The 113,624-nt window shown below is 73.0% G+C and carries 100 protein-coding genes, 1 rRNA gene and 2 pseudogenes (1 of these 103 running past the window's edge); 63 read left to right on the forward strand and 40 right to left on the reverse strand.

Annotated features, from left to right (window positions below):
* The 3 genes and pseudogenes from rrf to ACFYXA_RS33265 form a co-directional block, all read left to right on the forward strand.
* Nucleotides 1-91: ribosomal RNA gene (gene rrf / locus ACFYXA_RS33255) — 5S ribosomal RNA — on the forward strand; the annotation flags it as partial.
* Nucleotides 92-638: 547 nt separating this feature from the next.
* Nucleotides 639-1,367, forward strand: a pseudogene (locus ACFYXA_RS33260) (tetratricopeptide repeat protein); the annotation flags it as partial.
* Between the two features lie 21 nt (nt 1,368-1,388).
* Nucleotides 1,389-2,120 (forward strand): hypothetical protein, encoded by a 732-nt coding sequence (locus ACFYXA_RS33265; protein WP_352250561.1) that lies wholly within the window; start codon nt 1,389-1,391, stop codon nt 2,118-2,120.
* An 88-nt stretch (nt 2,121-2,208) separates the two neighbouring features.
* Here the strand turns inward: ACFYXA_RS33265 and ACFYXA_RS33270 are convergent, their stop codons facing one another.
* Nucleotides 2,209-3,492, reverse strand: a complete 1,284-nt coding sequence (locus ACFYXA_RS33270) for a DUF1015 domain-containing protein (RefSeq protein WP_389039957.1) — start codon at nt 3,490-3,492, stop codon at nt 2,209-2,211.
* A gap of 73 nt (nt 3,493-3,565) precedes the next feature.
* On the opposite strand from ACFYXA_RS33270, the gene ACFYXA_RS33275 reads away from it, so the two are divergent.
* The 4 genes from ACFYXA_RS33275 (at nt 3,566) to ACFYXA_RS33290 (ending at nt 7,832) form a co-directional block, all read left to right on the forward strand.
* A complete protein-coding gene (locus ACFYXA_RS33275) occupies nt 3,566-4,627 on the forward strand; it encodes an HAD-IIA family hydrolase (protein WP_352250549.1) in 1,062 nt (353 codons plus the stop codon).
* A 174-nt stretch (nt 4,628-4,801) separates the two neighbouring features.
* Nucleotides 4,802-5,845: a FecCD family ABC transporter permease gene (locus ACFYXA_RS33280; protein WP_389039962.1), complete on the forward strand. Its 1,044-nt coding sequence runs from the start codon at nt 4,802-4,804 to the stop codon at nt 5,843-5,845.
* Between the two features lie 92 nt (nt 5,846-5,937).
* The gene (locus ACFYXA_RS33285) at nt 5,938-6,957 is read left to right on the forward strand and encodes a FecCD family ABC transporter permease (protein ID WP_389040223.1); all 1,020 of its coding nucleotides are present in this window, start codon (nt 5,938-5,940) and stop codon (nt 6,955-6,957) included.
* The gene (locus ACFYXA_RS33290) at nt 6,954-7,832 is read left to right on the forward strand and encodes an ABC transporter ATP-binding protein (RefSeq protein ID WP_389039966.1); all 879 of its coding nucleotides are present in this window, start codon (nt 6,954-6,956) and stop codon (nt 7,830-7,832) included. The genes ACFYXA_RS33285 and ACFYXA_RS33290 overlap by 4 nt, the downstream gene beginning before the upstream one ends.
* 36 nt (nt 7,833-7,868) lie before the next feature.
* Here the strand turns inward: ACFYXA_RS33290 and ACFYXA_RS33295 are convergent, their stop codons facing one another.
* Nucleotides 7,869-8,216, reverse strand: a complete 348-nt coding sequence (locus tag ACFYXA_RS33295; protein WP_389039969.1) for an SCP2 sterol-binding domain-containing protein — start codon at nt 8,214-8,216, stop codon at nt 7,869-7,871.
* 42 nt (nt 8,217-8,258) lie between these two features.
* On the opposite strand from ACFYXA_RS33295, the gene ACFYXA_RS33300 reads away from it, so the two are divergent.
* The 5 genes from ACFYXA_RS33300 to ACFYXA_RS33320 all read left to right on the forward strand — a co-directional run bounded on the left by ACFYXA_RS33300 (nt 8,259) and on the right by ACFYXA_RS33320 (nt 13,609).
* Nucleotides 8,259-8,513: a hypothetical protein gene (locus tag ACFYXA_RS33300; RefSeq protein ID WP_389039972.1), complete on the forward strand. Its 255-nt coding sequence runs from the start codon at nt 8,259-8,261 to the stop codon at nt 8,511-8,513.
* Between the two features lie 35 nt (nt 8,514-8,548).
* Nucleotides 8,549-9,364: a TlyA family RNA methyltransferase gene (locus ACFYXA_RS33305; protein WP_352250539.1), complete on the forward strand. Its 816-nt coding sequence runs from the start codon at nt 8,549-8,551 to the stop codon at nt 9,362-9,364.
* Complete coding sequence (locus ACFYXA_RS33310) at nt 9,361-10,266, forward strand: NAD kinase (RefSeq protein ID WP_130443973.1); 906 nt, start codon at nt 9,361-9,363, stop codon at nt 10,264-10,266. Before ACFYXA_RS33305 ends, ACFYXA_RS33310 begins: the two co-directional genes overlap by 4 nt.
* 100 nt (nt 10,267-10,366) lie before the next feature.
* Complete coding sequence (gene recN / locus ACFYXA_RS33315; protein WP_352250536.1) at nt 10,367-12,094, forward strand: DNA repair protein RecN; 1,728 nt, start codon at nt 10,367-10,369, stop codon at nt 12,092-12,094.
* Between the two features lie 393 nt (nt 12,095-12,487).
* Nucleotides 12,488-13,609 (forward strand): glycosyltransferase family 4 protein, encoded by a 1,122-nt coding sequence (locus tag ACFYXA_RS33320; RefSeq protein ID WP_352250534.1) that lies wholly within the window; start codon nt 12,488-12,490, stop codon nt 13,607-13,609.
* Between the two features lie 51 nt (nt 13,610-13,660).
* Here the strand turns inward: ACFYXA_RS33320 and ACFYXA_RS33325 are convergent, their stop codons facing one another.
* A complete protein-coding gene (locus ACFYXA_RS33325) occupies nt 13,661-15,310 on the reverse strand; it encodes a PucR family transcriptional regulator (protein ID WP_389039979.1) in 1,650 nt (549 codons plus the stop codon).
* A gap of 92 nt (nt 15,311-15,402) precedes the next feature.
* Nucleotides 15,403-17,205, reverse strand: coding sequence for a glycoside hydrolase family 15 protein (locus ACFYXA_RS33330; RefSeq protein WP_352250557.1), 1,803 nt, complete (start codon nt 17,203-17,205; stop codon nt 15,403-15,405).
* 544 nt (nt 17,206-17,749) lie between these two features.
* On the opposite strand from ACFYXA_RS33330, the gene ACFYXA_RS33335 reads away from it, so the two are divergent.
* From ACFYXA_RS33335 to ACFYXA_RS33375, 9 genes are all read left to right on the forward strand, one after another.
* Nucleotides 17,750-19,435, forward strand: coding sequence for a CTP synthase (locus tag ACFYXA_RS33335; RefSeq protein WP_352250530.1), 1,686 nt, complete (start codon nt 17,750-17,752; stop codon nt 19,433-19,435).
* 96 nt (nt 19,436-19,531) lie between these two features.
* Complete coding sequence (locus ACFYXA_RS33340; RefSeq protein WP_352250528.1) at nt 19,532-20,158, forward strand: NUDIX hydrolase; 627 nt, start codon at nt 19,532-19,534, stop codon at nt 20,156-20,158.
* Nucleotides 20,159-20,314: 156 nt separating this feature from the next.
* Nucleotides 20,315-22,372, forward strand: a complete 2,058-nt coding sequence (locus ACFYXA_RS33345; RefSeq protein WP_389039984.1) for a tetratricopeptide repeat protein — start codon at nt 20,315-20,317, stop codon at nt 22,370-22,372.
* 134 nt (nt 22,373-22,506) lie between these two features.
* Nucleotides 22,507-23,631 carry an alanine dehydrogenase gene (ald, locus tag ACFYXA_RS33350; protein ID WP_352250524.1) on the forward strand — a complete coding sequence of 375 codons (1,125 nt, stop codon included), beginning with the start codon at nt 22,507-22,509 and terminating at the stop codon, nt 23,629-23,631.
* Nucleotides 23,632-24,176: 545 nt separating this feature from the next.
* Nucleotides 24,177-25,169, forward strand: coding sequence for a ParA family protein (locus tag ACFYXA_RS33355; protein ID WP_242621006.1), 993 nt, complete (start codon nt 24,177-24,179; stop codon nt 25,167-25,169).
* Entirely contained in the window at nt 25,154-25,741 is a 588-nt protein-coding gene (locus tag ACFYXA_RS33360) for a hypothetical protein (protein ID WP_389039989.1), read from the forward strand. The genes ACFYXA_RS33355 and ACFYXA_RS33360 overlap by 16 nt, the downstream gene beginning before the upstream one ends.
* A gap of 366 nt (nt 25,742-26,107) precedes the next feature.
* Nucleotides 26,108-27,148 (forward strand): segregation and condensation protein A, encoded by a 1,041-nt coding sequence (locus ACFYXA_RS33365; protein WP_389039992.1) that lies wholly within the window; start codon nt 26,108-26,110, stop codon nt 27,146-27,148.
* A complete protein-coding gene (gene scpB / locus ACFYXA_RS33370) occupies nt 27,145-27,798 on the forward strand; it encodes an SMC-Scp complex subunit ScpB (protein WP_351097636.1) in 654 nt (217 codons plus the stop codon). The genes ACFYXA_RS33365 and scpB overlap by 4 nt, the downstream gene beginning before the upstream one ends.
* Nucleotides 27,798-28,919 (forward strand): pseudouridine synthase, encoded by a 1,122-nt coding sequence (locus ACFYXA_RS33375; RefSeq protein WP_352250520.1) that lies wholly within the window; start codon nt 27,798-27,800, stop codon nt 28,917-28,919. Before scpB ends, ACFYXA_RS33375 begins: the two co-directional genes overlap by 1 nt.
* A gap of 141 nt (nt 28,920-29,060) precedes the next feature.
* On the opposite strand, the gene ACFYXA_RS33380 is transcribed toward ACFYXA_RS33375, so the two are convergent.
* On the reverse strand, nt 29,061-29,516 hold the full coding sequence (locus ACFYXA_RS33380) for a Rieske (2Fe-2S) protein (RefSeq protein WP_352250518.1): 456 nt from the start codon (nt 29,514-29,516) through the stop codon (nt 29,061-29,063).
* Nucleotides 29,517-29,857: 341 nt separating this feature from the next.
* Between ACFYXA_RS33380 and ACFYXA_RS33385 the strand changes: the two genes are divergently transcribed.
* The 4 genes from ACFYXA_RS33385 to der all read left to right on the forward strand — a co-directional run bounded on the left by ACFYXA_RS33385 (nt 29,858) and on the right by der (nt 33,945).
* The gene (locus ACFYXA_RS33385) at nt 29,858-30,943 is read left to right on the forward strand and encodes a prephenate dehydrogenase (RefSeq protein ID WP_352250516.1); all 1,086 of its coding nucleotides are present in this window, start codon (nt 29,858-29,860) and stop codon (nt 30,941-30,943) included.
* A gap of 115 nt (nt 30,944-31,058) precedes the next feature.
* Nucleotides 31,059-31,745 (forward strand): (d)CMP kinase, encoded by a 687-nt coding sequence (cmk, locus tag ACFYXA_RS33390; RefSeq protein ID WP_389040000.1) that lies wholly within the window; start codon nt 31,059-31,061, stop codon nt 31,743-31,745.
* Nucleotides 31,703-32,395: a lysophospholipid acyltransferase family protein gene (locus ACFYXA_RS33395; protein WP_352250512.1), complete on the forward strand. Its 693-nt coding sequence runs from the start codon at nt 31,703-31,705 to the stop codon at nt 32,393-32,395. Before cmk ends, ACFYXA_RS33395 begins: the two co-directional genes overlap by 43 nt.
* Nucleotides 32,396-32,466: 71 nt before the next feature.
* The gene (gene der / locus ACFYXA_RS33400; RefSeq protein ID WP_389040005.1) at nt 32,467-33,945 is read left to right on the forward strand and encodes a ribosome biogenesis GTPase Der; all 1,479 of its coding nucleotides are present in this window, start codon (nt 32,467-32,469) and stop codon (nt 33,943-33,945) included.
* 88 nt (nt 33,946-34,033) lie between these two features.
* On the opposite strand, the gene ACFYXA_RS33405 is transcribed toward der, so the two are convergent.
* Nucleotides 34,034-34,471: a hypothetical protein gene (locus tag ACFYXA_RS33405; RefSeq protein WP_389040008.1), complete on the reverse strand. Its 438-nt coding sequence runs from the start codon at nt 34,469-34,471 to the stop codon at nt 34,034-34,036.
* Nucleotides 34,472-34,523: 52 nt separating this feature from the next.
* Complete coding sequence (locus ACFYXA_RS33410; protein WP_351097619.1) at nt 34,524-35,303, reverse strand: hypothetical protein; 780 nt, start codon at nt 35,301-35,303, stop codon at nt 34,524-34,526.
* Between the two features lie 518 nt (nt 35,304-35,821).
* On the opposite strand from ACFYXA_RS33410, the gene ACFYXA_RS33415 reads away from it, so the two are divergent.
* Together ACFYXA_RS33415 and ACFYXA_RS33420 are read left to right on the forward strand one after the other, a co-directional pair.
* Entirely contained in the window at nt 35,822-36,574 is a 753-nt protein-coding gene (locus ACFYXA_RS33415) for a transglycosylase family protein (RefSeq protein ID WP_389040012.1), read from the forward strand.
* Between the two features lie 445 nt (nt 36,575-37,019).
* The gene (locus ACFYXA_RS33420; protein ID WP_352250503.1) at nt 37,020-37,235 is read left to right on the forward strand and encodes an I78 family peptidase inhibitor; all 216 of its coding nucleotides are present in this window, start codon (nt 37,020-37,022) and stop codon (nt 37,233-37,235) included.
* A 100-nt stretch (nt 37,236-37,335) separates the two neighbouring features.
* Here ACFYXA_RS33420 and ACFYXA_RS33425 read toward each other — a convergent pair whose 3' ends face one another.
* Together ACFYXA_RS33425 and ACFYXA_RS33430 are read right to left on the reverse strand one after the other, a co-directional pair.
* Nucleotides 37,336-38,364 (reverse strand): phosphatase PAP2 family protein, encoded by a 1,029-nt coding sequence (locus tag ACFYXA_RS33425; protein WP_389040016.1) that lies wholly within the window; start codon nt 38,362-38,364, stop codon nt 37,336-37,338.
* Between the two features lie 201 nt (nt 38,365-38,565).
* Entirely contained in the window at nt 38,566-39,768 is a 1,203-nt protein-coding gene (locus ACFYXA_RS33430; RefSeq protein ID WP_389040019.1) for a hypothetical protein, read from the reverse strand.
* A gap of 270 nt (nt 39,769-40,038) precedes the next feature.
* On the opposite strand from ACFYXA_RS33430, the gene ACFYXA_RS33435 reads away from it, so the two are divergent.
* Together ACFYXA_RS33435 and ACFYXA_RS33440 are read left to right on the forward strand one after the other, a co-directional pair.
* Nucleotides 40,039-41,664 (forward strand): MFS transporter, encoded by a 1,626-nt coding sequence (locus tag ACFYXA_RS33435; RefSeq protein ID WP_352250498.1) that lies wholly within the window; start codon nt 40,039-40,041, stop codon nt 41,662-41,664.
* 241 nt (nt 41,665-41,905) lie between these two features.
* Entirely contained in the window at nt 41,906-43,078 is a 1,173-nt protein-coding gene (locus ACFYXA_RS33440; RefSeq protein WP_352250496.1) for an acyl-CoA dehydrogenase family protein, read from the forward strand.
* 36 nt (nt 43,079-43,114) lie between these two features.
* Here ACFYXA_RS33440 and ACFYXA_RS33445 read toward each other — a convergent pair whose 3' ends face one another.
* Nucleotides 43,115-43,552 (reverse strand): cell division protein SepF, encoded by a 438-nt coding sequence (locus tag ACFYXA_RS33445; RefSeq protein WP_130444025.1) that lies wholly within the window; start codon nt 43,550-43,552, stop codon nt 43,115-43,117.
* Nucleotides 43,553-43,877: 325 nt separating this feature from the next.
* Here ACFYXA_RS33445 and ACFYXA_RS33450 point away from each other — a divergent pair, with 325 nt between their 5' ends.
* The 7 genes from ACFYXA_RS33450 (at nt 43,878) to ACFYXA_RS33480 (ending at nt 55,846) form a co-directional block, all read left to right on the forward strand.
* Nucleotides 43,878-45,092, forward strand: a complete 1,215-nt coding sequence (locus ACFYXA_RS33450) for a DUF5685 family protein (RefSeq protein ID WP_389040026.1) — start codon at nt 43,878-43,880, stop codon at nt 45,090-45,092.
* A gap of 583 nt (nt 45,093-45,675) precedes the next feature.
* Nucleotides 45,676-47,433, forward strand: coding sequence for an FAD/NAD(P)-binding protein (locus tag ACFYXA_RS33455; RefSeq protein WP_389040029.1), 1,758 nt, complete (start codon nt 45,676-45,678; stop codon nt 47,431-47,433).
* Between the two features lie 41 nt (nt 47,434-47,474).
* A complete protein-coding gene (locus ACFYXA_RS33460) occupies nt 47,475-48,446 on the forward strand; it encodes an LLM class flavin-dependent oxidoreductase (protein WP_389040032.1) in 972 nt (323 codons plus the stop codon).
* Between the two features lie 439 nt (nt 48,447-48,885).
* Nucleotides 48,886-49,791 carry a S1 family peptidase gene (locus ACFYXA_RS33465; RefSeq protein ID WP_389040035.1) on the forward strand — a complete coding sequence of 302 codons (906 nt, stop codon included), beginning with the start codon at nt 48,886-48,888 and terminating at the stop codon, nt 49,789-49,791.
* A gap of 252 nt (nt 49,792-50,043) precedes the next feature.
* A complete protein-coding gene (locus tag ACFYXA_RS33470; RefSeq protein ID WP_389040038.1) occupies nt 50,044-51,126 on the forward strand; it encodes a S1 family peptidase in 1,083 nt (360 codons plus the stop codon).
* Nucleotides 51,127-51,317: 191 nt separating this feature from the next.
* A complete protein-coding gene (locus tag ACFYXA_RS33475; RefSeq protein WP_389040041.1) occupies nt 51,318-54,845 on the forward strand; it encodes a DNA polymerase III subunit alpha in 3,528 nt (1,175 codons plus the stop codon).
* A complete protein-coding gene (locus ACFYXA_RS33480) occupies nt 54,842-55,846 on the forward strand; it encodes a hypothetical protein (protein WP_389040044.1) in 1,005 nt (334 codons plus the stop codon). Before ACFYXA_RS33475 ends, ACFYXA_RS33480 begins: the two co-directional genes overlap by 4 nt.
* Nucleotides 55,847-55,870: 24 nt before the next feature.
* On the opposite strand, the gene ACFYXA_RS33485 is transcribed toward ACFYXA_RS33480, so the two are convergent.
* Complete coding sequence (locus ACFYXA_RS33485; RefSeq protein ID WP_389040047.1) at nt 55,871-56,245, reverse strand: cupin domain-containing protein; 375 nt, start codon at nt 56,243-56,245, stop codon at nt 55,871-55,873.
* 104 nt (nt 56,246-56,349) lie between these two features.
* On the opposite strand from ACFYXA_RS33485, the gene ACFYXA_RS33490 reads away from it, so the two are divergent.
* Together ACFYXA_RS33490 and ACFYXA_RS33495 are read left to right on the forward strand one after the other, a co-directional pair.
* On the forward strand, nt 56,350-56,796 hold the full coding sequence (locus ACFYXA_RS33490; RefSeq protein WP_352250478.1) for a MarR family transcriptional regulator: 447 nt from the start codon (nt 56,350-56,352) through the stop codon (nt 56,794-56,796).
* 170 nt (nt 56,797-56,966) lie between these two features.
* Nucleotides 56,967-57,851 (forward strand): esterase/lipase family protein, encoded by an 885-nt coding sequence (locus ACFYXA_RS33495; protein ID WP_389040051.1) that lies wholly within the window; start codon nt 56,967-56,969, stop codon nt 57,849-57,851.
* A gap of 219 nt (nt 57,852-58,070) precedes the next feature.
* Here ACFYXA_RS33495 and ACFYXA_RS33500 read toward each other — a convergent pair whose 3' ends face one another.
* Nucleotides 58,071-58,205, reverse strand: a complete 135-nt coding sequence (locus ACFYXA_RS33500; protein WP_130444047.1) for a hypothetical protein — start codon at nt 58,203-58,205, stop codon at nt 58,071-58,073.
* A gap of 144 nt (nt 58,206-58,349) precedes the next feature.
* On the opposite strand from ACFYXA_RS33500, the gene ACFYXA_RS33505 reads away from it, so the two are divergent.
* A complete protein-coding gene (locus ACFYXA_RS33505; protein WP_352250473.1) occupies nt 58,350-58,967 on the forward strand; it encodes a class I SAM-dependent methyltransferase in 618 nt (205 codons plus the stop codon).
* A 31-nt stretch (nt 58,968-58,998) separates the two neighbouring features.
* On the opposite strand, the gene ACFYXA_RS33510 is transcribed toward ACFYXA_RS33505, so the two are convergent.
* Together ACFYXA_RS33510 and ACFYXA_RS33515 are read right to left on the reverse strand one after the other, a co-directional pair.
* On the reverse strand, nt 58,999-59,511 hold the full coding sequence (locus tag ACFYXA_RS33510) for a DUF402 domain-containing protein (RefSeq protein WP_389040056.1): 513 nt from the start codon (nt 59,509-59,511) through the stop codon (nt 58,999-59,001).
* Nucleotides 59,492-60,421, reverse strand: coding sequence for a GNAT family N-acetyltransferase (locus ACFYXA_RS33515; protein WP_389040059.1), 930 nt, complete (start codon nt 60,419-60,421; stop codon nt 59,492-59,494). Before ACFYXA_RS33515 ends, ACFYXA_RS33510 begins: the two co-directional genes overlap by 20 nt.
* Before the next feature lie 71 nt (nt 60,422-60,492).
* Between ACFYXA_RS33515 and ACFYXA_RS33520 the strand changes: the two genes are divergently transcribed.
* Entirely contained in the window at nt 60,493-60,861 is a 369-nt protein-coding gene (locus ACFYXA_RS33520; protein WP_351097584.1) for a GntR family transcriptional regulator, read from the forward strand.
* Nucleotides 60,862-60,902: 41 nt separating this feature from the next.
* Here ACFYXA_RS33520 and ACFYXA_RS33525 read toward each other — a convergent pair whose 3' ends face one another.
* The 5 genes from ACFYXA_RS33525 to ACFYXA_RS33545 form a co-directional block, all read right to left on the reverse strand.
* Nucleotides 60,903-61,679, reverse strand: coding sequence for a DUF72 domain-containing protein (locus ACFYXA_RS33525; RefSeq protein WP_389040063.1), 777 nt, complete (start codon nt 61,677-61,679; stop codon nt 60,903-60,905).
* Between the two features lie 36 nt (nt 61,680-61,715).
* Nucleotides 61,716-62,810, reverse strand: coding sequence for a DUF5925 domain-containing protein (locus ACFYXA_RS33530; RefSeq protein ID WP_351097580.1), 1,095 nt, complete (start codon nt 62,808-62,810; stop codon nt 61,716-61,718).
* Nucleotides 62,811-62,891: 81 nt separating this feature from the next.
* Nucleotides 62,892-63,692 (reverse strand): polysaccharide deacetylase family protein, encoded by an 801-nt coding sequence (locus ACFYXA_RS33535; protein ID WP_389040068.1) that lies wholly within the window; start codon nt 63,690-63,692, stop codon nt 62,892-62,894.
* Nucleotides 63,689-64,867 carry a glycosyltransferase family 2 protein gene (locus tag ACFYXA_RS33540; RefSeq protein WP_389040071.1) on the reverse strand — a complete coding sequence of 393 codons (1,179 nt, stop codon included), beginning with the start codon at nt 64,865-64,867 and terminating at the stop codon, nt 63,689-63,691. The genes ACFYXA_RS33535 and ACFYXA_RS33540 overlap by 4 nt, the downstream gene beginning before the upstream one ends.
* The gene (locus ACFYXA_RS33545; protein WP_389040074.1) at nt 64,864-65,733 is read right to left on the reverse strand and encodes a glycosyltransferase family 2 protein; all 870 of its coding nucleotides are present in this window, start codon (nt 65,731-65,733) and stop codon (nt 64,864-64,866) included. Before ACFYXA_RS33545 ends, ACFYXA_RS33540 begins: the two co-directional genes overlap by 4 nt.
* 541 nt (nt 65,734-66,274) lie before the next feature.
* Here ACFYXA_RS33545 and ACFYXA_RS33550 point away from each other — a divergent pair.
* Entirely contained in the window at nt 66,275-67,081 is an 807-nt protein-coding gene (locus ACFYXA_RS33550; protein WP_389040076.1) for an SGNH/GDSL hydrolase family protein, read from the forward strand.
* 21 nt (nt 67,082-67,102) lie between these two features.
* Here ACFYXA_RS33550 and ACFYXA_RS33555 read toward each other — a convergent pair whose 3' ends face one another.
* The 4 genes from ACFYXA_RS33555 to ACFYXA_RS33570 all read right to left on the reverse strand — a co-directional run bounded on the left by ACFYXA_RS33555 (nt 67,103) and on the right by ACFYXA_RS33570 (nt 73,796).
* Nucleotides 67,103-68,740, reverse strand: coding sequence for a protein kinase (locus tag ACFYXA_RS33555; RefSeq protein WP_389040079.1), 1,638 nt, complete (start codon nt 68,738-68,740; stop codon nt 67,103-67,105).
* Between the two features lie 51 nt (nt 68,741-68,791).
* Complete coding sequence (locus tag ACFYXA_RS33560; RefSeq protein WP_389040082.1) at nt 68,792-70,555, reverse strand: nickel transporter; 1,764 nt, start codon at nt 70,553-70,555, stop codon at nt 68,792-68,794.
* Nucleotides 70,552-72,120, reverse strand: coding sequence for a tetratricopeptide repeat protein (locus tag ACFYXA_RS33565; RefSeq protein WP_389040085.1), 1,569 nt, complete (start codon nt 72,118-72,120; stop codon nt 70,552-70,554). The genes ACFYXA_RS33560 and ACFYXA_RS33565 overlap by 4 nt, the downstream gene beginning before the upstream one ends.
* A 155-nt stretch (nt 72,121-72,275) precedes the next feature.
* Nucleotides 72,276-73,796, reverse strand: a complete 1,521-nt coding sequence (locus ACFYXA_RS33570; protein ID WP_352250449.1) for a DUF4331 domain-containing protein — start codon at nt 73,794-73,796, stop codon at nt 72,276-72,278.
* A 205-nt stretch (nt 73,797-74,001) separates the two neighbouring features.
* Between ACFYXA_RS33570 and ACFYXA_RS33575 the strand changes: the two genes are divergently transcribed.
* The 3 genes from ACFYXA_RS33575 to ACFYXA_RS33585 all read left to right on the forward strand — a co-directional run bounded on the left by ACFYXA_RS33575 (nt 74,002) and on the right by ACFYXA_RS33585 (nt 75,764).
* A complete protein-coding gene (locus ACFYXA_RS33575) occupies nt 74,002-74,544 on the forward strand; it encodes a sigma-70 family RNA polymerase sigma factor (protein ID WP_130444077.1) in 543 nt (180 codons plus the stop codon).
* On the forward strand, nt 74,541-75,365 hold the full coding sequence (locus ACFYXA_RS33580) for an anti-sigma factor (protein ID WP_351097562.1): 825 nt from the start codon (nt 74,541-74,543) through the stop codon (nt 75,363-75,365). The genes ACFYXA_RS33575 and ACFYXA_RS33580 overlap by 4 nt, the downstream gene beginning before the upstream one ends.
* 126 nt (nt 75,366-75,491) lie before the next feature.
* Nucleotides 75,492-75,764, forward strand: coding sequence for a hypothetical protein (locus ACFYXA_RS33585; RefSeq protein WP_351097560.1), 273 nt, complete (start codon nt 75,492-75,494; stop codon nt 75,762-75,764).
* A gap of 9 nt (nt 75,765-75,773) precedes the next feature.
* Here the strand turns inward: ACFYXA_RS33585 and ACFYXA_RS33590 are convergent, their stop codons facing one another.
* The 4 genes from ACFYXA_RS33590 to hmgA form a co-directional block, all read right to left on the reverse strand.
* Nucleotides 75,774-76,970: a CaiB/BaiF CoA transferase family protein gene (locus ACFYXA_RS33590; RefSeq protein ID WP_389040091.1), complete on the reverse strand. Its 1,197-nt coding sequence runs from the start codon at nt 76,968-76,970 to the stop codon at nt 75,774-75,776.
* A 70-nt stretch (nt 76,971-77,040) separates the two neighbouring features.
* A complete protein-coding gene (locus ACFYXA_RS33595; protein WP_389040094.1) occupies nt 77,041-78,180 on the reverse strand; it encodes a type ISP restriction/modification enzyme in 1,140 nt (379 codons plus the stop codon).
* 25 nt (nt 78,181-78,205) lie between these two features.
* Nucleotides 78,206-78,955: a GntR family transcriptional regulator gene (locus ACFYXA_RS33600; protein WP_352247938.1), complete on the reverse strand. Its 750-nt coding sequence runs from the start codon at nt 78,953-78,955 to the stop codon at nt 78,206-78,208.
* A 28-nt stretch (nt 78,956-78,983) separates the two neighbouring features.
* Complete coding sequence (gene hmgA / locus ACFYXA_RS33605) at nt 78,984-80,336, reverse strand: homogentisate 1,2-dioxygenase (RefSeq protein WP_352247936.1); 1,353 nt, start codon at nt 80,334-80,336, stop codon at nt 78,984-78,986.
* Between the two features lie 166 nt (nt 80,337-80,502).
* Between hmgA and ACFYXA_RS33610 the strand changes: the two genes are divergently transcribed.
* From ACFYXA_RS33610 to ACFYXA_RS33655, 10 genes are all read left to right on the forward strand, one after another.
* Entirely contained in the window at nt 80,503-81,075 is a 573-nt protein-coding gene (locus tag ACFYXA_RS33610; RefSeq protein WP_389040099.1) for a hypothetical protein, read from the forward strand.
* Nucleotides 81,076-81,139: 64 nt separating this feature from the next.
* Nucleotides 81,140-81,790 carry a TetR/AcrR family transcriptional regulator gene (locus ACFYXA_RS33615; protein ID WP_352247932.1) on the forward strand — a complete coding sequence of 217 codons (651 nt, stop codon included), beginning with the start codon at nt 81,140-81,142 and terminating at the stop codon, nt 81,788-81,790.
* Between the two features lie 130 nt (nt 81,791-81,920).
* A complete protein-coding gene (locus ACFYXA_RS33620) occupies nt 81,921-84,173 on the forward strand; it encodes a molybdopterin oxidoreductase family protein (protein ID WP_389040103.1) in 2,253 nt (750 codons plus the stop codon).
* 136 nt (nt 84,174-84,309) lie between these two features.
* Nucleotides 84,310-85,770 (forward strand): CitMHS family transporter, encoded by a 1,461-nt coding sequence (locus ACFYXA_RS33625; RefSeq protein ID WP_389040106.1) that lies wholly within the window; start codon nt 84,310-84,312, stop codon nt 85,768-85,770.
* Nucleotides 85,771-85,801: 31 nt separating this feature from the next.
* Nucleotides 85,802-87,043 (forward strand): MFS transporter, encoded by a 1,242-nt coding sequence (locus tag ACFYXA_RS33630; RefSeq protein ID WP_352247926.1) that lies wholly within the window; start codon nt 85,802-85,804, stop codon nt 87,041-87,043.
* Nucleotides 87,044-87,184: 141 nt separating this feature from the next.
* Nucleotides 87,185-87,955, forward strand: coding sequence for a hypothetical protein (locus ACFYXA_RS33635; protein WP_389040111.1), 771 nt, complete (start codon nt 87,185-87,187; stop codon nt 87,953-87,955).
* The gene (locus ACFYXA_RS33640; RefSeq protein ID WP_352247924.1) at nt 87,942-88,607 is read left to right on the forward strand and encodes a class F sortase; all 666 of its coding nucleotides are present in this window, start codon (nt 87,942-87,944) and stop codon (nt 88,605-88,607) included. The genes ACFYXA_RS33635 and ACFYXA_RS33640 overlap by 14 nt, the downstream gene beginning before the upstream one ends.
* A gap of 219 nt (nt 88,608-88,826) precedes the next feature.
* Nucleotides 88,827-90,215 carry an aldehyde dehydrogenase family protein gene (locus ACFYXA_RS33645; protein WP_352247922.1) on the forward strand — a complete coding sequence of 463 codons (1,389 nt, stop codon included), beginning with the start codon at nt 88,827-88,829 and terminating at the stop codon, nt 90,213-90,215.
* A gap of 11 nt (nt 90,216-90,226) precedes the next feature.
* The gene (locus ACFYXA_RS33650) at nt 90,227-91,306 is read left to right on the forward strand and encodes a Zn-dependent alcohol dehydrogenase (RefSeq protein WP_389040116.1); all 1,080 of its coding nucleotides are present in this window, start codon (nt 90,227-90,229) and stop codon (nt 91,304-91,306) included.
* A 126-nt stretch (nt 91,307-91,432) separates the two neighbouring features.
* Nucleotides 91,433-92,755: an MFS transporter gene (locus tag ACFYXA_RS33655; protein WP_389040119.1), complete on the forward strand. Its 1,323-nt coding sequence runs from the start codon at nt 91,433-91,435 to the stop codon at nt 92,753-92,755.
* Here the strand turns inward: ACFYXA_RS33655 and ACFYXA_RS33660 are convergent.
* From ACFYXA_RS33660 to ACFYXA_RS33670, 3 genes are all read right to left on the reverse strand, one after another.
* Nucleotides 92,747-93,682 (reverse strand): DMT family transporter, encoded by a 936-nt coding sequence (locus tag ACFYXA_RS33660; protein WP_389040229.1) that lies wholly within the window; start codon nt 93,680-93,682, stop codon nt 92,747-92,749. The two genes, ACFYXA_RS33655 and ACFYXA_RS33660, sit on opposite strands and share 9 nt — an antisense overlap.
* Before the next feature lie 66 nt (nt 93,683-93,748).
* Nucleotides 93,749-94,459 carry an ArsR/SmtB family transcription factor gene (locus ACFYXA_RS33665; protein WP_389040122.1) on the reverse strand — a complete coding sequence of 237 codons (711 nt, stop codon included), beginning with the start codon at nt 94,457-94,459 and terminating at the stop codon, nt 93,749-93,751.
* A gap of 57 nt (nt 94,460-94,516) precedes the next feature.
* Nucleotides 94,517-95,158, reverse strand: a complete 642-nt coding sequence (locus ACFYXA_RS33670) for a TetR/AcrR family transcriptional regulator (protein ID WP_351097531.1) — start codon at nt 95,156-95,158, stop codon at nt 94,517-94,519.
* A 63-nt stretch (nt 95,159-95,221) separates the two neighbouring features.
* On the opposite strand from ACFYXA_RS33670, the gene ACFYXA_RS33675 reads away from it, so the two are divergent.
* The 3 genes from ACFYXA_RS33675 (at nt 95,222) to ACFYXA_RS33685 (ending at nt 97,468) form a co-directional block, all read left to right on the forward strand.
* Nucleotides 95,222-96,373, forward strand: coding sequence for an acyl-CoA dehydrogenase family protein (locus tag ACFYXA_RS33675; protein ID WP_352247913.1), 1,152 nt, complete (start codon nt 95,222-95,224; stop codon nt 96,371-96,373).
* Between the two features lie 59 nt (nt 96,374-96,432).
* Nucleotides 96,433-96,720: a YiaA/YiaB family inner membrane protein gene (locus ACFYXA_RS33680; RefSeq protein ID WP_130444115.1), complete on the forward strand. Its 288-nt coding sequence runs from the start codon at nt 96,433-96,435 to the stop codon at nt 96,718-96,720.
* 121 nt (nt 96,721-96,841) lie between these two features.
* Nucleotides 96,842-97,468 (forward strand): TetR/AcrR family transcriptional regulator, encoded by a 627-nt coding sequence (locus ACFYXA_RS33685; RefSeq protein ID WP_130444117.1) that lies wholly within the window; start codon nt 96,842-96,844, stop codon nt 97,466-97,468.
* A 24-nt stretch (nt 97,469-97,492) separates the two neighbouring features.
* On the opposite strand, the gene ACFYXA_RS33690 is transcribed toward ACFYXA_RS33685, so the two are convergent.
* A complete protein-coding gene (locus ACFYXA_RS33690) occupies nt 97,493-97,954 on the reverse strand; it encodes a MaoC family dehydratase (protein ID WP_389040129.1) in 462 nt (153 codons plus the stop codon).
* A gap of 116 nt (nt 97,955-98,070) precedes the next feature.
* On the opposite strand from ACFYXA_RS33690, the gene soxR reads away from it, so the two are divergent.
* Nucleotides 98,071-98,547 carry a redox-sensitive transcriptional activator SoxR gene (gene soxR, locus ACFYXA_RS33695; protein WP_389040132.1) on the forward strand — a complete coding sequence of 159 codons (477 nt, stop codon included), beginning with the start codon at nt 98,071-98,073 and terminating at the stop codon, nt 98,545-98,547.
* 220 nt (nt 98,548-98,767) lie between these two features.
* Here soxR and ACFYXA_RS33700 read toward each other — a convergent pair whose 3' ends face one another.
* Together ACFYXA_RS33700 and ACFYXA_RS33705 are read right to left on the reverse strand one after the other, a co-directional pair.
* Nucleotides 98,768-99,844: an RNA ligase (ATP) gene (locus ACFYXA_RS33700; RefSeq protein WP_389040135.1), complete on the reverse strand. Its 1,077-nt coding sequence runs from the start codon at nt 99,842-99,844 to the stop codon at nt 98,768-98,770.
* Between the two features lie 222 nt (nt 99,845-100,066).
* Entirely contained in the window at nt 100,067-100,669 is a 603-nt protein-coding gene (locus ACFYXA_RS33705) for a hypothetical protein (protein WP_352247906.1), read from the reverse strand.
* A 266-nt stretch (nt 100,670-100,935) separates the two neighbouring features.
* On the opposite strand from ACFYXA_RS33705, the gene ACFYXA_RS33710 reads away from it, so the two are divergent.
* The gene (locus tag ACFYXA_RS33710) at nt 100,936-103,734 is read left to right on the forward strand and encodes a penicillin acylase family protein (RefSeq protein WP_389040139.1); all 2,799 of its coding nucleotides are present in this window, start codon (nt 100,936-100,938) and stop codon (nt 103,732-103,734) included.
* 22 nt (nt 103,735-103,756) lie between these two features.
* On the opposite strand, the gene ACFYXA_RS33715 is transcribed toward ACFYXA_RS33710, so the two are convergent.
* Nucleotides 103,757-105,196 carry a serine-threonine protein kinase gene (locus ACFYXA_RS33715; protein WP_389040142.1) on the reverse strand — a complete coding sequence of 480 codons (1,440 nt, stop codon included), beginning with the start codon at nt 105,194-105,196 and terminating at the stop codon, nt 103,757-103,759.
* A 172-nt stretch (nt 105,197-105,368) separates the two neighbouring features.
* On the opposite strand from ACFYXA_RS33715, the gene ACFYXA_RS33720 reads away from it, so the two are divergent.
* Complete coding sequence (locus ACFYXA_RS33720) at nt 105,369-106,133, forward strand: SDR family oxidoreductase (RefSeq protein ID WP_389040233.1); 765 nt, start codon at nt 105,369-105,371, stop codon at nt 106,131-106,133.
* A gap of 231 nt (nt 106,134-106,364) precedes the next feature.
* Nucleotides 106,365-106,958 (forward strand): TetR/AcrR family transcriptional regulator, encoded by a 594-nt coding sequence (locus ACFYXA_RS33725; protein WP_352247900.1) that lies wholly within the window; start codon nt 106,365-106,367, stop codon nt 106,956-106,958.
* Nucleotides 106,959-107,021: 63 nt separating this feature from the next.
* On the opposite strand, the gene ACFYXA_RS33730 is transcribed toward ACFYXA_RS33725, so the two are convergent.
* Both ACFYXA_RS33730 and ACFYXA_RS33735 read right to left on the reverse strand, forming a co-directional pair.
* Complete coding sequence (locus tag ACFYXA_RS33730) at nt 107,022-108,236, reverse strand: acyl-CoA dehydrogenase family protein (protein ID WP_389040146.1); 1,215 nt, start codon at nt 108,234-108,236, stop codon at nt 107,022-107,024.
* Nucleotides 108,237-108,240: 4 nt separating this feature from the next.
* Nucleotides 108,241-109,263, reverse strand: coding sequence for a phosphotransferase family protein (locus tag ACFYXA_RS33735; RefSeq protein ID WP_352247896.1), 1,023 nt, complete (start codon nt 109,261-109,263; stop codon nt 108,241-108,243).
* A gap of 267 nt (nt 109,264-109,530) precedes the next feature.
* On the opposite strand from ACFYXA_RS33735, the gene ACFYXA_RS33740 reads away from it, so the two are divergent.
* On the forward strand, nt 109,531-110,466 hold the full coding sequence (locus ACFYXA_RS33740; RefSeq protein ID WP_389040151.1) for an NADP-dependent oxidoreductase: 936 nt from the start codon (nt 109,531-109,533) through the stop codon (nt 110,464-110,466).
* Between the two features lie 55 nt (nt 110,467-110,521).
* On the opposite strand, the gene ACFYXA_RS33745 is transcribed toward ACFYXA_RS33740, so the two are convergent.
* From ACFYXA_RS33745 to ACFYXA_RS33760, 4 genes are read right to left on the reverse strand one after another with little or no spacing between them, the layout of a single operon-like run.
* Nucleotides 110,522-110,932: a DUF202 domain-containing protein gene (locus ACFYXA_RS33745; protein ID WP_389040154.1), complete on the reverse strand. Its 411-nt coding sequence runs from the start codon at nt 110,930-110,932 to the stop codon at nt 110,522-110,524.
* Nucleotides 110,929-111,327, reverse strand: a complete 399-nt coding sequence (locus ACFYXA_RS33750) for a YidH family protein (RefSeq protein WP_389040157.1) — start codon at nt 111,325-111,327, stop codon at nt 110,929-110,931. Before ACFYXA_RS33750 ends, ACFYXA_RS33745 begins: the two co-directional genes overlap by 4 nt.
* A complete protein-coding gene (locus ACFYXA_RS33755) occupies nt 111,314-111,829 on the reverse strand; it encodes an NUDIX domain-containing protein (protein WP_352247888.1) in 516 nt (171 codons plus the stop codon). Before ACFYXA_RS33755 ends, ACFYXA_RS33750 begins: the two co-directional genes overlap by 14 nt.
* Nucleotides 111,830-111,848: 19 nt before the next feature.
* Complete coding sequence (locus ACFYXA_RS33760; protein ID WP_352247886.1) at nt 111,849-112,745, reverse strand: DMT family transporter; 897 nt, start codon at nt 112,743-112,745, stop codon at nt 111,849-111,851.
* 437 nt (nt 112,746-113,182) lie between these two features.
* On the opposite strand from ACFYXA_RS33760, the pseudogene ACFYXA_RS33765 reads away from it, so the two are divergent.
* Nucleotides 113,183-113,624 (forward strand): annotated as a pseudogene (locus tag ACFYXA_RS33765) (hypothetical protein) (its annotated part continues 480 nt past the right edge of the window); the annotation flags it as partial.

Below are 113,624 nucleotides of genomic sequence, written 5' to 3' on the forward strand. Positions count from 1 at the left end.
GCCCGGTTACATTCCGAACCCGGAAGCTAAGCCTCACAGCGCCGATGGTACTGCAGGGGGGACCCTGTGGGAGAGTAGGACGCCGCCGAACAATCTTTGGAAGGACCCCTGGTCCCAGCGTTCACGCTGGGACCAGGGGTCCTTTTTTATATGCTTGTGCAGTACCGAAGACAGGAGTCACCATGTCCACCAACTCTCCCGACGACCGACCGGAGCGCGACCAGCGGCGACGGGACGGTGGTGGCCGTGGCGATCGCGGTGAACGAGGTGGCTTCCGCCGCGACTTCGACCGCCGCGACAACGATCGGCGCGGCGGCGGCGACCGCCCCGGCGGCGACCGTGGTGGCAATGATCGCGGTGGCTACGGCCGCCGGGACGACAACCGCGGCGGATTCGGTCGTCGTGACGACCGGCGTGACGACCGCCGCGACGACCGGCGGGGCGACAGCCCCCGTGGCGGGTACGGCGATCGTGACCGTGGCGGCTACGGCCGGCGCGATGATCGCCGTGACGACCGTCGTGACGGCGACCGCGGTTCCCGCCCGGCGTTCCAGCGCGACGACCGGGGTTCCCGTCCGGCCTTCCAGCGCGACGACCGCGACCGCGGCTTCCGCCGTGACGAGCGGAGCGACCGTGGCGACCGGCCGGCCTTCCGGCGCGACGACCAGCGCAGCGGCTACGCACGGCGCGACGACCGGGACGGTGACCGCGGCGGCTTCCGCCGTGACGACAGCCGCACCGGCGACCGGCGCGACGAGCGTCGTGACGACCGCCGCGACGACCGCGGTGGTTACGGCCGCCGCGACGACCGGGGCGGTGACCGCGGCTTCCGCCGTGACGACCGCGGCGACCGTGGCGGCTTCCGCCGTGACGATCGGCGCGACGACCGTCGAGACGACCGCAGGGACGACCGTGGTGGCGACCGCGGTGGGTTCCGCCGTGACGACTCCCGCCCCGGTGGTGACCGTGGTGGGTTCCGCCGTGACGACAGCCGCTCCGGTGGCGATCGCGGTGGGTTCCGCCGTGACGACTCCCGCTCCGGTGGTGACCGTGGTGGGTTCCGCCGTGACGACAGCCGCTCCGGTGGCGATCGCGGTGGGTTCCGCCGCGACGACGACACTCGCTCCGGTGGCGACCGTGGTGGGTTCCGCCGTGACGACAGCCGTCCCGGTGACCGCGGTGGCTTCCGCGGACGCGACGACCGGCGTGACGACCGCAGGGACGACCGCGGTGGCCGTGGTGGCCCCCGTCGTGACGACCGCGGCGGGCGACCGGGCGGCTTCCGTGGGCGTGACGACCGACGCGACGACCGGAGGGACGACCGCCGTGGCGGTGGCCGGTTCCGTGACGAGCGGGACCGTGACCGCGACCGGGAGCCGATCAAGCGGCTGCCCATCCCGGAGGACGTCACCGGCGACGAGATCGACAAGGACGTGCGGCAGGAGCTCCAGAGCCTGCCCAAGACGCTCGCCGAGGACGTCGCCAGGAACCTGGTGATGGTCGCGCGCCTCATCGATGAGGACCCCGAGGGCGCTTACGGGTACAGCAAGGTGGCGCTGCGGCTCGCGTCGCGCGTCGCTGCGGTGCGCGAGGCGGCCGGGTTCGCGGCGTACGCCAACCAGAAGTACAGCGAGGCGCTCGCCGAGTTCCGGGCGGCCCGGCGGATGACGGGCAGCGTGGAGCTGTGGCCGGTCATGGCCGACTGCGAGCGCGGGCTCGGACGGCCGGAGAAGGCGCTGGACATGGCCGGGGCCCCCGAGGTGCACAAGCTCGACAAGGCCGCGCAGGTCGAGATGCGGCTCGTCGCGGCCGGTGCGCGGCGCGACATGGGGCAGCTGGACGCGGCGATCGTGACGCTGCAGAGCCCGGAGCTGGCCTCCAACTCCGTGCAGCCGTGGACCGCGCGCCTGCGGTACGCGTACGCCGACGCGCTGCTCGCCGCCGGGCGTGAGGGCGAGGCGCGGGAGTGGTTCGCCAAGGCCGTCGAGGCCGACCGGGACGGCAGCACGGACGCGTCCGACCGGCTGGCCGAGCTGGACGGCGTCGAGTTCGTCGACGCGCTCGACGAGGACGCGGTCAAGGACGAGCCGGCCGAGAGCGACGACGACGCTCAGAGCTGAGACGCACGTGAAGTGAAGGGGCGGGATCCCGGTCGCCACGACCGGGGTCCCGCCCCTTTCGCGTACCGGGGGCCGGGAGATCCCGGCGTCAGAGGTCCAGTGCGCGCAGGACCAGGCCGGAGGCCGGCTTCGGGCCGAACGACGTGGACTTGCGGGGCATGGTGACGCCCTGGCGGGCGAGGTCGCGGACGACCTCCTCGCGGACCGGGTGCAGCAGGACGGCCGTGCCGCCGTCGCGCTCCGCCTTCTCCACGGTGGCGGCCGTGTCGTGGATGTAGGCGATGTGAGCCGGGTCGTCCTCGGGGACGTGCCAGACGTGGTGGAGGAGCGTCGCGTGCAGGACCGTCGCATCCAGGGAGCGCCAGGCCGGCGGGCGGTCGGTGGGGACGGTTCGGGCGAGGACGTCCGGGTCCGGGCGGTCGAGGAGGTGGAAGGCCCCGTCGCCGGCGAGGAGGAACGCGTTGCCCGCGGCGGCCGCGTCCGCCAGGGCGGTGAGCGCGTCCGGCAGCGCGACGTCCAGGCGGCGGACGCGGAACAGGCCGTCGACGGCGGCCAGGGCGTCGGAGACGGGCAGACCGTGCAGCAGCCGGTGGATGGCGCGGACCCGCAGCGGGTACCGGAGCGTGTCGACGAGGAGGACGAGGCCGTGGTCCCAGGGGCTGGGGGAGGGGTGCTCCGCGCGTAGACGACGGTAGGTCGCCCAGCGGTGGTGGCCGTCGGCGATCAGGGCCTGATGGGGGGCGAGGTCGGCCTGGACGCGGGCCAGTTCGTCCGGGTCGGTGATGGACCACAGGCGGTGGCTGTAGCCGTCCTCGGTGGTGGTGTGCAGGAGCGGGGGGCGCTCGGCGGTGCGGTCCAGGATGTCCGCCGTCGCGCCGTCGCCGTGGTAGGTGAGCAGGAGCGGTTCGAGGTTGGCGCACGTGGCGCGCATGAGGGCGGCGCGGTCGGCGACGACGTGGGGCATGACGTCCTCGTGGGGGAGGACGACGCCGGCGGACGGTTCGGAGACGCGCAGGGCTCCGATGAGGCCGCGCTGGAGCATGCCGTCGGCGTGCCGCTGCTCGTAGACGTACAGGGCGGGTTCGGGGTCGGGGGCCAGGACGCCGTCGGCGAGCCAGCCGCGGAGGGTCTTCGCGGCCTGTTCGTTGCGGACGGCCGGTGTGGTGGCCTGAGGGAGGATCAGCCGGACGATGTTGTGCGGATCCGCGTCCTGGAGCTGGTGCAGGCCGTCGGGGCGGACGACGACGTCGTACGGCGGGGACGTGACGGCGGCGAGGCTGCCGACCCGGTCGGGGTCGTAGCGCAGGCCTCGGAACGGGGTGAGTTCCAGGCCTCGGGGCGCCGTTGCTTCCGAGTGACCTGCAGTGTTCATCCCGGCATCGTACGTGTGTCAGTGGCGTGCGCGATGATCGAGGGAACAGCGAGCGAACGAGGAGCGATGCGGAATGAGCCCGAGCGTCAGGACGAGGCCCGAGGCCAGTGGGCGGGCCCTGAGCGAGGCGTACGACACGGCGCTGCTCGATCTGGACGGGGTGGTGTACGCGGGCGGGAGCGCGATCGCGCACGCCGTCGAGTCGCTGGAGCGGGCTCGTGAGGGCGGGATGCGGCTCGCGTACGTCACCAACAACGCGCTGCGGACGCCCGACGCGGTGGCGGGGCATCTGACGGAGCTGGGGATTCCGACGGAGGCCGGTGAGGTCATCACCTCGGCGCAGGCGGTGGCCCGGCTGATCAGCGAGCAGGTGCCCGCGGGCGCGCGGGTGCTGGTGATCGGCGGGGAGGGGCTGCGGGTCGCGCTGCGGGAGCGCGGGCTGGTGCCGGTGGAGTCCGCCGACGACGATCCGGCGGCCGTGGTGCAGGGGTTCGGCGGCCCGGATCTGCCGTGGGGGCGGTTCGCCGAGGCGTCGTACGCGGTCGCGCGCGGGGTGCCGTGGTTCGCGTCCAACACCGATCTGACGATTCCCAGCGGGCGGGGGATCGCCCCGGGCAACGGGGCCGCGGTGGAGGTGGTGCGGATCGCGACCGGTGCCGAGCCGCAGGTCGCGGGGAAGCCGTTGCCCCCGATGCACCGGGAGACGATTCTGCGGACGGGCGCGGAGCGGCCGTTGGTGGTCGGCGACCGGCTGGACACCGACATCGAGGGCGCGTTCAACGGCGGGGTCGACTCGCTGCTGGTCCTCACCGGGGTGACCGACGGGGCGCAGCTTCTGGCCGCGCCGCCGCAGCACCGGCCGACATATGTGGACGCCGATCTGCGGGGGATGCTCACCGGACAGCCGGAGGTCACGGCGGACGGGGACGGTTTCCGGTGCGGCGGCTGGACGGCGACGGCGGACGGGGCGGTCGGCCAGGATGAGGGAGGCCGGGAGCGGGGGAGGCTGCGGCTGGACGGGGACGGCGAAGTCCTGGACGGGCTGCGGGCGTTGTGCGCGGCGGCGTGGACGTCGGCGGGCGAGGGTTCGTGCGGGCTCGATGCGGGGAAGGCGCTGGCGCGGCTGGGTCTGTGAGACGGTCCGCACTCCAGTCGGCCCGTCCGGGGCCGGCCGGTGGCCGGGCAGGCGGTCAGGCGTCCGGCCGGCGACCAGGCAGGCGGTCAGGCGTCCGGCCGGTGACCAGGCGGTCCGCGTCCGGCTCGTGACCGGGGATCGGGTCAGGTTGGGAGGGTAGGCTAACCTAACTGCGTGTTGGTCGACAGTGTTCCCGAACAGCGCGCGGAGACCGCCCCCGCGCCCCCAACCCGCCGGGCGATACGTGCAGTCGGACTGCTCGTCTCCGTCGCGGTCCTGCTGCTGGTGGCGGTGGCGAGCATTGCCATCGGCGCCAAGGAGCTGTCGGTGGGGCAGGTCTGGCACGGCGTGTTCGAGGGCTCGGGGACGTACGCGGACGTCGTCGTCGACGAGCGGCTGTCGCGGACCGCGCTGGGCCTGCTGGCCGGGGCGGCGCTCGGGCTGGCCGGCACCGTGCTCCAGGCGCTCACCCGCAATCCGCTGGCCGACCCCGGTCTGCTCGGCATCAACGCGGGCGCTTCGGCCGCCGTGGTCACCGCTCTCACCTACTTCGGCGTCACCAGCCTGAGCGGCTATGTGTGGTTCGCGTTCCTCGGCGCGGCGGCGGTCGGGGCGCTGGTGTGGTTCCTCGGCGGCAGCCGCAGCGCCACGCCGGTGCGGCTGGCGCTCGCCGGCACCGCGATCAGCGCCGCGCTGTTCGGCTACGTCCAGGCCGTGATGATCATGGATGAGGCGGCGCTCGCCAAGATGCGTTTCTGGACGGTCGGTTCGCTGTCCTCGGCGACCGACGACACGATCCGGCAGGTGCTGCCCTTCATCGCGGTCGGCACGCTGCTCTCGCTCGCCCTGGCCCGACCGCTGAACGCGGTGGCCATGGGCGACGACACCGCCAGGGCGCTCGGCGCGCACCTCGGCCGGACCCGGGCGCTGTCGATCCTCGCCGCCACCGTGCTGTGCGGCGCGGCGACCGCCGCCTGCGGGCCGATCGTGTTCGTAGGACTGATGGTCCCGCACGTCGTCCGCTCCTTCACCGGCCCCGATCTGCGCTGGATCATGCCGTACGCGGCGATCCTCTCGCCGGTGCTGCTGCTCGGCTCCGACGTGATCGGGCGGGTCGTCTCCCGTCCGTCGGAGGTCCAGGTCGGCATCATCACCGCGATCATCGGCGGCCCGGTCTTCATCTTTCTCGTACGACGGCGGAGGACGGCCCAGCTGTGAAGAGCGCATCCCACACCGCACCGCGGGAACGAGAAACGGCCCGGCCCGGTCAGGCGGGCCAGGGCGCCCGGACGTCCCGCGCCGTCCGCGCGCTGCGCGGGCCCGGAGGGATCTCCCTGCGCGTGGACGTCCGTGCGCTGGTCGTCGTCGTGCTGCTGCTGCTCGCCGCGCTGACCGCGAGCGTGGTGCTGATCGGCACCGGCGACTTCCCGATCTCCACCGGGGACGTGCTGAAGACGCTGGCCGGGAACGGCACCGAGGGGCAGGAGTTCATCGTCAACGAGCTGCGGCTGCCTCGCGTCCTGGTCGGGCTGCTGGTCGGGGCCTCGCTGGGCCTCGGCGGCGCGGTGTTCCAGGCGGTGTCCCGCAATCCGCTGGGCAGCCCGGACGTGCTCGGCCTCGGGCAGGGTGCGACGGCCGGCGCGCTCGTGGTGATCGTGCTGCTGTCGGGCTCCGCCGGTCAGGTCGCCGCGGGGGCGCTGGCCGGCGGTCTCGTGACCGGCGCGGCCATCTATCTGCTCGCCTGGAAGCGGGGCGTGCACGGATACCGGCTGGTGCTGGTCGGCATCGGCGTGTCGGCGATCGCCTCCGCCGTCAACGGCTATCTGCTCACCAAGGCCGACCTCGTGGACGCGGCCCGCGCGGTGGTGTGGATGACCGGCTCGCTCGACGGCCGCGACTGGAAGCAGGTGTGGCCGCTGCTCGGACTGTTCTGCGTGCTCGTCCCGCTCGTCCTCGCCAACGCGCGGGGCCTGCGGATGATGGAGATGGGCGACGACGTCTCCAACGCCCTCGGGGTCCGGGTGGAGCGCGTGCGGATGCTGCTGATGGTGGCCGCCGTCCTGCTCACCGCGTCCGCCACCGCCGCCGCCGGCCCCGTCGCCTTCGTCGCGCTCACCGCGCCGCAGCTCGCCCGCCGGCTGACCCGCTCGCCGGGACCCAACCTGGTGCCCTCCCTGTGCATGGGCGCCGCCCTGCTGGTCACCGCCGACTGGGCCGCCCAGCGGCTGTTCGGCGACGGACAGCTGCCCGTGGGCGTGGTCACCGGCGTCCTCGGCGGCGTCTACCTGCTGTGGCTGCTGGTCGCCGAGCGCCGGTCGGGCCGGATATGAGTTCCCGCACTCCCGCCGGCAGCGGGACGAACAACGCTAGGAGCACCGTGAACCGCCTGTCCGCCGAGAACGTCACCCTCGCCTACGACCAGCGGGTCATCGCCGAAGGACTGTCGGTGGAGATCCCCGACAACTCCTTCACCGTGATCGTCGGCCCCAACGCGTGCGGCAAGTCGACGCTCCTGCGGGCGCTGTCGCGGATGCTGAAGCCGAACGAGGGCCGGGTGCTGCTCGACGGGCAGGTCATCCAGTCGATGCCGGCGAAGAAGGTCGCGCGGACGCTGGGCCTGCTGCCGCAGTCCTCGATCGCGCCGGACGGCATCACCGTCGCCGACCTGGTGGGCCGGGGCCGCTACCCGCACCAGGGCGTCCTGCGCCAGTGGTCGGCGCAGGACGAGCGGGTCGTAAGGGAGTCCATGGCGCGCACGGGCGTGGGCGAACTCGCCGACCGGTACGTCGACGAGCTGTCGGGCGGCCAGCGTCAGCGCGTGTGGATCGCGATGGCCCTCGCCCAGCAGACCCCGCTGCTGCTCCTCGACGAGCCGACCACCTTCCTCGACATCCAGCACCAGATCGACGTCCTCGACCTGTGCGCCGAGCTGCACGAGGAGCAGGGCCGCACCCTGGTCGCCGTCCTGCACGACCTCAACCACGCCGCGCGGTACGCCACGCACCTGATCGCGCTCAAGGGCGGCACGGTCGTCGCGCAGGGCGCGCCGGGCGACGTCGTCACCGCGGAGCTGGTGGAGGAGGTCTTCGGGCTGCGCTGCCAGGTCATCGACGACCCGGAGACGGGCACCCCGCTGGTGGTGCCGGCGGCGCGGAAGGCACGGGCGGGCGGTGTGACGAAGGTCGCGGCCGCCGAGACCTCCTGAGCCGGCGGCTCGCGGGGGCACCCGGGCGCCGGACCGCTACAGGAGCTTCCTGAGGTGGAACAGGTCGCGCAGACCCGCCTCCAGCCGCACCCGGCCGGAGCCCCACGCCTTCGCGAAGTTCAGCTCGCCGTCGACCAGCGCCACCAGGTCGTCGCCGGTCATGGCCAGCCGGATCTGCGCCTTCTGCGGCGGCGGCCCCTGGAGGGTGTCGTCGACCTTTATGCGGCCGTCGGCCATGCGCCCCGTGAAGGTGACGTCCAGGTCGGTGACATGGCAGCTGACCGAGCGGTCCATGGCCGCGGCCTGCCGGACGTCGCCGTCGGCGTCCCGCATCTTGTCCGACAGCTTCTCCAGTGCCGTACGGCACTCCACGATCGTGGCCATAGCGCCCGACGGTACCTCAGCGGTTCGCGGTAGCGTCGAGGCATGAACGACTCAGCGCCGGACGACGAGGTCCCGCACGGCCCACCGGAGGGCGACCAGCGCGGCGGCGAGGCCGGCCCCGGCGCGCCCGCCCCCCTGCTCGTCCGCCGCACGCCCACCGGCCGCGACGAGGTGGACGCCTGTCTGGACCGGCTCGCCGACGCCGACCACCTCGCCACCGACGGCCACGTCGAGGTGTACGAGGATGTCCACCGGGGACTGCGCGACGCGCTCACCGCGCTCGACGCCCCGCATTGATCCACCGTACGGACAACACAGGAGCTGAACCGAACGTGGCAGGAGTCGCACGCCGTCGTCTGGACTCGGAGTTGGTGCGCCGGGGGCTCGCGCGGTCGCGGGAGCACGCCGGCCAGCTGATCGCCGCGGGGCGGGTCACGGTCGGCAAGACCGTCGCGACCAAGTCGGCCACGCAGGTCGAGACGGCGGCCGCGATCGTCGTCTCGACCGACGCCGACGATCCCGACTACGTGTCACGCGGCGGGCACAAACTGGCCGGCGCGCTTGAGGCGTTCATGCCCCGGGGGCTTGTCGTCGAGGGGCGGCGGGCGCTGGACGCCGGCGCGTCCACCGGCGGTTTCACCGATGTGCTGCTGCGGTCGGGCGCCGCGCACGTCGTCGCCGTCGACGTCGGATACGGACAACTCGCCTGGTCCCTGCAGAGCGATGAACGCGTCACCGTCAAGGACCGTACGAACGTACGCGAGTTGACGCTCGAAGCGATCGATGGGGAGCCTGTGGATCTTGTCGTGGGGGACTTGTCCTTCATTCCGCTCGGGCTGGTGCTGCCGGCCCTGGCGCGGTGCACCAAGCCGGACGCCGACCTGGTGATGATGGTCAAGCCGCAGTTCGAGGTGGGTAAGGAACGGCTGGGCAGCGGGGGCGTCGTGCGCAGCCCGCAGCTGCGGGCCGAGGCGGTGCGGGGCGTGGCCGCGAAGGCGTGGGAGCTCGGACTCGGGGCGGAGGGGGTCACCGCCAGTCCGCTGCCCGGGCCGTCGGGCAACGTCGAGTACTTCCTGTGGCTCCGGGCCGGGGCGCCCGCCCTGGACCCGGCCGATGTCGAGCGTGCAGTGGCGGAGGGGCCGCGTTGACACAGAACCGAGCGCGTACTGTTTTCCTGCTCGCCCACACGGGCCGGCCCGCGGCGATCCGCAGCGCGGAACTGGTGGTCAAGGGGCTGCTGCGGTCCGGCATCGTGGTGCGCGTCCTCGAGTACGAGGCCGCCGACCTGCCCCTGCCGAGCGAGGTGGAGCTGGTCTCCGAGGCCACCCCGCAGTGCCTGGAGGGCTGCGAGCTGCTCATCGTCCTCGGCGGCGACGGCACGCTGCTGCGCGGCGCGGAGTTCGCGCGGGCGTCCGGGGTGCCGATGCTCGGCGTGAACCTGGGCAGCGTCGGCTTCCTGGCCGAGGCCGAGCGCGACGACCTCGACAAGGTCGTCGACCGGGTGGTGTCGAAGGCGTACGAGGTCGAGGAGCGGATGACCGTCGACGTCGTCGTCCACCGCAACGGGGACATCGTGCACACCGACTGGGCGCTCAACGAGGCGGCGGTGCAGAAGGCCGGCGCGGAGAAGCTGCTCGAGGTCGTGCTGGAGATCGACGGGCGGCCGGTCACCGGCTTCGGGTGCGACGGCATCGTCCTGTCGACGCCGACCGGCTCCACGGCGTACGCGTTCTCGGCGGGCGGGCCGGTGGTGTGGCCCGAGGTCGAGGCGCTGCTGATGGTGCCGATCAGCGCCCACGCGCTGTTCGCCAAGCCGCTGGTGACCTCGCCGAACTCGGTGCTCGCGGTCGAGCTGCTGCCGCACATCCCGCCGGGCGTGCTGTGGTGCGACGGACGGCGCACCTTCGAGCTGCCGCCGGGGGCCCGGGTGGAGGTGCGGCGCGGGTCGGTGCCGGTGCGGCTGGCCCGTCTGCACCACGCGTCGTTCACCGACCGCCTGGTGGCGAAGTTCGCGCTGCCGGTGGCCGGGTGGCGGGGGGCACGGCACTGAGCGGTTCACGGGCGGTGCGCTGAACTCCACTCACCCGGGTGACAGGGTGCCTCGCACTCCCCGGCTCCGACCTCGTAAGGTCTTCTCCGTGTTGGAGGAGATGCGGATACGGTCACTCGGGGTCATCGACGACGCGGTCGTCGAGCTGTCGCCCGGCTTCACCGCCGTCACCGGTGAGACGGGCGCGGGCAAGACCATGGTGGTCACCAGCCTCGGCCTGCTCCTGGGCGGGCGCGCCGATGCCGCGCTCGTGCGGATCGGCGCCGAGAAGGCGGTCGTGGAGGGGCGGATCGCCGTGCCCGCGGACGCCTCGGTGGTCGTACGGGCCGAGGAGGCCGGGGCCGAGCTCGACGACGGCGCGCTGCTGATCAGCCGTACCGTCTCCGCCGAGGGGCGCTCACGGGCGCACGTCGGCGGGCGGAGCGTGCCGGTGGGTCTGCTCGCCGACCTCGCGGACGAGCTGGTGGCCGTGCACGGGCAGACCGACCAGCAGGGGCTGCTCAAGCTGTCCCGGCAGCGGCAGGCCCTCGACCGGTACGCCGGGGACGCGGTGGCCGTGCCGCTCGCCAAGTACACCGAGGCATACAAGCGGCTGCGGGCCGTGGCCGCCGAGCTGGACGAGATCACCACGCGCGCGCGTGAGCGGGCCCAGGAGGCCGACATGCTGCGCTTCGGGCTGGAGGAGATCGGCGCCGTGGAGCCGCGCGCCGGGGAGGACGCGGAGCTGGCGGAGGAGGCGGAGCGGCTCGGGCACGCGGAGGCGCTGTCCTCGGCGGCGACGGCCGCGCACGCCGCGCTGGCCGGCAATCCCGAGGACCCGGAGGGCATCGACGCCGCCACGCTCGTAGCGGGCGCAGCACGGGCCCTGGAGGCGGTGCGGTCGCACGATCCGGCGCTGGCCGCGCTCGCGGACCGGATCGGCGAGCTGGGCATCCTGCTCGGCGACGTGGCCGGTGAGCTGGCCGGGTACGCCGACGATCTCGACGCCGACCCGCTGCGGCTCGCGGCGGTCGAGGAGCGGCGGGCCGCTCTCACGGCGCTGACCCGCAAGTACGGCCATCACGGCGAGGGCGTCGACGCGGTGCTGACCTGGGCCGAGCGGGGCGTCGTACGGCTCACCGAGCTGGACGGCGACGACGAGCGGATCGACGAGCTGACGGCGGAGCGGGACGCGCTGCGGGTCGAGCTGGGCGGGCTGGCGCAGGCGTTGACGGACGCGCGGACGGAGGCCGCGGACCGGTTCGCCGCCGCTGTGACCGCCGAGCTGGCCTCGCTGGCGATGCCGCACGCGCGTGTGTCGTTCGAGATCAGGCAGTCGGAGGACGCGGAGGGCGTGGAGGTCGGCGGGCGGGCCGTCGCCTACGGGCCGTCCGGCGTCGACGAGGTCGAGCTGCTGCTCGCCCCGCATCCGGGCGCGCCGCCGCGGCCGATCGCCAAGGGCGCGTCCGGCGGTGAGCTCTCGCGGGTGATGCTGGCGGTGGAGGTCGTGTTCGCGGGCACTGATCCGGTGCCGACGTATCTCTTCGACGAGGTCGACGCGGGCGTGGGCGGCAAGGCGGCCGTGGAGATCGGGCGGCGGCTGGCGCGGCTCGCGAGGACCGCGCAGGTCGTGGTGGTCACGCATCTGCCGCAGGTCGCGGCTTTCGCCGACCGGCAGCTGCTGGTGGAGAAGACGAACGACGGCTCGGTGACCCGCTCCGGCGTGAAGGTCCTGGAGGGCGAGGAGCGCATCCGGGAGCTGTCGCGGATGCTCGCGGGCCAGGAGGACTCCGAGACGGCCCGGGCGCACGCGGAGGAGCTGCTCGCGACGGCGCGGGCGGACGTGTAGGGGACGACCGGCGGCGCGTGCGGGGGACGCGTGGACGCGCGAGGGCGCGGAAGGGGCGCGTCCGGGGGCGCGTTCGCGTGCGGGCCGGCGGCGCGAGCGGCACGACGCGCAGGACACACGGTGGGTGAGGGGCGGGACGGAGGTCTACGGGCCGCCGTCCCGCCCTTCGCCCTTCGGTGGGCGACATCGAACGGAACCCCGCCTTCCTTCACTCGTGTGGGTGACAACAGGGGCGGTGTTGCCGGGAACGCGGCAGCTCGGCGGCACGGAACACCCGTACGTGCTGGCATCCTTGGCACAGGACGAGAGGAGTTCGAGCGGTCCACCCCTTCGCCCGGCCCTTCCGTACGTTTCTTCGTGACCGTCCGACGCCGACCCAGGAGCTCCGGCCACGTGAGCAGCCACTCACCGCACGGCCAGTCGCCGCTGCGCACCGTGCAGGTGCTGGGCGGCGGCAACGCGGGCAGCAGCGCCCACGTGCGCTCGCTGGCCGCGGGGCTCGTCGCACGGGGCGTGCGGGTGACGGTGTGCGCCCCCGCCGAGGCCGACCAGGCCCACGGCTTCACGGACGCCGGCGCCGCACACGTGCACGTGCCGCGCAGCAGCGACCCGGGCGCGGTGGCGGCGCTGAGGGCGGCCTGCGCGGACGCCGACCTCGTCCACGCGCACGGGCTGCACGCCTCGTTCCGGGCCGTCCTCGCGCTCAGCGGGCGGCGCACCCCGCTCGTCGTCACCTGGCACAGCCGGGCCCGTGCCGAGGGCGCCCGCGCGCATCTGCTGCGGCTGCTGGAGCGGCGGGTGGCGAAAGCCGCCGCCGTGGTGCTCGGCACGACCTCCGATCTCGTGGACCGGGCCCGCCGCACGGGCGCACGGGACGCGCGGCTCGCCGCCGTGGCGCTCGCCGTGTCCCGGCGGGAGCGGGCCGACCCGGAGCTGCCGGGGCCCAAGGTGCGGGCCGAACTCGGCGCGACGGGACGCCCGTTGCTGGTGGCCGCCGGCCCTCTCGACCGTCACCGCGGCCATGACGTCCTGCTGGACGCCGCGCGCGCGTGGCGCCGCCTCGATCCGCTGCCGCTGGTCGTCGTCGCGGGGGAGGGGCCGTTGCGGGCTGAGCTCCAAGGGCGCATCGAGGCCGAGGAGTTGCCCGTCCGGCTCATCGGGCACCGGGACGACGTGGGCGAACTGCTCGCCGCCGCCGACCTCGCGCTGCTGCCCGGCGACGGGGAGTCGCACTCGGCCCTGGCCCAGGAGGCCCTGCACGCACGCGTGCCGCTCGTCGCCGTCCTCACCGGCGGGGTGCGCGCGCTCGTCGGCGACGCGGCCGAACTCGTCCCGCACGGCGACGCGGACGCCCTCGCCGCCGCCGTCGTACGCCTCCTCGCCGACCCCGACCACTGCGAACGGCTGCGCCGCCTGGGCGCGCTCCAGGCCGCGACCTGGCCCACGGAGGACGAGACCGTCGCCCAAGTCCTCAGCGTCTACGACGAGTTGACGCAACCTCAGCCGATGATCTGACCGTGTGTCGCCGCGCTGTCCGCCTCGCCCGCGGGCTGCGCACCAGGACGCTCACGGCACATGGCGGCGGGCCCGGAGGGCCAGGCTCAGAGCCAGAACGGTCTGCGGGTCGTCCAGGTCGCTGCCCAGGAGTTCGCCGATGCGGGCCAGCCGGTTGTAGAGCGTCTGACGGTTCAGATGCAGTTCGCGGGCCGTCTCCGCCTTGCGGCCGGCATGGGCGAGATACGTCTCCAGAGTGGGCAGCAGCGGCGGCTTGGAACGGCGGTCGTGGTCGCGGACCGGGCCGATCGCGCGGTCCACGAAGGCCGCCAGGTCGCGATGGTCGCGCAGCCGCCACAGCAGCAGGTCGATGTCCAGACGGCGGGCGTCGTACCAGGGGCGGTCCGGCAGGCCCTGCGCCGCCGTCGCCGTCTCCGCCGCGTGCCGCAGCCCCGCCGAGGCCGCCGCCCAGCCGCCCGCCACCCCGACGACCACGACCGGCGGCTGGGCGCCCGGCCGCAGGATGCCGGCCCGCTCCACCCCGGCCCGCAGCGCCGCCGCCACCCGGTCCGCCACCGCCGGCCGCTCCGACTCCGACCGCAACCCCAGCAGCAGGGGCACCCGGCCCTCCACCGGGCGCACGCCCAGCAGCGCCGGCACGCCCACCGAGGCCAGCTCCTCCGCGACCGCCCGCGCCAGCACCGCCCAGCCGCCGCCCGGGGAGAGCGCGTCGCCCAGCCGCATCACCACCGGCAGCAGCGGGCCGGCGCCGGGCCTGAAGCCCAGGACGCGCGCCTGCGCCGGCGCGTCCTCCGCCGCGATCCGCCCCTCGGCGAGATCGGTGAGGAAGTCTCCCCGGCCCCGCGCCGCGAGCTCCTCCTCCTGCCGCGCCTGCATCAGCACGACGGCCAGGATCCCCGCCGCCCGCTCCGCGGCGATCCGGTGCACCGGAGCGAGCGGGGCGCGCACGGGCAGCAGCACGAGCCGGGCCCGCGCCGAACTTGCCCCCGGCCCCGGACCGCCCCCGGGGACGTCCACCAGCGCCGAGCCGGCGGGCGGCGGCGCGTCCTTGTGCGGGTCGCGCAAGCCCTCCCACACCTGGAGCGGATCGGCGCCCTCCGGCCCGGCTCCGGCGGCGTACAGCAGCCGGCCGTCCGTCGTCTCCAGGAAGACGGGGTTGCCGCTGAAGTCGGCCAGGATGCCCAGCACCTGCGGGATGCCGCCCCCGCCGAGCAGCGCCTGCGTGCACCGGCGGTGCACCTCCTCCGCCTGCTGGAGCAGCGCGTAGTGGCCGTTGACGATCTCGGTGTGGACCTCCTCCGTGACGGTCACGAAGGCCACCTCGCGGTGCAGCTGGACCAGCGGCAGGCCGGTCGCCCGCGCCGTCTCCACCAGGGCCGAGGGCAGGCGGGTGAAGCGCGGGCCCAGCTCGATCACCAGGGCGGCGATGCCCCGCTCGGCCAGGGTGCGCACGAACGCCCGCTGCTCGGCCGGACGGGTGCCGAGGCCGTAGCCCGTGGTCAGCAGCAGCTCGCCGCCCTTGAGCAGGGAGGCGATGTGCGGGACCTCGCCCGCGTGCACCCAGCGCACGGTCCGCCCGAGCCGCTCGGCGCCGGCCAGGACCTCCGGCAGCCCGCTGCGCAGACCGGGCAGCTCCAGCGCGCGCCGCACGGTGATGCCGGCGCCCTGGGTGTCGAAACGGTGGTCCGTGGGGCTGTCCATGCAGCGGACGCTACCCCTGGCGACCGGACGGCTCACTCCCCGCGGACCGGGAGTGACTCCCTTGCCTCGCGCCCGCGGGGCGGACGAGCCGTTCAGCCTCCGTAGGCCCCCGACGCCGTCAGACGGAGGGCTGTGTCGATCAGGGGGACGTGGCTGAAGGCCTGGGGGAAGTTGCCCACCTGGCGCTGGAGGCGGGGGTCCCACTCCTCGGCGAGGAGGCCGAGGTCGTTGCGCAGAGCCAGCAGCTTCTCGAAGAGCTTGCGGGCCTCGTCCACGCGGCCGATCATCGCGAGGTCGTCCGCCATCCAGAACGAGCAGGCGAGGAACGCGCCCTCGTCGCCGGGGAGGCCGTCGACGCCCTCCTCGCCGCCCGAGGTCGGGTAGCGCAGGATGAAGCCGTCCGGGGTGGACAGCTCCCGCTGGATCGCCTCGATGGTGCCGATGACGCGCTTGTCGTCGGGCGGCAGGAAGCCCATCTGCGGGATCAGCAGCAGCGAGGCGTCCAGCTCCTTGGAGCCGTACGACTGCGTGAAGGTGTTGCGCTCCTTGTCGTACCCCTTCTCGCACACGTCCCGGTGGATGTCGTCGCGCAGCTCGCGCCACCGCTCCAGCGGGCCGTCCGCGTCGCCGGACTCGATCAGCTTGATCGTGCGGTCCACCGCGACCCAGGCCATGACCTTGGAGTGCACGAAGTGGCGGCGCGGGCCGCGCACCTCCCAGATGCCCTCGTCCGGCTCGTCCCAGTGCTTCTCCAGGTAGCGGATCAGCTTCAGCTGGAGCAGCGAGGCGTAGTCGTTGCGGGCGAGGCCGGTCATGTGGCCGAGGTGCAGCGCCTCGGTGACCTCGCCGTAGACGTCCAGCTGGAGCTGGTGGGCGGCGCCGTTGCCGACCCGGACCGGCGCGGAGTTCTCGAAGCCGGGCAGCCAGTCCAGCTCCGCCTCGCCGAGCTCGCGCTCGCCGGCGATGCCGTACATGATCTGGAGGTTCTCCGGGTCGCCGGCGACCGCGCGCAGCAGCCACTCGCGCCAGGCGCGGGCCTCCTCGCGGTAGCCGGTGCGCAGCAGCGAGGACAGGGTGATGGCCGCGTCGCGCAGCCAGGTGTAGCGGTAGTCCCAGTTGCGGACGCCGCCGATGTCCTCGGGCAGGGAGGTCGTGGGCGCGGCGACGATGCCGCCGGTGGGCGCGTAGGTCAGGGCCTTGAGCGTGATCAGCGAGCGGATCACGGCCTCGCGGTAGGGGCCGTGGTACGTACAGTGCTCGACCCACTCGCGCCAGAACTCCTCCGTCGCCACCAGCGACTGCTCCGGCTCGGGCAGCGCCGGCGGCTCCTTGTGGGAGGGCTGCCAGGAGATGCTGAACGCGATCCGCTCACCGGGGGTGACGGTGAAGTCCGCGTACGTGGTCAGCGACTTGCCGTAGGTCTCCGCCTCCGCGTCGAACCACACGGAGTCCGGTCCCGCGACGGCCACCGTGCGGCCCTCGTGCTTGTGCACCCAGGGGACGACCCGGCCGTAGGAGAAGCGCATGCGCAGGGTGGAGCGCATGGGGACGCGGCCCGAGACGCCCTCGACGATGCGGATGAGCTGGGGGGCGCCGTCACGCGGCGGCATGAAGTCGGTCACCCGGACCGTGCCGCGGGGGGTGTCCCACTCCGACTCCAGGATGAGCGAGTCGCCGCGGTAGCCGCGCCGGACCGCCCGGGGCGGTTCCGTGTCGGCGGCGTGGGCGGGGCCGAGGCGCCAGAAGCCGTGTTCCTCGGTGCCCAGCAGCCCTGCGAAGATCGCGTGCGAGTCGAAGCGGGGCAGGCAGAGCCAGTCCACCGTGCCGTCACGGCAGACCAGCGCGGCTGTCTGCATGTCTCCGATGAGTGCGTAGTCTTCGATGCGCCCGGCCACGTGCAACTCCAGTCGAACGGCCACGTCACCCCACGAGGGGGCTGTCGCTCAGTGCGGTCAAGGGGGATGTTGTGATTACGTCGTACTGCGTCGTTGAGCCTTGAAGCAAAGCAGTCGCCCAGCCGTGTTGGCAAAAACGCCGATCTCTGCTCAACGAACTGACGAACTCTCGTTGTTCCGATGGATACGGACGGGGGTGGTGCCGCGTTCGGAAGGACGGGCTCGGCAGTGAGTGTCCGAGCAGGATACGACGCACGTAGATGATCTGTGTGCCGCTCCGGGCAACGCGGGTGAGCCGAACGGGTGAGCAACGGGTGACGGGCGCGTGTGTGTGCGCACGTCCGTGGCGGTCCGTGCGCGCAGGGTGGCCGGAAGCCATCTCCCCGAGGCGCTGATACCCTGGTAGCCCGTGGACCGGTGGGCACGAAACCCCCGAACCGCAGCGACGGCACCCCCGGAGACCTCCGGCGGAATCCGCTGGTGAAAGCCTCCGTGGCGCCGTACCGCACCCCCATACCGCGACCACGGGAGCCCCCTCTTGGCCATGCCGCCCGCTGCTTTCCGAAACAGCACTTCGACGACCAAGCACATCTTCGTCACCGGGGGTGTCGCCTCCTCGCTCGGCAAGGGTCTGACGGCCTCCAGCCTCGGCATGCTGCTCAAGGCCCGTGGCCTGCGCGTCGTGATGCAGAAGCTGGACCCCTACCTCAACGTGGACCCCGGCACGATGAACCCCTTCCAGCACGGTGAGGTGTTCGTCACGAACGACGGCGCCGAGACCGACCTGGACATCGGCCACTACGAGCGCTTCCTCGACCGCGATCTGGACGGCTCCGCCAACGTCACCACCGGCCAGGTGTACAACACCGTGATCGCCAAGGAGCGGCGCGGCGAGTACCTGGGCGACACCGTGCAGGTCATCCCGCACATCACCAACGAGATCAAGCACCGCATCCGCCGGATGGCGACGGACGAGGTCGACGTCGTGATCACCGAGGTCGGCGGCACGGTCGGCGACATCGAGTCGCTGCCGTTCCTGGAGACCGTCCGCCAGGTCCGCCACGAGGTCGGCCGGGACAACGTGTTCGTGGTGCACATCTCCCTGCTGCCCTACATCGGTCCCTCGGGCGAGCTGAAGACCAAGCCCACCCAGCACTCCGTCGCCGCCCTGCGCAACATCGGCATCCAGCCGGACGCGATCGTGCTGCGCTGCGACCGCGAGGTCCCCACCGCGATCAAGCGGAAGATCTCGCTGATGTGCGACGTGGACGAGGCGGCGGTCGTGGCCTGCCCCGACGCCCGCTCGATCTACGACATTCCCAAGACCGTGCACGGCGAGGGCCTGGACGCCTATGTCGTACGCAAGCTGGACCTGCCGTTCCGTGATGTGGACTGGACGACCTGGGACGACCTGCTCGACCGCGTCCACAACCCCGACCACGAGATCACCCTCGCCCTGGTCGGCAAGTACATCGACCTGCCGGACGCCTACCTCTCGGTCACCGAGGCGCTGCGCGCCGGCGGCTTCGCCCACCGGGCCCGCGTGAAGATCAAGTGGGTCACCTCGGACGACTGCAAGACCCCGGCGGGCGCCGCGCAGCAGCTCGGCGACGTCGACGGCATCTGCATCCCGGGCGGTTTCGGCGACCGCGGCGTGCTCGGCAAGGTCGGCGCGATCAAGTACGCCCGCGAGAACAGGATCCCGCTGCTCGGCCTCTGCCTCGGCCTGCAGTGCATCGTGATCGAGGCCGCGCGGACCCTGGCCGACATCCCCGACGCCAACTCCACCGAGTTCGACTCCGCCACCGCCCACCCGGTCATCTCGACGATGGCCGAGCAGCTCGACATCGTCGCCGGCGAGGGCGACATGGGCGGCACGATGCGCCTGGGCATGTACCCGGCCAAGCTGGCCGAGGGCTCCATCGTGCGCGAGGTGTACGACGGCAAGGAGTACGTCGAGGAGCGCCACCGCCACCGCTACGAGGTGAACAACTCCTACCGCGCGGAGCTGGAGAAGAAGGCGGGCATCCTGTTCTCCGGCACCTCCCCGGACGGCAAGCTCGTCGAGTACGTGGAGTACCCCCGCGACGTCCACCCCTACCTGGTGGCCACGCAGGCGCACCCCGAGCTGCGTTCGCGTCCCACGCGTCCGCACCCGCTGTTCGCCGGCCTCGTGAAGGCGTCCGTCGAGCGCCAGCAGGCCCAGCGCGCGGAGAAGACCGCGAAGTAACACACCGGTTGTACGGTGGCCGGGGTGCGTCCCTTACCCGAGGGGTCGCACCCCGGTTTCGTTTCGGCAGGTCGCGCAGGACACGGAAGGACAGGCATGACGATCAAGGACACCGCCGAGGAGTGGGAGATCCGGGCGACCGAGACCCCCTTCACGGGCAACAAGACCTCCGTGCGCACGGACGACGTGGTCATGCCCGACGGCACGGTGGTCCGCCGCGACTACCAGGTCCACCCCGGTTCGGTGGCCGTCGTCGCCCTCGACGACGAGGACCGGGTGCTGCTGATCAAGCAGTACCGGCACCCCGTCCGGGAGAAGCTGTGGGAGATCCCGGCCGGCCTGCTCGACGTGCCCGGCGAGAACCCCCTGCACGCCGCCCAGCGCGAGCTGTACGAGGAGGCGCACGTCAAGGCCGAGGACTGGCGGGTGCTGACCGACGTCTACACCACGCCCGGCGGCTGCGATGAGGCCGTACGGATCTTCCTCGCCCGCAATCTGTCCGAGGCCGAGGGGCGGCGCTTCGAGGTCGAGCACGAGGAGGCCGACATGGAGCACGCGCGCGTGCCGGTCGGCGACCTCGTGCGCGCGGTGCTCGCGGGCGACGTGCACAACAACTGCCTGGTCGTCGGCGTCCTCTCGCTGGTCGCCGCCCGCGCCGGCGACGGCCTGGACGCGCTGCGCCCGGCGGAGGCCCCCTGGCCGGCCCGTCCGTTCGAAGCCTGAACGGCCCAGAGGCCGGTGTGACGATCGGTTGATCCGATCGGGCGACGTCTCCGCCGCGCTCCTCCCGGAAGGTCTCAGAGCGTGAACTAGGCTCTGGAATCGCCCGATCCGAAAGGTCCGGCGGGCTCGCGTGCGCGGTGGACGGGAGGGTGGCCCGTGACGGATCAGGCAGTGGACACAGACGGCGTCAAGCTGTCGGGACACGCTGCGACGGAGGGCCATTTCCTGGGCCGTACCCGGGAGTTGAAGGAGCTGTGCGCGGACATCGAGCGCGCGGGCCTGGACACCCTGGCGGGGAACAAGCCGCCCCGCGCGCGGGTCCTCCTCATCGCCGGACGGCCCGGCTCCGGCCGCAGCGCCCTCGCCGGGGAACTCGTCCGCCGGGTCGCCGGCCGCTACCCGGACGGCGTGCTGCGCGCCCGCCTCGCCGACGCCGACGGCACCCCCGTCCCGGCCGAGCGGGCCGCCCGCGCACTGCTCGCCGCCCTGGAGCGGCCGGCCCCGGCGGGCGCGTCCGAGGAGGACCTCTCCGCCTGCCTGCGCGAAGCGCTCGCCGAACGGCGCGCCGTCGTCCTCCTCGACGACGCGGCCGGCGCCGAGCAGGTCGACGCACTGCTCCCGGACACCCCGGAGTGCCTGGTCGTCGCCGTCTCCGCGGGACCGCTCACCGGCATCTCCGACGTGCGCCCCTGCACCCTGGGCGGCCTGGACACCAAGTCCGCCCTGGAACTGCTCACCCGTCGCATCGGCTCGGTCCGCATCACCGTCGACCCGCGCTCCGCCGAAGGGCTCGTCGAGGCCTGCCAGGGCCACCCCGTGGCGCTGATCCTCGCCGGCGGCTGGCTCGCCGCCCGCCCCAAGTCGGCCGTCGCCGACCTCGCCAAGCAGCTCCACGCCGAGGGCGACGAGGGCACCCCGCTCAGCCGCCTCTTCGCACTCGTCCACCACGGGCTGGCCCCCACCGCCGCCCGCACCCTGCGCCTGCTCTCCCTCGCCCCGGCCGGGCTCGTCGACGCCCACACCGCCTCCGCCCTCGCCGGCTGCTCGATCGGCGCCGCCCGCAGCACCCTGGACGACTTCGCCGCCCTCGGCCTGCTGCGGCCCGTGCCGTCCACACCGCCCCAGTACGAGATCCCCGGCTGTCTGCACCCTCTGCTGCGCGCGGCCGCCGAGGCCCACGAGCGGCCGGCCGAGCTCCAGCTGGCCCGCGCCCGCATGCTGGAGCGGACGGTGCGGCTGCTCCAGTCCTGCCGTGCCGTCACCGAGACCGACAACCCCCAGGCCCGCGAGAAGCTCCAGGGCATGCCCAGCGCCCTGCGCTTCGCCTCCCCGCAGGCGGCCGCCGAGTGGCTCGATGCGCGCCGGCCCGCGCTGCTCGGGGCCGCCCGGCTCGCGGTCGCCGACGGCGAGCTGGACACCCTGGCCAGGCGGCTGATGGCGCAGCTGGTCAAGGCGATGGTCGCCCACCTCGGCGCCCAAGGCGCCGCGCCCGACCTGTACGGCGTCCACCAGCTCGTCCTGGACGTCGCCGAGCGCCGCGGGCTGCCCCGGGAGAAGGCCGCCGCCCTGCTGAACCTGGGCGACGTGGACGCCCGCACCGGGCGCACCGCCCAGGCCCTGGTGCGCTACCGGGCCGCGCTGGACGCCGGACGCCAGGCGAACGACCCGTACGCGACCGGCCGCGCGATGGAATCCGTAGGCGGCGCGCATCTGGAGCTCGGCGACTACGAGCGGGCCGCCGACTGGTTCGGCCGGGCCCTCGCCCAGCGGCTGGCCCGCGACGAGCGCGCCGACGCCGCCCGCCTGTACGGCCGTATCGCGACCGCGCACACCTACGCCGGCCGCTACGGGGAGGCGCAGCGCGGCTGGCGGGCCGCCGTGGCCGTGCACCGCAAGAGCGGCGATGTCGGCGCGCAGGCGCGGGCGTTGAGCGAGCTGGCCCGAGTCCAGGAGTACGCGGGCCGGCCCGAGGAGTCGCTGCGCACCTGTCAGGAGGCGGTGGAGTGGGCCCACCGCGCTAAGGACGCGCGCCTGCGGGCCGCGCTGCACCTGCGGCTGGCCGACACCTGTGAGCACCTCGGCGACCCGGCGGCCGCCCGCCTGCACCGGGGCGCGGCGGAGCGCATCCTGGGAGATGAGGCCCCCGGCACCGAGTCAGAGCCGGAACACACGGCCGACGCCTGCGAAATCCGCAGTACTCCTGCTGAAGATTGATGCATTGAAAGGCTGGACAGCGGGAACACCTTCATTAGACTGGCTCTGCCGCACGTTCTCCTGCGGTATGTCCCCGTATGCCCAATGCATCCGGGTTTGTCGTTCCATGCCCCACACCCTCTGAGCCAAGGACCGTGATCCACGTGAAGGTCGGCATCCCCCGCGAGGTCAAGAACAACGAGTTCCGGGTGGCGATCACCCCGGCAGGCGTGCACGAGCTGGTGCGCCACGGCCACCAGGTCGTCGTCGAGCAGGGCGCCGGCGTCGGCTCGTCGATCCCGGACGCGGAATACGTGGCCGCCGGCGCCCGGATCCTGGACACCGCCGACGAGGTGTGGGCCACCGCCGACCTGCTGCTGAAGGTCAAGGAGCCCATCGCCGAGGAGTACCACCGCCTCCGCAAGGACCAGACGCTCTTCACCTACCTGCACCTGGCTGCCTCCAAGGAGTGCACCGACGCGCTCATCGAGTCCGGCACCACGGCGATCGCCTACGAGACCGTCGAACTGCCGAACCGCGCGCTGCCGCTGCTCGCCCCGATGTCCGAGGTCGCGGGCCGGCTCGCCCCGCAGGTCGGCGCCTACCACCTGATGGCCGCCAACGGCGGCCGCGGCGTGCTGCCCGGCGGCGTCCCCGGCGTGCTGGCCGGCCGGGCCGTCGTCATCGGCGGCGGCGTCTCCGGCTGGAACGCCGCGCAGATCGCCATCGGCATGGGCTTCCACGTGACCCTGCTCGACAAGGACATCAACAAGCTCAAGGAAGCCGACAAGGTGTTCGGCACCAAGATCCAGACGGTCGTCTCCAACGCCTTCGAGCTGGAGAAGGCCTGCCTGGAGGCCGACCTCGTCATCGGCGCGGTCCTCATCCCGGGCGCCAAGGCGCCCAAGCTCGTCACCAACGAGCTGGTCTCCCGGATGAAGCCCGGAAGTGTCCTTGTCGACATCGCGATCGACCAGGGCGGCTGCTTCGAGGACTCCCGCCCGACCACCCACGCCGAGCCGACCTTCCCGGTCCACAACTCGGTCTTCTACTGCGTCGCCAACATGCCCGGCGCGGTCCCCAACACCTCCACCTACGCGCTCACCAACGCGACCCTGCCCTACATCGTCGAACTCGCGAACCGGGGCTGGGTGGAGGCGCTGCGCCGCGACCCCGCGCTGGCCAGGGGGCTCAACACCCACGACGGCAAGGTGGTTTACCGCGAGGTCGCCGAGGCACACGGCCTCGAGCACGTGGAGCTCGCCTCACTGCTCGGCTGAGACGCTCCGCCAAGTCACCTTTTCGTAAAGGCGATACGTCAACACGACGCCTCAAGGGCGTGCGCACGGCCGGACCTTGCCATACAAGGTCCGGCCGAGTGTGTGTATGGTCACTTTGCCGCTCTCGGCCAACTCGCCTCGAACGTAACCCTTGAACCGATTCGCACACCCGTGAATCCTGCCGTGCGACGGCCGTACGCCCTTGACAGCGGGATGTTTCATTGCCGACACATCGGGCCGGGTCCGGCGGATTGTGTTGCTGCGGACGCCCGACACGCCATAGAGTCGCCAATCGTCGGCATGGTGCCACGCTGACCTTGTCTAGAAGTTTCCTGGTCACCAAGGAGGTAAGACGACTTGTGAATGAGTCGACATTTTCTCCCGGGGGTGGTCATCCAGGAACGCCTACGCGGGGCCCGGGCCCCACGGGGCGCGAGGCTGTCGGCTCCGTCGCTGTCCGAACCTTCGCAGACCATCAGAGCCACAGAAGCCCCCAGTTGGCTCAGCCAGCACACCACAGCATGGATGGCCATCACGTGAACGCCATGGCCGGCGACGGAAGTGGCGCGCCCCGCAACCACTTCGCCGACTACGACGAACTGCCCGAAGGGCACTTCTACGACCCCGACGCCGAGTACGAGCCCGATCCCGAGTACGCGGCCACCCTCGCGCCCGACGCCGCCCGCCAGCGTCGCGAGCGCGTCGGTCCCACGGGACGCCCGCTGCCGTACTTCCCGATCCCGGGCCCGCTGACCGATCACGGACCCGCGAAGATCATCGCGATGTGCAACCAGAAGGGCGGCGTCGGCAAGACGACGTCGACCATCAATCTGGGCGCCGCCCTCGCGGAGTACGGACGCCGGGTGCTGCTCGTCGACTTCGACCCGCAGGGCGCGCTGTCGGTCGGTCTCGGCGTCAATCCGATGGAGCTCGACCTCACCGTCTACAACCTGCTCATGGAGCGGGGCATGGCGGCCGACGAGGTGCTCCTGAAGACGGCGGTCCCGAACATGGACCTGCTGCCCAGCAACATCGACCTGTCCGCCGCCGAGGTCCAGCTGGTCTCCGAGGTCGCGCGCGAGTCGACGCTGCAGCGGGCGCTGAAGCCGCTCCTCGACGACTACGACTTCATCGTCATCGACTGTCAGCCCTCGCTCGGCCTGCTCACCGTCAACGCGCTGACCGCCGCGCACAAGGTGATCGTGCCGCTGGAGTGCGAGTTCTTCGCGCTGCGCGGTGTCGCGCTGCTCACCGAGACCATCGAGAAGGTCCAGGAGCGGCTCAACCCGGAGCTGGAGCTCGACGGCATCCTCGCCACGATGTACGACTCGCGCACGGTCCACAGCCGCGAGGTCCTCGCCCGTGTGGTCGAGGCCTTCGACGACCACGTGTACCACACGGTCATCGGGCGCACGGTCCGCTTCCCGGAGACCACGGTCGCCGGTGAGCCGATCACCACCTACGCCTCCAACTCCGTCGGCGCCGCCGCCTACCGTCAGCTCGCCAGGGAGGTGCTCGCCCGGTGTCACGCCGAGTGAGTCTGCCGGGGGCCGACGAACTCTTCCGTACGACAGGGGGGATGGCGCTCCAGCCGTCCGCACCGCGACGCCAGGCCAACGGCGAGGCGCGGGTACCCGCTCCCGCCGGGGAGAGCGACACGGCAGCGGCGGCCTCGGCCGAGGACGCGCCGCAGGCCGTGCCCGCGCAGGGCGGTGACGGCGAGGGCGCCGAGCACGTGGCGGCTGACGCCGAGCAGGGCGACGCCGGGGAGTCCCGCAGCCGGACCGCCGGCGGGGAGCGCCCCGCGCGGCGTCAGGGCGCGGCGCCGGAAGGACCGGCCGCCGCCGGCGAGGCCGCCCAGCCGCGCAAGCGGGGCCGGGCCGCGGCCCGCCGGCCCAGCGGCCGGGAGCGACACGACGAGAAGATCACCGTGTACGTCTCCGCCGAGGAGCTGATGGACCTGGAGCACGCCCGGCTGGTGCTGCGCGGCGAACACGGGCTGGCCGTGGACCGGGGACGGATCGTCCGCGAGGCGGTCGCCGTGGTCCTGGCGGACCTGGAGGCCCGGGGCGACGCCAGCATCCTCGTACGCCGGCTGCGCGGCCGGTAGCGGTAGCCTGCGGAGGCCATGACCTCGAACAACACCCCCTCGCCGGGAGCCCGCCGCCCCCTGGGCCGAGGCCCGGCACCCCCCACCACCCGCCCACCCGAGCCGGCCCCCGCGCCCCCCGCCCCCAACGAACCCGGACCGGACACCGAGCCATCATCGGCTGCGAACCGCGACGGGGCCCCGCCGGAGTCCTCGGTCGCGGGCGGCGGCGGAGCCGGGCTCGGGAGCGGGCCGTCCCTGGTCGCCGGCCGTGATGAGGCTCGGCGGGACGTCGCCGGGGCTGAGCTGCCGCGTTCTGCCGGGCGGCACGATGTCGGGCCCGGGGACGGGGCGCCGCCGGTCGCGGGTCGCAGCGAGGCCAGCCCGGTGCGCTCGGCCGTGCCCGCTGTCCTTGACGACGTCGAGGGCGAGTCGCTGCCGGACGTCGGGCTGCCCGAAATCGGGCCTGCGCGCCGGTCGCTGTCGGATGCCGGTCGTGGTGACGGTCGGTCGGAGGCCTCGCTCGTCGGGCGGGACGGAGGCGGGGCCGGGGCGGCGAGCGGTGCCGCGGCCTCTCAGGGCGGGGCCGCGCCCGAGGGTGAGGTGGGCGATGGGGTGTTCAAGGTTCGGCTCGCCAATTTCGAGGGGCCGTTCGATCTGCTGCTTCAGTTGATCTCCAAGCACAAGATGGACGTCACCGAAGTCGCGTTGTCCAAGGTCACCGACGAGTTCATGGCACACATCAGGGCGATGGGGCCGGACTGGGACCTGGACCAGACGACCGAGTTCCTGGTCGTGGCCGCGACGCTGCTCGATCTGAAGGCGGCCCGGCTGCTGCCCGCCGCCGAGATCGAGGACGAGGCCGACCTCGCGCTGCTGGAGGCCCGCGACCTGCTCTTCGCGCGGCTGCTCCAGTACCGCGCGTACAAACGGATCGCCGACATCTTCAACGGGCGGCTGGAGGAGGAGGCCCGCCGCTACCCCCGTACCGTCGGCCTCGAAGCGCACCACGCCGAGCTGCTGCCCGAGGTCGTCATCACCATCGGCGCGGAAGGGTTCGCCCGGCTCGCGGTGAAGGCGATGCAGCCCAGGGCCAAGCCGCAGGTGTACGTCGACCACATCCACGCGCCGCTGGTCAGCGTGCAGGAACAGGCCGGGATCGTCGTCGCGCGACTGCGGGAACTCGGGGAGGCCAGCTTCCGGGTGCTCGTCGAGGACACCGACGACACCCTGACGGTCGTCGCCCGCTTCCTGGCCCTGCTGGAGCTGTACCGGGAGAAGGCGGTGGCCCTGGACCAGGAGACGGCCCTCGGCGAGCTGCTGGTGCGGTGGACCGGCGGCGACGGGGACGAGACGCCCAGAGTGACCGACGAGTTCGACCGGCCCCCCGAAGTGCCGGGGGAGTCCGAGAAGGAGAAGACGCCGTGACTGAGGACACCGCCGGCGCCCCGGGCGGATCCCGTGCCGTCGTGGACCTCGACCTCAAGCCCGCCCTGGAGGCCGTCCTGATGGTCGTGGACGAACCCGCGACCGAGGAGCACCTCGCGAAGATCGTGGAACGGCCGCGCCGCCAGGTCGCGGACGCCCTGCGCGAACTCGCCGACGAGTACACCGTGCAGGGGCGGGGCTTCGACCTGCGGTTCGTCGCCGGCGGCTGGCGGTTCTACACCCGGGCCGAGTACGCCCCGGCCGTGGAGCGCTTCGTCCTGGACGGCCAGCAGGCCCGGCTCACGCAGGCCGCGCTGGAGACGCTGGCCGTCGTCGCCTACCGGCAGCCGGTCAGCCGCAGCCGGGTCTCCGCCGTGCGCGGGGTGAACTGCGACGGGGTCATGCGCACCCTCCTCCAACGGGGTCTGGTCGAGGAGGCGGGCGCGGAACCCGAAACAGGTGCGATCCTGTACAGGACGACGAACTACTTCCTGGAGCGGATGGGCCTGCGCGGTCTGGACGAGCTCCCGGAGCTCGCGCCCTTCCTCCCGGAGGCGGAGGCGATCGAGGCCGAAACACTGGAAGCGGTCCCGTCGTTCGATCCGGACGCCCCGGATTCCGAGGACGCAGACGACAAGACGGAACTTTGATGCGAAGCAGCAGCGGCAGGAACAGCAGCGGAAACAACGGCGGGAGCCGTGGTGGCAACAGCGGCGGCCGCGGCGGGAGCAGCGGTGGCCGCGGCAATTACCGCGGTGCCGGGAACGACCGCGACGACAGGCAGGGCGGCAGGCCCAAGAAGCCGCGCCCGGAGGAGCGGCGCTACGACGTGGGCCCCGGCGCGTCCCCCGACGGCCCGAAGTCGGGACGCGGCGGTGCGGCGCGCGGCGGCGCCAAGGGCGGCCCGAAGCAGCCGCAGGGCGGCGGACGCGGCCGTACGGCGCCCGCCCGCTCCCGCGAGTACGAGGCGCGCGCCGAGGAGCGCAACCGCGAGCGCTACGCGGGCAAGAAGGACGTCAAGCTGCCCAAGACCTTCCCGGGCGCCGAGCAGGAGGGCGAGCGGCTGCAGAAGGTCCTCGCGCGCGCGGGCTACGGCTCCCGGCGCTCCTGCGAGGAACTGATCGAGCAGGCGCGGGTCGAGGTCAACGGCGAGATCGTCCTGGAGCAGGGCAAGCGGGTCGACCCGGAGAAGGACGAGGTCAAGGTCGACGGCCTGACCGTCGCGACGCAGTCGTACCAGTTCTTCTCGCTCAACAAGCCCGCCGGCGTCGTCTCCACCATGGAGGACACCGAAGGCCGTCAGTGTCTCGGCGACTACGTCACCAACCGTGAGACGCGTCTCTTCCACGTGGGCCGGCTCGACACCGAGACCGAGGGCGTCATCCTGCTCACCAACCACGGCGAGCTGGCGCACCGGCTGACCCACCCGAAGTACGGCGTGAAGAAGGTCTACCTCGCGCACATCGTGGGCCCGATCCCGCGCGACCTGGGCAAGAAACTCAAGGACGGCATCCAGCTGGAGGACGGCTACGCGCGCGCGGACCACTTCCGCGTCGTCGAGCAGACCGGGAAGAACTACCTGGTCGAGGTCACCCTGCACGAGGGCCGCAAGCACATCGTGCGCCGCATGCTGGCGGAGGCCGGTTTCCCCGTCGACAAGCTCGTGCGCGTCGCCTTCGGCCCGATCACCCTGGGCGACCAGAAGTCGGGCTGGCTGCGCCGGCTGTCGAACACCGAGGTCGGGATGCTGATGCAGGAGGTCGACCTCTGACCGGGAGGTCGTGACCGAACCGCGCCCCCTTTTACAGTCGCCTCGACCACAGAAGGTCGCCTCGACAGCAAAAGGGGGCGGAGAGCCCCCGGCCGCCGGGGGCCTGCGGCTTTTCGGCCGCTCACACCAGTTTTCGGCGGCTCACACCAGCTTGATGGCGCCGCCCTCCACCGTGATCTTCTCCGCCGGCAGCGGCCTGGTCGCCGGGCCCGCGGTGACCGCGCCGTCCTCGATGCTGAAGCTGCTCCGGTGGCAGGCGCAGTTGATCGTCTTGTCGGCGACGCTGGTGACCGTGCAGCCCTGATGGGTGCAGATCGCGGAGAAGGCCTTGAAGTCGCCCTTCGACGGCTGGGTGACCACGACCTTCTCCTCCTTGAAGATCGTGCCCCCGCCGACGGGGATGTCGGCCGTGGTCGCCAGTTCACGGCCCGCGGAGGCGGCCGGGGACTCGGTCCCGGGGGTGCCCGCGGTACCGGCGGCGGGGCTCTTGGAGGCTTCGGGGGCCGAGCCGCCGTCGCCCTTGTCGCTACAGCCGACGGCGAGAGCCGCCGCGCCCGTCGCGAGGAGGACCGTACGGCGGGTGGCGGGGTGGGTCATGTCGTCACTCCGAAAGTGCGGGAAGAAGTGCGGAAAGGTGCGGAAGGTGCTGTGACGCAGAGCACAATCGTGGCACCGAAGGCGCCGAACGTGAAGCAAGTCCTGATAAGTGCCACAAAACGAACATTTCGGATGTGATGAACGGCTCCCGCGTCCGTCTCAGCGGGCGGGCGGCGCTCACCCCGCGCGGACGGGCTGACTACGCTGGACGCAGAGCCGACAGCTATGTGAACGAGGAGCAGCACCGTGGCGGTACGAGCGGCCCGGGGGGCCGTCCAGCGGGAGCGGGACGAGGCCGGCCACATGGAGCGGGGCGCGGCCCCGGGCGAGGGCGTCGCCCGGTGAGGACCGCGCTCGTCATCGGAACCGGGCTGATCGGCACCTCCGCCGCCCTGGCCCTCGCCCAGCGCGGCGTCACCGTCCACCTGGAGGACCACGACCCCGAGCAGGCCCGCACGGCTGCGGCGCTCGGCGCGGGCGCGGACGCGCCTCCCGAAGGCCCCGTGGACGTCGCCATCGTCGCCGCGCCGCCCGCCCACGTCTCCTCCGTGCTGGCCGACGCCATGCGGCGCGGGGTGGCCCGCGGCTACCTCGACGTGGCCAGCGTCAAGGGGGGTCCGCGCCGTGAGCTGGAGGCGCTCGGCCTCGACCTGTCGACGTACCTGGGCACGCACCCGATGTCGGGCCGCGAGAAGTCCGGCCCGCTCGCCGCGTCCGCCGACCTCTTCGAGGGCCGGCCCTGGGTGCTGACGCCGACCCGGGACACCGACACCGAGGTGCTCAACCTCGCCCTGGAGCTCGTCTCGCACTGCCGGGCCGTCCCGGTGGTGATGGACGCCGACGCCCACGACCGGGCGGTGGCCCTCGTCTCCCACATGCCCCACCTCGTCTCCAGCCTGGTCGCCGCCCGGCTGGAGAACGCCGAGGAGGCCGCCGTACGGCTGTGCGGGCAGGGCATCCGGGACGTCACCCGGATCGCCGCCTCCGATCCCCGGATGTGGATCGACATCCTCTCCGCCAACCCCGGGCCGGTCGCCGACCTGCTCACCGACGTCGCCGGCGACCTCGAGGAGACGGTGCGGGCGCTGCGTTCCCTGCAGTCCTCCGACGAGGCCAAGCGGCGTGAGGGCGCCGGCGGCATCGAGGGCGTCCTGCGGCGCGGGAACGCGGGGCAGGTGCGCGTGCCCGGCAAGCACGGGTCCGCCCCGCGGGCGTACGAGGTGGTCGCGGTGCTGATCGACGACCAGCCGGGGCAGCTGGCCCGCATCTTCGCCGACGCCGGGCTGGCCGGGGTCAACATCGAGGACGTGCGCATCGAGCACGCGACCGGGCAGCAGGCGGGGCTGGTGCAGCTGATGGTCGAGCCGCGCAGTGCGGGAGTGCTGTCCGCCGCGCTGACGGAGCGGGGGTGGGCGGTGCGGCAGTAGGTTGCCCGGCGCCGCCGTGACGTGCGGCCGGACGAGTGAGTCGTACCCAGTAACCTTGTGCGGGGCGTGTTCTCGCCCCGCAGTCCTCCGCCTCGCACCAGGAAGGTGTCCCCCCGTGGAAAACGGCGCCGCCCAGCCCGTGATCGTCGCCATCGACGGTCCCTCCGGAACGGGCAAGTCGAGCACGTCCAAGGCCGTGGCCGCCCAGCTGGGGCTGAGCTACCTGGACACCGGTGCGCAGTACCGGGCGATCACGTGGTGGATGGTGGCCAACGGGATCGACGTCGAGGACCCCACGGCGATCGCCGCCGTCGCCGGCAAGCCGGAGATCGTCTCCGGCACCGACCCGGCGGCCCCGACGATCACCGTCGACGGCACCGACGTGGCCGCCCCGATCCGCACCCCTGAGGTCACCTCCCAGGTCAGCGCGGTCAGCGCGGTACCGGAGGTGCGGACCCGGATCACCGAGCTCCAGCGGTCGCTGGCGGCCTCCGCCGAGAAGGGGATCGTCGTCGAGGGGCGTGACATCGGCACCACCGTGCTGCCCGACGCCGATCTGAAGATCTTCCTCACCGCGTCCCCGGAGGCCCGCGCCGCCCGCCGCAGCGGCGAGCTGAAGGGCTCGGACGTGCACGCCACCCGCGAGGCGCTGATCAAGCGGGACGCGGCCGACTCCTCCCGCAAGACCTCCCCCCTCGCCAAGGCGGACGACGCCGTCGAGGTGGACACCACCGAGCTGACGCTGGCCCAGGTCATCGAGTGCGTCGTCACCCTCGTCGAGGAGAAGCGGGCGGGGAAGTGACTCAGCCGTCCGTGCCCTCGGAAAAGGGCGCCGAGGTCGGACGCCGGATCGGCGTCGGGCTGATGTACGGGCTGTGGCGGCCGCGGGTGCTGGGATCCTGGAAGGTGCCCGCGACCGGCCCGGTGATCTTCGCGGTCAACCACTCCCACAACATCGACGGACCGATGGTCATGGGCGTGGCCCCCCGGCCCACGCACTTCCTGATCAAGAAGGAGGCGTTCGTCGGCCCCCTCGACCCCTTCCTGACCGGGATCGGCCAGCTCAAGGTGGACCGCGAGACGACCGACCGCTCGGCGATCACCCGGGCCCTCGGCGTGCTGGAGAACGGCGGAGTGCTGGGCATCTTCCCCGAGGGCACCCGGGGCGAGGGAGACTTCGCCTCGCTGCGCGCGGGGCTCGCCTACTTCGCGGTGCGCAGCGGCGCGCAGATCGTGCCGGTCGCCGTGCTGGGAAGCACCGACCGGCCCGGACGGTTGTTCAAGGGGCTGCCCCCGCTGCGGTCCCGGGTCGACGTCGTCTTCGGCGACCCGTTCGAGGCGGGCGACGGCAGTGGGCGGCGCACCCGCAAGGCGCTGGACGAGGCGACCGAGCGCATCCAGAAGCAGCTCGCCGCCCACCTGGAAAACGCCAGGCGTCTCACCGGGCGCTAGGCGACACTGAGTAGTGGATCACCTGCCGAGTCAGGTCCACCGATCACCACGATGAACGAGGTACGGACTTCATGAACGACCACATCCAGCCCGGCGGCTCGGACGCCTTCGAGCACGATCACGGGGCGCTCGGCGAAGCCGAGTACGCGGAGTTCATGGAGCTCGCCGCCGAAGAGGGCTTCGACTTGGAGGACGTGGAGGGCGCCATCGAGGCGGCCGGTCACGGGCCGCTGCCCGTGCTCGCCGTCGTCGGCCGCCCCAACGTCGGCAAGTCGACCCTGGTGAACCGGATCATCGGCCGCCGTGAGGCCGTCGTCGAGGACAAGCCCGGCGTCACCCGCGACCGCGTCACCTACGAGGCCGAGTGGGCGGGCCGCCGCTTCAAGGTCGTCGACACCGGCGGCTGGGAGCAGGACGTCCTCGGCATCGACGCCTCCGTGGCCGCCCAGGCCGAGTACGCCATCGAGGCCGCCGACGCCGTCGTCTTCGTCGTCGACGCCAAGGTCGGCGCGACCGACACCGACGAGGCGGTCGTACGGCTGCTGCGCAAGGCCGGCAAGCCGGTCGTGCTGGCCGCCAACAAGGTCGACGGCCCGAGCGGCGAGGCCGACGCGGCCTACCTGTGGTCCCTGGGCCTCGGCGAGCCGCACCCCGTCTCCGCGCTGCACGGCCGCGGCACCGGCGACATGCTGGACGCCGTGCTGGAGGCGCTGCCCGAGGCGCCCGAGCAGAGCTTCGGCACGGTGGCCGGCGGACCGCGCCGTATCGCGCTCATCGGCCGCCCGAACGTCGGCAAGTCCTCGCTGCTGAACAAGGTGGCGGGCGAGGAGCGCGTCGTCGTCAACGAGTTGGCCGGCACCACCCGCGACCCGGTCGACGAGCTGATCGAACTGGGCGGCGTCACCTGGAAGTTCGTCGACACCGCGGGCATCCGCAAGCGCGTCCACCTCCAGCAGGGCGCCGACTACTACGCTTCCCTGCGCACCGCCGCCGCCGTGGAGAAGGCCGAGGTCGCGGTCATCCTCATCGACGCCTCCGAATCGATCTCGGTCCAGGACCAGCGGATCGTGACCATGGCCGTGGAGGCGGGCCGTGCGATGGTCATCGCTTACAACAAGTGGGACACCCTCGACGAGGAGCGCCGCTACTACCTGGAGCGCGAGATCGAGACCGAGTTCGGCCAGGTGGCGTGGGCGCCCCGGGTGAACGTCTCGGCGCGCACCGGGCGGCACATGGAGAAGCTGGTCCCGGCGATCGAGACCGCGCTGGCGGGCTGGGAGACCCGGGTCCCCACGGGCCGGCTGAACGCCTTCCTGGGCGAGCTGGTCGCCGCCCACCCGCACCCCATCCGGGGCGGCAAGCAGCCCCGCATCCTGTTCGGCACCCAGGCCGGCACCAAGCCGCCGCGGTTCGTGCTGTTCGCGTCCGGCTTCATCGAGGCCGGCTACCGGCGCTTCGTCGAGCGCCGGCTGCGCGAGGAGTTCGGCTTCGATGGCACGCCGATCCACATCTCGGTGCGGGTGCGCGAGAAGCGCGGCAGGAAGAAGTGACATGACGGCCGGAGGGCGGCTCCCCATCGCGGGGGCCGCCCTCCGGCCGTGCGGGCGCCGTCGAGGCCGCGCCGGGCCCTGCGGCCGCTCAGTAGCCTCTTCGGGCCGGCGGCAGGGCCGCGGGGACGTGGTGCGTGGTCGTCGGCGCCTGCGGCTGGGCCTGTGGCTGCGGTTGCCGGCCGGCCGGGGTGAGCGGCCCGACCCGCTGCCACTGCGACTGCTGCCCGAGCCCGGTGCGGGCGCTCTGCGCGCCCGCGCTGTAGGCGCTGTAGCCGCTGCTGAACGAGTTGCCGAGCGATCCGCTGAACGACCCGGTGCTGTGCGGGACGTACCCGAAGGCGGTCAACCCCAGGTCTTCCTCCCCGCTGCGATCGCCCGGCAGCGAACGGAACGACTTGACGTACTCGGCGTAGAGCGCGTCGTAGATCGGCGTGGCCGAGGGGCCGCCCTGGGGATCCTGGGCCGCCGGCCGGGAGGACTGGACCGACTGGAAGGCCTGGCGGCGCGGAACGTCGTAGGTGTGCACGTATGTCCAAACGACCCGGCGCGGGAAGGGATGCGCGGAAGGGCCCCCCGGCTCAGGTGCCCGCGAGCGGCAGGGCCGCGCCGACGAGCTTGCCGCCCGCCGCCGCCTTGTCCAGCGCGTCCCGCAGCAGGTCCTCCCGGGGCTGACGCCCGATGGAGCCCGCCGGCGCGGCGAACATCAGCACCTGCTGGTGCTTGTTGGCGGCGGCCCGCCACCCGTCGGTCACCTGGAGCGGCTGGTGCGCCTGCCACCAGGCCACCGGCTGGCCGCCGCCCGCGGAGGGCTGGAGGACGGCGTGCAGCTGTCCCATCGCCAGCAGCACGGACCAGCCGTGCTGCACCGGGGGCGCCTCGGACAGCTCGGTCAGCGGCATGAAGCCCTGCTCGATGAGGAGCGGCAGGAAGTCGTCGCCCAGGCCGGAGGAGCCCGGGCGTGCGATCGGCGTGGTCGGCTCGACGACGAGGGCGGGGTGCAACTCCCCGGCGATCAGGACGAGTCCGCTGGTGACCCCGAGGACGGCCTGCTCGGGCGCGGCCTGCGCGGGAACCCGGGCCGCGTCGCCGCTGATGGAGCGGACCGCGCCCTGGAGCTGCTCCTCGGTGACCTGGACGACCTGTGAGGGCAGACAGGTGGAGTGGGCGAAGGCGAGGACGGCGGTCTCGTCCCCGATGAACAGGACGGTGCTGGTGCGCTCGTGCGCGGAGTCGCCCGGGGTGCGGCAGGACGTGCAGTCGTAACTGCCCGGGGCGTTCTCTCCGGTGAGCAGCCGGTCGGCTTCTTCGTCGCCGATCTCGGCGCGTACCTCGTCGCTGACGTCGAGCATGCGCGGCACGGGTGGCTCCCTCGGATGCGGTGCGTTGGCGGGCCGGGTGAGTCCCCGGCTCATGCAGAAGACAACGGCGGATCTGTGGCGGGAGTCACGCTGTCGGCCCAAGCGAATCGAACCGCCCCGCGCACACGGTCACGAGGTGTGCGGAATCGAACACTCAGTGTCAAGTAACGGGATGGCAACGGAAGTTGGTTCCGTGAGCTGAGTCACAGACATCATGGGCGGCATGGCGGGCGTATGGCGACATGAACGCATTAAGTGGTGCGTTCAATCGAGGGTGTTACCTAAGGTAACCATCAACTGGCCTGCGAAAACCTTCAGTTGGTTGTTAACGAACCGTCAGAGTCCATAGATTCCTCCGCCGTGTGCAGCTAGCACCGCCCGGGAACGTCCGCCGGCCGCGCAGAGCAGGACAGCGCAGCACCACCGCCGGCGGACAGGGCGGAGCGCCACCACCGCGTCCTTGCGCGGACGGTGCGCCCCGCTCCGGGGGAGACCCGGGTCCGCAGAGAGGGATCTACATGTCCGAATGTGCCGATAACACCCGCTCCACCACCCGCACCGGCGCCGGCAAGGCCCGGACGACGGCGGTCATCGCAGGAGCGGCGCTCCTCGCCCCGCTCGGCCTGCTGGCAGCGAGCGGCAACGCCGCGGCCGCGGACAGCGGGGTGTGGGACCGCATCGCCCAGTGCGAGAGCGGCGGCGACTGGCACATCAACACAGGCAACGGCTACTACGGCGGACTGCAGTTCTCCGCCTCCACCTGGCGGGCGTACGGCGGTGGGCAGTACGCCTCCACCGCCGACAAGGCCAGCAAGTCGCAGCAGATCTCCGTCGCCACCAAGGTCCAGCGCTCCCAGGGCTGGGGCGCCTGGCCCGTCTGCTCCGGGCGCGCAGGGGCGTCCGGGAGCGCTCCCTCGTCCCACGGGGGCGACTCCGGCTCGACCGGGTCCGGCTCGTCCGGCACCAAGGAGCACCGCTACAAGTCGAAGAAGTCCTCGAACTCCTCGTACTCCTCCTCGTCGTCCGCCGGCGGCTCGGCGAAGCGCTCGGAGAAGTCGCACAGCGCGGAGAGCCCGCAGCGTTCGACGGGGTCGGGCCACAGCAGCCGCGGCAGCTCCCGCGGCGGCGACTACACCGTCCGCGAGGGGGACACGCTCAGCGTCATCGCCGCCCGCAACGGGACCACCTGGCAGCGGCTCTACGCCGCCAACAAGGACGCCATCGGCGGCGACCCCGACCTGATCATGCCGGGCCTGCGCCTGGCCTTCTGAGCCGGCTTCCGTCCCACCGGCCCCGCCCCGACCGGGCGGGGCTGTCCCGGCTCGCCGGTCGCCGGACGCTCGCGCCGTCACCCGCTCCGACGGGGGAAGTACGGACAAGATGTGAGGGAGCCGTGCATTTCCCATGGCGGGAAGGCGTCGGCGAGGGCTGTGAAATGTGAGGGGAACGGGCTCGGCGGGACGGTTCTCCGGGCGCTTTCCGCCGCCTTTTCAGGGGCGCCCGGGTGACGCGCGGGAATTGCGTTCGAATAGGCGTGAAAGGCGCAGGAAACCGCTCGTACGGGTGACGGGCCAGTGCCCCGCAAGGTGATTCCCGAAGTCTCAAACGTGTGTCGTGGTCCTGTGACAGAAGTGTGACCGGGGTGATCCACATCTCCGGTCCGGGCTTGGCTGTCCGGGCTTCCCGCAGGAGCGCGCTCCGCCTAGCGTGGGCGGTATGGCACCGAATCCCGCTCCCGTGGAGGAGCCCCAGGACAGCCCGGACGGATACGTCGGCCTCGACGCCGAGAGCGCCGAGCGGCTCGCCCGTGAACGGGGATGGACGACGGTGCGCTCGCTCGCGCCCGGCACGGTCATCACCATGGAGTACCGCGCGGGCCGGCTGAACCTCGAAGTGAGTGACGGCCTGGTGAACCGCGCCTGGAAGGGCTGAGCCGCCTCCGCCGAGACCACGAAGGCCCCGGTTCCTGGACGAGGAACCGGGGCCTTCGCCGTGCGGGCCGCGAGGTGCGTACCGGCGCCCGCGTGGGCCGTCAGCCGCCCGTCACCGGGCGGGCCGCCGAGGTGGTCGCCCCGCGCGGCAGGCGGTCGGCGTGCGGCGGGCGGCGGCTGCCGGCCGGGCTGAACGGAGCGCGCTCCGAGCGGATGCCGTGCGCCCCGGGCGCCAGATGCAGCGTCGACCTGGGCGAACGGGTCGTGCCCGAGGCGTCGCAGGACACCTGCACCTCGTCCGCGGTCGCGGTGCGCGCGGTGAGCGACACCGGCACGGGGACCGGCGCCGGGAGGGTGGCCCTGCCCCTGCGGCGGGCGCGCCAGCGGTCGCGCAGCTCGAAGACGCGGACCTCGGAGCGGGCGATCAGCGGCTCGAACCAGGGCAGCGCGAGCAGGATCAGCAGCCCCGCGGCCCAGCCGAGGACCACGTCGCTCAGCCAGTGCGTGCCGAGGTAGACGGTGGCCAGCCCGACGCCGAGCGAGGTCACCGCGGAGAGCGCCGACAGCCAGCGCCGCGCCCTCGGGGTGGAGGCCAGATAGGCCAGGATTCCCCAGGTCACGACCGCGTTGGCGGTGTGGCCGCTGGGAAATATATCGCCGCCCAGGCCCATCTCGTTCGAGCCGATCGTGGTGGCGTAGTGCGGGCCGAGGCGGCCCATGCCGATCTTGGCGGCCCCCACCGTGATGTTCAGGAGCAGCAGCGACGCGCCCAGCGTGAGCAGCGGGCGCAGGGTGTGCTGCCGCCAGGATCTCCAGCCCAGCCAGGCGGCGACCATCACCGCGGTCGGGCCGCGCTGGCCGAGGACCACGTAGTAGTCGACGAACCAGTGGATCCCCGACCACTGCTGGTACGGCCGGAAGAACATGACCTGCCAGTCGAGGCGGACCAGCCACGACGTGATCACCACGAGCCACACGATCGCCAGGTAGAAGGCCAGGGTCGCCGAGAACAGCACGATCCTGTGCCGGCTCATCCTCGGCACATCGATGTGTGACGGGCGTTCGGGCTCTCGGTCGAGCCTGGCGAACACCCGGTCCAGCCGTCGGGTGGGGGTTGGTTCGGTACGCACCCAATCGACGTTACAGCGAGTGATCTCTGTTCCCGGCCGATTCCACGGGTTTGTGATGACGATGTGATGTGGGATTGCTCTCAACGGGGCCGATATTCCTACGGATTACGTAATCCCGTCCGGTCATCCCCTTCAATTCTTTTGATCGTTCTGGAGGGTTGTTTTAGGAAACTTATAAATAGCCTGATCGATTCGCGGTGATCACGGCGGACCGGAACCGTTCAGCCACCACGCGCCGTACGCGGCCGCCACCGCCACGACGGCGCCCACCACCGGGGCCGACGTCCGCGTCCGCAGCCGGGCGAGGGCCAGGGCGAGGGGGAACAGCACCGGGAACGCCGGCATCAGCAGCCGCGGCTTCGAGCCGAAGTAGCTCGACGCGCACAGGGCGAGCGCGAGGACCACGCCCGTGTACACCAGCAGGGGGACCGGCTGCCCCTGCCGGACGCAGACGACGTAGAGCCGGATCAGCAGCGCGACCCCGACCACCAGGCCGAGCCCCGCGAGGGCCGACGGGAACGCCGTGAACTTGTCGGCGACGAAGCGGGCGAAGGCGTAGCCGCCGTCGAAGCCGTTGCGCCAGCCCGCCTGCACGTCGAGATAGCCGAACACGCCCCCGCCGGTGCGACGGCCCACCCACAGCACGTAACCGGCGGTGCCGAGGGGAGCGAGGACGAGCCCGAGGGCGCGCCGTGCACGCCCCGCGCGAGCGCCGGTACGCGCTCCGCCGCGCTCCCTCGCGAACGCGAGCACACCCGTCACCCAAACGGCCGCCACCACCGCGAGCCCCACCGGCCGGGTCAGCCCGGCCGCGGACGCCAGCAGACCCGCGGTCACCCACCGGCCGGTGAGCACCGCGTACAGCGACCACGCGGCCAGCGCCGTGAACAGCGACTCGCTGTACGCCATCGACTGCACGATCCCCACCGGCAGGGCCGCCCACAGCAGCACCGCGCACACCCCGGCCCCACGGCCGTACCGACCGCCGTACACGTGGTCGGCGACCGCGAAGATCCCCCAGGCCGCGGCGAGCGAGGCGAGCAGGGACACCACGAAGCCGGCGTCGGCGTACGACAGCGGCGTCACCGCGTGCAGCAGACGCTCCAGCCATGGCAGCAGCGGGAAGAAGGCCAGGTTGGAGTGCACGTCGCCGTTCGGCAGGCGCACCTCGTAGCCGTACCCCAGCTCGGCGACCCGGGTGTACCAGAGCGCGTCCCAGCGGGCGGTCAGCAGCGTGTACGCGCTCTTCCCGCGCGCCGCGCTCCACACGGCCAGCGTGAGCAGACACAGGATCCGGACGGCCGCGTACCCCAGCAGAGCCGGGGCCGCCCGGCGCAGGGACGCCGAGCCGGCGGCCGCCGCCCGAGGCGCCCGGGCGGTCGTGGGTACTTCGAGTTCCGTCACGCGCCCGATTATCGACCGGGCGGGCAGAGCGGCGGAGCGCCGTGGCCTGAGGGCGGTCGCGTCACGTGGCGTACACCACACAGGTCCCCCCGGCCTCTGAGAGGTCCGCCACGTGGCCGGCGCGTGAACTCGCGTACGCTGCGAATACTCGTCGTTCGCAGCGCGGGCCGGAGACCACCGCTCCTCTCCGGCCGGGTCGCGGGGAGGCCGCACCCCCGCGAGACCGCCGAACCCGAGGCGAATCCGAGGAAACACCTGGGAGGTACGTACATGTCCGGGACGACCACGGCCGCCGTCGGGCTGCGCCGTCGGGCGGCCGGGGCCGGTGCCAACCGCTGGGTCGTGCTCCTGGTGCTCTGCGTCAGCCTGCTCCTGGTCGCCGTCGACGCGACCGTGCTGCACGTCGCGGTGCCCGCCGTCACCGAGGACCTGCGGCCCGGCGCGATCGAGCTGCTCTGGATCGTCGACACCTACCCGCTCGTCTGCGCCTCGCTGCTGATCCTGTTCGGCACCCTCGGCGACAAGGTCGGCCGCAGAAGGATCCTGCTGCTCGGCTACGCGCTGTTCGGCGTCGCCTCCGCGATCGCGGCCTTCGCCCACACCGCCGAGATGCTCATCGTCGCGCGCGGGCTGCTCGGCGTGGGCGGCGCGATGATCATGCCGGCGACGCTGTCCATCCTGCGGCAGGTCTTCCCCGACCGGCGGGAGCGGGCGCTCGCGATCGGCGTCTGGAGCGCGGTGGCCGCCGTCGGCGCGGCTGTCGGGCCGCTGCTCGGCGGCTTCCTCCTTGAGCACTTCTGGTGGGGCTCGGTCTTCCTCGTCAACATCCCGCTGATGCTGGTCAGCCTGCCGGTGGGCCGGCTGCTGCTGCCCGAGTCGCGCGGCGCGGCGGACGGCCCGTGGGACGTCGTCGGCGCGCTGACTGCGGCGGCCGGACTGTTCGGCGTGGTGCTGGGAGTGAAGCGGCTGGGCGGCGGGGAGCTCGGCGCGCTGACCGTGGCGCCGCTGGTGGCGGGCGCGGCGCTGATCGTCCTGTTCGTACGGCGTCAGCGGCGGCGCCGGCATCCCCTGGTGGACCTGCGGATGTTCGCGCGGCCGGCGTTCAGCACGTCGGTGGGGTGCATCGTGCTGGCCATGCTGGCGCTGGTGGGCCTGGAACTGATCGCGGCGCAGTACCTGCAACTCGTGCTGGGGCTGTCGCCGCTGGAGACGGGGCTGCGGCTGCTGCCGCTGACCTTCGCGGCGATGGCCGCGGGGCTCGCCGGGGCGCGGCTGCTGCGGCGGTTCGGGCCGCGGCGGATGGTGTGCGCGGGGTTCGTTCTCACGGCGGCGGCCGTGGTGACGCTCACCGCGATGGGCCAGGCGGACAACGCCGGGCTGCTGCTGTTCGGGTTCGTGCTGCTCGGGTTCGGGCTGGAGACGACGCTGTTCGCGGCGTACGAGTCGATGCTGAGCGAGGCTCCGCCGGAGCAGGCGGGGGGTGCGGCGGCGATCGGCGAGACGTCGTACCAGCTGGGGGCGGGGATCGGGATCGCGCTGCTGGGCAGCGTGATGAACGCGGCGTACGCGCCAGGGTTGTCGTCGGTGCCGGGGGTGCCCTCCGACGCGTCGGCGGCGGCGGGGCATTCGCTGGGGGAGGCGTACGGGGTGGCGGCGCGGCTCGGGGGGCCGGCGGGGGAGGCGCTGCGGCGGGCGGCCCGGGACTCGTTCGTGCACGGGCTGCATGTGACGCTGCTGGTGAGCGCGGGGTTGTTGCTGCTGGGGGCGGTGATCGCGTTGCGGCTGCCGCGGGTGATGCAGTGCGAGGCGCCCGCGGTGGAGGTGCCGGCGCCTCGGGACGCGGGGGACGCTGCGCTGAGCTTCGGGGGAGTTTCCCCACCCGCGCGCCGCCCATGACCGCCGGCTGAAAGGTGAACGTCGCCCGTGGGGCGCGCTCGCCGTCGGCGGGTGCGGGTGCGGGTGGCGGGTGGTGGGTGTGGCCGGGGGGGGGCGGGAGTGACCGTTCCCCCGGAGGTGAAACGTCGCCCGTGGGGCGCGCTCGCCGTCGGCGGGTGCGGGTGGTGGGTGCTGGTGGGGTGTTGGGGTGGGGTGCGAGACTAGCGGTGTTAGTTTTCCTGGGCTGGTGGAGGGTGTCGTCATGGTGTCGTTCGATCCCGCTGATCCCCTGGGCGTCGACGAGCTGCTGGACTCCGAGGATCTCGCCGTGCGGGACACCGTGCGGGCGTGGGCCGCGGACCGGGTGCTGCCGTACGTCGCCGAGTGGTACGAGAAGGGGGAGCTGCCCGGGATCCGCGAGCTGGCCCTCGAACTCGGCGGGATCGGGGCGCTCGGGATGTCGCTCGAGGGGTACGGGTGCGCCGGCGCGAGCGCGGTGCAGTACGGGCTGGCCTGCCTGGAGCTGGAGGCCGCCGACTCCGGCATCCGCTCGCTCGTCTCCGTGCAGGGCTCGCTCGCGATGTACGCCGTCCACCGCTTCGGCAGCGAGGAGCAGAAGCAGAGGTGGCTGCCCCGCATGGCCGCCGGCGAGGTCATCGGCTGCTTCGGGCTGACCGAGCCCGACCACGGGTCCGACCCCGCCGCCATGCGCACCCACGCCAAGAGGGACGGCTCGGACTGGATCCTCACCGGCCGCAAGATGTGGATCACCAACGGCTCCGTGGCCGGCGTGGCCGTGGTGTGGGCGCACACCGACGAAGGGATCCGGGGATTCGTCGTCCCCACGGACGCCCCCGGTTTCTCCGCCCCCGAGATCAAGCACAAGTGGTCGCTGCGGGCCAGCGTCACCAGCGAGCTCGTCCTCGACGACGTGCGGCTGCCCGCCGACGCCGTGCTGCCCGGGGTGGTGGGGCTGAAGGGCCCGCTGAGCTGCCTGTCCCACGCCCGGTACGGGATCGTGTGGGGGGCCATGGGAGCCGCGCGGTCCTGCTTCGAGACCGCGCTCGACTACGCGAGGACACGGGAGCAGTTCGGACGGCCGATCGGCGGCTTCCAGCTCACCCAGGCCAAGCTCGCCGACATGGCGGTCGAGCTGCACAAGGGGATCCTGCTCGCCCATCACCTCGGGCGGCGCATGGACGCCGGCCGCCTGCGTCCCGAGCAGGTCAGCTTCGGCAAGCTCAACAACGTACGCGAGGCCATCGAGATCTGCCGTACGGCGCGGACGATCCTCGGGGCCAACGGGATCTCGCTGGAGTACCCCGTCATGCGGCACGCGACCAACCTGGAGTCGGTGCTCACCTACGAGGGCACGGTCGAGATGCACCAGCTGGTGCTGGGCAAGGCGCTCACCGGGCTCGACGCCTTCCGCTGACCCCCGGCAGGGGCAGGGCCGGCGAGCGGCCCTGCCTCAGCTCTGGTTGAAGAACCCGTCCGACCGGTGCGAGGCCGGGTCGCCGTTGACGATCTCGGTGTTGTTCGGGGTCAGCAGGAACACCCGGGTGGAGACTCTCTCGATCGAACCGCGCAGCCCGAAGATCAGGCCGGCCGCGAAGTCGACGACGCGCTTGGCGTCGCCGGCCTCCATGGCCGTGAGGTTCACGATGACCGGGACTCCCTCGCGGAACAGCTCGCCGATCGCCCGCGCGTCCCGGAAGCTGTCCGGGGTCACGGTGCCGATCCGGCGGCCCCTCTCCTCGGCCGAGTCGGTGGCGACCTTCACCCGGGGGTCGGTGACCCAGGCGTCGCCGGAGTCGGTCCCCTCGGAATAGTCGTCGTCGTAGTAACGCTCGTCATCGTTGTCGTCGACGAGGCCAAGCCAGGCACTCGCCTTGCGTACCGATCCCATGGACGCCTCCTCTCACTGCGGTCATTCTTGCTTTCCGCATTCCCCATGGTCGTCCATGATGCGGATGTCGCGCCAAGTGGATAGACGCCGCGCGGGGGGTTTGTGACGGTACTGGTGCACAGCCGATCCGTCGAGAGTCCAGGTGCCCCAAGGGTCCCGTCCCACACCGATGCTGACTGAGAGTGAAATATGATTCTTCTCGGCGACCGGGTGACGGGCGGAGCGTACGGGTGAACAGGGGCGAGCCGTGGCCGCCTGTCACCCACGGCTACGATGCGCACGGTTCGGCGTCACTCAACGCACCGAGGATCACGGGGGATCGAGCGTGTTCGGAATCGTCAGGCCGTGCCGGCACCGGCTCGGGGAGGGCCTCAGCGCCCAGTGGATGGCGCATCTGTGCGGACTGTGCCTCGCGCTGCGCAAGGACCACGGGCAGTTCGCCCGGGTCGTCACCAACTACGACGGGCTGCTCATATCCGTCCTGACGGAGGCTCAGGCCGGGCAGGGAGAAGGGGCACGGCGCACGGCGGGGCCCTGCCCGTTGCGCGGGATGCGTACGGCGTCCGTGGCGCGGGGCGAGGGCGCGCGGCTCGCGGCCGCCGTGTCCCTGGTGCTGGCCTCCGCGAAGGTGCGCGACCATGTGGCCGACGGGGACGGGCTGCTGGCCCGCCGTCCGGTGGCCTCGGCGGCACGCCGGGTGGCCGCGGGCTGGGGCGCGGCGGGGGCCCGCACCGGATCAGCCGTCGGGTTCGACACGGCCGTCCTCGTCGACGCCGTGGACCGGCAGACCGGCGTCGAGGCGCTCGCCGGACCCGGGACGCCGTTGCTCACCGTCACCGAACCGACCGAGACGGCCACCGCGGCGGCCTTCGCGCACACCGCCGTGCTGGCGGGCCGGCCGGGCAACGCGGAACCGCTCGCCGAGGCCGGCCGGCTCTTCGGGCGGCTCGCGCATCTGCTGGACGCCGTCGAGGACCGGGAGGCCGACGCCGCCGCGGGCGCGTGGAACCCGCTCACCGCGACCGGGACGTCCCTGCCTGAGGCGCGGCGGCTCGCCGACGACGCCGTGCACGGCATCCGGCTCGCGCTGCGCGAGGTCGAGTGGGCGCCCGGGAAGGGCTCGGACAAGCCCGGCGCGGAGGCGAAGTTGGCCCATGTGCTGCTGGTGCACGAGCTGGGCAACGCCGTTCACCGCGCCTTCGGCACGGTTTCGTGCGGGCACGCCCGTGTCGACGGCGAGTTCGGGCCGCCGCCGGGCAACCCGTTCGCACCGGCCGGGCCCGGCGGGCCGCCGTCGCCGCCGGAGCCGCCGCGCCGTGACCGGCGCGGCCTGCTGGCCGGGTGCGTCGTCTGGGCGGGCCTCGCCTGCACGTGCCAGTTGTGCTGCGGCGAGCACGAAGGCCCCTGGACCCGGGAGCCCAAGGAAGGCTATTGCCAAAGGTGCGACTGCGACGACTGCTCGGATTGCTGCGACTGCTGTGACTGCTGCGGGAAGTGCGGAGACGGCTGCTGTTGCGACGGCTGCGGCTGCGACTGCTGACACGGCCGCGTCCCGCCCGCGGGTGGGTCCCGGGGCGGGGCGGAGAGCGCTGAGGGAGGGGAAGGCGCGCGGGGTGAAGGCGAAGGGGTGAACTCAGGCGGCTGAACGCCGGGGACGCCCCGGGAGCGGGGCGGCAGGGGGTCGGCTCAACAGGAACAGGACCACACTCGACCGAAGTCGATGTGGGAGCGGGTGACCAGCCACTGCTGCGGATGCATGGGCCAAGTGGAGCAGGCATCCGATGTCCCGTCAACGAACTGAGACGTACGGCTCACACTCTGGACAGCCTTGACAGTGAGGGCGAACGCCGCCGTAGTCTCGGGGGACGGCCCTGCTGAGGGGCTCGGCCGTAGCGCGCCGCGCGGCGCACCGGTGTGAAGGCACCAGCCCTCACCGTTCCCGGCTCCGCCGGGCGGGAGGGACACCCGTCCGACTTGCCGTCACGGAGCCTTCGCATGTCCTCAGCCGCCCTTCCTCCACCCTCTCCCGCGCCGGTCACCGCACGGGGCGTCCTTCCGCCGGCCCCCGGCCGCCTCCCCGCCGAACCAGCCTTGCACGAGCGCCCGTTCGGCGGAGCCGCACGATGAGGCCGTCGCTGGTGATCGTCGGAGCCGGACCGCGGGGGACCGGACTCGTCGAGCGGATCGCCGCCAACGCGCCGGAGCTGTACGCCGGTTCCGGCCTCGACCTCCATCTCGTCGACCCGCATCCGCCCGGCGCGGGACGCATCTGGCGGGCCGCGCAGTCGCCGCTGCTGTTGATGAACTCGCACGCCGAGGACGTCACCATGTTCACCGACGAGACCGTGGACATGGCCGGGCCCGTGCGCCCCGGGCCCACCCTGCACGAGTGGGCGGGCGTCGACGGACGGCTGTTCGCCGACCGTCAGCTCCAGGGCTCCTACCTGAGCTGGGTACACGAGCAGGCCGTCGCCGCCCTGCCCGCCGAGGTCACCGTCCACTACCACCGACGGCGTGCGGTGCGGGTCGGCGGGCCGCGCGAGGGGCGCCAGCAGGTCTGGCTGGAGGGCAGGCCCCGGCCGCTCCTCGCCGACCTCGTGGTCCTCGCCCTCGGTCATCTCGACTCCGAACCCGACGACGAGCAGCGCGCGTTGGCGTCGTACGCGGACGAACACGGGCTCGTCCACCTGCCGCCGGACTTCACCGCCGACAGCGACCTGTCCGCGCTGCGGCCCGGCGAACCCGTCCTGGTGCGAGGCTTCGGACTCGCCTTCGTGGACCTGATGGTGCTCCTCACCGAGGGGCGCGGCGGGCGGTACGAGGGGGACGCGTACATCCCCTCCGGTCGTGAGCCGGTGCTGTACGTCGGCTCGCGGCGCGGGGTGCCGTACCACGCGAAGATCGGCTACGACTGGAGCGGGGAGCGGCCGCCGTTGCCCCGGTTCCTGGGGCCCGCCGAGATCGACGGGCTGCTCGCGCGGCCCGGCGGGTTCGACTTCCGGCGGGACGTGTGGCCGCTGGTGGAGAAGGAGCTGGGGTTCGCCCACTACCACCGGCTGTTCACCGCCCACCCCGAGCGGACCGCTCTCGCCTGGGCCGACTTCGAGGAGAAGTACGCCGCGGCCGAAGGGGCCGTGGAGCGCGAGGCGCTCGTCGCGTCCGCGGTGCCCGACCCGCGCGACCGGCTCGACCTGGACGCCCTGGACAGGCCGTTGGACGGGGTGCGCCACGGTTCCTCCGAGGAGTTTCAGGAGGCGCTGCGGGAGTACGTGGAGAGCGACCTGAGCCGCCGTCACGACGCCGCCCACAGCACGGACCTGGCCGTCTTCCTGGCGCTGCTGTCCGTCTACGGCCAGTTGGTGCGGCTCGGGGGCATCGGGCCCTGGTGGCACGGATTCTTCAGCTACCTGGCCTCCGGGCCGCCCGGACCCAGGCTGCGGCAACTGCTCGCGCTGTCCCGGGCGGGGGTGGTGAGGTTCGTCGGCGCGGACATGGCCGTACGGGCCGAGGACGGCGTGTTCCGGGCGTCGAGCCCCAGCGTGCCCGGCTTCACCGTCGAGGCGCGGGCCCTGGTGGAGGCCCGGCTGCCCGAGCCGACGGTACGGCGCGCCCGCGACGCGCTGCTGCGCGCACTGCACGAGGACGGGGCCGCGGAGACGCCGGACGGGCTGCTGCGGGTGGACCGCTCCGACGGACGGATCCTCGACCGGTCCGGCCGGCCGCACCCGCGGCGTTTCGCGCTCGGGCCGCACACCGACGGGCGCACGCCGGGCGCGTTCACCCGGCCGCGCACCGGCGGGCCCGCGTTCCGGCAGAACGACGCCACCGCGCGGGCCGCCCTCGCCTTCCTGCGTGACCTGGGGCTGCGCGCCGCCGCGTGAGCCGCCGACCGACCACATCGGGACCGAAGGGGTACTCCGAGATGACTTCCATACCCGGCCGGGGCCTGCTGCACCTGGCCGCCGCCGTGGACCAGACGGAGGCGGCCGACGCCGGACGCCACGTCGAACTGGTGCGGCTCGCCGAGCGCGGCGGGCTCGACTTCGTGACGCTGGACGACTGTCCCGGCAGCCCGGGGACCGACGCGTCGGCCGTGCTGTCCCGGGCGGCGGCCGTCACGCACCGCGTCGGGCTGGTCCCCGCCCACACCGGGCCCTTGCGCGTCCGGGCCGCCGTCGCCGCCGTGGCCGCCCTCGACCGGATCAGCCGGGGCCGGGCCGGCTGGCGGCTCGACGCGCCCGCGGCCGGGGACGGCTCCGCTCCCGTGCCGCTGGAGGCGCTGTGGCGCGAGGCGGACGCGGCCGAAGCGGTCGGCGCCGGCGAGGCGAGCGGACCGGCCGGAGCCGGCCGGGGCGGCTGGGGGAGCGAGGCCGTGTCGAGCCGGCCCGTGCGGGTCGTCGACGCGACCGAGGGCCACGCCCGTGCCGTCGCCGCCCGGTACGCCGACGTCGCCCTGGTGCGGGCGGCGAACGCCGACCGGGCCCGCGCCGTACGGGAGGAACTGCGCGCCGCCGCGGCGGAGTCGGGGCGGGACCCGGGTTCCCTGCGCGTCCTGGCCGGTCTGCTGATCGACCTCGGGGAGGGCGAGCACGCCGCCGAACCGGGCCACGGCGGAGGCGGCCCCCGGTACAGCGACCTGGGCCCGCTGTACCGGGGCGGGCCCGTCGACCTCGCCGAACTGATCGGGACCTGGCACCGGGAAGGGGCCGCCGACGGCTTCCACCTCACCCCCGTCGAACCCCGCCGTGATCTGGAGCGGCTGGTCAACGGCACGGTCGCGCTGCTCCAGCACCGCGGTCTGTTCCGCACCTTCTACCCGGGCAGCACACTCCGCGAGCACCTGGGCCTGACCCGCCCCGCCCACCGGTACGCGGCGCCCAGGGGAGCCGCATGAACCCACTTCCGCCGCGCGAGCCGGTGGACGCGTTCCACCGTGGAGAAGCCCGCGCCGGCGGACGCGCACACCGGTACCGACAGCACGTACCGGCCGCCGGGCGATCATCCGGAGGGACGACTTCCGGACATTCCCGGGACGTGGGTGGCCGAAGAGGACGGGGTGACGATCACGGCGAACGGTGAGAGCCGCCCGTGCCGAGGCGGAGGTGCGCGCCCTGATGTGAGCGATCGTCACCCGGGCCCGGCACCCGGCCGGTGCGCGGGGCGGCGGCCGAAAGGCACCCTTGCGTCGACCGTCCGTTCGGCCGAATACTCCCCCTCAGCGCTTGTCAGGGGCATTATCTGTCCGGATTGCGGACGTTCGAGCGCCCTCTGACTGCGCCTCACGGGCCCCGACCCCACGCGGGCCCCCGACTTCCCCTGGGAGGGAACGAAACGTGAGGATCAAGCGCACCACCCCCACCAGCGGCATCACCAGACGGACCCGGCTGACCGCCGTCGCCACCGGGCTCGTGGCCGCGGCCGCCATCGCGATCCCCCACGCGAGCGCGGCGGACGTCACCACCTTCAGCGCCGCCGAACTCGGCAGCGTCAGCGGCGCGGTGCTCAAGGCCGACGTCCCGGGCACCGCCTGGACCGTCGACAGCAAGACCAACCGTGTCGTCGTCACGGCCGACAGCACGGTGTCCCAGGCCGAGATAGCGAAGATCAAGAAGCAGGCCGGCGCCGACGCCGGCGCGCTGACGATCAAGCGCACCGAAGGCCGGTTCCAGAAGTACATCCAGGGCGGCGACGCCATCTACACGAGTGGCTGGCGATGCTCCCTCGGCTTCAACGTCCGTGACAGCGCGGGCAACTACTACTTCCTGACCGCCGGCCACTGCACCGACGGCGCGGGCACGTGGTACTCCAACTCCGGCCGCAGCACGGTGCTCGGTCCGACGACGGGCTCCAGCTTCCCGACGAACGACTACGGCATCGTCCGGTACTCCAACACCTCGATCGCCAAGGCGGGCACCGCCGGCGGCGTCGACATCACCCGCGCGGCCAACCCGACCGTGGGCACCACCGTCTACCGCGACGGCTCGACCACCGGCACCCACAGCGGACGCGTCACCGCGCTCAACGCGACCGTCAACTACGGCGGCGGCGACGTCGTCTACGGGATGATCCAGACCAACGTCTGCGCCGAGCCCGGCGACTCCGGCGGCTCGCTCTACGGCAGCAACGGCGTGGCCTACGGTCTGACCTCCGGCGGCAGCGGCGACTGCACCTCGGGCGGCACGACGTTCTTCCAGCCCGTGGTGGAGGCCCTGAACGCCTACGGCGTCAGCGTCTTCTAGACCGGCCGGCGGCAGCGGCCCGCACGGACACAGGCGGCAGGTGAGCCCCCGTACGCGAACGCGTGCGGGGGCTCGGCCTTTTGTGACCGGGGAGTGAAGGCGTCGAGGGCGCGCTGTGCTCACCGTGTGCGCGTCCGCCGGTCGACCTTGTGTGCCCCCTGTGCGGTTCGGAAGAGTGGGCGGCCGTCACCCCACCTTCCGGCCCGCGGCGGCCTGCCGCCGCGCGCCGAACCCCCCACAGGAGGACGTGAGTTGAAGCACCGACGCATAGCCAGGCGACGGGCCGTCATGGCGGGAGCGGGCGTCGCCGCGCTCGTCGCCGCGGGCGTCACCTTCCAGACCGCGAACGCGAGTGAGACCCCGCAGGCTCCGCAGCCCCGCCTCCTGACGGCCCTGGCCGCCGGGAAGCTCGCCTCGGCCCTGGGCCAGGACCTCGGCGCCGACGCGGCGGGCACCTACTACGACGCCGAAACCAAGAGCCTCGTGGTGAACGTGCTCGACGAGAGTGCCGCGGACGCCGTCGAGGCGGCAGGGGCCAGGGCGAGACTGGTGGAGAACTCCCTCGCCGAGCTCCGCAGCGCCCGGGCGACCCTCGCGAGGGACGCGGCCGTCCCCGGCACCGCCTGGGTCACCGACCCCACCGCCAACAAGGTCGTCGTCACCGCCGACCGCACGGTCTCCGGCGCCGAGTGGGCCAAGCTCACCAAGGTCGCCGAGAGCCTCGGCGCCACGGTGGAGCTCCAGCGCACCAAGGGGGAGTACAAGCCCTTCATCGCGGGCGGCGACACCATCACCGGCGGCGGCAGTCGCTGCTCGCTCGGGTTCAACGTGGTCAAGGGCGGCGAGCCCTACTTCCTGACCGCGGGCCACTGCACCGAGTCCATCACCACCTGGTCGGACTCCTCCGGCAAGCGGATCGGCGCCAACGAGACCTCCAGCTTCCCCGGCGACGACTTCGGCCTGGTCAAGTACACCGCCGATGTCGCCCACCCGAGCGAGGTGAACCTCTACGACGGCTCCACGCAGAAGATCACCGGCGCCGCCGCGGCCACCGTGGGCATGCAGGTCACCCGCAGCGGCTCGACCACCCAGGTGCACTCCGGCACGGTCACCGGCCTGGACGCCACCGTGAACTACGGCAACGGCGACGTCGTCAGCGGCCTCATCCAGACCGACGTCTGCGCCGAGCCCGGCGACAGCGGCGGCTCCCTCTTCTCGGGGAGCAGCGCGATAGGGCTCACCTCCGGCGGCAGCGGCGACTGCGCCGCCGGCGGGGAGACGTTCTTCCAGCCGGTGACGGAGGCGCTCTCGGCGACGGGCGCACAGATCGGCTGACCCTCCCGGCGCCACCGAGGTCCCGCCCCGTACCCGGGGGCGGGACCTCGGTGTGTTTGCGGCTGTTTCGGTGTGTTTCCGCAGGTGGGAGATGCTCGAACGGTCGTCGTACAGATGTTCGGGAATTGGTCTATGGTGGGGGTGAGGGATTAGGGAACTGATGTTCGAGAGCGGGATCGCGGGAGGTGCGTGTGCCAGGCTTCACGCATCTGCACACCGCCTCCGGGTTCTCCCTGCGATACGGGGCCTCGCACCCGGAGCGGCTGGCCGAGCGCGCCGGTGAGCGGGGCATGGACGCCCTCGCCCTCACCGACCGCGACACCGTCGCCGGCGCGGTCCGCTTCGCCAAGGCCTGCGCCCGGGCCGGGGTGCGCCCGCTGTTCGGGGCGGACCTCGCGGTGGCCGCGCCGGCCCGCCACGAGAGCGACGTACGACGGGAGAGGCGGCGCACCCCCGTGCGCGGCGGCGCCTTCCTCGACGAGTCGGCCCCCCGCGTCACCTTCCTCGCCCGCGACGGCGCCCGCGGCTGGGCCGACCTGTGCCGGATCGTCACGGCGGCGCACGGGAGCGAGGGCACCCCGCTGCTGCCCTGGGCGGACAACCGGGGAGACGGCCTGACCGTCCTGCTCGGCCCCGCCTCCGACGTCGGCCGCGCCCTCGCCGCCGGCCGCCCCGACCGCGCGGCCAGGCTCCTCGCCCTCTGGCGGGAGGTCCACGGCGACGCCCTGCGCCTGGAAGTCGTCTGGCACGGCCGCACCGGCACCGGACCCGGCTCGCTGCGCCTGGCCGCCCGCACCGTCGGCTTCGCCGCCGAACAGCGGATCCGCCCGGTGCTCAGCAACGCCGTCCGCTACGCCGACCCCGGCCAGGGCCCGGTCGCCGACGTCCTGGACGCCGCCCGCCGCCTGGTGCCCATCGACCCGACCGGGGAACTGGACTCGGGGGAGGCCTGGCTCAAGGGGCCGGACGCCATGCTGCGCGCCGCCGAGCGGATCGTGGAGGCCGCCGGCTTCCGCCGCGACACCGCCCACCGTCTGCTGGAGCAGACCCGGGCCACGGCCGCCGAGTGCCTGGTCGACCCCGAGGACGATCTCGGCATCGGGACCGTCCACTTCCCCGAGCCGCACCTCGTCGGCGCCGGCCGCCGCACCGCCCAGCGGACCCTGGCCTCCCGGGCGGCGGCGGGGATGCTGCTGCGCGGCTACGACGGACGGCGCGACTACTGGGAGCGGATGCACCACGAACTCGACGTCATCGCCCACCACGGCTTCGCCTCCTACTTCCTCACCGTCGCCCAAGTCGTGGACGACGTACGGCGGATGGGCATCCGGGTCGCCGCGCGCGGATCCGGCGCGGGCTCGCTCGTCAACCACCTCCTCGGCATCGCGCACGCCGACCCGATCGAGCACGGGCTGCTGATGGAGCGGTTCCTGTCCAGGGAACGGGTCGTGCTGCCCGACATCGACGTCGACGTGGAGTCCGCGCGCCGGCTGGAGGTCTACCGCGCGATCATCGGCCGGTTCGGCGCCGAGCGCGTCGCGACCGTCTCGATGCCGGAGACGTACCGGGTCCGGCACGCGATCCGGGACGTCGGCGCCGCCCTGTCCATGGACCCCGCCGACATCGACCGCGTCGCCAAGTCCTTCCCGCACATCCGCGCGCGCGACGCCCGCGCGGCGCTGGAGGAACTGCCCGAACTCAGGGCGCTCGCCGGGGAACGGGAGAGGTACGGGAAGCTGTGGGAACTGGTCGAGTCCCTCGACGCCCTCCCGCGCGGCGTCGCCATGCACCCCTGCGGCGTGCTCCTCTCCGACGCCTCCCTGCTCTCCCGCACGCCGGTCGTGCCGACCAGCGGCGAGGGGTTCCCCATGTCCCAGTTCGACAAGGAGGACGTCGAGGACCTCGGGCTGCTCAAGCTGGACGTGCTCGGCGTGCGGATGCAGTCGGCGATGGCGCACGCGGTCGCCGAGGTGGCGCGGGCGACGGGGGAGCGGATCGACCTGGACGCGCTCCCGGAGGGGGACCCGGAGACGTACCGGCTCATCCGGTCCACCGAGACGCTCGGCTGCTTCCAGATCGAGTCGCCGGGGCAGCGGGACCTGGTCGGGCGGCTCCAGCCCGCGACCTTCCACGACCTGGTCGTCGACATCTCCCTGTTCCGTCCCGGCCCGGTCGCCGCCGACATGGTGCGGCCGTTCATCGAGGCCCGGCACGGGCGCGCCCCCGTGCGCTACCCGCACCCGGACCTGGAGGAGGCGCTGAAGGGCACCTACGGGGTCGTCGTCTTCCACGAGCAGGTCATCGACATCGTCGCCGTCATGACCGGCTGCGGGCGCGGCGAGGCGGACCGGGTGCGGCGCGGGCTGTCCGAACCGGAGTCGCAGGGGCGGATCAAGGTGTGGTTCGCCCAGCGGGCGGCGGCGAAGGGCTACGACGCGGAAACGATTCAGCGCACCTGGGAGATCGTCGAGGCCTTCGGCTCGTACGGCTTCTGCAAGGCGCACGCGGTCGCCTTCGCCGTGCCGACGTACCAGTCGGCCTGGCTGAAGGCGCACCACCCGGCCGCCTTCTACGCGGGGCTGCTCACCCACGACCCCGGGATGTACCCCAAGCGGCTGCTGCTGGCGGACGCCCGGCGGCGGGGGGTGCCGGTCCTGCCGTTGGACGTGAACCGGTCGGGGGTCGGACATCGCATCGAACTGGTGTCCGACTCCGGGTCGGCCGGGCCTTCCGGCGTGTGGGGGCTTCGGCTCGCCCTCTCCGACGTGCACGGCATCAGCGAGGCCGAGGCGCGGCGGATCGCGGACGGGCAGCCCTACGCCTCGCTGCTCGACTTCTGGGAGCGGGCGCACCCGAGCCGTCCCCTCGCCCAACGCCTGGCTCAGGTAGGTGCGTTGGACGACTTCGGGGGCAACCGCCGTGATCTGCAACTGCACCTGGCCGAGCTGCACCGGGGCTCCCGGGGCGGTGGCGGCCAACTCCCGCTGGCGGGCGGGCGGAAGACCGCTCCGGCCGGGCTGCCCGACCTCACCTCGGCGGAGCGGCTCAGCGCCGAACTGGGCGTGCTGTCCATGGACGCCTCACGCCATCTGATGGACGACCACCGGGAGTTCCTGCGCGAACTGGGCGTGGTGTCGGCGCGACGGCTGCGCGAGGCGCGGCACGGGGAGACGGTGCTGGTGGCGGGCGCCAAGGCGGCCACCCAGACCCCGCCGATCCGCTCCGGCAAACGGGTCATCTTCAGCACCCTGGACGACGGCACCGGCCTGGTCGACCTCGCCTTCTTCGACGACTCCCACGACGTCTGCGCCCACACCGTCTTCCACTCCTGGCTGCTGCTGGTGCGCGGGACGGTGCAGCGGCGCGGCCCGCGCAGCCTGAGCGTGGTGGGCGCCGCCGCCTGGAACCTGGCCGAACTGCTGGAGGTGCGGCGCGAGGAGGGACTCGAAGGGGTCGCGTCCCGGCTCGCGGAACCTCCCGGCCCCGCGCCCGACGCCGACGCCGAAGCCGGTGCCGACGGTCCGGCGCGCAGGCGGCTCGCCGGTTCGGACGGGCTGCCCGCGCCGGCCGGTTCCGCGGCCCAGGACGCGATGGAGCGACGGCGCATCCGCCTGCCCACGGGGTACGAGATGCACCCCTGGGCGGATCTGCGCCCCGCGGGCGAAGGGCCCGCGGTGGGAAGGAAGTTGTGGCACCAGAGTCCGGGGAGTGCGGGATGACCATCCTCTGCGTACGTTTCCAGCTGCCGTCGGCGCACGAGACGGCGTTTCCCGAACTGCTCGGCTTGCTGGAGGAGTTCACGCCCGTCGTCGAGGCGCTGCCGCCGGACGGGGCGCTGGCCGATCTGCGGGGCGCCGAGCGCTACTTCGGGCGCGGCGCGGTCGAACTGGCCCCGGTGATCCGGGTCCGCGCCCTCGCGCTGCACGGCGTCGACTGCGTGATCGGCGCCGGACCGGGCCCGATGCTGGCCCGTGTGGCGCAGCGAGCCGCACGGCCCGGGGTGACCTGTGCGGTCTCCGCGGACGAGGCCCGTGACTTCCTCGCCGGGAAACCCGTCGCCGCCCTGCCCGGCGTCGGCGCCGCCACCGCCCGCACCCTGTGCGAGTACGGCCTCGACACCCTCGGCCGGGTCGCCGCCGCGCCCCTGTCCACGCTCCAGCGCCTGGTCGGCGCGAAGGCCGGCCGGGAACTGCACGAGAAGGCGAACGGGGTCGACCGCGGCCGGGTCGTCCCGAACGCGGTCTCCCGATCACTGGCCGCCGAACGGCGCTTCCCACGCGACGAGTTGGACCCGGTCCGGCATCGCAGGGCGCTTCTGTCGGCCGGCGAGGAACTGGGCGCCCGGCTGCGCGCCGTGGAGAAGGTCTGCCGCACCCTGACCCTCACCGTCCGCTACGCCGACCTCCCCCACTCTCGAACAGGCTCGAGCGGGGGGACCCCCGTCTCCACCACCCGCGGCCGCACCCTCGGGGAGCCGACCGCGCACTCGGCGGACCTGACGCGGACGGCGTACTCCCTGTACGAGGCGCTCGGTCTGCAGCGCGCCCGGGTCCGCGCGATCGCCCTGCGCGCCGAGGGCCTCGGCCCCGCCGACCGGGCCTCCCACCAGCTCACCTTCGACCCCGCCGACGAGAAGGCCCGCCGTATCGAGGAGGTGGCCGACCGCGCGCGGGCGAAGTTCGGCCCGCGAGCGGTGATGCCCGGCGGCCTGGCGGCCTGAACACGACTCCGCCCACTGGACGGCTCAGTTGGCCCACGGAGGCACGATCCGGCTGCCGTCGGCCAGCACCGCCTCCAGTCCGAGACTGGTGGTGACCCAGGTGAGGGCGGTGTGACCGGTCGGGTTCTCCACCTTCAGGGTGGAGCCGGCGTTGACGATCAGCGTGTCACCCGCCGTGATCCGCGCGGTGCGCCCGTCGAGCGTGACGTCCAGTTCTCCGACGAGCAGATGGAAGACCTCCTCCCGGCTGACGGTGTGCGCCGGCGCCTTCGTGCCCGGCGGGATCTCCCCGCGCCAGGCGGCGAGTTCCCTGCTGCCGGTGAGCGGGGTGGCGTACGAGACGAAGCGGGCGCCGTGGATCTCGTGGGTGACGGCGTCGGCGGAACGGACGACAGGCATGGACGGCTCCTGACTCGGCAGTGAATGGTCAAGCTGCTTGACTACTTGTCGGGACTCATGGTCAAGCAGGTTGACCAAATCGTCAAGGGTGTTTCAATGCGGAGGTGCAGAACTCCGATGCCCTCGCCCTGACCGCCGCCCTGCTCGCCGCCGCCGGCGACCTCACGCGACGCATCGACGAGGGGGTGCGGGCGCGCGGGTTCTCCGACGTGCGGCCCGCTCATGGCTTCGCCTTCGCCCGGCTCGCCCCGGACGGTGCGACGGTCACCGAGTTGGCCGTGCATCTGGGCGTCACCAAGCAGGCGGCGAGTCAGCTCGTCGACGAGCTGGTGCGCAAGGGGTACGTCGAGCGGGGGCCGCACCCCGCTGACGCGCGCGCCCGGCTGGTCGTCCTGACCGAGCGGGGCTGGGCGTGCACCAGGGTGGCCGAGGAGGTCGCGGTGGAGGTGGTGCGGGGGTGGGGCGATGTGCTCGGGGAGGGTGAAATGAGCGTGTTGCGGGACGGTTTGGGGCGTATCGCGCCCTACGGTCCGGTCAGGCCTGCCTGGTGACGGGACGTCAGGGGTAGCACATGCGTCGACTGTTGTCGGAAGTTTTTACCGATCCGTAACTTCTCACTTCATCTACTCGCCCGTAACTTGACAAGTGAACAGCATCCTCGTGATCCGGATCACAGGCGTAAGGCCGTCGAATCCCCCTTGAGCCGCAAGGAGATCACGCGATGCTGCCCTGGAAGCGCCTGGCCAGACCCCTGGCCGCCCTGCTGCTGGCCACCGCGGCCCTCAGCGCCACCGCCACCGCCCCCGCCTCGGCCGAGTCGTCGTCCGCCGCGACCTCCGCGTCGTCGCAGGGCGGCTGGAACGACTACGACTGCCGGCCCTCCGCAGCCCACCCCCGCCCCGTCGTCCTGGTCCACGGAACCTTCGCCAACTCCGTCGACAACTGGCTCTCCCTCGCGCCGTACCTCACGCACCGGGGCTACTGCGTCTTCTCCCTCGACTACGGCCAACTGCCCGGCGTCCCCTTCTTCCACGCCCTCGGCCCCATCGACGAGTCCGCCGGGCAGCTCTCCGCCTACGTCGACCGGGTGCTCGCCGCGACCGGCGCCGCCGAGGCCGACATCGTCGGCCACTCCCAGGGCGGCATGATGCCCCGCTACTACCTCAAGTTCCTCGGCGGGGCCGCCAAGGTGAACGCCCTCGTCGGCATCGCACCCAACAACCACGGCACCACCCTGGCCGGGCTCACCCACCTGCTGCCGTACTTCCCCGGCGCCGAGGACCTCCTCACCGCCGCCACCCCCGCCCTCGCCCAGCAGATCGCCGGCTCCGAGTTCATGGCGAAGCTCAACGCCGGCGGCGACACCGTCCCCGGCGTCCGCTACACCGTCATCGCCACCCGGTACGACGAGGTCGTCACGCCCTACCGGACCCAGTTCCTGAGCGGCGCGAACGTCGACAACGTCCTCATCCAGGACCGCTGCGCGCTCGACCTGTCCGAGCACGCGCTGCTCGGGCTGACCGACCGGATCGCCTTCCACGAGGTGGCCAACGCGCTCGACCCCGCCCACGCCACGCCCTCGACCTGCGCGTCCGTCCTGAGCTGACACGGGCCGCCCCGCCGGGACCTGACCGGCCTGAGCCGCCGGTCAGGACCCGGATGGGGAAACGTGCCGAGTACCAAGAAACCGCGGATGCGCCCGCAGGCGAACGGTTCCGGCGATCTTTAGGACCGCCTTAAGGAACCCCTGAGCCTGGGCTCAGGCAGGAGGCGACCGGCGGGAAGGAAGGGCGTGAGAGATCGGTCGACGGTGACGCGGGCGCGGTCAGCCGTCCGGCCACCAGGTGCGGGCGATGTCCTTGCGCACCTCGGGGCGCCCGGCGGGGCGTTCGTCCACCTCTTCGCGGAGCCGGCGGGAGTCCGTCTTCTTCAGGGGCTTCTGCACGGTCGTACGGCGCATGGCTGCCTCCTTCAGAGCTACCGTGTTTCCGCGATCTCACGGAGGTAGACCCTTTTCGCGAGAGTTCCTCATCGACGCCTGTTCTGTCAGTGGCGGCTGTCACACCACGAGGGGATTGTCAGTGGCGGGTGTCACTCTTGGCGCATGACCGACCAGAGTGATGTGAACGCTGCGGAGCGTGTCGACTGGGACGCGGAGGCGGCCGGCTTCGACGACGAGCCGGACCACGGGCTGCGCGACCCCGCCGTCCGGGCCGCCTGGGCCCGCAGGCTGCTGGACTGGCTGCCGGAGCGCCCCGGTGATCTGCTCGACCTCGGCTGCGGCACCGGCAGCCTGTCGCTCCTCGCGGCCGAGCGGGGCCACCGCGTGACCGGCGTCGACCTCTCCCCGGCCATGCTCGGCCGGGCGCGCGAGAAACTCGCCGGCCGTGACGCCGTGTTCCTCCTCGGCGACGCGGCGGCGCCGCCCGTCGGGGAGCGGCGCTTCGACGTCGTCCTCGTACGGCACGTGCTGTGGGCGCTGCCCGATCCCGCGCGCGCCCTGCGGCACTGGCGTGACCTGCTGCGGCCCGGAGGCCGGCTCGTGCTGGTCGAGGGGGTGTGGGGGACGGTGACCCCGGTCGGCATACCGGCGGACCGGCTCACCGGCCTGCTCACCCCGCTCACCGCCCACGCCCGCGTGGAGCGCCTGTCCGGGGACGCGGAGCTGTGGGGGAGAGCCGTGGAGGACGAGCGGTACGCGGTGGTCGCCTCGGTGGCCTGACGGCGGTCGATCCGGCGGACGCACTGGAGAGTCAGGCGAGCAGCCGTTCGAGGCCGTTCCCGGTCGTGGCGAGGGTCTCCAGAGTGTCCAGCGCCCTCAGTGCCTGTGCCGCCGCCTCGGGGTCGCGGTCGGCCAGGCCGCTCTCCGCGAACTCGTCCTCGTCCAGCCGCCGTACGTCGGTGCCGTCGGCGGAGCGCCACAGGTCCAGGTCGAGGTCCTCGACGACCAGTTCCGCTCCGCTGAGCCTCGCCGGGCGGGTGATGTCGCAGTACCAGCCCTTGAGGGCGCCGGACGCGGCGCGGACCTCCTTCACGGAGTACCAGCGGTCGCGCCAGTAGTACTCGGTGAAGACGTCACCCGGCTCGAAGCGTACGAAGCCGAAGTCGCGTACGCCCTCGCCCGCCCAGGAGGCGCGCACGGCGATCCGGGCGCCGTCGTCGGACAGCAGCTCGGCCGGGTAGCGGATCTTCGTCCGTCCGGCCTTGACGAGGACGACCTCCACGGCGTCCGCCAGGACCGAGCCGTCATCCGAGTTCGCGGACATGGCGCACCTCCGTCGCACAGATCTCGTAGCCGAACCACTTGTTGATCGCGAGCATCGGCCCGTTGCCGGTGTCGTTACCGGTGAACGCCTCCCGGTAGCCCGCCGCGCGGGCGCGGTGCAGCGAGGCGTTCTTCGCCAGCTTGGCCAGGCCCCGGCCGCGGAAGGCGCGGGCGGTGCCGGTCATGCCGGAGGCGTAGCGGGTCGCGCCGTCGGTGTGAGCCGCCGTGAACGCGGCGGGGCGGCCGTCGACCACGGCGACCGTGGTCAGCTCGGCGTCGAGCAGCGGATGCCGCCAGGTCTCCTCCAGCCAGGCCTCGTAGTCGGTGAACTCGGCGCCGACGTCGCTCGGTTCGTCGGCGGTCGTCTCCGCGTCCAGTGCGAACAGCGGGCGGGGGTCGTCGGCGAAGTCGGCGGCGGTGCGCAGTTCGACGCCGGGCGGGGGAGCCTGGAGCGGCGGCAGCGTCCCGTCCGCCAGATCGAGGCGGAGGAAGTGCGCGGAGCGGCTCGCCCGGTAGCCGTGCCGCTCGGCGAAGGCGAGGTTGCCCGGACCCTCCAGGACCCAGGAGTACACGCTGGTCGTGCCGTGCGCGGCGAGGTGCTCCTCGGCGGCGCGGACGAGCAGCGAGCCGGCGCCCCGGCAGGTCCGCTCCGGGTGCACGTACACGTTGGCGAAGCCCAGACCGGGCCGCGGGCTCTCATGGGCGACGCCGACCTGCGCGGTGCCGACGATCTCGCCGTCCTCCTCCGCGACGAGCTGCCGGTACCGGGCCTCGGGACGGGCGTGGGCGAGGTCGTGGACCACTGAGCGGGCGGTGGACACCATGAACGGGAGGGCGAGCCGCCGCACCCGGACGAAGGCCTCGACCTCCCCGGGCCCCTCGGGACGCAGATCACGCACGATGACGGTCATGGGCCGCACGCTATGCGGACGCCGCTCGGGCATGCCTCCCATTTTCCCGCCGGTACGGGAGAATCGGCCCCGTGACCTTGAAGATCCACATCGTTGAGGGCGCCGCTCCCTATGAGCAGGTGCGGGCGCAGATCGCCGAGCAGGCGCGGTCCGGTGCGCTGCCGGTCGGCCACCGGCTGCCGACCGTGCGGGGGCTCGCCGAGTCGCTGGGGCTGGCGGCGAACACCGTCGCCAAGGCGTACCGGGCCCTGGAGGCGGACGGGGTGATCGAGACCCGGGGCCGCAACGGCACGTTCGTCGCCGCCGCGGACTCGGCGGCGGCGCGTGAACTGGCCGCCGCCGCGCAGGCGTACGCCGAGCGGGCACGCCGGCTGGGGGTCGCACAGGACGACGCGGTGGCGGCGGTGCGCGACGCCCTGCGGGCGGCCCACGGGGAGTGAGCGGACGCGAACACCCGTGACGCGCCGGCGATGCGGCGCGCTCAGCGCCCGGCGAGGGACCCCCGGGCGGGGACCCGGGTCGGCCGCAGGCCCGCCCGCTCCGCCGCCCTCACGAAGGTGACCGCGTCGCGCACCGCCGCACCGCCCGGATCGTTGTTGAAGTAGGCGTACACCTCAGCGTCGGCCGGCCAGGTCGTCGCGATGCGGTCGAGCCACGTCTCCAGGCACCGGCGGCCGTACCGCGGCCAGGGGCGGGCCCGGCCCTGGTGGAAGCGCACGTACCCCCAGTCCGCCGTCCGCCACAGCGGGGCGACGGGGCGGGCGAGGACGTCGGCCCAGCACAGCGCCGCGCCCCGGGAGCGGAGGACGTCGCGGACCGCCGGCGTCCACCAGGAGTCGTGCCGGGGCTCGACCGCCACGCGCGTCCCGGACGGGAAGCAGGCCAGGCAGGCGTCCAGCAGTCCCGGGTCGCAGCGCAGAGTCGGCGGGAGCTGGAGCAGCACCGGGCCGAGGCGCGCCCCCAGCCCGGCCGCGTGGCTCATCAGCCGGTGCACCGGCTCCTCGGGGTCCTTCAGCCGCTTGACGTGGGTGAGATACCGGCTGGCCTTGACCGCGACGGTGAAGTCCGGCGGGACGCGCTCGGCCCAGGACGTGAAGGTCTCCCGTGACGGCAGCCGGTAGAACGCGTTGTTGATCTCCACGGTGGCGAACCGCGCCGCGTACTCCTCCAGCCAGAGCCGCACGGGCACGTCGGGCGGGTACAGGACGCCCCGCCAGTCCTTGTACTGCCAGCCCGACGTGCCGACGAACAGGGTCATAACCCCATCAAAGCATCACGGGGCCGGTCACAGCACTCACAGGTACAGCCCCGCGTCCGCCCCGCCGCGCGGCTCCGGAAGCGACGTCGGGGACGTGCCCCGGCGCAGCGCGTACAGCTCCGCCAGGGTCGCGCCCTCACGGCCGACGCCCTCCTCGGAGCCCAGCCACGCCACCGCCTCCGGGCGGGTCAGCGGACCGACCTCGATCCGGGCCAGGCAGCGGCCGGGGCGGACGACGGCCGGGTGCAGACGCTCCAGGTCCTCGTTGGTGGTGACGCCGACCAGGACGTTGCGCCCCTGGCCCAGCAGACCGTCGGTCAGGTTCAGCAGCCGGGACAGCGCCTGGCCGGCGGTGTGCTTGGCCTCGCCGCGGATCAGTTCGTCGCAGTCCTCCAGCAGGAGCAGCCGCCAGCGGCCCTTGCCGGGGCCGTCCTCCTCGCCGATCGCGATGTCCATCAGATAGCCGACGTCGGAGAACAGCCGCTCCGGGTCGAGCACGCAGTCCACCTGGCACCAGTCCCGCCAGGAACGGGCCAGGGTGCGCAGCGCGGAGGTCTTGCCGGTGCCGGGCGGTCCGTGCAGGAGCAGCAGACGGCCGGCGATGTCCTGCGGGGTCGTCGTCATCAGACGGTCCATCGCGTCCGCCACCGGGGCGGTGTAGTTGTGCCGCACCTCCTCCCAGGTGCCGGCGGAGATCTGACGCGTCGTCCGGTGCGGGCCGCGCCGCGGCGACACGTACCAGAAGCCCATCGTCACGTTCTCCGGCTGCGGCTCGGGCTCGTCGGCCGCGCCGTCCGTGGCCTCGCTGAGCACCCTGGCGGCCAGTTCGGGGCTGGTCGCGGTGACCGTGACGTCGGCGCCCCGGTTCCAGCGGGACACCAGCAGCGTCCAGCCCTCGCCCTCGGCGAGGGTCGCGCTGCGGTCGTCGTCGCGGGCCACGCGCAGCACGCGCGCGTCCGGCGGGATCAGGTTCGCGCCGGAGCGCACGCGGTCGATGTTCGCCGCGTGCGAGTAAGGCTGCTCGCCCGTCGCGAAGCGGCCGAGGAACAGCGCGTCGACGACGTCGGACGGGGAGTCGGAGTCGTCGACGGTGAGCCGGATCGGCAGAGCGTCGTGTGGGTGCGCGGACATGGACGCCATGATCCGGCACACCGGGCCCGTGTGCACCCGGTTTCCGTGCTGCGCGCCGGTGTGTCGGATTCGTCCGGCCGCTCACCCGAGGACGCCCGCCGTCCTGCGGCACATCCGGCGGGCGGCGCGCACCATCGCGTAGCCCTTGGTGAGCGCGCGGTCCCGGGCGAAGGCGCGGGCGACGGCCCGGCCGTCGAGGAGCCGTACGAACTCCTCCGCGTCCGTGTCCCGCCGTACCGTCACCCGGCGCAGGGCGTACGGGCCCTGCGCGCGGCGGGCGAGGGAGTTGCCCACGGCGAGCGCCTGGGCGAACCCGTGCTGCCGTACGGCGGTGCGCACCCGGCGGCTGGAGTAGCCGTAGGGGTAGGCGAACGACACCGGCGGGACGCCCAGCTCGTCGGCGACGAGGTCCCGGCAGCGGGTCAGTTCCGTGTGCAGTGCGGTGTCGTCGAGCTGGTCGAGCTGCGGGTGGGTGTGACTGTGGCCGCCGATCTCTACGCCTGCGGCGGCCAGTTCGCGCACCTGCGGCCAGTCGAGCATGGTGTCCGGGCCGGCGCCGGTGTCGTGGGCGCCGCGGAGCCAGCCGGTGGACACGAACAGGGTGGCGGGGAAGCCGTGTTCCGCCAGGGCGGGGAGGGCGTGGCGGTGCACGCCCTCGTAGCCGTCGTCGAAGGTGAGGAGTACGGGGCGGTGGGGGAGGGGGCGGGCGGTGCGCCAGCGGGTGGCGAGGTCGGCGGTGGTCATGGGGGTGAGGCCTCGCTCAGCGATCAGGGTGAGGTGCTCGGTGAAGGCTTTCGGTGAGACGGAGAGGGTGCGGGTGGCGTCGGTGGGGTCGGCTGACACCGAGTGGTACATGAGGATGGGTACCCCGGGTGCGGTCATCCGGCGGCCTCCTGTCCGGTGCCGGTGCCGGTGCCGGTGCCGGTGCGAGCGGGGCGGGAGCCTTCCGCGTGCTGCGCGGGTGCCGCTGCGCCCACCCTCCCCCACTCTCGGCTTCGCTCGAGCGGGGGGACCCCCATCGCCCCAGCGGCACGACTGCCCCCAGCTGGGTGGGGTGTGGTTGTGCTTGCGGCACGACTGCCCGCAACTAGGCTGCTGCCCACGGCTAGGCGTGTTGTGCCTGCTGCGTAGCCTGCTGCTGCTGTCAGGGTGCCGGTGATGATGGCTGCTGCTCTGCGGGCGCCGCCTCGGCGGGCGAGGGCGGCGTCGCGCAGGCCACGGGCCACGCCGGACGGGAGTACGCGGGTGGTGTACCGGCGTTCCGTCTCCAGCCCCTTGGCCGCGCCCACGCTGCGGGCGACGAGGGCTTTGGACAGGCCCTCGGCGTAGGTGCGGGCACGGAAGTAGGCGAAGCGCTCGCGGGCCTCGGGCACCTTGTGGTGGATGACCGCGCGGTCGTCGACCAGCAGGATCGCGTCCGGCCGGGCGCGGCTGAGCCGGATGCACAGCTCCGTCTCCTCCCCGCCCAGCGGGCGCCTGTCCCCGTCGCGTCCGATGCCGGTCGCGAAGCCGCCCGCCAGGTCGAACGCCGTACGCCGGAACGAGGCGTTGCCGCCGAGGACGTTGCGCACCCGGACCCGGCCGGGCGGCAGGCCCCGGTAGGAGCAGCCCACCACCCAGTCGAACTCCTCGGGGAACCAGACGGGCCGTCGCCCGGAGGCCCACACGGGCAGCGTCAGCCCGCCCACGGCCATCACGCGCGGATCGTCGTAGCCGGCGGCGAACCAGCGCAGCCAGTCGCGTTCGGCGACGGCGTCGTCGTCGAGGAAGGCGATGACGTCGCCGCGCGCGGCCGCGACGCCGGTGTTGCGGCCGGCCGACAGGCCGCGCGGGCCGGAGTTGGACAGCACCCGCACCTCGCCGTCCGCCGCCCGGGACCCGGCGCTCGCGAACTCCTCGGTCAGGCGGTCCGTCAGCGCCTGGTTGTGGTCGACGACCAGCACGGTCTCCAGCGCCGGCCGGCTCTGCGCGCGTACCGAGGCGACCGCCGCGAGGATGTCGTCCCAGCGGTCCTCGGTGTACGCGCAGACGACCACGGAGATGCCGGGCCCGCTCAAGAGATCTCTCCCGCGACCGGGTCGAGCGCCGGATCGAGCACCGGGTCGAGCACGGAGTCGAGCATCGGCGACCGGTGGCGGCCTCTGCGGCGCAGCGCCCGCCGGTTGGACCGCTCCCGGAGGATCACCCGCAGCACCCGCAACCCGTCGCGCACGGCCCGCAGGTTGCTGACGCCGTGGATGCGCAGGTACTCGTGGCTGGGTATCTCCTGCACCCTCAGTCCCGCCTTGACGACCCGGATGTTCATCAGGGTCTCCACCTCGAAGCCGGTGCAGTCGAGGTCGATGCGGTCCAGGCAGTGCCGCCAGAAGGCGTTGTAGCCGTAGCACAGGTCGGTGTACCGGGCCCCGAACTTGCGGTTGACGACGGCGCACAACGCCCGGTTGCCGAGCCGGCGCACGAAGGTCATGTCGTCGGTCCCGCCGCCGTTGGCGAAGCGGGAGCCCTTGGCGAAGTCCGCGCCGGAGACCAGCGCGCAGACGTAGGAGACGATCTCGTTGCCGTCGGCGGAGCCGTCCGCGTCGACCATCACGATGATGTCGCCGGTGCACGCCCCGAACCCGGTGATCAGGGCGTCGCCCTTGCCCCGGCCCCGCTGCTCCACGACCTTGACGCCGGGCCACAGAACGCGGGCGACGGCGATGGTGTCGTCGGTGGAGTTGCCGTCGACGAGGACGACTTCGTGGACCCAGTCGGGCAGCGTCTTGAAGACGTACGGGAGGTTCTCGGCCTCGTTCATCGCGGGGATGACCACGCTCACCGGCGGTGCGATCGCCAGGTGAGAGGAGACGGGCCGGTAGATGCCGGCGGCGGGCGGGGCCTTGTGATCCTGGCCCGGTGTCGCCGGCTGCAGAACGGAACTCATGACTTGAGGTCCCTCTCGTCCGGTGGGCCGCCCTCCCCCGGGCGGCCCGGATTCACGTCCGGTTCGAAAGGGGGGTTGTTTCCCACCCGCGGCCGCACGGCAGGACGGAAGACCTCTCCGCCGCCCCACGGCGCTCCGTGGCGGGGGACTTCCCCGCGCACGCCGGGTGAGCTGGCATTGCCGGCCGGCTCCGGAGAACGGCGAACCGACCTGCGCGGCACGGCCCGATGACAAGTGCGCTCACCGAGCACGGCACCCCCCTGCCGCGCCCCGCGCCGGACACACCACCGCGCGTTCCTTGAGCCCTCCCCATGGGGCGTGTGGTGAACGCGCCCCAGAGCCGCTTGCTGACGGTCCGATGCGGGTGAGATGTCTGACGGTATTGACGATTGCGCCTGTATGGCAAGACCTGGGAGGAGACTCACCTTTTTGTTCCTTTGACCGCCCCTCGGGCCGCCGACTGGATTGGCATGGACACTTCCCGTCAACACGCGGAGTTGGTACGACGGTTGTGGCAGAGATCCTGCTAAAGGGAGGTTCCATGAGACGTTCCCGACTTGTCGTATTCGCGAGCTCACTCCTCCTCGCCGCCGTCACCGCCCTCACCGGGGCCACCGCGGCGCACGCGTCCCGACTCGCCCCCGACGGCGGCTATGTGGCGCTCGGCGACTCCTACTCCTCCGGCGTCGGCGCCGGCTCCTACGTCAGCTCCAGCGGCTCCTGCAAGCGCAGCGGCAAGGCGTTCCCGTACCTGTGGAACGCCGCCCACTCACCCTCGTCGTTCGCCTTCACCGCCTGCTCGGGCGCTCGAACGGGTGATGTTCTCGCCGGGCAGCTCGGCCCGCTCAACGCCTCCACCGGGCTGGTCTCCGTCACCGTCGGCGGCAACGACGCCGGATTCGCCGACGTCATGACGACGTGTGTGACCAGCTCCGACAGCACCTGCGTCGCCCGGATCGACACCGCGCGGGCGTACGTCGACTCCACGCTCCCCGGCAAACTCGACAGCGTCTACTCGGCCATCCGCTCCAAGGCCCCCAACGCACGTGTCGTCGTGCTCGGTTACCCCCGCTTCTACAAGCTCGGCACCGCCTGCCTCGGCCTGTCGGAGACCAAGCGCGCCGCCATCAACAAGGCCGCCGACCACCTGGACGCCGCGATCGCCCGGCGCGCCGCCGCCCACGGCTTCGTCTTCGGCGACGTCCGCACGTCGTTCGCCGGCCATGAGATCTGCTCCGGCGGCTCCTGGCTGCACAGCGTCAACTGGCTCGACATCGGCGAGTCCTACCACCCGACCGCGTCCGGTCAGTCGGGCGGTTACCTGCCGGCTCTCGACAGCGCCGCCTGACCGGTTCGGCACTGCCCGGCGCTACTCGGTGGACGAGGGCGAGGGGGAGGTCCCGGAGGGCGGGGCCTCCGTCTCGCAGGTCACCGAGAACGGCACGTAGTCGGAGGTGACGGCCACCGGGTCGCGCACCTCCACGCCGATCGCGTTCTGCCGCGTCCCGCTCCGCACGGACGTCGACACGACCACCTTGTCCTGCCTCGACTTCCCGCCCCCCGACGGGAAGTCGAGCGTCTTCCAGGTCTGACCGGAGAGTTCGCCCTCCTTCGACACCCAGCGGTACGACACCGTCGCCGGCAGCCGCCCGACCGTGAACGTGGCCGTGAAGGCCGGGGCGGAGTCGTCCGGCGGCGGACAGGAGCCGGTGTACTCCGTGTGCGCGCCGGTCACGTTCACCGTGACGGACTGCGCCGGCTGCGCGCTCGGGGAGCTCTCGCTCTCCGTCTCGCTCGCGCTCGGACTGGGGCTCGGCGAGGGCTTCGGGCTGCTCCCCGTCGCGCTCTTCTCGGGCGTCGGGGACACCCCCTGCGACTGACTGACCGTGACGTCCCCGCCGGTGCCGTCGCCGTCGCCGTCCTTGTTCAGCAGCGCGTACGTCAGACCGCCGATCCCCAGCGCCAGCGCCGCGACCCCCGCGACGAGCACGAAGGCGGCACGCCGGCCGCGTTCCGGGTCGGTCTGCGAGGTCGTGTCGGAGCCCGTCCACGGCGGGGTCGGCCGCGACGGCGGGAAGCCGTCCGCGGGCGACGGCGACGGCGACTGTGTGAAGGGCTCCGTGCGCCCCGACGCGAGCGGCCCGGCGGCCGTCGTCGGGTGGGCGCCCGGCCGGGGCGCGCCGCCCGCGGCGACGACCCGCAGCTCCCGCTCGGCGTCGGCGGCCGGCAGCCGCTCTCCCGGGTCCTTGCGCAACAGCCCCTCGATCACCGGGGCGAGCGGGCCCGCCCGGTACGGCGGCGGCAGTTCCTCGTCGACGATCGCGCGCAGCGTGCTCAGCGGGGTGTTCTGACGGAACGGGGAGTTCCCCTCCACCGCCGCGTACATCAGCACGCCCAGCGACCACAGGTCCGACTCGGGCCCCGGCGTACGCCCCAGCGCGCGCTCCGGCGCGAGGAACTCGGGGGAGCCGATGACCTCGCCCGTCATCGTGATCGCCGAGGTGCCCTCGACCGAGGCGATGCCGAAGTCGGTGAGCACCACCCGGCCGTCGTTCGACATCAGCACGTTGGCCGGCTTCACGTCCCGGTGCAGCACTCCCGCCTCGTGCGCCGCCCGCAGCGCGGCCAGCACCTCGGCCCCGATGTGCGCGACCCGCGCGGGCTCCAACGGCCCCTCGGCGTCCAGCAGTTCGGCCAGCGAGATGCCCCGCACCAGCTCCATGACGATCCACGGCCGGCCGTCCTGCGTGGCCACGTCGTACACCGTCACCACGTTCCGGTTCGCGACCCGGGCCGCGGCCCAGGCCTCGCGCTCCAGCCGGGCGTACATCCGCTCGACGTCGGAGCCGGCGAGCCCCGCGGGCGCGCGCACCTCCTTGACCGCGACCTCGCGGTGCAGCACCTCGTCCCGCGCCCGCCACACCGTGCCCATGCCGCCCTCGCCGAGCGGCGACAGCAACCGGTACCGGCCCGCGATCAGCCGTTCACCGCCCGGCTCTTCGGACACCGCGCCCCCTTCGCATCACGGCCGAAACCTCCACCACCTCCACAAACTAGCTCAGGCGACGACGGATGCGGCCCCCTTGAGCACGAGTCCGATCCCGAGGGCGACGACGACCAGCGCGGACCACAGCGGCATGTTGCGGCGGACCAGCGCCGCGACGGGGTGCGTCATCCAGCGCGGGCTGCGGTCCAGCAACCGGGCCGCACCCGAGCCCATCCTGACGACGGCGAACCCGGCGGCGGTGAGGGTCAGCGCGAGGCCGACGCCGTAGGCGACGACGAGCAGCAGCCCGAACCAGGCGTGCCCCAGCGCCGCGGCGCCGACCAGCACGACGACGGCGGACGGGCTGGGCACGAGCCCCCCGGCGAAGCCGAGCAGGATCGTGCCGCGCAGGGTGGGCGCGATGTCGTGGGAGTGCGTGAAACCGCCGTGGGTGTGGGTGTGCGTCCCGTGGCTGTGACCGTGACTGTGGTCGTGGTCGTGAGTGTGCTCATGACCGTGGTCGTGCTCGTGGTGGCTGTGCACGGCGGTCGTCCCCTCGGTGGAGGTCCCGTCGGTGGAGGTCCCCTCGGTGGAGGTCCCGTCGGTGGTGGAGCCGACCAGGGCGAGCTGCCGCGCGGGCGCCTCGGCGGGCTCGTGCGAGTGACTGTGCCCGTGCGCGTGGTCGTGGTCGTGGTCGTGCGCGTCGTCGTGCCCGTGGCCGTGGGAATGCCCGTGCCCGTGATCGTGGTCGTGCGTGTGCCCGTGGCCGCCGTGGGAGTGGGTGTGCCCGCCGCCGTGGCGGCGGGTGCGCCAGGCGCGGCGTACCAGGGTGCCGCCCGCGAACAGCACGAGCGCGCCGCTCGCCAGGCCGAGCCAGGCGATCACCGACGGCGCGGCGGCCGACCCGGCCGTCACCAGGACGCCGAGGGCGACCACGCCAAGTGTGTGGGTGACCGTCACCGAGGCGGCCAGGGGCAGGACGTCCTTCATCCGGGCCTTGCCGCCCCGGGCGGCCGCGGTCGCGGCCATGATGGTCTTGCCGTGGCCCGGGGCCACCGCGTGCATCGCGCCGAGGACGATCGCCAGGAGCAGGGCGAGCGCGGCGAAGCCGACGGTCAGGTCCTGCCGGGCGACCAGGTCGTCCAGGGCCCGGGTCCAGCGGTCGGCGCCGCGCGGCAGGACGGACGCGGCGGGCGCGTCACGGTCCTCGGCGGCGGCGAGGGCGGCGCCGCCGGGCCGCACCCGCAGGGAAGCGGTCGCGGTGTCGGCGGGCGAGGAGAGCAACTCCTGCGGGTACTCGGTGAGTTCCTTCGAGTTCGACTCGGCCGGCACATCGGAGCCGGTGAGCGTCATACGGTCGCCGCGCGCGGTGATCTCGCGCCAGCCGGGGCCGGTGGAGCCGCCCGCGCCGTGGAAGGCGAGGGAGACCGTCGCGTCCTCGGGCAGCGGGGCCGTCAGCCGGCACTGCACGCGCAGGGTCTCCAGCCCGGCCTGACCCGGCCGTACGACCGCCTTGGCGGCGCCGGCCGTGAGGGGGACCGCACGGCCGTCGACGGTGAGTCCGCTGTCCTCGGCGGCGTTCGCGCAGCGCTGCCGGGCCCACTCGGTCATGCCGAGCCGCTCGACGTCCGGCTTGGCCTGGGTCGCGGGGATCTCGGCGAGGTCCTCGACGTGGTCGACGCGGAGCTCGCCCGGGGCGACGACGAGACCGTCGTAGCGGTTGACGGTGAAGTTGCCCAGGGGGTGGGCGCTCGCGCTGCCGGAAGGGAGCAGCGCGAGCGCGCAGCCGGCCGTCAGGACGGCCGCGCAGGAGGCGAACGGACGACGGGTTTTCACTTGTCCGCCTCCAGCGTCTTCAGTGCCGCACGCGCCTCGCGGGCGCCCTCGGCGGAGAAGCCCGGGTTGAGCTTCAGCGCCGCCGAGAGGTGGGCGCGGGCGTCCGCGGCGTGGCCCGTGGCGCGCTCGATCATGCCCCGGTGGTACAGGAAGGCCGCGTTGCGGTAGCCGGTGGCCGTGGCCTGCCGGGCGTAGGGCAGGGCCTCGGCGTCCTTGCCGTTGACGTGCAGCGCCCAGGCGAGGGCGTCCGCGGTGTGCACCGTGCGGCGGCGGTCCCACTCCGCGCGGGCCGCGCGCAGCGCCGCCGCCTTGTCGCCGTGGTCGGCGGCGGCGAGCGCGGTGTCCAGGTCGGCGTTGACGCCGTTGGCGCGGGCGAGGGCGGTCCAGGCGTCGACGAGGGTGAACTGGTCCTCGGCCTTCGCCGCGTCGCCCCGGGTCTCGTACAGCTCGCCCAGTTCGACGAGCGGGCCGGGCAGCGGGAAGCGGGCGACGACCTGCTCCAGGCCCTTGACCGCCTCGGCCGGCCGGCCGCTCGCCGCCTGGGCGCGGGCGCGGCCCTCCAGCGCCGGGAGGTAGTTCTCGTCGGCGGCGAGGGCGCGGGCGTAGTAGGTGAGGGCGCCGTCGTAGTCGCCCTGGTTCCACACGAGTTGGCCGAGCTGGGCGGAGACGTACGCGATGTCGCCGGGCGAGCTCGCCGCCTTCAGCGCGCGCTCCAGGACCCGGCGCGCGGTGGCGACGTCGCCGCGCAGCTCGTGGACGTAGGCGTAGCGGGTGAACACCGGTATGCCCGGGCGCCGCCGGTCGGCGGTCACGGCGGCCTTCTGGGCCTCCTCGTACCGGCCGAGCTCGACGAGCGCGTCGACACGGGAGCACAGGGCGCGTTCGTTGTAGGGGTTGTGCTCCAGCGCCTGGTCGGCGTACTTCAGCGCGCCGGGGAAGTCATGGCGGGCGGCGGCGAGGGCGGCCCGGCCGGCGAGGGCCTGGTCGTTGTCGGACCGCAGCTCCAGGGAGCGGTCGAGGGCCTTCTCGGCCTGCGGGTAGCGGGAGGGGTCGCCCTTGGTGCGGGCCTGCTCGACGTAGGCCAGGCCGAGGGTGGCCCAGCTGCCGAGGTCCTTCGGCTGGGCACGCAGATGAGCCTGCAGCGCGGTGATGCCGGCGTCGATGTCCCCGCCGGCGAGCAGTCCCGGCGAGACGGCGGCGGCCGCGACGACCGGCACGCTGTCGCGGTCCCGCGCGGCCCCGAAGGCGATCGCGCCGGCGGTCATCGCGACGGCCAGCATCGCGGCGCACGCCCCCAGTTGCACCGACCGCCACCGCCGCCCGGCGGCGGCCACCCGGCGAACGGCGGCGACCCGCACGTCGACGTCCCCGTCGGCCTCGACGGCGACGCCGTCCTCAGCCGCCGGGGGAGCCGCCGCCCGCGCCGCCTCGGCGGCGGGCTCAGGAGTCGTCCCCTCCGGGACGGGGGTCCCCTGCGAAGTCGTGGAGGCGGCCTCGGAGTCGTGGTCCTGGCCGGTACGCGGCAGCTCGCGCTCCGGTTCGCCGTCGTTGGTACGCGGGGACATGCCCTCTCCTAGGTCGCCTGGGGTGGAACAGCCTGCTGGTGGCGCGGCCCGCGCCGTGGGGGATGAGTACGCGGGCCGCACCAGTCGGTGGGGGTGGGGCCGGGGAGCGCAGGTTTCTCCCCGGCCCGGTCAGAAGGGGCCTGGCCCGTCAGGCCTCAGTAGGCGCGACGGCCCCGCGGCCGGCGCCACCACATCAGGCCGCCGCCGATGAGCAGGACACCGATCGCACCGGCGCCCGCGGAGAGGGCGATCATGCCGGTGTCGCTGCCCGAGGTGCCCGTGAGGGCGTCGCCGAGCTGGTTGCGGACGTCGTTGCCGGTGCCCTTGGCGACCGCGCCGCGCGAACCCTCGGTCGGCAGCGCGACGTACGGGAAGGCCTTCTCGAACGACTTGTCGTTCTTGTCGACCGCGTCACCGAGGTCGTTCTTCGCGCCCAGCAGCTCGCCCTCGACGACCTGCAGCGCCGCGTCGATCACGTCGTCGGTGAGCCGGCGCCCGTTCGGGAAGCCCGCGTTGTCACCGTCGAGCACGCCCAGCCGCTTGGGGCTGGCGGTCGGCTTGATCGAGGTGTTGAGCCGCAGCTGCTCCGAAGGCGTCACGTACGGAGGCTGGTTGAGGCCCTTGACGCCCTTGAGGAACACGTCGACGAGGTCGTTGCGCGGCTCGGCCGGCGCCTTGATCTTGTAGATCGCCTCGATGAGCTTGGGCAGCTCGGGGTTGGTGACGTTCTTCAGGAACTGGCCGTCGTCCTTGGGCACGGACGCGTTGAACTTGTCCTTGTCCTTGATGGGGTTGACGACCTCGTTCACCAGCGGCATGCCCAGGCGCGACACCTGGGAGTAGTAGCCCTCGGCGTTCTGGCGCTGCGTGGTCGACCAGATGCCCACGATCGGCTGGTGCTTGGCCTCGGTGATCAGGTCGTTCGGGACCTGGAGGGCGATGGAGTTGACGTTGTAGCCCTTGAGCGTGTCGTTGCCGACCTCGGAGAGGTTCCCGCCGTACAGCAGGTCGAAGACGCGCAGGTCCAGGAAGAACGGGTCGTCGGCCTGGCCGGCGAACGTCTTCGCCCCGTTGTGGAGCTTGTACACCGCCTGCTCGCGCAGCTTGGCGTAGTTCGGCATCGACGCCTTGCCGACGTTCGACGGCGCGACCGGCACGTCGTCCGCGAGCTTCGTCTTGTGCTGGACCTTGCCCTTCTTGAGCTTGATCAGCTCGAGGTCGTACGACTGGGTGACGTTCAGGTCCGGGTCGTTGAGGCTCTCGACCGTGCCCGTGTTGTACAGGAACGTCTTCTTGTTCTTCACGTGCGTCTTGAAGGTGTACCGGAACACCAGGTCCTCGCGCGCATCGCCGTCGCTGTCGATGCGGAGGTCGTACTGGGCGTCCTCGGCGAACGGGAAGAAGTTCGGGCCGCCCGCGGGCTCCTCGAACGGGACCCAGTTCGCCACGATCGTCGTCGTGTCCGGGTGGTCCGGGCTGACGAACGCGTACACGTCGGTGTTGTCGTACTGCGGGGTGCTGGAGATGAGCGGCGCCTCCCGGTGGCTGGAGGCGGCGGCCTCCCCCGGCGCGAGCGCGGCCACACCGGCGGCCGTGAGCCCCCCGGCAGCGAGAGCACCGCATATGAGGGTCGCGACGCCCCTGCGTCCGGAGCCGCTCCTGGAGATACCTGTCATGCCGTCCGTCCTCTGTCCCAACTTGCCTGACGGAGAGCTATACGGAGCGGAGGGCCCGATCGGATTGGTCGAAGCCAAAAAACTTTTTCTTTCCTGCTCACCCGCGTTTTCGGGCTCCGCGTACGTACCTCCTCCGGAGGTGTGTGCGTTGCGAATGCCTGGTATGACGGGACGGTCCGGCTGTGGCCGCGGGGAGGGGGACCGGATGGAGGCGGACGAGCTGCTGCTGCTCGTCGCGCGAGGCGACCAGAACGCATTCGAACAGCTCTACACACTGGTGTCCGGGCCGGTGTTCGGTCTGGTGCGGCGAGTGGTGCGGGACCCGGCGCAGTCGGAGGAGGTGAGTCAGGAAGTGCTGCTGGAACTCTGGCGGTCCGCCGCGCGGTTCGATCCCGGGCGGGGCAGCGCCCTGTCGTGGATCCTCACCCTGGCCCACCGGCGCGCCGTCGACCGGGTGCGCAGCGCACGCGCGGCCGGCGAACGCGAGCAGCGAGAGGCCCAGCGGGCCCACCATCCCGCCTTCGACCAGGTCACCGAGGAGGTGGAGGCGGGCCTGGAGCGCGAGTGGGTGCGCCGCTGCCTCAACCGGCTGACGGCCCTTCAGCGCCAGTCCGTCACCCTCGCCTACTACGACGGCTACACCTACCGCGAGGTCGCCGAACGGCTCTCGCTGCCGCTCGGCACCGTCAAGACCCGTATGCGCGACGGACTCACGCGGCTGCGCGACTGCCTGGGAGGGGCCGCATGAGTTTCCTCGGACTCTTCCGCCGGAACGACCCGCACTCGCTGGCCGCCCCCTACGCCCTGGACGCGCTGGAGCCCGACGAGCGCCGCCGGTTCGAGAAGCATCTGAAGACCTGTGACCGCTGCACCGCCGAGGTGCGCGAACTGGCCGAGGACGCCGTCCGGCTGGCCTGGTCGGCCGCCGCCCCGCCGCCGCTCGCGATGCGCGACCGGGTGCTGGCCGCCATACGGACCACCCCGCAGGATCCCGCGCCGGCCGCCGTGCGCGAGCAGCGCCTGCCCGGGCAGTTGCCGCCGCACGTCTGGGGCACGCAGCCGCTGCCCCCGCGCACCCGTGCGCCCCGCGCGCGCCGGCCCGTGTTCGCGCCGTTCGCCGCGGTGACCGCGGTCGCCGCCGTCGCGGCCGCCGCGTTCTTCGCCTTCGAGGCGGACCGCGCCCAGGACCAGCTGACCGCCGAACGGACCCAGGCGCGTGACATCGCCCACGTTCTCGCAGCCCCGGACGCCCGGACCAACAGCGGCAAGGACTCCCGGGGCGGCACCATCGCGGTGGTCGCCTCCGCGTCGACCGGCGAGGCGATCGTCACGCTGAGCGGATACGGAAGCCTTCCCACCGGACAGGTGCACCAGCTGTGGGTCATGCGCCCCCATACGCAACCGCGCTCCCTCGGCCTCTTCAAGGGTGACGCGCCCCTCGTCGCCACCGACCTCGACCCGTCCTCGGCGTCACTCGCTGTGACCGTCGAGCCGGACGGCGGATCGGCCCAGCCCACCACTCAGCCGGTTGTCCAACTCACCCTGAAATCGGTCGGATTCGGAGAGTGACAGAAAAGGCATCGTCAACCCCCTTACGGGGAAGGTGAATCCTGGGACCGCGATACACGTGTGCCCCGCCGGGACGATAGGGTTACCCTGCCCGGGCCGGGTGGACTCGTACGGGTGGGGAGTGACATGGAACAGATAACGATGCGCAGCAGGGCGAGGGTCCCTGCCGTCACCTGCGGGAGCAGCGCGACCAGTTCGCGACTCGACCGCCATCTCTCGGTGCTGGGAGGTCCCGCGATACCGCAGCGTGAGACGCTCGAGGCGACCTCGCTCATGCGCGAACTGACGGCCCGTGAGCCGGCCCGGCGCAGCCCCCGTGGCGCCCGGGTGAGCCGCGTCCTGCTCTTCGCGCCGCTGCGCCGCCTGCGCCGTTCGCTGTTCGGCGGCAACAGGCACTGAGGCCCGCGCTCAGGCGGCCACACCCTCCCGGCGCAACGCTGCGATCTCCTCGTCCGTCATCCCCACGGCACGCAGCACCGCCGAGGTGTGCTCCCCGAGCGCGGGCACGGCCCTCATCCGCGCCTCCGCCCCACCCGGCAGTGTGATCGGAGGAAGCAGCGCCCGCAGCGGTCCGGCCGGAGAGTCCACCTCCCGCCACCGCTCGCGGGCCGCCAGCTGCGGATGCTCCGCCAGTTCACGCACGTCCCGCAGGCGCGCACAGGCGATGCCCGCGCCCTCCAGCCGGGCCAGCGCCTCGTCGGTGTCCAGCACGCCCAGCGCCCCGGCCACCAGCGCGTCCGTGCGCTCCCGGCGGGCGACCCGCTCCGCGTTCGTCGCGTACCGCGGATCCGAACCCAACTCCGGTCGTCCGATGACCTGTTCGGCCAGCCGCCGCCACTCGCGGTCGTTCTGCACCGACAGCAGCACCCGGCCGCCGTCCGCCGTCGGGTAGGCGTCGTAGGGAGCGATCACGGCGTGCGCCAGACCCGTGCGGGCCGGGACGTCGCCGCCGTGCATCGAGTGATGCAGGGGATGGCCCATCCACTCCGCCAGCGCCTCCAGCATCGACACCTCCACCGGACCGCCCCGCCCGGTGACACCCCGCCGCACCAGCGCCGCCAGCACGCCCGAGAACGCGTACATGCCCGCGGCGATGTCGGCCGCCGGGATCCCCGCCTTGACCGGCCGCTCCGGCGTCCCCGTCACCGACACCAGCCCCGCCTCGCACTGCACGAGCATGTCGTAGGCCCGCTTGTCCGCGTACGGGCCGCTCGCCCCGTAACCGGAGATGTCCACGGCGACCAGCCGCGGATGCAGCGCGCACAGAGCGGCCGCGTCCAGGCCGAGCCGGGCCGCCGCCCCCTGCGCGAGGTTCTGCACGAACACGTCCGCGCCGGCCACCAGCCGCCGTACGGCGTCCAGCCCGCGCGGGTCCTTCAGGTCCAGCGCGACCGACTCCTTGCCCCGGTTGCACCACACGAAGTGCGAGGCGAGACCGCGGGCGGCGGTGTCGTAGCCGCGCGCGAAGTCACCGCCGTCGACCCGCTCCACTTTGATCACCCGGGCGCCGAGGTCGGCCAGCTGCCGGGTGGCGAACGGGGCCGCTACGGCCTGCTCGACGGCGACGACGGTGATGCCCTCGAGGGGCGCGGGGAGCTGGTCCATGGGGTGGATCATGACGGCAGCCCCGCGGGTTTGTCATGCACGCCGGCCCATCAGGCGCCGCCGGGCCGGCTCAGAGCAGCGCCAACTGTCCTTCGGGGCCCTCTTCCCCGTGGCCCAGGATCGACGCCGGACGCCGGACCCGCTCCGGGACCGGGAGGACGCCGGCCGCGCGCAGATCCGCCGCCGTGACCGTCTCCGCCGGCGTCGGCTCCTCCCGCAGCGGCGCGACCTCCGCCAGCAGGGCCAGCACGGTGATCAGCTCCAGCAGCTCCGACGTCCACGCCTGCGGCCAGACGGCCGGGCGGATCGCGGCGAGCGTGCCCGGCTCGGCCGGCTCCGTCCGCCGCGCGAACCACTGCTGAAGGACCCGGGTGTCGCCCACCCCGAAGTCCCACGCCTCCGGCGGCACCGGCGCGATCCGGCCCTCTTCCAGATGGAGCGTCTCCTCCTCGCGGTCGTAGCGCAGGGTGAGCGGGAAGGCGGGCAGCGGCGCGCGGACGTAGGGGCGGCGCCCGCCCGGGAGTTTGGGGCGCTCGCCGTCGCGGCGCAGCAGCCACAGCATCCGGTGGCCCCGTTCGACGCCCCGCGCCCACAGTTCGGGATCCCGGGGGAGCGGCACGGTGAGGTCGGCCCGCACGGCGGCCAGCGTCCAGGCCAGGAAGTCCAGCGGGCCGGCGCGGTGGCCGAGGTGCGCCAGCAGGCCCGGGGCCAGATTGGGCTCCCCGCCGCCCGGGCGGCGGTACAGGGGACGGACCCGGCCCGTGCGCAGCGCCGGGAACAGCGACGTCGCCAGCAGGAACGGGGGGCCGGGGGTCTCCACCACGAACACCTGGTGCTCGTCCGCCACCCGCCACAGTTCCGGGCGGGCCGCGTCGATCAGCCGGTGGTCCGGGATCAGCCACTGCTCGTCGAACGGGGCGGCGAGGACGCGCACCGGTTCCGCGCACGGGCCCGGGGCGTGGCACAGCCGGCCCGTGCCGCCGCCGTGCCCGGGCAGCTGCCCGACCGCCGTGCGCGGGGTGCGGGCGCGCGTCGGCTGGAAGAGGGCCTCGCGGTCCGGGCCCCCGGCCTTCGTCAGCGCGTCCCAACGGGCCTTCAGGGACGCCGGGTCGGGCGCCGCCGGCCACGCCCGGCCGAGCCGCGGCGGTGCGACGGACCACGGCATGAGGTCCGCCAGTCGCGGAGCGTCGTCGTGCGTCACGCCGGGCATCGTACGACGGCCCGCCGACGGCGGATCAGGTGGCGTCCAGGGTCACCGTGAAGGAGAAGCGGTCGCCGCGGTAGTGGATGACGGCCACGTCCAGGGGCCGGCCGTCGGGGTCGCGGGTGACGCCCGTGTAGTGCAGGATCGGGCTCAGCAGCGGCACTTGGAGCAGCCGGGCCGTCTCCGGGTCGGCGAGCCGGGCCTGAACCGTGTCCGTGATGCTGCCGATGTCCGCGCCCACCACGTCCCGCAGCACCTTCGTCATCGGCCAGCGCACCAGGTCGGCCGGGTCGATCCGGGCGGCGAGCTCCGGACGGACGTAGTTGCGGGCGTGGTTGGTGGGCTCGCCCGTCTTCTCGTCGCTGCGCAGCCGGTGGTACGTCGCCACCTCCGGCAACTCCGGGAAGTGCTCGGCGAGTTCGGCCCGGGGTGGCGTCGTCCCGTGGTCCAGCAGCCGCGTCGCCATGCCGGACTGCTGGGCCACGATCGCGTCGACCGAGCCCAGCAGCCGCACCGGCGCGCCGCGTCGCACGCCGGGCTCGATGAAGGTGCCGCGCCGGCGGTGCCGGGTGATCAGCCCCTCGTCCTCCAGCTCCTTCAGCGCCTGCCGCATGGTCAGCACGCTCACCCCGTAGTGCCCCGCCAACTGCTCCTCGGTGGGCAGCCGCAGCGGCTCCCGGGGCGAGCGGCCCAGTATCGAGGCGCGCAGCGACTGCGACACCTGGTACCACAGCGGCAGTTTCCGGTTCAGGACGATCGAGTCCGGGGCGAAGGAGGTCACGGGGCTATCCGTACCGGTCGGGCGACGGTCAGTGCAACGGGCGGAAGTGCCGTTCGAGGCCAGACCACACGTCGTCGTAGCCCTGCTGGAGATGGTCCGCGCCGGCCGCGCCCGGGGTGAGGGCGATGGGCCAGCGCGTCTCGAACATGAACGCCAGCCCGTCGTCCACCTTCTGCGGCCCCAGCTCGGCGGCGCTCGCCCGGTCGAACGTCTCCCGGTCCGGGCCGTGCGCCGACATCATGTTGTGCAGCGAACCGCCGCCCGGCACGAAGCCCCCCTTCCCGGCGGTCTTCGCGTCGTAGGCGCCCTCGATCAGGCCCATGTACTCGCTCATCACGTTCCGGTGGAAGTACGGCGGGCGGAAGGTGTCCTCGCCCACCAGCCAGCGCGGCGCGAAGACCACGAAGTCCACGCCGGCCAGCCCCGGGGTGTCGGACGGCGACGTCAGCACCGTGAAGATCGACGGGTCCGGGTGGTCGTAGGAGATCGTGCCGATGACGTTGAAGCGGCGCAGGTCGTAGACGTAGGGGACGTGGTTGCCGTGCCAGGCGACGACGTCGAGCGGGGAGTGGCCGTAGGTCGCCCTCCACAGGTGGCCGCAGTACTTGTTGACCACCTCCACCTCGCCCTCCACATCCTCGTAGGCGGCGACCGGCGCGCGGAAGTCGCGGGGGTTGGCCAGGCCGTTGGCGCCGATCGGGCCGAGGTCGGGCAGCCGGAAGGGCGCGCCGTAGTTCTCGCAGACGTAGCCCCGGGCGGTCGGCCTGCTGCCGTCGTCGGCGGCGGTGTCCAGGAGTTCGACGCGGAAGCGCACGCCGCGCGGGATCAGCGCCATCTCGCCGGGCTCGGCGCTCAGCAGCCCGAACTCCGTGCGCAGCAGCAGCCCGCCCTGTTCGGGGACGATCAGGAACTCGCCGTCGGCGCTGCTGAAGACGCGGTCCATCGAGGTGTCGGCGTGGTACAGGTGCACGGCCATGCCGGTGCGCTGGGCGGCGTCGCCGTTGCCGCCGAGCGTCCACAGTCCGGCCAGGAAGTCGGTGCCCGGCGCGGGCTCCGGCAGCGGGTCCCAGCGCAGCCGGTTGGGGTCGGGGACGGTCTCGGTGAACGGGCCGGTGCGCAGGTCGCCGGCGTCCACACGGGTGAACGCCGGGTGCGCGGCGGACGGGCGGATCCGGTACAGCCACGAGCGGCGGTTGTGGGCGCGGGGCTCGGTGAACGCCGTGCCGCTGAGCTGCTCCGCGTACAGGCCGAGCGGGGCGCGCTGCGGCGAGTTGCGGCCCTCGGGCAGGGCCCCCGGGACGGCCTCCGACGCGTGCTCGTTGCCGAAGCCCGAGAGGTACGTCAGCCCCTCGGCCGTCTTGCGTGCGTCCCCGCTGCTCATGCGTGTGCTCCCTCGCGCCGCCGAATCCTGTGCATCACCGTAGGATTGCGGTTTCCCGGGCGCAAGAGGCCGGCCCGGGTCGTCCCCCCTCAGGACGATCACGGGCCCCCGGAACCCGACTCCAGGGGGATCCAAGCCCCCGCGCCCTTGTTCTACGCTCCCCGCCATGTCGTGGAAGCGCGCAACAACCGCCGTGCTCGCGGTCTGTGTCCTGCTGACCGGGGTCGCGAGCTGCGGCACCAGCGGTGCGGCGGAACAGGGGACCGGAGGCGACCGCGGCAAGGGCGCCTCGCCCGCGCCGTCGCCCGTCGGCGAGGCCCTGGGGGACACCGGCTCCGGTGGACGTCACTACCGCGAGGTGGACGAGGAGGCGGCGCCGGCGGTCCGGGTCGAGGTCGAGCCCGACGCCGACGGCAGCTGGGACGTCCGCCTGGAAGTGACCCGCTTCCGCTTCTCGCCCGCCGGGGCCGGGACACGGGCCGTGCCCGGCCGAGGCACCGCCCGCCTCCTCGTGGACGACCGTCCGGTCGCCGAGCTGCGCTCGGCCGGCTACCGCATCCCGGCCGGCCTGCTCCCGCACGGCACCCACCACGTCACCGCCCGCCTGTGCGCCGACGACGGCACGGTGTGGGCGGTCGACGGCGAACCGGTCGAGAGCACGGCGGACATCACCGCCTCGCAGTCGCAGCCCGCCCCACAGGTCCCCGCGGTCTCGCCCGCCACCGCGACGCCCCGTTGAGTGCATCGGGCACCTTTCTCCGTATCCGGGGGCGAGGTTCACCGTTCCGCGGCGGAAAGGCATCATGAAGCCCGTGCCCCATGCGACATCGCTACGCCGTGCGCCCGTGCAGCGGCGCAGTGCCGAACGCCTGACCAGGATTCTCGACGCCTGCGCCGACCTCCTCGACGAGGTCGGCTACGACGCCCTGAGCACCCGCGCCGTCGCCCAGCGCGCCGGCGTCCCCATCGGCTCCGTCTACCGCTTCTTCGGGAACAAGCGGCAGATGGCCGACGCCCTCGCCCTGCGCAACCTGGAGCGCTACGCCGAACGCGTCACCGAGCGCCTCAAGGACGCCCGGCGAGGCGGCGACCCCCGCTCCGGCGAGGCCGGGAGCAAGGGGGACTGGCGGGCCGCCATGGACGCCGTGCTCGACGAGTACCTGGCCATGAAGCGCACCGCGCCCGGCTTCTCCCTCGTCGACTTCGGCAACCAGATTCCCGTCGGCTCCCGCGCCGAACCCAACCACCGCGTCGCCGACCGCCTCACCGACCTGCTCTCCGACTACCTCGGCCGTGAGCCCGACGACGATCTCCGACGGGTCTTCCTGATCGCCGTGGAGACCGCGGACACCCTCGTCCACCTGGCCTTCCGCATGGCCCCCGAAGGGGACGAGAAGATCATCGAGGAGGCCCGGGAGCTGCTGCGGGCCTATCTGGCGCGGGCGCTGGACTGACGGGCGGGCGCGCCCGCCGCGTGGACGTGACGCACGGACGGCGGCGAGCGGCCGGCGCCAGGGCCTCCCCACCGTCCATACCGGTCGGTATGCTCACGCGGAAACGGCACCGCTGCCCCCGGGAGGACCCGTGTCCCGCACCGCCCTGCGAATCTGCCCACTGTGCGAGGCCACCTGCGGGCTGACGCTCACCCTCGACGGACCCCGGGTCACCGGCGCCCGCGGGGACCGCGAAGACGTGTTCAGCAAGGGATTCATCTGCCCCAAGGGCGCCGCCTTCGCGGCCGTCGACGGCGACCCCGACCGGCTGCGCACCCCGCTCGTCCGCCGCGACGGCGAACTGCGCGAGGCCACCTGGCAGGAGGCCTTCGACGCCGTCGCCGCCGGCATCCGCACGGTCGTCGACGCCCACGGACCGAACGCCGTCGGCGTCGTCCTCGGCAACCCCAACGTGCACACCGTCGCCGGCGCGCTCTACCCGCCGGTCCTCCTCGCCGGGCTCGGCACCCGCAGCGTGTTCACCGCCTCCACGGTCGACCAGATGCCCAAACACGTCTCCAGCGGGCTGCTCTTCGGTGACGCGAACGCCATCCCCGTGCCGGACCTCGACCACACCGACCACCTGCTGCTCATCGGCGCCAACCCCCTGGAATCCAACGGCAGTCTGTGCACCGCGCCCGACTTCCCCGGCAAACTCAAAGCCCTCAAGGCCCGCGGCGGCACCCTCACCGTGATCGACCCGCGCCGCACCCGCACCGCGCGCCTCGCCGACCGGCACATCGCGATCCGGCCCGGCACCGACGCCCTGCTGCTCGCCGCCATGGCCCACACCCTCTTCGCGGAAGACCTCACCCGGCCCGGCGAGTTGACCCCGCACCTCCAGGGCCTCGACGAACTCCGGGACGCCCTCGCCGACTTCACCCCCGAAGCCGTCGCCGACGCCTGCGACGTGGACGCCGGCGCCATCCGCGCCCTCGCCCGCGAACTCGCCGCCGCGCCCGCCGCCGCCGTGTACGCCCGCATCGGCAGCTGCACCGTCCCCCACGGCACCCTCGCCAGCTGGCTCGTCGACGTCCTCAACATCCTCACCGGCAACCTCGACCGGCCCGGCGGCGCCCTCTTCCCGCAGGCCGCCACCGACAAGACCCCCCGGCCCGCCGGACCCGGCCGGGGCTTCGCCCTCGGCCGCTGGCACTCCCGCGTCAGCCGGCACCCCGAGGCCAAGGGCGAACTGCCGCTCTCCGCACTCGCGGAGGAGATAGACACCGCCACCGAGGACGGCACACCGATCCGGGCGCTGATCGCCGTGGCCGCCAACCCGGTGCTCTCCGCACCCGACGGCGACCGCCTCGACAAGGCGCTCGGCTCCCTCGACTTCATGGTCAGCGTCGACCCCTACCTCAACGAGACCTCGCGCCACGCCCACGTCGTCCTGCCGCCGCCCCCGCCCTCCCAGAGCCCGCACCACGACTTCGCCTTCAACACCCTGGCCGTCCGCAACCAGGTCCGCTACAGCCGCCCCGCCGTCCCGCTGGAGGCCGGCCGCATGGCCGAGAGCGAGATCCTCGCCCGGCTCGTCCTCGCCGCGACCGGCATGCACGGCGCCGAGCCGTCCGCCGTCGACGACCTGGTCATCGGCCAGACCCTCGGCAAGGCGGTCACCGAAGCGCACTCACCCGTGCACGGCCGCGACCCGCTCGACCTCGCGGCACAGCTCACCGGCGAGAGCGGCCCCGAACGCCGGCTCGACATGATGCTGCGCCTCGGCCCCTACGGCGACGGCTTCGGCGCCCGCCCCGACGGGCTGAGCCTGGCCAGGCTGCTGGAACACCCGCACGGCATCGACCTCGGACCGCTCCGACCCCGCCTGCCCCAGCCGCTGAAGACCGCCGGCGGACGGATCGAACTGCTGCCCGCGCCCATCGCCGGCGACCTGCCCCGGCTGCGCGCCGCGGCGGCGGAGCGCCCCACCGGGCTCCTCCTCGTCGGACGCCGCCACCTGCGGTCCTACAACAGCTGGATGCACAACGTGCCCGCCCTCACCGGCGGCACCAACCGCTGCACCCTGCACCTGCATCCCGAGGACGCCGAACGCCTGGGCGTCCGCGACGGCGACCCGGTGCGCGTCAAGGGCGCCGGGGGAGAGGTGACCGCCCCGGCCGAGGTCACCGACGCCGTGCGCACCGGCGTCGTCAGCCTCCCCCACGGCTGGGGGCACGACCGCCCCGGCACCCGGCTGAGCCACGCCTCCACCGACCCCGGCGTCAACGTCAACCAGCTTCTCGACGGCAGCCTCCTGGACCCCCTGTCGGGCAACGCGGTCCTCAACGGCGTCCCCGTCGAGGTCGCCCTGATGACCGAAAAGGTCATGCCGCTGACCTGAGCAAAGCTGTGACCAGGACTTCTGCGCTTATTGCTCGCACATCAACGTCTTGTTAACACCGGTTGAACGGTCCTAACGTCGACGCACCGCCGACCCCCAGGTGGGATGTTCAAGGGCGAACGTTAGGTATCCACTCATGCTGACCATCCTCGGCTTCGCCATGATCGCGACCTTCCTGGTCCTGATCATGATGAAGAAGATGTCGCCGATCGCGGCGCTCGTTCTGATCCCGGCGCTCTTCTGCGTCTTCGTCGGGAAGGGCGCCAAGCTCGGTGACTACGTCATCGACGGCGTCACCAGCCTCGCCCCCACCGCGGCGATGCTCATGTTCGCGATCGTCTACTTCGGTGTGATGATCGACGTCGGCCTCTTCGACCCGATCGTGCGGGCCATCCTGAAGTTCTGCAAGGCGGACCCGCTCCGCGTCGTCGTCGGCACGGCGCTGCTCGCCGCGATCGTCTCCCTCGACGGCGACGGCTCCACCACCTTCATGATCACCGTCTCGGCGATGTACCCGCTGTACAAGCGCCTGAAGATGAGCCTGGTCGTGATGACCGGTGTCGCCGCGATGGCCAACGGCGTGATGAACACGCTGCCCTGGGGCGGACCGACGGCCCGCGCCGCCACCGCCCTCAAGCTCGACGCCAGCGACATCTTCGTGCCGATGATCCCGGCGCTCGCCGTGGGCCTGCTGTTCGTCGTCGCGCTCTCCTACGTCCTCGGCCGCCGCGAGCGCAAGCGGCTCGGCGTGCTGACCCTGGACGACGTCCTGGTCGAGGACAAGCCCGGCTTCGTCAAGGACCAGGCCGCGGCGAAGGTCGAGGAGAAGGAGACCGAGGCGGTCCTCGTGGGCGCCGGCGCGGGCGGCTCCGCCGACGCCAAGTCCCCTGCGCTCAGCGGCGGTTCGGGCTCCGGCACGGACGCCGACGCGGACGACGACCGGCCGCAGGAGACCTTCGCGGCCCTCGACCCCGCACGCCCCACCCTGCGCCCCAAGCTGTACTGGTTCAACGCGCTGCTCACCGTCGTGCTGCTCACCGCCATGATCATGGAGTGGCTGCCGATCCCGGTGCTGTTCCTGCTCGGCGCGGCGCTCGCGCTCACCGTCAACTTCCCCCACATCCCCGACCAGAAGGCCCGGCTCGCCGCCCACGCCGACAACGTCCTCAACGTCTCCGGCATGGTCTTCGCCGCCGCCGTCTTCACCGGCGTCCTCCAGGGCACCGGCATGGTCGACCACATGGCCAAGTGGATGGTGGGCGTCATCCCCGACGCGATGGGCCCGCACATGGCCCTGGTCACCGGTGTGCTGAGCCTTCCGCTCACCTACTTCATGTCCAACGACGGCTTCTACTTCGGCGTCCTGCCGGTTCTCGCCGAGGCGGGCGCGGCGCACGGCGTCACCCCGCTGGAGATGGCCCGTGCCTCCCTCGTCGGCCAGCCGCTGCACATGTCCAGCCCGCTCGTCCCGGCCGTCTACGTCCTGGTCGGCATGGCCAAGGTCGAGTTCGGCGACCACACCCGCTTCGTGGTCAAGTGGGCGGCACTCACCTGCCTGGTGATCCTGGGCGCGGGAATGCTGTTCGGCATCATCTGATCCACGTCAGCTCTCCTCGGGAGGAAGAACCATGGGGCCCGGTGGGAACCGCGGCTGGCTGCTCCGCCTCGTCATCGCCTTCGGCTTCGCGCAGGGGGCGGTGTCGATGGCCCGGCCCGCCGTCTCCTACCGGGCCCTCGCGCTGGGCGCGGACGAGCGTGCGGTCGGCGTCATCGCCGGCGTCTACGCGCTGCTTCCGCTGTTCTTCGCGGTCCCGTTGGGGCGCCGCACCGACCACGGCCGGTGCGCGCCCCTGCTGCCGGTCGGCGTGGTCCTCATCTCCGGCGGCTGCGCGCTGAGCGGCGTCGCCGGCTCACTGGCGACGATGGCCCTGTGGAGCGGGGTGATGGGCCTCGGGCACCTCTGCTTCGTCATCGGCTCGCAGTCGCTGGTCGCCCGCCAGTCCGCCCCGCACGAACAGGACCGCAACTTCGGCCACTTCACCATCGGGGCGTCCCTCGGCCAGCTGGTCGGACCGATCGCGGCGGGCGCCCTGATCGGCGGCCACGACATGGCCCGCACCAGCGCGCTCGCCCTGCTGGTCGCGGGCGCGGGAGCCGCCGTCGCGTTCACCTCGCTGTGGCGCATCGAGCGGCGCGACACCGCGGCCGCCTCCCGCGCCGAGCGCGGGGACCGGGTGCCGGTGGGCCGGATCCTGAGCGCCCGGGGGGTGCCCGGGGGCATCCTCGTCAGCCTGTCGGTGCTGTCGGCGACGGACATCCTCACCGCCTACCTGCCGGTGGTGGGCGAACAGCGCGGTATCGCGCCGACCGTCGTCGGCCTGCTGCTCAGTCTGCGCGCCGCGGCGAGCATCGCCTGCCGGCTGGTGCTCACCCCGCTGCTGCGGCTGCTCGGGCGGCGGGCGCTGCTCACGGTGACCTGTCTGCTGGCGGCGCTGCTGTGCGCGGGGGTCGCGCTGCCGACGCCGGTGTGGGTGCTGGCCGTGATGCTCGCGGTGCTGGGGTTCTGCCTCGGGGTGGGGCAGCCGTTGTCGATGACGACGGTGGTGCAGGCCGCGCCGGAGGGGGCGCGCTCCACGGCGCTGGCGCTGCGGTTGACCGGGAACCGCCTGGGTCAGGTGGCCGCGCCGGCCGGCGCCGGGCTGATCGCGGGCGCGGCGGGGGTCGCCGCACCGTTCGTGATGCTCGGCGGGTTGCTGCTGCTGTCCTCCGGGGTCGCCCTGCGGTCGGCCCCGGCCGAGGCCCCGGCGGGGGACCGGGAGGCGGCCGGAGCGGCCCGCGCGGCGGAGGACGGACGCACGGCGCGGCGTTGAGGGACGCCGTCCCGATTGGGCCGAGCGAGGGAAATGTGACGGTGTGTCGGGCGAAGTCGGGGGCCGGCGGGGCCCGGGTGTGAAAGAGAGTCAGATGAAAGCGCGATTTGTATGAAAATCGTCTGACTCGGAGGAACGTCCATGTCCAGCATGATGCTCCCGTCCGCGGCCGGCACCCGCCTCGGCGTCACGGCCCTCGCGGTGCTCGGCGCCGCCGGGGCCACCTGGCTCGCGGCCCCCACCGCCGTCGCCGCACCCGGAGACGGCGCCGACATCCGGATCCACAACGAGCGCGTGCCCTTCGGAGTGTCGAAGGACGACCCCGTCGTCTGCCGCTTCTACCTCGACGCCGCCAACTTCGGCGAGCTGACGACCGTCGCCTACACGATCGAGGCGCAGCCCCCGCTGCCCACCGCCGCCACGGTCACCGGCAGCATCACCCTCGCCGGCGGCGCCGGTCACACCGACACGCTGGGCCTGGCCGACGGCCAGTACCGGCTCACCTGGACCGTCGTGGGCGGCAGCGGCCCGCGCGAGAAGGTCTTCCGGGTCAACTGCGACGCCAATGGCCAGAACGCGGCCGGCGGCCAGGGCAACGGTCCGCAGGGCAACGGTCCGCAGGGCAACGGCCCGCAGGGCAACGGCCCGCAGGGCAACGACAACGCCAACGCCAACGGCGGCGGCAACGGCGGCGGCCGGGGCGAGGACCCCGGCAGCCCGATCTCGGACAGCGGCCAGGGCGGACACTCCTCCGGCGGTCCCAAGGGCGGCGTCCACGCCGGTGGCGGCGGTCTCTTCGACACCATGGAGGCGTACACCCCGCTGAGCGCGGCCGCCGCCGTGGGCGCGGTCGTCGTCGGCGGCGCCGCGTACGTCCGGATGTCCCGCCGTCGCTCGCATGGTGCCGCGTAGGCGCCGACGCAGGCCCTGGTACCGGACCCGCCTCTACCGCCTCACCAGGACGGCCGTCATCGCGGCCGTCCTGGTGACGGCGGGGGTCCAGTGCGGCGGCCCCTCCCAGCCGGCCACCCCGGCAGCGGGGGCCGACGCACGCCCCGAGGCCGGGGGGTCCGGGGCGGACTCCTCGACGTCCCCGCCCCGCCCGCTCCCCAGGTCCAGGGCCACCACCCTGCGTGTGCCCTCACTCGGAATCGACGCCCCGGTCGTCCCCCTGCGGCTCGGTCCCGGCCGGGAACTGGGGACCCCACCGCTCGACAAGCCCAAGGTCGTCGGCTGGTACGCGGACGGTCCCAGCCCCGGCGAGCGGGGCACCGCCGTCGTCGTCGGCCACCGGGACACCAAGACCGGCGCCGCCGTCTTCGCCGCCCTGCACCGCGTCAAGGCCGGCGGGCGCATCGAGGCCCGGCGCGCCGACGGCCGTACCGCCGTCTACACCGTCGACCGGGTCAGGATCTTCGACAAGGCCCGCTTCCCCGACAAGGAGGTCTACGGCCCCCGCAAGCGTCCCGAGCTGCGGCTGCTCACCTGCGGCGGCCTCTTCGACCGCAAGACCGGCTACTCCAGCAACGTCGTCGTCTTCGCCCACCTGACGGCCACCCGCTGATCCGTCCCCCCGGTCCGCAGTACCACCTCCCCGGCCGGCTGTCCCCCGCGCCGCCCCTGTCCCTCGCCCTGTCCCTTTCCCTTCCCGAGCCCCGCTCGTGCCCCCTTGATGTCCCGCTCGTGTCACCGTGAGGCGTCGCACCCGGGCGCCTCTGGCGCCCAAAAACTATCGACGCTAGTTTAGGGCGCGGACGACGAGGACCGCCCGGAGGGAAGCACGATGAAGGCACACGACGGCATCTACCTCGACGGCGCCTGGCGCCCCGCCGCAGGCCAGGACGTGATCGAGGTCGTCGACCCGGCCGACGAGCGGGTGATCGCCACGGTCCCGGCGGGCACCGCCGAGGACGTCGACGCCGCCGTGCGGGCCGCGCGCGCCGCCCTCCCGGCCTGGGCCGCGACCCCGCCGGCCGAGCGGGCCGCGCGTCTGGCCGCCCTGCGGGACGCGCTGGCCGCCCGCAAGGACGAGATCGCCGAGACCGTCACCGCCGAACTCGGCTCCCCGCCGGCCTTCTCCCAGGCCGTCCACGCGGGCCTGCCGATCGCGGTCGCCGGCTCCTACGCCGAACTGGCCACCACCCACCCCTTCGAAGAGAAGGTCGGCAACTCGACCGTCTTCCACGAGCCGATCGGCGTGGTCGGCGCCATCACCCCCTGGAACTACCCGCTCCACCAGATCGTCGCCAAGGTAGCCCCCGCCCTGGCGGCGGGCTGCACCGTCGTCCTGAAGCCGGCCGAGGACACCCCGCTCACCGCCCAGCTCTTCGCCGAGGCCGTCGACGAGGCCGGCGTCCCCGCCGGTGTGTTCAACCTCGTCACCGGCCTCGGCCCGGTCGCCGGGCAGGCCCTCGCCGAACACCCGGGCGTCGACCTGGTCTCCTTCACCGGATCCACCGCCGTCGGCCGCCGCATCGCCGCCACGGCCGGCGCGGCGATCAAGAAGGTCGCCCTCGAACTCGGCGGCAAGTCCGCCAACGTCATCCTCCCGAGCGCCGACCTGGCCAAGGCCGTCAACGTCGGCGTCGCCAACGTCATGTCCAACTCCGGCCAGACGTGCAGCGCCTGGACCCGCATGCTCGTCCACCGCGACCACTACGACGAGGCCGTCGAGCTGGCCGCGGCGGCCGCCGCCAAGTACGGCGACCGCATCGGCCCGCTCGTCAACGCCAAGCAGCGCGAACGCGTGGTCGGCTACATCGAGCAGGGCGTCGCCGAAGGGGCCAGGCTGGTCGCCGGCGGAGCCGAATCCCCGCGCGAGCGGGGCTACTTCGTCAGCCCCACCGTCCTCGCCGACGTCACGCCCGAGATGACCGTCGCGCAGGAGGAGATCTTCGGCCCGGTCCTGTCGATCCTGCCCTACGACGACGAGGAGGACGCCCTGCGCATCGCCAACGGCACGATCTACGGCCTCGCCGGCGCGGTCTGGGCCGGCGACGAGGCGGAGGCGGTCGCCTTCGCCCGCCGGATGGACACCGGACAGGTCGACATCAACGGCGGCCGCTTCAACCCGCTCGCGCCCTTCGGCGGTTACAAGCAGTCCGGCGTCGGCCGCGAACTCGGCGCGCACGGCCTCGCCGAGTACCTCCAGACCAAGTCCCTCCAGTTCTGAGGAGCCCTCACATGGTTCGAGCAGCCGTTCTGCCCGCCGTGGGCGCACCCCTGGAGATCACCGAGATCGACCTTCCGGACCCCGGCCCCGGACAGGTCCGCGTGCGGCTCGCCGCCGCCGGCGTCTGCCACTCCGACCTCTCCCTGTCCAACGGCACCATGCGCGTCCCCGTCCCGGCCGTCCTCGGCCACGAGGGCTCGGGGACGGTCGTCGCCGTGGGCGAAGGGGTCGCGCACCTCGCGCCCGGAGACGATGTCGTCCTCAACTGGGCCCCCTCCTGCGGCAACTGTCACGCTTGCTCGCTCGGTGAGGTCTGGCTGTGCGCCGACGCGCTGAGCGGATCCGCCGACGTGTACGCCCGCACCGCCGCCGGCGTCGACCTCCACCCCGGCCTCAACGTCGCCGCGTTCGCCGAGGAGACGGTCGTCGCCGCCTCCTGCGTCCTGCCCCTGCCCGACGGCGTCCCGCTCACCGACGCCGCGCTCCTCGGCTGCGCGGTCCTCACCGGCTACGGCGCCGTCCACCACAGCGCGCGCGTGCGGGCCGGTGAGACGGTCGCCGTGTTCGGCGCCGGGGGAGTGGGCCTCGCGACCCTCCAGGCGGCCCGGATCGCCGGCGCTTCGACGATCGTCGCCGTGGACGTCTCCCCGGAGAAGGAGGACCTCGCCCGCGCCGCCGGCGCCACCGACTTCGTCGTCGCCTCCGCCGACACCGCCCGCGAGATCCGCGCGCTCACCGGCAAGCAGGGCGTCGACGTGGCCGTCGAGTGCGTGGGCCGCGCGAGCACCATCCGCGCGGCCTGGGACTCCACCCGGCGCGGCGGGCGTACCACGGTCGTCGGCATCGGCGGCAAGGACCAGCAGGTCACCTTCAACGCCCTGGAGATCTTCCACTGGGGCAGGACCCTCTCCGGCTGCGTCTACGGCAACTCGGACCCGGCGCGGGACCTGCCGGTGCTGGCCGAGCACGTCCGGGCGGGCCGCCTGGACCTGGGCGCACTGGTCACCGAACGCATCGCGCTCGAGGGGATTCCGGCGGCCTTCGCCAACATGCTCGCGGGCAAGGGCGGCAGGGCGCTGGTGACGTTCTGAGCCCGAGTCTGCCCGGAGCGCCCCACGGGTGCTCCGGGCAATCTTCGTACACGACCGTTGACCCCATACCGTCCGGTCAGTATGTTCCCGGGAACGTCCCCACCGCACCCATCGGAGTGTGCACGCATGGACACGTTCCCCACCGATCGACCCGCCACCGTGACCGCCGCGCCGACCCCCCATCGCCGCCGTGTGGCCACCGCCGCCGCCCTCGCCTCCGCCGTCGAGTGGTACGACTACTTCGTCTTCGGCATCGCCGCCGCCCTCGTCCTCGGCGACCTCTACTTCCCGGCGGGCAGCCCCACCGCCGGGGTCCTCGCCTCCTTCGCCACCTTCGCCGTCGGCTTCCTCGCCCGCCCGCTCGGCGGCATCGTCGCCGGCCACCTCGGCGACAAGCGCGGCCGCAAGCCGATGCTCGTCCTCGCGCTCACGCTCATGGGCGTGGCCACCACGGGCATCGGCCTGCTGCCGACGTACGACACGATCGGCGTCGCCGCCCCGGTCCTGCTGGTCACCCTGCGCGTCGTCCAGGGGCTCGCGGTCGGCGCCCAGTGGGGCGGCGCGATGCTCCTGGCCACCGAGTACGCCCCCGAGGGCAAGCGCGGTGTCTACGGCAGCGTCGTCCAACTCGGCGTCCCCATCGGCGTGGTGACCGCCAACAGTGTGTTCCTGCTGGCCGGCGCCTTCACCACCGACAGCGCCTTCGCCGCCTGGGGCTGGCGGATGCCCTTCCTCGTCGGCCTGTTCGTCCTCGTGCTCGCCTGGTACATCCACACCCGCGTCGAGGAGACGCCCGCCTTCCGGGAGGCGGAGCGGGCGCTCGCCGAGAAGGAGAAGTCGGAGCGCGGCTCGCCCCTGCGCACGGTCCTGCGCGACCACCTCGGCACGGTCCTCCTGGCCGGCGGCTCCTTCGCCGTGAACACCGCGACCTTCTACATCCTCATCACCGGCGTCCTCGACTACACCACCCGCGAACTGGGCATGAACCGCGGCGCCGTCCTCACCGTCTCGCTCTGCGTCAGCCTCACCCAACTGGTGCTGATCCCGGCCTCCGCCGCGCTGTCCGACCGCGTCGGCCGCATCAGGATCTACGCGTTCGGCGCGGTCGGCATCGCGGTGTGGGCCGTACCGCTGTTCCTGCTGGTCGACACCGGGTCACTGCTGTGGCTCGCGGTCGGCACGTTCGTCGCGAGCTGCTTCCTGAGCATCATGTACGGCCCCCAGGCCGCCCTGTTCGCCGAACTGTTCACGCCCGAGATGCGCTACACCGGCGCCTCCCTCGGCTACCAGATCGCCGCCGTCGGCGGCGGCGGACTCGCGCCGTTCGTCATGGTCCTTCTCCTGGAGGCGACGGGCACGTCGATGTCGGTCGCCGCCTACATCGTCGGCCTCTCGGTGATCGCGCTCGTCTCCATCAAGGTCCTGTCCGACAGGGCCCGTTCACGCTGACTCCTCCAGTCGCTCCGGCCGCGGCTCCACCGCCGCGGCCTCGGGCGCCCGCCGGGCCCGCGACCGCGACACCGCGACCCCGGCCAGGCACAGCGCCCCGCCCGTCAGCGTGAGCGGCCCCGGCACCTCACCCAGGGCCAGCCACGACATCAGGACGACCAGCGCGGGCACCGCGTACGTCGTCGCGCCCATGCGGCTGGCGGTCGTACGGGCGAGGGCGTACGCCCAGGTGGTGAAGGCGAGCGCGGTCGGGAAGACGCCCAGGTAGACCATGTTCAGCGTGGCCGGCACCGGGGCCTTCGCCGCCTCGCTCACCAGCTGCCCGGCGAACGGCAGGCAGAGCACCGCCCCGACCAGGCACCCGAACGTCGTGACCTGCAGCGCGCTCGCCCGCCCCAGCGCCGGCTTCTGCGCCACGACTCCGGCGGCGTACGCGATCGCCGCCAGCAGACACAGCGCCACCCCGAGCACAGAGGAACCGCCGTTCCCCGACATCGACAACCCCACCGTCACCGCACCGGCGAACGACACCGCCATCCCGGCCAGCAGCCGCGGCGGCATCGCGTCACCCAGGAAGCGCGCGCCGAGCAGGGCGATCAGGATCGGCCCGATGTTCACCACCAGGGCCGCCGTTCCCGCGTCGACCTGCTGCTCGCCCCAGTTCAGGACCACCATGTAGAAGCCGAACCAGAGCACCCCCGATATCCCGATCCCGCGCCACGCCGATCGCGGCGGCCACCCCTCCCGCCGTACGAGGCAGATCACCCCCAGCGTCAGGGCCCCGGCCAGCAGTCGGCCGAGGGCCAGCGCGCCCGGCGAGTAGGCGTCGCCCGCGCTGCGGATCGACACGAACGCCGAGGCCCACAGCACCACGGTGACGGCGGCCGCACCGGCCGCGAGCAGTTCCGTACGACGTGGGGAGTGCATCATGCTCCAGAGGCTAGGGAAGAGAAGGGGCGAGGTCTCGCGGATTTCGGACAGGGCGAGCGGCGGCTACCTCAGCGCGGCCCGGTCGACGCCCAGCAGTTCGTTCAGCGCGCGTTCTCCCGACGCCGTCACCCGCACCGCGCGCTCGGAGCCGATGCGTTCGCACCACCCCGAGTCGAAGACGTGCCGGCACAGGGCGGCCCCCGCCACCCCGGCGAGGTGGGGTCGGCGCTCCGTCCAGTCGAGGCAGGCGCGGGCCAGCGGCCGCCGGCCCGTGCGGTCGAGGGCGATGCCCGCGCCGTCGAACCACCGCAGCCCCGCCCGGGTCAGCGCGAACCCCGTCTCCTGGAGCAGCAGCCCGCGCGCGGTGAGCGCGTCGGTGACCGCGATGCCGAGCCGCCCGGCGAGGTGGTCGTAACAGGTGCGGCCGCGTGCCAGCGCCGAGCCCACGCTCGACGCCCGCAGACCGCGGGGTGCGGCGACGGCGTCGGGGGCGACCTGGGCGGCCAGGTCCTCCACCAGCTGGGCGACCCGGGCGTCGGCCAGCCGCACGTACCGGTGCCGCCCTTGCCGCTCCTCGGCGAGCAACCCGCCCGCGACGAGCTTGCCCAGGTGCTCGCTCAACGTCGACGCGGCGACCCCCGCGTGCCGCGCCAGCTCACCGGCGGTCCACGCCCGCCCGTCGAGCAGCGCCAGCAGACACGCGGCCCGTGTCTCGTCGGCGAGCAGCCCCGCCAGCCGGGCCAGCAGCGGAGCCCGCGCATCCCTGGTGGTCATGCCTCCCAGCATGCGACACGGACGCTTCGGCGCCGGCCGAAGTGTGTGCGGTCGGGGCTATGCGCCGCGCCGCACCTGCTCGTACTGCTGGGCCAGCCCGTCCAGCAGCGCGGTGAGCCCCGTCTCGAAGGCGCGTTCGTCGATCTTCTCCTGCTGGTCGGCCAGCAGATGGGCCTGCCCGAGGTGCGGGTAGTCGGCCGGGTCGTACGCGCCGGCGTCGCCGACGAAGCCGCCCGCGAAGGAACCGAGCGCGGAGCCCATGATGAAGTACCGCATCAGCGCGCCGATCGAGGTGGCCTGCGCGGGCGGCCAGCCGGCGTCGACCATCGCGCCGTACACCGCGTCCGCGAGCCGCAGCGCGGCCGGACGGCGGCCGGGGCCGCGGGCCAGGACCGGCACGATGTTGGGGTGGTCGCGCAGGGCGGCCCGGTAGGAGACGGCCCAGTCGTGCAGGGCGGTCCGCCACTCCCGGCCGTCCTCGAACATCGCCAGGTCCACCTGGGCGCTCACCGAGTCGGCGACGGCCTCCAGGATCTCGTCCTTGGTCCGGAAGTGGTTGTAGAGCGAGGGCCCGCTCACGCCGAGCTCGGCGGCGAGCCGCCGGGTGGAGACGGCCGCCAGGCCCTCGGCGTCCACCAGCGCGCGGGCCGTCACGACGATGCGGTCGGTGCTCAGCAAGGGCTTGCGCGGTCGGGCCATGGCGCACATAGTAGGGCGGACACAGGAAACTAGCAGTGCTAATTAAAGGGTGGGTGTCGCGTCATGCGTCTGGGGCTCAGCGAGGAGCAGGAGGCCGTCCGGCGGCTCGCCCGGGACTTCGTGGAGCGCGAGATCGCCCCGCACGCCGCAGCCTGGGACCGTGCCGAGGAGGTCGACCGGGGCATCGTGAAGAAGCTCGGCGAGGTCGGCTTCCTGGGGCTGACGATCGACGAGGAGCACGGCGGCTCGGGCGGCGACCACCTCGCGTACTGCCTGGTCACGGAGGAGCTCGGCCGCGGTGACTCCTCGGTCCGCGGGATCGTGTCCGTCTCCCTCGGCCTGGTCGCCAAGACGATCGCGGCCTGGGGGAACGAGGAGCACAAGCGGCGCTGGCTGCCGGGGCTGACCTCGGGCGCGTACGTCGGCTGCTTCGGCCTGACCGAGCCCGGCACCGGCTCGGACGCCGGGAACCTCACCACCCGCGCGGTCCGCGACGGCGACGACTTCGTCATCGACGGCACGAAGATGTTCATCACCAACGGCACCTGGGCCGACGTCGTGCTGCTCTTCGCGCGCTCCACCGACGCCCCCGGCCACAAGGGCGTCTCCGCGTTCCTCGTCCCCGCCGACACCCCCGGCCTGACCCGCCGCACCCTGCACGGCAAGCTCGGCCTGCGCGGCCAGGCCACCGCCGAACTGGTCCTTGACGGCGTCCGGGTGCCGGCCTCCGCGCTGCTCGGCGAGGAGGGCAAGGGCTTCTCCGTCGCCATGTCGGCCCTCGCCAAGGGGCGGATGTCGGTCGCGGCGGGCTGCGTCGGCATCGCCCAGGCCGCGCTGGACGCGGCCGTGCGGTACGCGGGAGAGCGCGAGCAGTTCGGAAAGAGCATCGCCCACCACCAGCTCGTCCAGGAGCTGATCAGCGACATCGCGGTCGACGTGGACGCCGCCCGGCTCCTCACCTGGCGGGTCGCGGACCTGATCGACCGCGGGCGGCCCTTCGCCGTGGAGTCCTCCAAGGCCAAGCTGTTCGCCTCGGAGGCCGCCGTCCGCGCCGCCAACAACGCCCTCCAGGTCTTCGGCGGTTACGGCTACGTCGACGAGTACCCGGCGGGCAAACTGCTGCGCGACGCGCGGGTGATGACCCTCTACGAGGGCACCAGCCAGATCCAGAAGCTCCTGATCGGGCGGGCGCTGACCGGGGTCTCGGCGTTCTGAGTAGGTTCTGAGTACGTGCGCGGATGTGGCGCGCGCCACGCCCGGACGATGCTGTGGCCATGAGTGACACACCGGTCAAGCAGCAGAGCACCGCCGCGTTCTACGGCCAGGCGGTCGCGTCCTTCGCGGTCGCCATGGCGGCCACGGCCATCGGCATCTTCCGGCTGAACGCCGACGCCTGGGTGCGCGGCTTCCTGGCCATCGCCGTGCTGTACCTGGTCACGTCCGCCTTCACCCTGGCCAAGGTGATCAGGGACCGCCAGGAGGCGGGGGCGATCGTGAGCCGGGTCGACCAGGCGCGGCTGGAGAAGCTGCTCGCGGAGCACGACCCCTTCGAGAAGCTCTGAGGGGCTCGCCCGGCCCGCGAGGGATTCCCCTACGCCTGAGGGCTTCCGAGCGGCGGCGCTAAGCGGCCGCTCAGCTTCAGCGGTATGGTGTAGCTCCGGTAGCGAGAGGGGCGAACCAGCGATGAGTACGGCGGAGGAGACGGCCGGCGGCGACGTCGAGCCGTGGGAAGAGGTCACCCCTGACGCGGCCCGGCGACTGCTCGTCGCCGCCGTGGAGGCCTTCGCCGAGCGCGGCTACCACGCGACCACCACCCGCGACATCGCGGGCCGCGCGGGCATGAGCCCGGCCGCCCTCTACATCCACTACAAGACCAAGGAAGAGCTGCTGCACCGCATCAGCCGCATCGGTCACGACCGCGCGCTGGACATCCTGCGCACGGCCGCGAACGGCGACGGCGACGCGACGCGGCGGCTCGCGGACGCCGTGAGCTCCTTCGTCCGGTGGCACGCCGGGCGGCGCACCACCGCGCGGGTCGTGCAGTACGAACTGGACGCCCTCGGCCCCGACGCCCGCGCCGAGATCCTCGACCTGCGCCGGCAGGTCGACGCGCAGGTGCGCGGGATCATCGAGGACGGCGTGGCGGCCGGCGAGTTCGACGTGCTGGACGTGCACGGCACGACCCTCGCCGTGCTGTCGCTGTGCATCGACGTGGCCCGCTGGTTCAACGTGGACGGCCCGCGCACGCCCGACGAGGTCGGCGCGCTGTACGCCGACCTCGTGCTGCGGATGGTGGGCGCGGCGAAGTAGCCGCCGGCGGCGGCCCGTTCCCCTCTAGAGGTAGTACCGGGACACCGACTCCGCGACGCACGCCGGCTTGTCCCCGCCCTCGCGCTCCACGGAGAAGGCGACGGTGAGCTGGACGCCGCCGGGCACCTCGTCCACCGCGGTGATCGTCGCGGTGGCGCGCAGCCGGGAGCCGACCGTCACGGGGGAGGGGAAACGGACCTTGTTCGTCCCGTAGTTGACGCCCATCTTCACGTTCTCGACGGAGATCAGCTGCGGCCCGAACAGCGGCAGCAGCGACAGCGTCAGGTACCCGTGCGCGATGGTGGTCCCGAACGGCCCGGCGGCGGCCTTCTCCGGGTCCACGTGGATCCACTGGTGGTCGCCGGTGGCCTCGGCGAAGAGGTCGATCCGCTTCTGGTCGACCTCCACCCAGTCCGTGTACCCCAGCTGCTCGCCCACCGCAGCCTTCAGCTCGTCGACGGACGTGAAGATCCTCGGCTCAGCCATGTCCCGGCCTCTCGTGTGACGTCTAAGCGACTGCTTAGCATGGTCGGCGGCGGGGTCGGTGTCAACGGATCGAGGAGGCGAGCCGACCGGTCTGCCTGATCGGTAGTCTCTGAGGGGTGCCCCAGATACCCGAGAAGATCCACGAGCTCACGGTCGGCCAGCTCGCCGCCCGCAGCGGCGCCGCCGTCTCCGCGCTGCACTTCTACGAGGCCAAGGGGCTGATCAGCAGCCGCCGCACACCGGGCAACCAGCGCCGCTACCATCGCGACACGCTGCGGCGCGTGGCCTTCGTGCGGGCCGCCCAGCGGGTGGGCATCCCGCTGGCCACGATCCGCGAGGCGCTCGCCGAACTGCCCGAGGAGCGCACGCCGACCCGCGAGGACTGGGCCCGCCTGTCGCAGGCCTGGCGGGCCGAACTCGACGAACGCATAAGGCAGCTGAACCGTCTGCGCGACCACCTCACCGACTGCATCGGCTGCGGGTGCCTGTCCCTGCACACCTGCGTCCTCTCCAACCCGAACGATGCCTTCGGCGAACGGGCGGCGGGGTCACGGCTGCTGACGGAGAAGCCCGGCGCGGGAGGGGCCCGGTAGGCGCCTGCCCGGCGGTGTTGGTGCGGCTTGTGTGCGGCTGGTCGCGCAGTTCCCCGCGCCCCTGGGTTGGGTGGGTCGCCTCGGTCTCAAGTCGCGCCTAGCCGCGGGCAGTCGTGCCGCTGGGCGGCACGGGTGGGCGCGGCGGCACCTCGGCAGCGCCGGGTTCCGCGACTCCGCCCGGCCCGCGACGACCCACGGTCACCTACCCCCCCGGTCACCTCTACTCGTACTCCGTTCCACCCTTCCGCGTCAGATACGCCGCGCTCACCGCCTTCGCGATCGCGCGGCCGCCGGTCACCGTGCTGTACCGCTCGACAGCGGGACGGATCACCACGCCCTCCCGCAGATGCAGCTCCCGCCCGGACACCGTCTCGCGCCCGCTCGCCAGCTCCAGCACCCGCTCACTGTCGTACGGCCCCTCGAGCAGCCGTGGTACCAGAGGCAGTTCACCGTCCAGCAGCTCCACCACCTCCCCCGGGTCCAGCCACCGCACCACGCCCCCGACCTCCACGGAGACGTCGAACGCGGCGTACCCGAGACTCTCCCGCCGCCCGTCCGCGCCGTACGCCAGATCCTGCACGCCCGCCCCGTACACCTCGCCGAAGATCCCGACCCGCCGCGCGCCGAGCCGCTCGGCGATCCCGGCCGCCGCCTCCGCCACGCCGTGCCCCCGTACGGCACGCCAGTACAGGTTGCGCGGATCCTCCTTCAGCGCCAGCGACTTCCCGCCGAAGCCCTTGGAGGAGACGTGCACCCGCCCCTCGTCCGCGACATACGTCAGCAGGCACGCCGACCCGTGCAGCTTCTCCGTCAGGACCACCGGCTCACCCGGAGCGAAAATGTCCGGATAGCGCTGGACGTTCTCGATGTCGACCCAGGGCAGCAGCTCGGACGCGACCTCGACCTCGCCGCTCATCGTCGGCGGGATCGGCGGCACCCACTTGGTGATGCCCAGCCGCTCCGCGAAGTCGGTCCCCGCCTCCGCCGCCCGCTCCAGGTCGACGTCGGCCAGCGCCGCGGGCCGGCACACGATCCCCTGCGACAGCTCGCCCCGCAGGCGGACCGCCTTGACCCGGTCCGCCTTGCTCCCGGCCAGCCGCCCGGTCAGCCCCAGCTCCTCGATCAGGGAGGCCGGCAGCACCGCCTGCTCGGGGATGTAGAGCGCGGCGTCCCCGGTGCGGTACGCCCCCTTGGCGACGACCGCGCCGTACAGGCCCACCTGGGCCAGTTCGAGGGCGTCGGCGTTGGGGTGCTCGTGGACGGTCAGCACTTCGGCGGTGACGCGCAGCGTCGACATGAGGGGGCTCCTTCAGGGCCTCAGACGGGTCTCATCCCTCCCGACTGTCCTCATGACAAAGCGCTGGAGCGACCGGATTAGCGGCTGGTACCGTCACCAGCCGTCGCATCGCCCCGCGCCGCCCACGGCGGAACAGGGGTGCGCCACACCCTCGCTGCGCACCCCGTGCCGTACACGCGCCGTGCTCCCGGACAGCCACCGGCTCGCGCCGGCGGCCGGTTCTCACGCCGACATCAGCAGCCGTCCCCGCCTCGCGTACGCCAGCGCCTCGGCGGTGAGGACCGGGCGGGGGACGAGTATGCCGCAGTCCGTGCAGACCGGGCCGGAGGACGGTTCGTGGTCCAGGTCGTACTTCCACTGGAGCCGCGCCCCGCCGCACACCGGACAGGCGGAGCCCGGCTCGCGCTCCAGGGCGGTGATCAGCCGGCGCAGCACCTCGGCCAGCGGCTCACGGGGATGCACCCGCGGGTCGTCGCACCACGCCACGCCGAAACCGCCCCAGGTCATCCGGTGCCAGTCGTCCACGGTGCCCGGCCGGCGCAGCCCGTCGTACTTCTCCTTCCTGCGGCGCTCGGCGAACTCGACCTCGTAGGCCAGCCACACCGCCCGCGCCTCCTCCAGCTCGTCCAACGCGGCCACGAGCCGCGCAGGATCGGGGGAGCGGTCCTCGGGGCCGAACCCGGCCCGCGAGCAGAGATGGTCCCAGGTCGCCCTGTGCCCGTAAGGAGCGAACCGCTCCAGGCACTTACGCAGTGAGTAACGCCGCAGCGCCAGATCGCACCGCGCGTCACGCACCTGTCTCGCCAGACTCCGAAAACCGGCCATCGCCTTGCACCTCCGTCACATCTGCACCTGCACTTCGGTCACTTCGGCGTTCGTCGCGCTCGGACTTCGCGCACCGTCCGCGAGGACTTCGCGCGGCATCGCCGAATAGACGTATCGACAAGCGATTCGGCTCCCTTCGGTTCCATCCGATCCGCGATGCCGCCCATGAGCTTGATGAGGCGACTTCGAAACATGACGCATGTTCATCTTCAATACCGGGGATACCGGCGGTAACCTTCCGGCCATCCCCTCGCTAGGAGTTGCCGATGCCACGGCGAATCCCATGCACCGCTCCCGTCAGACTGAGAACTCCCGGCAGATTCCCCGGGTTCCTGAAGACCGCATCCGTATGCGCCCTGATTGCCGGTCTTTTGACGCCATTTTCCGTCGGGACCGCTCGCACGGCGTCCGCGGCCGAGCTCACGGCCGTGAACGACCACTGCGGCGCGCAGTGCTCCGACATCCTGCCGCCCGGGCAGAACGGCAACGCCACCCTCGCCCAGATCCTGCTCAACCAGGCCTTCGGCGCCCAGCCGGCGCACGCCGAGGACCAGCTCGGGCCCTACGCCAACCTGGCCAAGGGATATCCGGCGCTGACCGACCAGACGATCAACACGTTCTTCAACGACGCGTCGTTCGGGGTCCCCGCCGATCAAGTCGCCTCCACCGTGAAACCCGCCGGCCGCGGCGATGTCACCATCGTCCGCGACAAGAAGACGGGCGTACCGCACATCACCGGCACCACCAGATACGGCACCGAGTTCGGCGCCGGATATGCCGCCGCCGAGGACCGGCTGTGGCTCATGGACGTGTTCCGGCACGTCGGTCGCGGTCAACTCACCTCCTTCGCCGGCGGCGCCGCCGACAATCAGGGCCTTGAACAGCAGTTCTGGCGGAACGCCCCGTACACCGAGGCCGATCTCCAGGCCCAGATCGACAACGCGGTCGCCGTGAACGGCGCCCGCGGACAGTTGGCGCTCGCCGACGCGAACGCCTATCTCGCCGGGGTCAACGCCTATATCGACGCCTCCGACAGCGGCCGCTACTTCCCCGGTGAATACGTGTTGACCGGGCACAAGGACTCAATCACCAACGCGGGCTCCATCGCCCACTTCAAGATCACCGACCTGGTGGCCCTCGGCTCGGTCATCGGCGCCCTCTTCGGCTCCGGCGGCGGCGGCGAGGTCAACAACGCGATCTCCCTGCTCGCCGCGCAGCAGAAGTACGGCGTCGAACAGGGCACCAGGGTCTGGGAGTCGTTCCGCGAACGCAACGACCCCGAAGCCGTCCTGACCGTCCACGACGGCAAGAGCTTCCCCTACGCAGCCAAGCCGGAGAACCCCCAGGGCCAGGCCCTCCCCGACGCCGGCTCGGTCGTCGAGGAACCCCTCGTGTACGACCGCACCGGCGCCGCCGCCGCGCCCACCGCGGCGACCGCCTCCGCCACGGCCGCCGCCACCGCCTTCAGCTCCGCCCGGCGCGGCATGTCCAACGCCCTCGTCGTCAGCGGCGACCACACCGCCAGTGGCCACCCCGTCGCCGTCTTCGGCCCCCAGACCGGCTACTTCGCCCCCCAACTCCTGCTCCTGCAGGAGCTCCAGGGCCCCGGCATCAGCGCCCGCGGCGCCTCCTTCGCCGGCCTGAGCATGTACGTCGAACTCGGCCGCGGCCAGGACTACTCCTGGAGCGCCACCACCTCCGGCCAGGACATCATCGACACCTACGCCGTCGAGCTGTGCCAGGACGATTTCCACTACCTCTACCGCGGCGCCTGCACCGCGATGGAGAAGATCGAGCAGAAGAACGCCTGGAAGCCCACCACGGCCGACAACTCCCCGGCCGGCTCGTACACGATGCGCGTCTGGCGCACGAAGTACGGCCCCGTCACCCACCGCGCGACCGTGGGCGGCAAGAAGGTCGCCTACACCACCCTGCGCTCGTCCTACTTCCACGAGGCCGACTCCATCATCGGCTTCCAGATGCTCAACGACCCCGACTACGTGACGGGACCCGAGTCCTTCCAGAGCGCGGCGCAGCACATCAACTACACCTTCAACTGGTTCTACGCCGACTCCGAGCACACCGCGTACTACAACAGCGGCGACAACCCGGTGCGCGCCGCCGGCGTCGACGCGGAGTTCCCGGCGTGGGCGCAGCCCGCGTACGAGTGGCGCGGCTGGAACCCGGCGACCAACACCGCCTCCTACACCCCGCCCTCGCAGCACCCCAACTCCGTCGACCAGGACTACTACATCTCCTGGAACAACAAGCAGGCCCAGGACTACACGACCGCGCCCTGGGGCGACGGCTCCGTGCACCGCGGGAACCTGCTGGAGACCCGGGTGAAGAAGCTCGTCCAGGCCGGCGGCGTCACCCGCGCCTCCCTGGTCAAGGCGATGGCGGACGCGGCTCTAGCCGACCTGCGCGCCGAGGACGTCCTGCCCGACCTGCTGAAGGTGATCAACAGCGCGCCGGTCACCGACACCGCGGCCGCCGCGGCGGTGGGCAAGCTCCAGGCCTGGCTGACCGCCGGCGGCAAACGCACCGAGACGACGGCCGGTTCGAAGACGTACGCGAACGCCGACGCCGTCCGCATCCTGGACGCCTGGTGGCCGCTGCTGGTGAAGGCCCAGTTCGAACCCGGCCTCGGCGCCGGCCTGTACACGGCGTTCACCGCCGACCTGCCCGTGGACGAGCCCCCTTCGGCGGCGCACGGCCCGACCGGCGCCCACGCCGGCAGCTCCTTCCAGTACGGCTGGTGGAGCTACGTCGACAAGGACCTGCGGGCCGTGCTCGGCGAGCCGGTGAAGGGCCCGCTGGCGCAGAAGTACTGCGGCGGCGGCAGCCTGAGCGTCTGCCGCGACGCCCTCCTCACCTCCCTGAAGGAAGCGGCGGGCCGTACGGCGGCCCAGGTCTACCCCGGCGACGCCCTGTGCGCGGCCGGCAACCAGTGGTGCGCCGACTCGATCGTGCAGCGCACCCTCGGCGGCATCAAGCACGGCAACATCAGCTGGCAGAACCGTCCCACCTACCAGCAGGTGGTGGAGTTCACCTCACACCGCTGACCCGCCCGAGGCGGGCCGTGTCTCAACGGACGCGGCCCGCCGACAGCACCAGCCGCGCCAGTTCGGGGTGCACGATGTCGCTGTGCGCCCCGGACGGCGGCCCGCCCCGGCGGACCACCTCCGCCACGTCCACGTTCACGCAGCCCGACGCCGGCAGCGGACCGGCCAGCGCCTCCGCGAGCGTGCACGCGCGCGTACCCGGCACCGCCCGCACACCTCCGTACCCCATCGCACCCCACTTGGCCCCGGACACCCCGCCGAACCCGAACTCCCCGCCGAACTCCAGCTCGCCGGCCGCCCCGACTCCCGCTACGGTCCCGGCCGCTCCGGGCTCACCGGCCGCTCCCGGCTCGTCCGCCGCCGCGAACTCCTCGGCCGCCCCGCGTTCGTCGCCCGCCATCCGGGAGGCCAGCGGGTAGATCGTGCCGAGCGCCGAGTCGTAGCGGGAGTGACAGCACACCAGCGGCCCGTCCACCCGGCTCTGCCGGCCGTTCAGCGCACCGCCCGCGCGCGCGTCGTGCGGGAGCCGCGCGGCGAACGCGTAGTGCGAGAACGCCGCCTGAAGCAGCGTCACCGACTTCACCGCGCGCACCCCTTCCGGCAGCCCCCGCAGCGCGAACGACACCAGCCGCCCGCCGAAGCTGTGCCCCACGAGGTGCACCCGCACCTGCGGCGCCGCACCGGCCAGCCGTCCGGCGAGCGGTCCGAGTCCCCGCTCGCCGACCGTGCCCGCCCGCCGCTTCATCGCATAGTACGTGGCCTGCCGCAGCAGTTCGTGCGCGCCGTCCCACGGGTTCGGCATCGAGAACCCGGCCGCCCCCGAGCCGCTTTCCATCAGGGCCAGCGCCCGCGCGAAGTCCTCGCAGACCTCCGCCGTCGGCGCGTGCAGCATCAACGGCGCTTCCTGCGGCGCGCCCCCGGTCAGGACGTCCGCCGCGCACGACTCCTGCGGCCCCGACGGCGCGGCCGCCACCAGCAGCCGCACCAGACGCCCGAACTCCTCCAGCCCGGCGTCCCCCGGCGGCCGCAGCTCCAGCAACCCCGCGATCCGCTCGACCACGGCCGCCCGGCCCGGGAACGTCACCAGCAACGCGTCCCGCGTGTCCTCCTCCAGCGCCGGGCGCCGCGCCGGCCCGGCGGCGACGGAGGAGCGCGGCAGATCGGGGATCGGCTCGTCGGAGAACCGCATCGACGGCCACACCACACCCACGTACCCGAGCCTCGCCGCCGGGGCGAGCCGGGGGAACGGCGCGAAGAAGCGGCTGTAGAGCGCGGTCGCGCCCGAGCGGTCGTTGTTCCAGCCGTGCGCGAAGACCACCAGGTCCCGCACACCCTGCCGGACCACCCCGGCCAGCAGCCGGTCCCGCTGCCCGCCGTCGACGTCTCCGTCGGCGTCGAAGGTCACCTCCCAGTAGGGAACCACGCTCATCGAACTCGTCGCGCCGGTCGCCGCATCCGCCATCACAGGCCCCCTTGCCCCGCAGCGTGCGCCAGGTGAGCGCATCGTCCTGCCAACGGCGGCGGTTGGCCAGACGTCACGGCGGCACCCGTACGGCGTAATACCCTTCTCCCTGACATACCGACCGGTTAGTCTGGCAGCCGTAGGGGAGCCGGAGCCGTGCCGAGGGAGACCGATCGTGGAAGCCGTGCAGGGTGCTGGAGTCGTCGTCACCGGCGCGGGAGGCGGCATAGGCGCCGCCCTCGCCCGGAGGTTCGCCGCCGAGGGCGCCCGGGTCGTCGTCAACGACCTCGACGCGGACCGGGCGAAGGCGGTCGCCGACGAGATCGGCGGCATCGCGGTGCCGGGCGACGCCTCCGGGATCGTCGCCGAGGCACGCGACGCCCTCGGCGGCACGGTCGACGTCTACTGCGCCAACGCCGGCGTCGCCTCGGGCGGGTCCGAGGCCGCCGAGGAGGCCGTCTGGGCCCTCGCCTGGGACGTCAACGTCATGGCGCACGTCCGCGCGGCCCACGCCCTGCTCCCGCACTGGCTGGAGCGCGGCCGGGGCCGGTTCGTCTCCACGGTCTCCGCCGCAGGCCTGCTCACGATGATCGGCGCGGCCCCCTACAGCGTCACCAAGCACGGCGCGTACGCCTTCGCCGAATGGCTGTCGCTGACCTACCGCCACCGCGGCGTCAAGGTCCACGCGATCTGCCCCCAGGGCGTCCGCACCGACATGCTGGACGCCACCGGCACCGCCGGCGACCTGGTGCTGAAACCGACCGCGATCGAACCGAAGGACGTCGCGGACGCCCTGTTCAAGGGCATCGAGGAGGACCGCTTCCTCATCCTGCCCCACCCTGAGGTCTCCGGGTACTACGAGGCGCGCGCCGCCGACCCCGACCGCTGGCTGACCAACATGAACCACCTCCAGCAGAAGTGGGAGGCCGCCGGATGACCCCGTCCGGCCACCGCGGGAGGAGGGGCCACCCGCCTCCGCCCGGCGCCGACACGGACCCGGATGCACCGGCGGTCCACCGCAAGGAGAGACTGGCCGCCTGCAAGTACCCGCGGCAGGCGGAGGTCCTGCCCGGCTCGCCCAGGGCGGCGAGTGGGAAGATCCTCCGTCGGGAACCGCGTTCCCGCGCGCACGACAGCCAGTAAGGCAGACGAAAGGCAGGTGGCGGCAGTGCCCAGAACGACGGAGGGCGACGGGACGCCCGTGCCGCAGCGGCTCCTCGCCGCCGCCACCCGGCTCTTCGCCGAGCGCGGCTACGACCGCACCTCGGTGCAGGAGATCGTCGAGGCGGCCGGCGTCACCAAGGGGGCGCTGTATCACTACTTCGGTTCCAAGGACGACCTGCTCCACGAGGTGTACGCGCGTGTGCTGCGCGTCCAGCAGGAGCGCCTCGACGCGTTCGCGGACGCCGACGAGCCGATCGAGAAGCGGCTGCGGGGAGCCGCGGCGGACGTCGTCGTCACGACGATCGAGAACCTCGACGACGCGATGATCTTCTTCCGGTCGATGCACCATCTGAGCCCGGAGAAGAACAAGCAGGTGCGGTCGGAGCGGCGGCGCTACCACGAGCGGTTCCGCGCCCTCGTGGAGGAGGGCCAGCGGACCGGCGTCTTCTCCAGCGCCACCCCGGCGGACCTGGTCGTCGACTACCACTTCGGCTCGGTCCACCACCTGTCGACCTGGTACCGCCCCGACGGGCCGATGACCCCCCAGGAGGTCGCCGACCACCTCGCCGACCTCCTGCTGCGGGCCCTGCGCCCCTGAGCCGTCGTTCACCGGGCATGCGTAAGGGGCGGTCGCCATGGCGACCGCCCCTTACCCGTCACCTCACAGGTACTTCTTCAGCTCCCGGCGCGCCAGCGACCGCTGGTGCACCTCGTCCGGGCCGTCGGCGATCATCAGCGTCCGCGCCCCCGCGTACAGCTCGGCCAGCGGGAAGTCCTGGCTCACCCCGCCCGCGCCGTGCAGCTGGATCGCCCGGTCGATGATGTCGACGACCGCGCGAGGCGTGGCGATCTTGATGGCCTGGATCTCGGTGTGCGCGCCCCGGTTGCCGACCGTGTCCATCAGCCAGGCCGTCTTCAGCACCAGCAGCCGCAGCTGCTCGACCGTCACGCGCGCGTCGGCGATCCAGTTGTGGACCACGCCCTGCTGCGCCAGCGCCTTGCCGAAGGCCGTACGGGAGACGGCCCTGCGGCACATCAGCTCGATCGCGCGCTCCGCCATGCCGATCAGCCGCATGCAGTGGTGGATACGGCCCGGACCGAGCCGGGCCTGCGCGATGGCGAAGCCGCCGCCCTCCTCGCCGATCAGGTGGGACACCGGCACGCGCGCGTGGTCGAAGATCACCTCGGCGTGGCCGCCGTGGTAGTGGTCCTCGTACCCGAAGACCTGCATGGCCCGCTTCACGGTGACACCCGGGGTGTCGACCGGGACCAGCACCATTGACTGCTGGCGGCGGATGTCGTCGCCGTCCGGGTCGGTCTTGCCCATCACGATGAGGATCCTGCAGTCCGGGTTCATCGCCCCGGAGATGTACCACTTGCTGCCGGTGACGACGTACTCGTCGCCGTCCCGCTCGATGTACGTGGTGATGTTCGTGGCGTCCGAGGAGGCCACCTCCGGCTCGGTCATCGCGAACGCGGAGCGGATCTCACCGGCGAGCAGCGGCTCCAGCCACTGCTTCTTCTGCTGCTCGTCGCCGAACTGGGAGAGCACCTCCATGTTGCCGGTGTCCGGCGCGGCGCAGTTCAGCGCGGTCGGCGCCAGCTGCGGGGAGCGCCCGGTGATCTCGGCCAGCGGCGCGTACTGGAGGTTGGTGAGACCCGCGCCGTACTCGGAGTCGGGCAGGAACAGGTTCCACAGGCCCTGCCGGCGCGCCTCGGCCTTCAGCTCCTCGACCACCGCCGGCGTGTCCCACGGCGAGGCCAGCAGCGCGCGCTGCTCCTCGGCGACCGCCTCCGCCGGGTACACGTGCTCGTCCATGAAGGCGAGCAGCTTGCCGCGCAGTTCCTCGGTGCGCGCGTCGAACGCGAAGTCCATGGCCTCAGCCTTCCTGCAGCGTGGTCAGTCCGTGGTCGATGAAGACGGGGACGAGGTCGCCGATGCGGTCGAAGCCGCCGCCCACCGTCTGGCCCAGGGTGTAGCGGTAGTGGATGCCCTCGAGGATCACGGCGAGCTTGAACCAGGCGAACGCCGTGTACCAGGCGACCGCCGACACGTCCCGCCCCGAGCGGGCGGCGTACCGCTCGACGAGTTCGGCGGGCGAGGGGTGCCCGGCGGCGGTGGCGGTGGTGGACACCGGCGAGTTCGCCACCTCCAGCGGAACGCTGTACATCACCAGCAGGCCGAGGTCGGTCAGCGGGTCGCCGAGGGTCGACATCTCCCAGTCGAGGATGGCTCTGATCGTGTCGTTCTCACCGATCAGGACGTTGTCGAGCCGGTAGTCGCCGTGCACGACGGCCGGGGCCGGCGACGTGGGCAGACTGCGCCCGAGGGCCGCGTGCAGCTCGTCGACGCCCGCCAGCTCGCGGCTGCGTGAGGCGTCCAGCTGCTTGCCCCAGCGGCGCAACTGCCGGTCCAGGAAGCCCTCGGGGCGGCCGAAGTCGGCGAGCCCGACCTCGGCGGGGTCCACCGCGTGCAGGTCGACCAGCGTGTCCACGAGCGAGAGCATCGCGTTGCGGGTGCGCTCGGGGCCGAGCGGGGCGAGCTGCTCCGCCGTGCGGTACGGCGTGCCCGTGACGAACTCCATGACGTAGAAGGGCGCGCCGAGCACGTCCTCGTCCTCGCACAGCAGCACCGGGCGCGGCACCGGCACGTCCGTCGGGTGCAGCGCGCTGATCACCCGGTGCTCGCGCCGCATGTCGTGGGCGGTGGCCAGCACATGACCGAGCGGCGGCCGCCTGACGACCCACTTCGACTCGCCGTCGGCGACCGTGTAGGTGAGGTTCGAGCGCCCGCCCTCGATCAGCCGGCCGGTCAGCGGGCCGTGGACCAGACCGGGCCGCTCGCGGTCGAGCAGGGTGCGCAGCCGGTCCAGGTCGAGGCCGGGCGGGTGGTCGGGGCTCATGCGGGACTCCTACGGCAGACGAACGAGGACTCGCGCCCTATGATGCCGACCGGTCGGTATGTAGTCCAGGGGCGACGACGAACGTGATCGGAGCCACCCTAACCTCCGCCCCGCGCGCGGGTGTGACCCGTGTGCTCCGGGTGAAGGCCGGCCATGGCGTACCTCTTCCGGGGTACGGGGGTGACGACGGACAGGCCGCCACGCGAACGGCACATCTCGGGGCATCCGGGCTTGCGTGGCGATCGAGCACCCCGGAGGGTCGGTGGCATGAAGGGCATCACATACAACCGGTACGGCGGGCCCGAGGTCCTGGAGTACGGGGAGGTGCGCGACCCCAAGGTCGGGCCCGACTCGGTCCTGGTCAAGGTGCGGGCGGCGGCCGTCAACCCCGTCGACTGGAAGTGCCGCGAGGGCTACCTCGACGGCGTCCTCGACGCCGTCTTCCCGGTGATCCCCGGCTGGGACGTCGCCGGGGTCGTCGTCCAGCCCGGAGCCGCCGTCACCGAGTTCGCGGTCGGGGACGAGGTCATCGGCTACGTCCGCGAGGACTTCCTCTCCCGGGGGACCTTCGCCGAGTACGTGGCCGCTCCGGTGCGCACCCTCGCCCGCAAGCCGCGCAACCTCACCTGGGAGGAGGCGGCGGGCCTGCCGCTGGTGGGGCTCACCGCCTACCAGGTGCTGACCAAGGCCCTGGAGGTCAAGCGCGGCGACACCGTGCTGGTCCACGCGGCGGCCGGCGGCGTCGGCTCGGTCGCCGTGCAGATCGCGCGCCATCTCGGCGCGCGGGTGATCGGCACGGCGAGCGAGTCCAACCACGACTTCGTGCGCTCGCTGGGCGGCGAACCGGTGAGCTACGGCGAGGGCATGGCCGAACGGGTGCGCGGGCTGGCGCCCGAGGGCGTGGACGCCGTCTTCGACACGATCGGCGGCGACACCCTGAAGGCCTCCGCCAACCTGCTGGCCCCCGACGGGCGCCTCGCCTCGATCGCCGACGGCGACGTCACCGAGTACGGCGGCCGCTACTGCTTCGTCCGCCCCGACACCGAGGACCTCACCCGTCTGGCGGAACTGGCCGAGCAGGGCGTGGTCTCGGTGCACGTGTCGGAGACGTTCCCCCTGGAGCGCGCGGAGGAGGCTCACCGGCGCAACCAGGAGGGCCGCACCCGGGGCAAGATCGTCGTCACGGTCGACTGGGAGTCGTAGCGGGCGGGTCCTTGAAGACGGCTGCCCCGACGGCTGCCACGACGCGCGGCCGCCGTCAGAGGACCAGCACCGCCCCGCACACGGCCACCGCGACCGTGCACAGCGCCGCCAGGGCGGCGTGCCGAGGGCTCAGGGCCGGCGGCTCGGCGACCGTCGTGGGCTGTCCGGGTCCGTCGGCCTCCGGGGGCCGCCCGGCCCGGACACCCCCGGCGGCCGGCCCGGCCCCCGCAGGCCGCTCGCCCTGACCCGTCCAGGTGAGCCCGCTGATGCGGCGGTGCGCCAGCAGCAGGAAGCCCAGCCAGGCCGCGCAGCACAGGGCGCACGCCACGACCCCCGCGGCTGACACCCCGCCGTGCAGCGCGGCCCTCCCGGCCAGCACGGCCGCGACGGTGCTCGACAGCGTCGTACGCCGCCACGCGAGCCGGGTCCGCTCGGGCTGAAGGCCGGGATCGCGTCCGCCGCTCACCCGTCCCACCCGAGCAGCACGACCACGACCATCGCGACGGCCACCACCGCGACGACGACGCCCAGCAACGCGGGGAACCGGGAGGCCGGCAGATCCTCGCCCCGCCGCATCGCCCGCTCGCACCGCACCCAGTGGTTCACCGCCCGCAGCGAGCACAGCACCCCCGCCGCGAGCAGCGCGAGCGCGAGACCCACGCGCCACCCCCACGGCAGGTCGGGCAGGAACTGGTCCACCGCGAACCCGCCGCCGATCAGCGCGAGCGCCGTCCGCAGCCACGCGAGGAACGTCCGCTCGTTGGCCAGCGAGAAGCGGTAGTCGGGCGTCCGCCCCTCCTCCCGGACGCCCTCCGGCGCGAACCACAGCCGGACGTTGCGCACGAACTCACCGCCGGGCACGGAACTCCTTGAGCCGGTCGTACGCGGCGAGACCGTCCGGCACCCACCGCCACTCGGTCAGACGGCGCTCGATCTCCTCCTCGGTGAGGAAGCCGTGCCAGGCGACCTCCTCCACCTGGGGGCTGACCGGCAGCTCGCAGCGGACCTCGTACACCGCCGACCACCAGGTGCGGCCCTCCCCGCCGTCGTACAGGAACTTGAAGAGGAACCGGGGCCGGGGCAGCCCCGCGACGCCCAGCTCCTCCTCGGCCTCACGCAGAGCCGCGTCGTCGTAGGCCTCGCCCGCGCCGACCACCCCGCCGACGAACATGTCGTGGAGGGAGGGGAAGACCAGCTTGTCCGCCGTGCGCCGGTGGACGAAGACCCGCCCCTCGGCGTCCCGGGCGAGAACGAACACGCACCGGTGACGCAGCCCCCGGGCATAGGCCTCCCCGCGCGGGGACCGTCCGACGACCTGGTCCGTCTCATCGACGACGTCGATGATCTCGTCAGCAGCACTCATACCCCCATCCAACCAGGGGCTACTGAGGCTGCAGATCGCGGAAGCGTTCGCGTTCCGCCCCGCCCTGCGGCATGGCGGGATGCAGGCCCAGCAGGACGATGCCCGCCACGACCGCCGCGAGACCCGCCGACTCCCACGCCAGCGCGCCCGTGTCGGTACGCAGCCGGTCACCGAGGAAGCCGACTCCGCAGGCGATCCCGGCGAGCGGCTGCGCCGCCGTCAACGCGGGCAGCGACATCCGCAGCGGCGCGGTCTCGAAGGCGCTCTGCACCAGCACCAGACCGGTCACCCCGAGCGCCAGCACCGCGTACGGCTGCCAGCCGCTCAGCAGTTCCAGGAGACCGCCCTCGCCGAACCGCTCGCCGCTCACCCGCGTCAACGCGTCCTGGACGCCGTACAGGACCCCGGCCGCGAGGGACAGGAACACCGGGGCCGAGGACACGCTCGCGTGCCGCTTGGCGTACCCCGTGAGCAGCAGCGCCCCACCGACCATCAGGCCGATGATCAGCCAGTGCCGCAGCGGATCGGTGACCGCGGTGCCGCCGCGCGGCTGGCCCGCCACGATGAACGCCGTCACCCCGCCCGCGAGCAGCAGCAGCCCCGCCCAGCCCTGCCGGCCCAGGGGCTGTCTGCTCTGGTGGCGCGACAGGGCCAGCGCGAACAGCAGGTTCGTCGCCAGCAGCGGTTCCACCAGGGAGATCTCGCCGTTGCCGAGCGCGACCGCGCCCAGCGCCATGCCGGCCACCATCAACGCGATGCCCCCCAGCCAGCGCGGCATCCGCATCAGGTCGAGCAGCAGCCGGGGCGAGAGGAAGTCGCCGAGGGGAGCCTTCTGGGCCGCGCTCTGCTGGAGGACGAAGCCGAAGCCCAGGCAACAGGCCGCACTCACGGCGAGAACCAGAACCACAACCGACACGCTGCGTACCTCGATCATCGGGTCGGGCCACGGGAGACGCAGTGGCCGACTTCAGTGTCCCAGCGCCTTCGGCGGCTGTCCCTGGGAATCGCCCTCAAGGACGCTCCCGGGAGCAACCCGGGGCCGGGAGCCTGACGCGGTCGCGGCACACCCGACGGGACCGGCGCGGGGTCCGGGGCCGTGGGTGCGGGGCGGCCGTACCGCCCATGGTCCGCGACCCCGGCGGCCCGCGCCATGGCGTACGCCACATCCGCTCGGCCGCAACCGCTTCCACCAGCGAGGAGTGTCACCAAGTCCCTTCTTCCATGCGGTAGTTGACCGCTGTCATATGGGCGCGGCTCCTTGACGGCAAGCGCTCGCTGACGTTTGGCTGGGCGCTGATCGGCCGTTCGCGTGCCGACACCAGGCCCGTCACGAGGAGGGTGAGAAGACCCCCGGTGCCACTGATCCCGCCCCCGCGCACGCCCCGCCCCGGACCCGAGGCACTCGACGACACCGAGCTGGCCGCCGCCCGGACCGACCTCGCCGAGGGCCGCTGGCAGACCGCCCGCTCCCTGCTCGCCCGCACCGGCGACGACTGGGACCGGCGCGGTCACCGCCTCACCGTCCTCGCCCTCGACCCGGCCGCCGTCCCGCACGCCCACGCGTGGCTGCGCGCCGAACCCGGATCCGCCGACGCCACCGCCCTGCTCGCCCTGGCCCGGGCACGCCGCGCCCTCGCCGGCGCCGAGGACACCGCCGCCGCCCGCGCCGCCTGCCGGGACGCCGCCGCCCTCGCACCCGCCGACCCCACCCCCTGGCTCGGCCTCCTCCAGCTCGAACACACCGGCGGCGCCGACGCCGTACAGATCTTCGAGGAGATCACGACCCGGCACCGCG

The organism is Streptomyces sp. NPDC002566 (assembly GCF_042889585.1).
GTDB lineage: Bacteria > Actinomycetota > Actinomycetes > Streptomycetales > Streptomycetaceae > Streptomyces.

Excerpts from the sequence above, each read along its gene's own strand:
- ACFYXA_RS33730 (WP_389040146.1), bottom strand. The coding sequence starts at position 108,236 with ATGGACTTCGCGTTCGACGCGCGCACCGAGGAACTGCGCGGCAAGCTG.
- ACFYXA_RS33415 (WP_389040012.1), top strand. The coding sequence starts at position 35,822 with ATGTCCGAATGTGCCGATAACACCCGCTCCACCACCCGCACCGGCGCC.
- ACFYXA_RS33460 (WP_389040032.1), top strand. The coding sequence starts at position 47,475 with ATGACTTCCATACCCGGCCGGGGCCTGCTGCACCTGGCCGCCGCCGTG.
- ACFYXA_RS33530 (WP_351097580.1), bottom strand. The coding sequence starts at position 62,810 with ATGTCCGCGCACCCACACGACGCTCTGCCGATCCGGCTCACCGTCGAC.
- ACFYXA_RS33435 (WP_352250498.1), top strand. The coding sequence starts at position 40,039 with ATGTCCGGGACGACCACGGCCGCCGTCGGGCTGCGCCGTCGGGCGGCC.
- ACFYXA_RS33455 (WP_389040029.1), top strand. The coding sequence starts at position 45,676 with ATGAGGCCGTCGCTGGTGATCGTCGGAGCCGGACCGCGGGGGACCGGA.
- ACFYXA_RS33585 (WP_351097560.1), top strand. The coding sequence starts at position 75,492 with ATGGAACAGATAACGATGCGCAGCAGGGCGAGGGTCCCTGCCGTCACC.
- ACFYXA_RS33500 (WP_130444047.1), bottom strand. The coding sequence starts at position 58,205 with ATGCGCCGTACGACCGTGCAGAAGCCCCTGAAGAAGACGGACTCCCGC.
- ACFYXA_RS33635 (WP_389040111.1), top strand. The coding sequence starts at position 87,185 with ATGTCCAGCATGATGCTCCCGTCCGCGGCCGGCACCCGCCTCGGCGTC.
- ACFYXA_RS33340 (WP_352250528.1), top strand. The coding sequence starts at position 19,532 with ATGACGATCAAGGACACCGCCGAGGAGTGGGAGATCCGGGCGACCGAG.
- ACFYXA_RS33510 (WP_389040056.1), bottom strand. The coding sequence starts at position 59,511 with ATGTCCGCGAACTCGGATGACGGCTCGGTCCTGGCGGACGCCGTGGAG.
- ACFYXA_RS33710 (WP_389040139.1), top strand. The coding sequence starts at position 100,936 with ATGCCACGGCGAATCCCATGCACCGCTCCCGTCAGACTGAGAACTCCC.
- ACFYXA_RS33525 (WP_389040063.1), bottom strand. The coding sequence starts at position 61,679 with ATGACCCTGTTCGTCGGCACGTCGGGCTGGCAGTACAAGGACTGGCGG.
- ACFYXA_RS33420 (WP_352250503.1), top strand. The coding sequence starts at position 37,020 with ATGGCACCGAATCCCGCTCCCGTGGAGGAGCCCCAGGACAGCCCGGAC.
- ACFYXA_RS33565 (WP_389040085.1), bottom strand. The coding sequence starts at position 72,120 with ATGTCCCCGCGTACCAACGACGGCGAACCGGAGCGCGAGCTGCCGCGT.
- ACFYXA_RS33640 (WP_352247924.1), top strand. The coding sequence starts at position 87,942 with ATGGTGCCGCGTAGGCGCCGACGCAGGCCCTGGTACCGGACCCGCCTC.
- ACFYXA_RS33610 (WP_389040099.1), top strand. The coding sequence starts at position 80,503 with ATGTCGTGGAAGCGCGCAACAACCGCCGTGCTCGCGGTCTGTGTCCTG.
- ACFYXA_RS33270 (WP_389039957.1), bottom strand. The coding sequence starts at position 3,492 with ATGAACACTGCAGGTCACTCGGAAGCAACGGCGCCCCGAGGCCTGGAA.
- ACFYXA_RS33575 (WP_130444077.1), top strand. The coding sequence starts at position 74,002 with ATGGAGGCGGACGAGCTGCTGCTGCTCGTCGCGCGAGGCGACCAGAAC.
- ACFYXA_RS33505 (WP_352250473.1), top strand. The coding sequence starts at position 58,350 with ATGACCGACCAGAGTGATGTGAACGCTGCGGAGCGTGTCGACTGGGAC.
- ACFYXA_RS33275 (WP_352250549.1), top strand. The coding sequence starts at position 3,566 with ATGAGCCCGAGCGTCAGGACGAGGCCCGAGGCCAGTGGGCGGGCCCTG.
- ACFYXA_RS33380 (WP_352250518.1), bottom strand. The coding sequence starts at position 29,516 with ATGACCCACCCCGCCACCCGCCGTACGGTCCTCCTCGCGACGGGCGCG.
- ACFYXA_RS33295 (WP_389039969.1), bottom strand. The coding sequence starts at position 8,216 with ATGGCCACGATCGTGGAGTGCCGTACGGCACTGGAGAAGCTGTCGGAC.
- ACFYXA_RS33515 (WP_389040059.1), bottom strand. The coding sequence starts at position 60,421 with ATGACCGTCATCGTGCGTGATCTGCGTCCCGAGGGGCCCGGGGAGGTC.
- ACFYXA_RS33580 (WP_351097562.1), top strand. The coding sequence starts at position 74,541 with ATGAGTTTCCTCGGACTCTTCCGCCGGAACGACCCGCACTCGCTGGCC.
- ACFYXA_RS33550 (WP_389040076.1), top strand. The coding sequence starts at position 66,275 with ATGAGACGTTCCCGACTTGTCGTATTCGCGAGCTCACTCCTCCTCGCC.
- ACFYXA_RS33545 (WP_389040074.1), bottom strand. The coding sequence starts at position 65,733 with ATGAGTTCCGTTCTGCAGCCGGCGACACCGGGCCAGGATCACAAGGCC.
- ACFYXA_RS33685 (WP_130444117.1), top strand. The coding sequence starts at position 96,842 with ATGAGTACGGCGGAGGAGACGGCCGGCGGCGACGTCGAGCCGTGGGAA.
- ACFYXA_RS33690 (WP_389040129.1), bottom strand. The coding sequence starts at position 97,954 with ATGGCTGAGCCGAGGATCTTCACGTCCGTCGACGAGCTGAAGGCTGCG.
- ACFYXA_RS33615 (WP_352247932.1), top strand. The coding sequence starts at position 81,140 with ATGAAGCCCGTGCCCCATGCGACATCGCTACGCCGTGCGCCCGTGCAG.
- ACFYXA_RS33705 (WP_352247906.1), bottom strand. The coding sequence starts at position 100,669 with ATGGCCGGTTTTCGGAGTCTGGCGAGACAGGTGCGTGACGCGCGGTGC.
- ACFYXA_RS33375 (WP_352250520.1), top strand. The coding sequence starts at position 27,798 with ATGCGAAGCAGCAGCGGCAGGAACAGCAGCGGAAACAACGGCGGGAGC.
- ACFYXA_RS33755 (WP_352247888.1), bottom strand. The coding sequence starts at position 111,829 with ATGAGTGCTGCTGACGAGATCATCGACGTCGTCGATGAGACGGACCAG.
- ACFYXA_RS33670 (WP_351097531.1), bottom strand. The coding sequence starts at position 95,158 with ATGGCCCGACCGCGCAAGCCCTTGCTGAGCACCGACCGCATCGTCGTG.
- ACFYXA_RS33700 (WP_389040135.1), bottom strand. The coding sequence starts at position 99,844 with ATGTCGACGCTGCGCGTCACCGCCGAAGTGCTGACCGTCCACGAGCAC.
- ACFYXA_RS33590 (WP_389040091.1), bottom strand. The coding sequence starts at position 76,970 with ATGGACCAGCTCCCCGCGCCCCTCGAGGGCATCACCGTCGTCGCCGTC.
- ACFYXA_RS33735 (WP_352247896.1), bottom strand. The coding sequence starts at position 109,263 with ATGAGCCCCGACCACCCGCCCGGCCTCGACCTGGACCGGCTGCGCACC.
- ACFYXA_RS33650 (WP_389040116.1), top strand. The coding sequence starts at position 90,227 with ATGGTTCGAGCAGCCGTTCTGCCCGCCGTGGGCGCACCCCTGGAGATC.
- ACFYXA_RS33715 (WP_389040142.1), bottom strand. The coding sequence starts at position 105,196 with ATGGCGGATGCGGCGACCGGCGCGACGAGTTCGATGAGCGTGGTTCCC.
- ACFYXA_RS33535 (WP_389040068.1), bottom strand. The coding sequence starts at position 63,692 with ATGACCGCACCCGGGGTACCCATCCTCATGTACCACTCGGTGTCAGCC.
- ACFYXA_RS33655 (WP_389040119.1), top strand. The coding sequence starts at position 91,433 with ATGGACACGTTCCCCACCGATCGACCCGCCACCGTGACCGCCGCGCCG.
- ACFYXA_RS33290 (WP_389039966.1), top strand. The coding sequence starts at position 6,954 with ATGAGTTCCCGCACTCCCGCCGGCAGCGGGACGAACAACGCTAGGAGC.
- ACFYXA_RS33595 (WP_389040094.1), bottom strand. The coding sequence starts at position 78,180 with ATGCCCGGCGTGACGCACGACGACGCTCCGCGACTGGCGGACCTCATG.
- ACFYXA_RS33445 (WP_130444025.1), bottom strand. The coding sequence starts at position 43,552 with ATGGGATCGGTACGCAAGGCGAGTGCCTGGCTTGGCCTCGTCGACGAC.
- ACFYXA_RS33645 (WP_352247922.1), top strand. The coding sequence starts at position 88,827 with ATGAAGGCACACGACGGCATCTACCTCGACGGCGCCTGGCGCCCCGCC.
- ACFYXA_RS33355 (WP_242621006.1), top strand. The coding sequence starts at position 24,177 with ATGGCCGGCGACGGAAGTGGCGCGCCCCGCAACCACTTCGCCGACTAC.
- ACFYXA_RS33740 (WP_389040151.1), top strand. The coding sequence starts at position 109,531 with ATGAAGGGCATCACATACAACCGGTACGGCGGGCCCGAGGTCCTGGAG.
- ACFYXA_RS33675 (WP_352247913.1), top strand. The coding sequence starts at position 95,222 with ATGCGTCTGGGGCTCAGCGAGGAGCAGGAGGCCGTCCGGCGGCTCGCC.
- ACFYXA_RS33495 (WP_389040051.1), top strand. The coding sequence starts at position 56,967 with ATGCTGCCCTGGAAGCGCCTGGCCAGACCCCTGGCCGCCCTGCTGCTG.
- hmgA (WP_352247936.1), bottom strand. The coding sequence starts at position 80,336 with ATGAGCAGCGGGGACGCACGCAAGACGGCCGAGGGGCTGACGTACCTC.
- ACFYXA_RS33440 (WP_352250496.1), top strand. The coding sequence starts at position 41,906 with ATGGTGTCGTTCGATCCCGCTGATCCCCTGGGCGTCGACGAGCTGCTG.
- ACFYXA_RS33680 (WP_130444115.1), top strand. The coding sequence starts at position 96,433 with ATGAGTGACACACCGGTCAAGCAGCAGAGCACCGCCGCGTTCTACGGC.
- ACFYXA_RS33660 (WP_389040229.1), bottom strand. The coding sequence starts at position 93,682 with ATGCACTCCCCACGTCGTACGGAACTGCTCGCGGCCGGTGCGGCCGCC.
- ACFYXA_RS33630 (WP_352247926.1), top strand. The coding sequence starts at position 85,802 with ATGGGGCCCGGTGGGAACCGCGGCTGGCTGCTCCGCCTCGTCATCGCC.
- ACFYXA_RS33485 (WP_389040047.1), bottom strand. The coding sequence starts at position 56,245 with ATGCCTGTCGTCCGTTCCGCCGACGCCGTCACCCACGAGATCCACGGC.
- ACFYXA_RS33335 (WP_352250530.1), top strand. The coding sequence starts at position 17,750 with ATGCCGCCCGCTGCTTTCCGAAACAGCACTTCGACGACCAAGCACATC.
- ACFYXA_RS33480 (WP_389040044.1), top strand. The coding sequence starts at position 54,842 with ATGACCATCCTCTGCGTACGTTTCCAGCTGCCGTCGGCGCACGAGACG.
- ACFYXA_RS33665 (WP_389040122.1), bottom strand. The coding sequence starts at position 94,459 with ATGACCACCAGGGATGCGCGGGCTCCGCTGCTGGCCCGGCTGGCGGGG.
- der (WP_389040005.1), top strand. The coding sequence starts at position 32,467 with ATGAACGACCACATCCAGCCCGGCGGCTCGGACGCCTTCGAGCACGAT.
- ACFYXA_RS33300 (WP_389039972.1), top strand. The coding sequence starts at position 8,259 with ATGAACGACTCAGCGCCGGACGACGAGGTCCCGCACGGCCCACCGGAG.
- ACFYXA_RS33325 (WP_389039979.1), bottom strand. The coding sequence starts at position 15,310 with ATGGACAGCCCCACGGACCACCGTTTCGACACCCAGGGCGCCGGCATC.
- ACFYXA_RS33570 (WP_352250449.1), bottom strand. The coding sequence starts at position 73,796 with ATGACAGGTATCTCCAGGAGCGGCTCCGGACGCAGGGGCGTCGCGACC.
- ACFYXA_RS33625 (WP_389040106.1), top strand. The coding sequence starts at position 84,310 with ATGCTGACCATCCTCGGCTTCGCCATGATCGCGACCTTCCTGGTCCTG.
- recN (WP_352250536.1), top strand. The coding sequence starts at position 10,367 with ATGCGGATACGGTCACTCGGGGTCATCGACGACGCGGTCGTCGAGCTG.